This window comes from Bradyrhizobium sp. LB8.2 (assembly GCF_040548035.1).
Taxonomy (GTDB): domain Bacteria; phylum Pseudomonadota; class Alphaproteobacteria; order Rhizobiales; family Xanthobacteraceae; genus Bradyrhizobium.
The window spans coordinates 170906-283487 of the sequence record NZ_JBEPQV010000004.1 but is presented as its reverse complement, the minus strand read 5'-3'; the positions used below and the strand labels follow the sequence as shown (position 1 = coordinate 283487).

The 112582-nt window shown below is 63.5% G+C and carries 102 protein-coding genes and 5 pseudogenes (1 of these 107 only partly in view); 54 read left to right on the top strand and 53 right to left on the bottom strand.

Features of this window, described 5'->3' with window-relative positions:
- The 3 genes in view from ABIB06_RS07670 to ABIB06_RS07660 are tightly spaced (at most 29 nt apart) and all read left to right on the top strand, a layout consistent with a single transcriptional unit that may run on beyond the window.
- A protein-coding gene (locus ABIB06_RS07670; RefSeq protein WP_354045220.1) for an Hsp20/alpha crystallin family protein crosses the window boundary here: on the top strand, positions 1 to 130 show its final stretch. Its footprint begins 254 nt before the window's first position; 130 of the gene's 384 nt are visible here — the last part of the coding sequence; the start codon falls outside the window, past its left edge; it ends in the stop codon at positions 128 to 130.
- An 8-nt stretch (positions 131 to 138) separates the two neighbouring features.
- Positions 139 to 2532 carry an endopeptidase La gene (lon, locus tag ABIB06_RS07665; RefSeq protein WP_354045222.1) on the top strand — a complete coding sequence of 798 codons (2394 nt, stop codon included), beginning with the start codon at positions 139 to 141 and terminating at the stop codon, positions 2530 to 2532.
- Between the two features lie 29 nt (positions 2533 to 2561).
- Positions 2562 to 2693: a hypothetical protein gene (locus ABIB06_RS07660; RefSeq protein ID WP_354045224.1), complete on the top strand. Its 132-nt coding sequence runs from the start codon at positions 2562 to 2564 to the stop codon at positions 2691 to 2693.
- Between the two features lie 70 nt (positions 2694 to 2763).
- Here ABIB06_RS07660 and ABIB06_RS07655 read toward each other — a convergent pair whose 3' ends face one another.
- From ABIB06_RS07655 to ABIB06_RS07630, 6 genes are all read right to left on the bottom strand, one after another.
- A complete protein-coding gene (locus ABIB06_RS07655; RefSeq protein ID WP_247349545.1) occupies positions 2764 to 3066 on the bottom strand; it encodes an HU family DNA-binding protein in 303 nt (100 codons plus the stop codon).
- Positions 3067 to 3348: 282 nt separating this feature from the next.
- Entirely contained in the window at positions 3349 to 4581 is a 1233-nt protein-coding gene (locus tag ABIB06_RS07650) for an acetyl-CoA C-acetyltransferase (RefSeq protein WP_354045226.1), read from the bottom strand.
- Between the two features lie 147 nt (positions 4582 to 4728).
- A complete protein-coding gene (locus tag ABIB06_RS07645) occupies positions 4729 to 6192 on the bottom strand; it encodes a GH1 family beta-glucosidase (protein WP_354045227.1) in 1464 nt (487 codons plus the stop codon).
- A gap of 144 nt (positions 6193 to 6336) precedes the next feature.
- Positions 6337 to 6666 carry a transglutaminase N-terminal domain-containing protein gene (locus ABIB06_RS07640; RefSeq protein ID WP_354045228.1) on the bottom strand — a complete coding sequence of 110 codons (330 nt, stop codon included), beginning with the start codon at positions 6664 to 6666 and terminating at the stop codon, positions 6337 to 6339.
- A 777-nt stretch (positions 6667 to 7443) separates the two neighbouring features.
- Positions 7444 to 9531, bottom strand: a complete 2088-nt coding sequence (locus tag ABIB06_RS07635; RefSeq protein ID WP_354045230.1) for an adenylate/guanylate cyclase domain-containing protein — start codon at positions 9529 to 9531, stop codon at positions 7444 to 7446.
- 165 nt (positions 9532 to 9696) lie between these two features.
- Positions 9697 to 9981 (bottom strand): hypothetical protein, encoded by a 285-nt coding sequence (locus ABIB06_RS07630; RefSeq protein WP_354045232.1) that lies wholly within the window; start codon positions 9979 to 9981, stop codon positions 9697 to 9699.
- On the opposite strand from ABIB06_RS07630, the gene ABIB06_RS07625 reads away from it, so the two are divergent.
- Positions 9952 to 10938 carry an AraC family transcriptional regulator gene (locus tag ABIB06_RS07625; protein WP_354045233.1) on the top strand — a complete coding sequence of 329 codons (987 nt, stop codon included), beginning with the start codon at positions 9952 to 9954 and terminating at the stop codon, positions 10936 to 10938. The genes ABIB06_RS07630 and ABIB06_RS07625 overlap by 30 nt on opposite strands.
- Before the next feature lie 19 nt (positions 10939 to 10957).
- On the opposite strand, the gene ABIB06_RS07620 is transcribed toward ABIB06_RS07625, so the two are convergent.
- The 6 genes from ABIB06_RS07620 to ABIB06_RS07595 all read right to left on the bottom strand — a co-directional run bounded on the left by ABIB06_RS07620 (position 10958) and on the right by ABIB06_RS07595 (position 16408).
- The gene (locus ABIB06_RS07620) at positions 10958 to 11365 is read right to left on the bottom strand and encodes a hypothetical protein (RefSeq protein WP_354045235.1); all 408 of its coding nucleotides are present in this window, start codon (positions 11363 to 11365) and stop codon (positions 10958 to 10960) included.
- Between the two features lie 61 nt (positions 11366 to 11426).
- Positions 11427 to 11594, bottom strand: coding sequence for a hypothetical protein (locus tag ABIB06_RS07615; RefSeq protein ID WP_354045237.1), 168 nt, complete (start codon positions 11592 to 11594; stop codon positions 11427 to 11429).
- Between the two features lie 147 nt (positions 11595 to 11741).
- On the bottom strand, positions 11742 to 11972 hold the full coding sequence (locus tag ABIB06_RS07610) for a hypothetical protein (RefSeq protein ID WP_247349555.1): 231 nt from the start codon (positions 11970 to 11972) through the stop codon (positions 11742 to 11744).
- Positions 11969 to 12268 (bottom strand): hypothetical protein, encoded by a 300-nt coding sequence (locus tag ABIB06_RS07605; RefSeq protein ID WP_247349556.1) that lies wholly within the window; start codon positions 12266 to 12268, stop codon positions 11969 to 11971. Before ABIB06_RS07605 ends, ABIB06_RS07610 begins: the two co-directional genes overlap by 4 nt.
- A 155-nt stretch (positions 12269 to 12423) precedes the next feature.
- Positions 12424 to 14886, bottom strand: coding sequence for a TonB-dependent receptor (locus ABIB06_RS07600; RefSeq protein WP_354045240.1), 2463 nt, complete (start codon positions 14884 to 14886; stop codon positions 12424 to 12426).
- A gap of 163 nt (positions 14887 to 15049) precedes the next feature.
- The gene (locus ABIB06_RS07595) at positions 15050 to 16408 is read right to left on the bottom strand and encodes a histidine kinase (protein ID WP_354045242.1); all 1359 of its coding nucleotides are present in this window, start codon (positions 16406 to 16408) and stop codon (positions 15050 to 15052) included.
- 145 nt (positions 16409 to 16553) lie between these two features.
- On the opposite strand from ABIB06_RS07595, the gene ABIB06_RS07590 reads away from it, so the two are divergent.
- The gene (locus ABIB06_RS07590; RefSeq protein WP_354045244.1) at positions 16554 to 17174 is read left to right on the top strand and encodes a response regulator; all 621 of its coding nucleotides are present in this window, start codon (positions 16554 to 16556) and stop codon (positions 17172 to 17174) included.
- A gap of 69 nt (positions 17175 to 17243) precedes the next feature.
- On the top strand, positions 17244 to 18089 hold the full coding sequence (gene fghA / locus ABIB06_RS07585; RefSeq protein ID WP_247349560.1) for an S-formylglutathione hydrolase: 846 nt from the start codon (positions 17244 to 17246) through the stop codon (positions 18087 to 18089).
- A gap of 111 nt (positions 18090 to 18200) precedes the next feature.
- On the opposite strand, the gene ABIB06_RS07580 is transcribed toward fghA, so the two are convergent.
- Positions 18201 to 18701, bottom strand: a complete 501-nt coding sequence (locus tag ABIB06_RS07580; RefSeq protein WP_354045247.1) for a DUF3280 domain-containing protein — start codon at positions 18699 to 18701, stop codon at positions 18201 to 18203.
- 127 nt (positions 18702 to 18828) lie between these two features.
- On the opposite strand from ABIB06_RS07580, the gene ABIB06_RS07575 reads away from it, so the two are divergent.
- The 6 genes from ABIB06_RS07575 to ABIB06_RS07550 all read left to right on the top strand — a co-directional run bounded on the left by ABIB06_RS07575 (position 18829) and on the right by ABIB06_RS07550 (position 23863).
- A complete protein-coding gene (locus ABIB06_RS07575) occupies positions 18829 to 20010 on the top strand; it encodes a lanthanide ABC transporter ABC transporter substrate-binding protein PedA1 (protein ID WP_354045249.1) in 1182 nt (393 codons plus the stop codon).
- A gap of 145 nt (positions 20011 to 20155) precedes the next feature.
- On the top strand, positions 20156 to 21172 hold the full coding sequence (locus ABIB06_RS07570; protein WP_502916526.1) for a YVTN family beta-propeller repeat protein: 1017 nt from the start codon (positions 20156 to 20158) through the stop codon (positions 21170 to 21172).
- Complete coding sequence (locus ABIB06_RS07565) at positions 21169 to 21975, top strand: lanthanide ABC transporter ATP-binding protein PedB/LutE (RefSeq protein ID WP_354045250.1); 807 nt, start codon at positions 21169 to 21171, stop codon at positions 21973 to 21975. Before ABIB06_RS07570 ends, ABIB06_RS07565 begins: the two co-directional genes overlap by 4 nt.
- On the top strand, positions 21972 to 22820 hold the full coding sequence (locus ABIB06_RS07560; RefSeq protein WP_247349564.1) for a lanthanide ABC transporter permease protein PedC: 849 nt from the start codon (positions 21972 to 21974) through the stop codon (positions 22818 to 22820). Before ABIB06_RS07565 ends, ABIB06_RS07560 begins: the two co-directional genes overlap by 4 nt.
- Positions 22817 to 23431 (top strand): hypothetical protein, encoded by a 615-nt coding sequence (locus ABIB06_RS07555; protein WP_354045251.1) that lies wholly within the window; start codon positions 22817 to 22819, stop codon positions 23429 to 23431. Before ABIB06_RS07560 ends, ABIB06_RS07555 begins: the two co-directional genes overlap by 4 nt.
- A gap of 132 nt (positions 23432 to 23563) precedes the next feature.
- Positions 23564 to 23863 carry a copper-binding protein gene (locus tag ABIB06_RS07550; RefSeq protein ID WP_354045253.1) on the top strand — a complete coding sequence of 100 codons (300 nt, stop codon included), beginning with the start codon at positions 23564 to 23566 and terminating at the stop codon, positions 23861 to 23863.
- 164 nt (positions 23864 to 24027) lie between these two features.
- On the opposite strand, the gene ABIB06_RS07545 is transcribed toward ABIB06_RS07550, so the two are convergent.
- Entirely contained in the window at positions 24028 to 24585 is a 558-nt protein-coding gene (locus tag ABIB06_RS07545; protein ID WP_247349568.1) for a PQQ-dependent catabolism-associated CXXCW motif protein, read from the bottom strand.
- Complete coding sequence (locus ABIB06_RS07540; RefSeq protein ID WP_247349570.1) at positions 24582 to 25460, bottom strand: substrate-binding domain-containing protein; 879 nt, start codon at positions 25458 to 25460, stop codon at positions 24582 to 24584. The genes ABIB06_RS07545 and ABIB06_RS07540 overlap by 4 nt, the downstream gene beginning before the upstream one ends.
- A gap of 127 nt (positions 25461 to 25587) precedes the next feature.
- Between ABIB06_RS07540 and ABIB06_RS07535 the strand changes: the two genes are divergently transcribed.
- Entirely contained in the window at positions 25588 to 26514 is a 927-nt protein-coding gene (locus ABIB06_RS07535) for a quinoprotein relay system zinc metallohydrolase 2 (RefSeq protein WP_354045255.1), read from the top strand.
- A gap of 59 nt (positions 26515 to 26573) precedes the next feature.
- Positions 26574 to 27392, top strand: coding sequence for a quinoprotein dehydrogenase-associated SoxYZ-like carrier (locus tag ABIB06_RS07530; protein ID WP_354045257.1), 819 nt, complete (start codon positions 26574 to 26576; stop codon positions 27390 to 27392).
- 36 nt (positions 27393 to 27428) lie between these two features.
- Here the strand turns inward: ABIB06_RS07530 and ABIB06_RS07525 are convergent, their stop codons facing one another.
- The gene (locus ABIB06_RS07525; RefSeq protein ID WP_247443906.1) at positions 27429 to 27788 is read right to left on the bottom strand and encodes a hypothetical protein; all 360 of its coding nucleotides are present in this window, start codon (positions 27786 to 27788) and stop codon (positions 27429 to 27431) included.
- Positions 27789 to 27875: 87 nt separating this feature from the next.
- On the opposite strand from ABIB06_RS07525, the gene ABIB06_RS07520 reads away from it, so the two are divergent.
- From ABIB06_RS07520 to ABIB06_RS07505, 4 genes are read left to right on the top strand one after another with little or no spacing between them, the layout of a single operon-like run.
- Positions 27876 to 28874 carry an ABC transporter substrate-binding protein gene (locus ABIB06_RS07520; protein WP_354045259.1) on the top strand — a complete coding sequence of 333 codons (999 nt, stop codon included), beginning with the start codon at positions 27876 to 27878 and terminating at the stop codon, positions 28872 to 28874.
- 1 nt (position 28875) lies between these two features.
- On the top strand, positions 28876 to 29613 hold the full coding sequence (locus ABIB06_RS07515) for an ABC transporter permease (protein WP_018460294.1): 738 nt from the start codon (positions 28876 to 28878) through the stop codon (positions 29611 to 29613).
- On the top strand, positions 29603 to 30313 hold the full coding sequence (locus ABIB06_RS07510) for an ABC transporter ATP-binding protein (protein ID WP_247443907.1): 711 nt from the start codon (positions 29603 to 29605) through the stop codon (positions 30311 to 30313). The genes ABIB06_RS07515 and ABIB06_RS07510 overlap by 11 nt, the downstream gene beginning before the upstream one ends.
- Before the next feature lie 47 nt (positions 30314 to 30360).
- Positions 30361 to 30714, top strand: a complete 354-nt coding sequence (locus ABIB06_RS07505) for a hypothetical protein (RefSeq protein ID WP_354045262.1) — start codon at positions 30361 to 30363, stop codon at positions 30712 to 30714.
- Positions 30715 to 30887: 173 nt separating this feature from the next.
- Here ABIB06_RS07505 and ABIB06_RS07500 read toward each other — a convergent pair whose 3' ends face one another.
- From ABIB06_RS07500 to lanM, 4 genes are all read right to left on the bottom strand, one after another.
- Positions 30888 to 31097: a hypothetical protein gene (locus ABIB06_RS07500; RefSeq protein ID WP_247349578.1), complete on the bottom strand. Its 210-nt coding sequence runs from the start codon at positions 31095 to 31097 to the stop codon at positions 30888 to 30890.
- 105 nt (positions 31098 to 31202) lie between these two features.
- Complete coding sequence (locus tag ABIB06_RS07495; protein ID WP_354045265.1) at positions 31203 to 32108, bottom strand: DUF6662 family protein; 906 nt, start codon at positions 32106 to 32108, stop codon at positions 31203 to 31205.
- Positions 32109 to 32132: 24 nt separating this feature from the next.
- Entirely contained in the window at positions 32133 to 32213 is an 81-nt protein-coding gene (pqqA, locus tag ABIB06_RS07490) for a pyrroloquinoline quinone precursor peptide PqqA (RefSeq protein WP_018460299.1), read from the bottom strand.
- 171 nt (positions 32214 to 32384) lie between these two features.
- Entirely contained in the window at positions 32385 to 32777 is a 393-nt protein-coding gene (gene lanM / locus ABIB06_RS07485) for a lanmodulin LanM (protein ID WP_354045266.1), read from the bottom strand.
- 343 nt (positions 32778 to 33120) lie between these two features.
- Here lanM and ABIB06_RS07480 point away from each other — a divergent pair, with 343 nt between their 5' ends.
- The 4 genes and pseudogenes from ABIB06_RS07480 to ABIB06_RS07465 all read left to right on the top strand — a co-directional run bounded on the left by ABIB06_RS07480 (position 33121) and on the right by ABIB06_RS07465 (position 36700).
- Positions 33121 to 34785, top strand: coding sequence for a methanol/ethanol family PQQ-dependent dehydrogenase (locus ABIB06_RS07480; protein ID WP_354045268.1), 1665 nt, complete (start codon positions 33121 to 33123; stop codon positions 34783 to 34785).
- Positions 34786 to 34795: 10 nt separating this feature from the next.
- Positions 34796 to 35152 (top strand): c-type cytochrome, encoded by a 357-nt coding sequence (locus ABIB06_RS07475; protein WP_354045270.1) that lies wholly within the window; start codon positions 34796 to 34798, stop codon positions 35150 to 35152.
- Entirely contained in the window at positions 35149 to 36078 is a 930-nt protein-coding gene (locus ABIB06_RS07470; RefSeq protein ID WP_354045272.1) for a substrate-binding periplasmic protein, read from the top strand. Before ABIB06_RS07475 ends, ABIB06_RS07470 begins: the two co-directional genes overlap by 4 nt.
- 182 nt (positions 36079 to 36260) lie before the next feature.
- Positions 36261 to 36700 (top strand): annotated as a pseudogene (locus tag ABIB06_RS07465) (hypothetical protein).
- Positions 36701 to 36760: 60 nt separating this feature from the next.
- Here the strand turns inward: ABIB06_RS07465 and ABIB06_RS07460 are convergent.
- Positions 36761 to 37729 carry a helix-turn-helix domain-containing protein gene (locus ABIB06_RS07460; protein WP_247349589.1) on the bottom strand — a complete coding sequence of 323 codons (969 nt, stop codon included), beginning with the start codon at positions 37727 to 37729 and terminating at the stop codon, positions 36761 to 36763.
- Between the two features lie 512 nt (positions 37730 to 38241).
- On the opposite strand from ABIB06_RS07460, the gene xoxF5 reads away from it, so the two are divergent.
- The 7 genes from xoxF5 (at position 38242) to ABIB06_RS07425 (ending at position 46221) form a co-directional block, all read left to right on the top strand.
- A complete protein-coding gene (gene xoxF5, locus ABIB06_RS07455; protein ID WP_247349590.1) occupies positions 38242 to 40047 on the top strand; it encodes a lanthanide-dependent methanol dehydrogenase XoxF5 in 1806 nt (601 codons plus the stop codon).
- 110 nt (positions 40048 to 40157) lie between these two features.
- The gene (locus ABIB06_RS07450; RefSeq protein WP_247444031.1) at positions 40158 to 40649 is read left to right on the top strand and encodes a c-type cytochrome, methanol metabolism-related; all 492 of its coding nucleotides are present in this window, start codon (positions 40158 to 40160) and stop codon (positions 40647 to 40649) included.
- 61 nt (positions 40650 to 40710) lie between these two features.
- Positions 40711 to 41820 carry an S-(hydroxymethyl)glutathione dehydrogenase/class III alcohol dehydrogenase gene (locus ABIB06_RS07445; RefSeq protein ID WP_106946409.1) on the top strand — a complete coding sequence of 370 codons (1110 nt, stop codon included), beginning with the start codon at positions 40711 to 40713 and terminating at the stop codon, positions 41818 to 41820.
- 34 nt (positions 41821 to 41854) lie between these two features.
- Entirely contained in the window at positions 41855 to 42418 is a 564-nt protein-coding gene (gfa, locus tag ABIB06_RS07440) for an S-(hydroxymethyl)glutathione synthase (protein WP_247443913.1), read from the top strand.
- Between the two features lie 640 nt (positions 42419 to 43058).
- Positions 43059 to 43511 (top strand): (2Fe-2S)-binding protein, encoded by a 453-nt coding sequence (locus ABIB06_RS07435; protein ID WP_354045276.1) that lies wholly within the window; start codon positions 43059 to 43061, stop codon positions 43509 to 43511.
- Between the two features lies 1 nt (position 43512).
- The gene (locus tag ABIB06_RS07430; protein WP_354045278.1) at positions 43513 to 45825 is read left to right on the top strand and encodes a xanthine dehydrogenase family protein molybdopterin-binding subunit; all 2313 of its coding nucleotides are present in this window, start codon (positions 43513 to 43515) and stop codon (positions 45823 to 45825) included.
- Positions 45826 to 45963: 138 nt separating this feature from the next.
- Positions 45964 to 46221, top strand: coding sequence for a hypothetical protein (locus ABIB06_RS07425; protein ID WP_354045280.1), 258 nt, complete (start codon positions 45964 to 45966; stop codon positions 46219 to 46221).
- A 177-nt stretch (positions 46222 to 46398) separates the two neighbouring features.
- On the opposite strand, the gene ABIB06_RS07420 is transcribed toward ABIB06_RS07425, so the two are convergent.
- The 5 genes from ABIB06_RS07420 to ABIB06_RS07400 all read right to left on the bottom strand — a co-directional run bounded on the left by ABIB06_RS07420 (position 46399) and on the right by ABIB06_RS07400 (position 52351).
- Positions 46399 to 48126, bottom strand: a complete 1728-nt coding sequence (locus tag ABIB06_RS07420) for a methanol/ethanol family PQQ-dependent dehydrogenase (RefSeq protein WP_354068669.1) — start codon at positions 48124 to 48126, stop codon at positions 46399 to 46401.
- Between the two features lie 118 nt (positions 48127 to 48244).
- The gene (locus ABIB06_RS07415) at positions 48245 to 48898 is read right to left on the bottom strand and encodes a QcrA and Rieske domain-containing protein (protein ID WP_247349597.1); all 654 of its coding nucleotides are present in this window, start codon (positions 48896 to 48898) and stop codon (positions 48245 to 48247) included.
- 259 nt (positions 48899 to 49157) lie between these two features.
- Positions 49158 to 49622: a group III truncated hemoglobin gene (locus ABIB06_RS07410; protein WP_247349598.1), complete on the bottom strand. Its 465-nt coding sequence runs from the start codon at positions 49620 to 49622 to the stop codon at positions 49158 to 49160.
- 137 nt (positions 49623 to 49759) lie between these two features.
- Entirely contained in the window at positions 49760 to 50611 is an 852-nt protein-coding gene (locus ABIB06_RS07405; RefSeq protein WP_354045283.1) for a 3-hydroxybutyryl-CoA dehydrogenase, read from the bottom strand.
- Between the two features lie 261 nt (positions 50612 to 50872).
- Positions 50873 to 52351 carry an FAD-binding oxidoreductase gene (locus ABIB06_RS07400; protein ID WP_354045285.1) on the bottom strand — a complete coding sequence of 493 codons (1479 nt, stop codon included), beginning with the start codon at positions 52349 to 52351 and terminating at the stop codon, positions 50873 to 50875.
- Positions 52352 to 52575: 224 nt separating this feature from the next.
- Between ABIB06_RS07400 and hisC the strand changes: the two genes are divergently transcribed.
- Positions 52576 to 53628 (top strand): histidinol-phosphate transaminase, encoded by a 1053-nt coding sequence (gene hisC, locus ABIB06_RS07395; RefSeq protein WP_354045287.1) that lies wholly within the window; start codon positions 52576 to 52578, stop codon positions 53626 to 53628.
- A gap of 224 nt (positions 53629 to 53852) precedes the next feature.
- A complete protein-coding gene (locus tag ABIB06_RS07390) occupies positions 53853 to 54551 on the top strand; it encodes an ABC transporter permease (protein WP_247349664.1) in 699 nt (232 codons plus the stop codon).
- Here the strand turns inward: ABIB06_RS07390 and ABIB06_RS07385 are convergent.
- Entirely contained in the window at positions 54525 to 55334 is an 810-nt protein-coding gene (locus ABIB06_RS07385; RefSeq protein ID WP_354045289.1) for an ABC transporter substrate-binding protein, read from the bottom strand. The two genes, ABIB06_RS07390 and ABIB06_RS07385, sit on opposite strands and share 27 nt — an antisense overlap.
- A gap of 171 nt (positions 55335 to 55505) precedes the next feature.
- Here ABIB06_RS07385 and ABIB06_RS07380 point away from each other — a divergent pair, with 171 nt between their 5' ends.
- From ABIB06_RS07380 to ABIB06_RS07370, 3 genes are all read left to right on the top strand, one after another.
- A complete protein-coding gene (locus ABIB06_RS07380) occupies positions 55506 to 55778 on the top strand; it encodes a hypothetical protein (RefSeq protein WP_354045291.1) in 273 nt (90 codons plus the stop codon).
- A 299-nt stretch (positions 55779 to 56077) separates the two neighbouring features.
- The gene (locus ABIB06_RS07375; RefSeq protein WP_502916525.1) at positions 56078 to 57079 is read left to right on the top strand and encodes a hypothetical protein; all 1002 of its coding nucleotides are present in this window, start codon (positions 56078 to 56080) and stop codon (positions 57077 to 57079) included.
- A 63-nt stretch (positions 57080 to 57142) separates the two neighbouring features.
- Complete coding sequence (locus tag ABIB06_RS07370) at positions 57143 to 57427, top strand: TonB-dependent receptor plug domain-containing protein (protein WP_354045295.1); 285 nt, start codon at positions 57143 to 57145, stop codon at positions 57425 to 57427.
- Positions 57428 to 57439: 12 nt separating this feature from the next.
- Here the strand turns inward: ABIB06_RS07370 and ABIB06_RS07365 are convergent, their stop codons facing one another.
- The gene (locus ABIB06_RS07365; RefSeq protein ID WP_354045296.1) at positions 57440 to 58756 is read right to left on the bottom strand and encodes an alpha/beta hydrolase; all 1317 of its coding nucleotides are present in this window, start codon (positions 58754 to 58756) and stop codon (positions 57440 to 57442) included.
- 307 nt (positions 58757 to 59063) lie between these two features.
- On the opposite strand from ABIB06_RS07365, the gene blaBJP reads away from it, so the two are divergent.
- Together blaBJP and ABIB06_RS07355 are read left to right on the top strand one after the other, a co-directional pair.
- On the top strand, positions 59064 to 59948 hold the full coding sequence (gene blaBJP / locus ABIB06_RS07360; protein WP_354045298.1) for a BJP family subclass B3 metallo-beta-lactamase: 885 nt from the start codon (positions 59064 to 59066) through the stop codon (positions 59946 to 59948).
- A 94-nt stretch (positions 59949 to 60042) separates the two neighbouring features.
- Positions 60043 to 60208, top strand: a pseudogene (locus ABIB06_RS07355) (hypothetical protein); the annotation flags it as partial.
- 7 nt (positions 60209 to 60215) lie between these two features.
- Here the strand turns inward: ABIB06_RS07355 and hutU are convergent.
- The 3 genes from hutU to hutI are packed head-to-tail and all read right to left on the bottom strand — an operon-like array spanning position 60216 to position 64670.
- Positions 60216 to 61886 carry a urocanate hydratase gene (hutU, locus tag ABIB06_RS07350; RefSeq protein ID WP_354045300.1) on the bottom strand — a complete coding sequence of 557 codons (1671 nt, stop codon included), beginning with the start codon at positions 61884 to 61886 and terminating at the stop codon, positions 60216 to 60218.
- 13 nt (positions 61887 to 61899) lie between these two features.
- Positions 61900 to 63459 carry a histidine ammonia-lyase gene (gene hutH / locus ABIB06_RS07345; protein ID WP_354045302.1) on the bottom strand — a complete coding sequence of 520 codons (1560 nt, stop codon included), beginning with the start codon at positions 63457 to 63459 and terminating at the stop codon, positions 61900 to 61902.
- Positions 63456 to 64670: an imidazolonepropionase gene (gene hutI, locus ABIB06_RS07340; protein WP_354045304.1), complete on the bottom strand. Its 1215-nt coding sequence runs from the start codon at positions 64668 to 64670 to the stop codon at positions 63456 to 63458. The genes hutH and hutI overlap by 4 nt, the downstream gene beginning before the upstream one ends.
- Positions 64671 to 64769: 99 nt before the next feature.
- On the opposite strand from hutI, the gene ABIB06_RS07335 reads away from it, so the two are divergent.
- From ABIB06_RS07335 to ABIB06_RS07305, 7 genes are all read left to right on the top strand, one after another.
- Positions 64770 to 66128: a formimidoylglutamate deiminase gene (locus tag ABIB06_RS07335; RefSeq protein WP_354045306.1), complete on the top strand. Its 1359-nt coding sequence runs from the start codon at positions 64770 to 64772 to the stop codon at positions 66126 to 66128.
- Positions 66125 to 66853, top strand: coding sequence for a histidine utilization transcriptional repressor HutC (gene hutC / locus ABIB06_RS07330; protein WP_354045308.1), 729 nt, complete (start codon positions 66125 to 66127; stop codon positions 66851 to 66853). Before ABIB06_RS07335 ends, hutC begins: the two co-directional genes overlap by 4 nt.
- Positions 66854 to 66959: 106 nt before the next feature.
- Positions 66960 to 67904 (top strand): ABC transporter substrate-binding protein, encoded by a 945-nt coding sequence (locus tag ABIB06_RS07325; RefSeq protein WP_247349620.1) that lies wholly within the window; start codon positions 66960 to 66962, stop codon positions 67902 to 67904.
- A 72-nt stretch (positions 67905 to 67976) separates the two neighbouring features.
- Positions 67977 to 68750 (top strand): ABC transporter permease, encoded by a 774-nt coding sequence (locus ABIB06_RS07320; RefSeq protein ID WP_354045599.1) that lies wholly within the window; start codon positions 67977 to 67979, stop codon positions 68748 to 68750.
- Entirely contained in the window at positions 68747 to 69532 is a 786-nt protein-coding gene (locus ABIB06_RS07315; RefSeq protein ID WP_354045311.1) for an ABC transporter ATP-binding protein, read from the top strand. Before ABIB06_RS07320 ends, ABIB06_RS07315 begins: the two co-directional genes overlap by 4 nt.
- The gene (locus ABIB06_RS07310) at positions 69525 to 70757 is read left to right on the top strand and encodes a Zn-dependent hydrolase (protein WP_354045313.1); all 1233 of its coding nucleotides are present in this window, start codon (positions 69525 to 69527) and stop codon (positions 70755 to 70757) included. The genes ABIB06_RS07315 and ABIB06_RS07310 overlap by 8 nt, the downstream gene beginning before the upstream one ends.
- A gap of 977 nt (positions 70758 to 71734) precedes the next feature.
- The gene (locus ABIB06_RS07305; RefSeq protein WP_354045314.1) at positions 71735 to 72874 is read left to right on the top strand and encodes an MFS transporter; all 1140 of its coding nucleotides are present in this window, start codon (positions 71735 to 71737) and stop codon (positions 72872 to 72874) included.
- A gap of 6 nt (positions 72875 to 72880) precedes the next feature.
- Here ABIB06_RS07305 and ABIB06_RS07300 read toward each other — a convergent pair whose 3' ends face one another.
- Positions 72881 to 73870: a Bug family tripartite tricarboxylate transporter substrate binding protein gene (locus ABIB06_RS07300; RefSeq protein WP_354045316.1), complete on the bottom strand. Its 990-nt coding sequence runs from the start codon at positions 73868 to 73870 to the stop codon at positions 72881 to 72883.
- 294 nt (positions 73871 to 74164) lie between these two features.
- Between ABIB06_RS07300 and ABIB06_RS07295 the strand changes: the two genes are divergently transcribed.
- Positions 74165 to 77005, top strand: coding sequence for an ATP-binding protein (locus tag ABIB06_RS07295; RefSeq protein ID WP_354068667.1), 2841 nt, complete (start codon positions 74165 to 74167; stop codon positions 77003 to 77005).
- A 29-nt stretch (positions 77006 to 77034) separates the two neighbouring features.
- On the opposite strand, the gene msrA is transcribed toward ABIB06_RS07295, so the two are convergent.
- The 6 genes from msrA to ABIB06_RS07265 form a co-directional block, all read right to left on the bottom strand.
- Entirely contained in the window at positions 77035 to 77550 is a 516-nt protein-coding gene (gene msrA / locus ABIB06_RS07290; RefSeq protein ID WP_354045320.1) for a peptide-methionine (S)-S-oxide reductase MsrA, read from the bottom strand.
- 170 nt (positions 77551 to 77720) lie between these two features.
- Positions 77721 to 78143, bottom strand: coding sequence for an OsmC family protein (locus ABIB06_RS07285; protein ID WP_354045322.1), 423 nt, complete (start codon positions 78141 to 78143; stop codon positions 77721 to 77723).
- Positions 78144 to 78349: 206 nt separating this feature from the next.
- The gene (locus ABIB06_RS07280; RefSeq protein WP_354045323.1) at positions 78350 to 79198 is read right to left on the bottom strand and encodes an enoyl-CoA hydratase/isomerase family protein; all 849 of its coding nucleotides are present in this window, start codon (positions 79196 to 79198) and stop codon (positions 78350 to 78352) included.
- A gap of 59 nt (positions 79199 to 79257) precedes the next feature.
- On the bottom strand, positions 79258 to 80571 hold the full coding sequence (locus ABIB06_RS07275) for an epoxide hydrolase family protein (protein WP_354045325.1): 1314 nt from the start codon (positions 80569 to 80571) through the stop codon (positions 79258 to 79260).
- Positions 80572 to 80824: 253 nt separating this feature from the next.
- Positions 80825 to 81514 (bottom strand): VOC family protein, encoded by a 690-nt coding sequence (locus tag ABIB06_RS07270; RefSeq protein ID WP_354045327.1) that lies wholly within the window; start codon positions 81512 to 81514, stop codon positions 80825 to 80827.
- A 34-nt stretch (positions 81515 to 81548) separates the two neighbouring features.
- On the bottom strand, positions 81549 to 82217 hold the full coding sequence (locus tag ABIB06_RS07265) for a sensor histidine kinase (protein ID WP_354045328.1): 669 nt from the start codon (positions 82215 to 82217) through the stop codon (positions 81549 to 81551).
- Positions 82218 to 82545: 328 nt separating this feature from the next.
- Here ABIB06_RS07265 and ABIB06_RS07260 point away from each other — a divergent pair, with 328 nt between their 5' ends.
- From ABIB06_RS07260 to ABIB06_RS07245, 4 genes and pseudogenes are all read left to right on the top strand, one after another.
- A complete protein-coding gene (locus ABIB06_RS07260; RefSeq protein ID WP_354045330.1) occupies positions 82546 to 85389 on the top strand; it encodes an ATP-binding protein in 2844 nt (947 codons plus the stop codon).
- Positions 85390 to 85507: 118 nt separating this feature from the next.
- The gene (locus ABIB06_RS07255; RefSeq protein WP_247353524.1) at positions 85508 to 86215 is read left to right on the top strand and encodes a hypothetical protein; all 708 of its coding nucleotides are present in this window, start codon (positions 85508 to 85510) and stop codon (positions 86213 to 86215) included.
- A gap of 13 nt (positions 86216 to 86228) precedes the next feature.
- Positions 86229 to 86555 (top strand): annotated as a pseudogene (locus tag ABIB06_RS07250) (type 1 glutamine amidotransferase family protein); the annotation flags it as partial.
- A gap of 464 nt (positions 86556 to 87019) precedes the next feature.
- Positions 87020 to 88003 carry a helix-turn-helix domain-containing protein gene (locus tag ABIB06_RS07245; protein ID WP_354045332.1) on the top strand — a complete coding sequence of 328 codons (984 nt, stop codon included), beginning with the start codon at positions 87020 to 87022 and terminating at the stop codon, positions 88001 to 88003.
- 92 nt (positions 88004 to 88095) lie between these two features.
- Here the strand turns inward: ABIB06_RS07245 and ABIB06_RS07240 are convergent, their stop codons facing one another.
- A complete protein-coding gene (locus ABIB06_RS07240) occupies positions 88096 to 90417 on the bottom strand; it encodes a molybdopterin guanine dinucleotide-containing S/N-oxide reductase (protein WP_354045333.1) in 2322 nt (773 codons plus the stop codon).
- 103 nt (positions 90418 to 90520) lie between these two features.
- Here ABIB06_RS07240 and ABIB06_RS07235 point away from each other — a divergent pair, with 103 nt between their 5' ends.
- Positions 90521 to 91084 (top strand): RidA family protein, encoded by a 564-nt coding sequence (locus tag ABIB06_RS07235; protein ID WP_354045335.1) that lies wholly within the window; start codon positions 90521 to 90523, stop codon positions 91082 to 91084.
- Between the two features lie 74 nt (positions 91085 to 91158).
- Here ABIB06_RS07235 and ABIB06_RS07230 read toward each other — a convergent pair whose 3' ends face one another.
- The 5 genes from ABIB06_RS07230 to ABIB06_RS07210 are packed head-to-tail and all read right to left on the bottom strand — an operon-like array spanning position 91159 to position 96109.
- Entirely contained in the window at positions 91159 to 91998 is an 840-nt protein-coding gene (locus ABIB06_RS07230; protein WP_354045336.1) for an endonuclease/exonuclease/phosphatase family protein, read from the bottom strand.
- Positions 91998 to 92807, bottom strand: coding sequence for a carbohydrate ABC transporter permease (locus ABIB06_RS07225; RefSeq protein ID WP_247353546.1), 810 nt, complete (start codon positions 92805 to 92807; stop codon positions 91998 to 92000). The genes ABIB06_RS07230 and ABIB06_RS07225 overlap by 1 nt, the downstream gene beginning before the upstream one ends.
- Positions 92804 to 93724, bottom strand: a complete 921-nt coding sequence (locus tag ABIB06_RS07220) for a carbohydrate ABC transporter permease (protein WP_247353548.1) — start codon at positions 93722 to 93724, stop codon at positions 92804 to 92806. Before ABIB06_RS07220 ends, ABIB06_RS07225 begins: the two co-directional genes overlap by 4 nt.
- A 49-nt stretch (positions 93725 to 93773) precedes the next feature.
- Positions 93774 to 95033 (bottom strand): ABC transporter substrate-binding protein, encoded by a 1260-nt coding sequence (locus ABIB06_RS07215; protein ID WP_354045601.1) that lies wholly within the window; start codon positions 95031 to 95033, stop codon positions 93774 to 93776.
- A gap of 56 nt (positions 95034 to 95089) precedes the next feature.
- On the bottom strand, positions 95090 to 96109 hold the full coding sequence (locus ABIB06_RS07210) for an ABC transporter ATP-binding protein (RefSeq protein WP_354045338.1): 1020 nt from the start codon (positions 96107 to 96109) through the stop codon (positions 95090 to 95092).
- A 252-nt stretch (positions 96110 to 96361) separates the two neighbouring features.
- Between ABIB06_RS07210 and ABIB06_RS07205 the strand changes: the two genes are divergently transcribed.
- A complete protein-coding gene (locus ABIB06_RS07205) occupies positions 96362 to 97165 on the top strand; it encodes a DeoR/GlpR family DNA-binding transcription regulator (RefSeq protein WP_354045340.1) in 804 nt (267 codons plus the stop codon).
- A gap of 496 nt (positions 97166 to 97661) precedes the next feature.
- On the opposite strand, the pseudogene ABIB06_RS07200 reads toward ABIB06_RS07205, so the two are convergent.
- The 6 genes and pseudogenes from ABIB06_RS07200 to ABIB06_RS07175 form a co-directional block, all read right to left on the bottom strand.
- A pseudogene (locus ABIB06_RS07200) lies at positions 97662 to 100785 on the bottom strand (efflux RND transporter permease subunit); the annotation flags it as partial.
- Complete coding sequence (locus ABIB06_RS07195; protein ID WP_354068665.1) at positions 100782 to 102176, bottom strand: efflux RND transporter periplasmic adaptor subunit; 1395 nt, start codon at positions 102174 to 102176, stop codon at positions 100782 to 100784. The gene ABIB06_RS07195 and the pseudogene ABIB06_RS07200, both read right to left, overlap by 4 nt.
- Positions 102173 to 102580, bottom strand: coding sequence for a FixH family protein (locus ABIB06_RS07190; protein ID WP_247353557.1), 408 nt, complete (start codon positions 102578 to 102580; stop codon positions 102173 to 102175). Before ABIB06_RS07190 ends, ABIB06_RS07195 begins: the two co-directional genes overlap by 4 nt.
- A 92-nt stretch (positions 102581 to 102672) precedes the next feature.
- Positions 102673 to 103026, bottom strand: coding sequence for a hypothetical protein (locus tag ABIB06_RS07185; protein ID WP_354045344.1), 354 nt, complete (start codon positions 103024 to 103026; stop codon positions 102673 to 102675).
- Between the two features lie 216 nt (positions 103027 to 103242).
- Complete coding sequence (locus tag ABIB06_RS07180) at positions 103243 to 103656, bottom strand: DoxX family protein (protein ID WP_354045346.1); 414 nt, start codon at positions 103654 to 103656, stop codon at positions 103243 to 103245.
- Between the two features lie 138 nt (positions 103657 to 103794).
- On the bottom strand, positions 103795 to 104667 hold the full coding sequence (locus tag ABIB06_RS07175) for an NmrA family NAD(P)-binding protein (protein WP_354045348.1): 873 nt from the start codon (positions 104665 to 104667) through the stop codon (positions 103795 to 103797).
- Between the two features lie 116 nt (positions 104668 to 104783).
- Between ABIB06_RS07175 and ABIB06_RS07170 the strand changes: the two genes are divergently transcribed.
- The 3 genes and pseudogenes from ABIB06_RS07170 to ABIB06_RS38880 all read left to right on the top strand — a co-directional run.
- Positions 104784 to 105206: a winged helix-turn-helix transcriptional regulator gene (locus ABIB06_RS07170; RefSeq protein ID WP_354045350.1), complete on the top strand. Its 423-nt coding sequence runs from the start codon at positions 104784 to 104786 to the stop codon at positions 105204 to 105206.
- A 210-nt stretch (positions 105207 to 105416) separates the two neighbouring features.
- Positions 105417 to 106742, top strand: coding sequence for an adenylate/guanylate cyclase domain-containing protein (locus tag ABIB06_RS07165; RefSeq protein WP_354068663.1), 1326 nt, complete (start codon positions 105417 to 105419; stop codon positions 106740 to 106742).
- Between the two features lie 761 nt (positions 106743 to 107503).
- A pseudogene (locus ABIB06_RS38880) lies at positions 107504 to 107863 on the top strand (hypothetical protein); the annotation flags it as partial.
- A 308-nt stretch (positions 107864 to 108171) separates the two neighbouring features.
- Here the strand turns inward: ABIB06_RS38880 and ABIB06_RS07160 are convergent.
- The gene (locus ABIB06_RS07160) at positions 108172 to 108873 is read right to left on the bottom strand and encodes a response regulator transcription factor (RefSeq protein ID WP_354045354.1); all 702 of its coding nucleotides are present in this window, start codon (positions 108871 to 108873) and stop codon (positions 108172 to 108174) included.
- 1047 nt (positions 108874 to 109920) lie between these two features.
- Here ABIB06_RS07160 and ABIB06_RS07155 point away from each other — a divergent pair.
- Complete coding sequence (locus tag ABIB06_RS07155) at positions 109921 to 110262, top strand: H-NS histone family protein (RefSeq protein ID WP_354045356.1); 342 nt, start codon at positions 109921 to 109923, stop codon at positions 110260 to 110262.
- A gap of 71 nt (positions 110263 to 110333) precedes the next feature.
- On the opposite strand, the gene ABIB06_RS07150 is transcribed toward ABIB06_RS07155, so the two are convergent.
- Positions 110334 to 110570 (bottom strand): hypothetical protein, encoded by a 237-nt coding sequence (locus tag ABIB06_RS07150; protein ID WP_354045358.1) that lies wholly within the window; start codon positions 110568 to 110570, stop codon positions 110334 to 110336.
- Positions 110571 to 110750: 180 nt separating this feature from the next.
- Positions 110751 to 111290: an acyltransferase gene (locus ABIB06_RS07145; RefSeq protein ID WP_354045360.1), complete on the bottom strand. Its 540-nt coding sequence runs from the start codon at positions 111288 to 111290 to the stop codon at positions 110751 to 110753.
- Between the last annotated feature and the right edge of the window lie 1292 nt (positions 111291 to 112582).

Sequence of the window (112582 nt, the reverse complement as noted above, 5' to 3'; positions counted from 1 at the left end):
CGCCCGCATCCATCGGCTCGAGCTGCCGCAGGGCCGCTTCGAGCGGCGCATCGCGCTTCCCGTTGGCCGCTACGCCATCAGCCGCTTCGTGATGGACGGCTGCGTCGCATTGCGCCTCGCCAAATCCTGAGGTCGATCATGGCCACCGAGCAAATGAATACTGCACAGACCAATCCGCAAAACACTTCCGACGTGAAGATTCCCGAAGACGCGCTGATCATCATCGCCGTGCGCGACATGGTGCTGTTTCCCGGCGCCATCGGGCCGATCGCGATCGCGCGGCCGAAGTCGATCGCCGCCGCACAGCAGGCGCTGCGCGAGCAGCGGCCGATCGGCATCGTCCTGCAGCGCAGCCCCGAGACCGACGAGCCCGGGCCGGACGACCTCTACCGGGTCGCGACCATCGCCAACATCGTGCGCTACATCACCGCGCCCGACGGCACCCATCACATCGTCTGCCAGGGCGTGCAGCGCGCGCGCATCCTCGACTTCCTGCCGGGGACGCCGTTCCCGGCCGCGCGGATCCAGCAGATTCCGGAGCCGACTGCGAACTCGCCCGAGATCGAGGCGCGCGCGCTGAACCTGCAGCGCCTGGCCATCGAGGCCATCGAACTGCTGCCGCAGGCGCCGCCGGAGCTGGTCGCGATGTTCCAGAGCACCACCGCGCCCGGCGCGCTGGCCGACCTGGCGACCTCGTTCATGGACATCAAGGCGCAGGACAAGCAGGAGGTTTTGGAGACCATCGACCTCGCTTTGCGTGTCGAGAAGGTGTCGAAGCATCTGGCCGAACGGCTGGAGGTGCTACGCATCAGCAATGAAATCGGCCAAAAGACCCGCGCCAGCTTCGACGAACGGCAGCGCGAGGCGATCCTGCGCGAGCAGATGGCGACCATCCAGCGCCAGCTCGGCGAAGGCGACGGCAAGGCGGCCGAGGTCGCCGAGCTGACCGCTGCCATCGCCAAGGCCAACATGCCGCCCGAGGCGGATGCTCATGCGAAGAAGGAGCTGCGGCGCTACGAGCGCATGCCGGAGGCCGCCGGCGAAGCCGGCATGGTCCGTACCTATTTGGACTGGCTGATCGAGCTGCCCTGGGCGCTGCCCGCGGAGAAGCCGATCGACATCAAGGAAGCGCGCCGCATCCTCGACGCTGATCACTTTGGCCTGGAGAAGATCAAGACCCGGATCATCGAATATCTGGCGGTGCGCAAGCTCGCGCCGCAAGGCAAGGCGCCGATCCTGTGCTTCGTCGGGCCGCCCGGCGTGGGCAAGACCTCGCTCGGCCAATCCATCGCACGCGCGATGGATCGCCCCTTCGTGCGCGTCAGCCTCGGCGGCGTGCATGACGAGGCCGAGATCCGCGGCCACCGGCGCACCTATATCGGCGCGCTGCCCGGCAACATCATCCAGGGCATCAAGAAGGCCGGCACGCGGAACTGCGTCATGATGCTGGACGAGATCGACAAGATGGGCCGCGGCGTGCAGGGCGATCCTTCGGCTGCGATGCTGGAGGTGCTCGACCCCGAGCAGAACGGGACGTTCCGGGACAATTACCTGGGCGTGCCCTTCGACCTGTCGCGCGTGGTCTTCATCGCGACCGCCAACATGCTGGACCAGATCCCGAGTCCGCTGCTGGACCGCATGGAGCTGATCAGCCTCGCCGGCTACACCCAGGAAGAGAAGCTGGAGATCGCGCGGCGCTATCTGGTGCGGCGGCAGCTCGAGGCGAACGGCCTGACCGCCGAGCAGGCCGAGATCGAGCCGGAGGCGCTGAAGCTGGTGGTCAAGGGCTACACCCGCGAGGCCGGCGTGCGTAATCTCGAGCGCGAGATCGGCAAACTGTTTCGGCACGCCGCGGTGCAGGTCGCCGAGGGCACGGCTGTAAAGGTCGTCGTGACGCCGAAGGATATCGGCACCGTGCTCGGCCAGCCGCGCTTCGAGGGCGAGATCGCGCAGCGCACCAGCATTCCAGGTGTGGCCACCGGCCTTGCCTGGACGCCAGTCGGCGGCGACATCCTGTTCATCGAGGCCTCGCGCGTATCGGGCCGGGGCGGGATGATCCTGACCGGCCAGCTCGGCGAGGTCATGCGCGAAAGCGTGCAGGCTGCGATGACGTTGGTGAAGAGCAAAGCCTCGCAGCTCGGCATCGATCCGCAGCTGTTCGAGAAGAGCGACGTCCACGTTCACGTGCCCGCAGGCGCGACCCCGAAGGACGGGCCGAGCGCGGGCGTCGCGATGTTCACGGCGCTGACGTCACTGCTCACCAACCGCACGGTGCGCAGCGACACCGCCATGACCGGCGAGATCTCGCTGCGCGGCCTGGTGCTGCCGGTCGGCGGCATCAAGGAGAAGGTCGTGGCGGCCGCGGCTGCGGGCCTGAAGCGGGTGATGCTGCCGGCGCGCAATAAGCGGGACTACGACGACATCCCGCAGAGCGCGCGGGACAACCTCGAATTCATCTGGCTGGAGCGCGTCGACGAGGCCATCGCCGCGGCGCTCGAACCGGCGGACGCCAAGGTCGAAGCGGCGGAGTGAATGCGATGAAGAAACTGCTGGAAAGAGCAATGCGATCGCGGAAGACGCAGCGGCTGCGCCAGTTGCTCGATCGCGCCATCGACGGGGTTCGCGATGCGCTGGCGGCACCAGGACCGCGGCTTCAGCCGGTCCCGGTCCGGGTGAAGCGCCGCAAGGGTTGAGCCCTCCGTCTCAAGTCCTCGCGGCAGCCCCAAACAAAAGGCCCCCTCGCTCGAGGGGGCCTTTGCGCTATTAGCCCACGGCGTCCTTGGCCGCCTTGACCGGGCGGGCGCGGACGATCTTCCGGGCCGGCTTGGCCTTGAACATCATCTCTTCACCCGTGAACGGGTTGGTGCCCTTACGCGCCTTGGTGGCGGGCTTCTTGATGACCACGAATTTGGCGAAGCCCGGCACGAGGAACAGGCCGTTCTTCTTGAGCTCCTTGTGGCCGACTTCCGTCAGCGTCTCCATGACGCTCTTGACGTCGCGCTTGGAAAGCTCGGTGGTGGTCGCAATCTTTTCGATCAGCTGCGATTTGGACATTTGGGTTGGCATCGTGTCTCCTCTGATTCGTTGGCGGCTGCATATTAGACCAACCGGCGAAGGCCTATAGCCTTCTGCACAGTTTTGTCGCGGTTTTTACGGGCTTTTTTGGCCCTCTGTGGCAAAAAACCCTGCATTTTAGCCACTTCCAGTGCGGAAGGAGCCTCGGGCAGCGGATTCTACCTTGTTTCAAAGGCCCGCACGCAGCCTTGCTAAAGCTGATTCGATGCTTTCGACAAGCGACGACCGGCCTCTTTGTGGAAGGCCGGTCGCGATTCACCCTAGAAAATAAGGCTAGACGCGCTCGATGATGACGGCCGGGGCCATGCCGCCCGCCGCGCACATGGTGACGAGACCGCGCTTGAGGTCGCGCCGTTCGAGCTCGTCCAGCACGGTGCCGATCAGGATCGAGCCCGTGGCGCCGATCGGATGGCCGAGTGCGATCGAGCCGCCATTGACGTTCACTTTGGCGCGGTCGAGCTTGAGGTCGCGGATGTATTTTTCCGCAACCACGGCAAAGGCCTCGTTGATCTCGAACAGGTCGATGTCGTCGATGGTCAGTCCCGCCTTTGCCAGCACCTTGCGCGTCGCCGGCACCGGCGCGTTCAGCATCAGGGTCGGCGAGTCCCCCATGTTGGCCATCGCAACCACGCGGGCGCGCGGCTTGAGCCCATGTGCCTTCGCGTAAGCAGGCGACGCCAGAAGGATCGCGGCCGCGCCATCGACGACGCCGGACGAGTTGCCGGCATGGTGCATGAAGTCGATCTCGAGGTCGGGGTACTTCTGCAGGATGAGACCGCGATACGTCGTGCCCTCGTCGTCGATCGCATAGTCAGCGATGGCGGGGAATGCCGGCTTGAGCGCGCTCAACCCTTCCATCGTGGTCTGCGGCCGCGGATATTCTTCATGGTCGAGCGCGAGGCTGCCGTCCTCACGATGCACCGGAACGAGGCTCTTCCTGAAGTGGCCGTTCGCCATCGCATGTGCTGCGCGCTTCTGGCTTTCGAGCCCGAGTGCGTCGACGTCCCTCCGCGTGATGCCTTCCATGGTCGCGATCGCGTCGGCGCAGACGCCCTGATGCGACTGCGGATGCCGCGCACGCAGGCGCAGATTGCCGCTATCCATCATCATCGGACCGCCGCCGCGACGTCCTTCCATCGACATCATCTCGCAGCCGCCGGCAATGACGAGGTCTTCCGCACCCGCCATGATCGAGCTTGCAGCCATGTTGACGCTGGTGATGCCGGAGCCGCAGAAGCGGTCGAGCGTCACGGCGCTCGCGCGCACGTCGTAGCCGGCATCCAGCGCCGACATGCGGCCGAGATCGCCGCCTTGCGTTGCGACCTGCGCGCTGCAGCCCCAGATGATGTCGTCGACGTCGGCGGTGTCGATCCCGGTGCGCTCGGCGAGCGCGCGCAGCACGGTTGCACCCAGCTGCTGCGGATGGATGCCCGAGAGCGCCCCCTTGCCGGCCTTGCCGACGCCGCGCGGGGTCCGGCAGGCATCGATGATGAGTGCGTCGGTCATTGGCGTTATCCTCTTTTTGAATGGTTAGAGGCGTTTTGAATCAGGGGGCGAAGCGAGTCAATGCGCGCTGGCGGAACCCCTCACCCGCCCCCGTCAGCGCCAGCCAGGCTCGTCGCGCCCCCGCAAGAACCGGGCGAGGGAGAGCAATCACGCCCCCGCCGCGTTCTTCGCGATCACGTTGCGATAGAAACTGGCGCTGAGTTTCGGCGTACGGACCTGCGTGTCGAAATTGACGTGGTAGAGCCCAAAGCGCTTGTTGAGCCCGAACACCCATTCAAAGTTGTCCATCAGGCTCCAGAGGAAGTAGCCGCGCACCGGTGCGCCTTCTGCGGTGGCGCGCTGAAGCTGGGCGAGATAGTTGCGCAAATACATGATGCGGTCGGTGTCGTAGATCTTGCCGTCGGGCGTCACGACGTCTTCGCCGGAGGTGCCGTTCTCGCTGATATAGATCGCATCGGTCTTCCAGATTTTTGCAGCGAGCTTCGGCACCCAGTAGAGCGTCTCCGGGCCGACGCGCAGCCAATCCGAATTCATGTGCGGGAACGATTTCGGGATCGGCAGCGGCATGAAGCCCGCGCCCTGGTCGGAGGCCACCACATAGTTCTGCGGCGCGTAGATGTTGAGGCCGAGGAAATCGACCGGCGAAGAGATGATCTTCAGCTCGGCATCGGTGTATTTCGGCGCGTCGCGCCCGGCGAACTTCAGGAAGGCGTCGGTGTACTGGCCCGTCATGATGACGTTGAGATAGCCGGCGTTCATCTCGCGCAGCGCGATCTCGGCGGCGCGGACGTTCTCGGGCGTGTCGATCGCAGGCGCGCAGGCATCGATGTTCTCGGCCGGCCCGACCCGCGTGCCGCGGCGGCCATGGGCACGCACCGCCTGCACCGCGAGCCCATGCGCGAGCGCACTGTTGTGCCTGATCTGGTTGACCTCGGCTTGCGGCAGCGTCAGGCCCGGCGCATCGATGCCGATGCCGTATCCGAAATAGACGAAGCGGCCGCTCTCGTTCAGCGTGAACACGTTCTTGACGCGATCGGTGAGATGCTCGGCGACATAGGCCGCGTAGTCACCGAAGATCTTGCAGGTCTCCGTCGAGCGCCAGCCGCCGAAACGATCCTGAAGCGATTGCGGCAGGTCCCAATGATAGAGCGTCAGCCACGGCTCGATGCCGTTTTTGAGAAGCTCGTCGACCAGACGATTGTAGAAGTCGAGCCCCTTCGGATTCGGCTGGCCGTCGCCGTCCGGAAACACCCGCGGCCAGGCCACCGAGAAGCGATAGGCCTTGCAGCCAAGCTCCTTCATGAGCGCGATGTCCTCCTTGTACCGGTGATAATGCTCGTTGGCGCGGTCGCCGGTAGAGCCGTCCTCGATCTTGCCGGGGATGCGGACGAACTTGTCCCAGATCGAGGGACCCCGCCCGTCCTCGTTGACCGCACCCTCGACCTGATAGGACGAGGTCGCCGTGCCCCAGAGGAAGCCCGCGGGAAAGCCGTCCATGCCTCGCGGCGCCGGTGCCCGCTTGATCTCGGCGGCCTCCAGAGGATTTGCCAGCCCGGCCGCGGACAATCCCGCGATTTTCGCGAACTGGCGACGCGAGACCTTGTCCGACATTGATGTTGCTCCGGGGTGATGCTCTTGCCGCGGCACCATGGCGAATCGCGGGTCGTTCGAGAAGCGGGCGGGCCGAGGGCTGAGGATGCAGAATTGCCGGATGCGACAACGCGGTCTGAAAGACCACCGCGATCGTCGGCCGACCTACTGAGGCCTGACGAGCGCCCCCAAGTCCATCCACTCCTCGTCCGTGTACCGGAACGGGTAGGAGATGGCTGACGCCGAAACAGGGAAAACGGGCCAGGCGGTCGAGGTCAATTCGACCTCGGACAAACTTTCGACGACCAGGCTGTCTGTACTGCCCGTGAAGTTGGCCGTGGCGACAGAACTGCCGAAAACATCCTGTGCCCATGTTAATTCGCCAAGCGGCGTGAGGTGAATGACATTGGAAAGAAGCCTGAGATCGCGACTTTCGCGAGGGCGCAGCAAAAATCGATGGTGGTTCAGGCTGACTTGGCCTCCAAACCGGTACACGGTCTTGTGTGCCTTATGCCCAGAACCATCAAACCGCTCCCGCGCCGTCCATGTACGAACCCAGATGCCTGGACCTGGCCCAGCCCAATCCGGAAAGGAAGGGGTCAGTTCCCTGCGAGACGCAGGCCGTATGCTTGCAGAATGCCATAGTCCCCTCAGAATTTACGACCAAAGTTGCCAAATGTGATGTATGGTGGGGCCATCGCCGCTCCGCTCCAGGCAATTGGCGGCGACTGAGAGTGCTTGCACTCCCGGCTTTTTGGGGAGGGCTGCTGTGGACCAGCTAGTGGGTGAGTCAGTTCGCAGCTTGAGGCCGCAGCGTCGGAGCAAACCAATCTAGAGAGCCTGATCAACTGCCTGCACGAGTCAAAGAGGAGAACGACCGGCTCACGGCGCGGATAAACGCTGGAGACTGTGGTAACCCCTTCCGCTTGACTAAGCGCCTGTCCTGACAGGACACAACGACTGCCCCCACGTGAGAGCAACTGTGAATTCCGAGGTAGATATATGTCGTATGCCTACAAGCTAAATGAAGACGTTCGCCATCAGCCCCAAGGTCCACAAGGACGTGCCGCAACTGATGAGCCGATGATTTACACCATCGTCCAGCATATGCCCATCGAGGCCGATGGACGTCTCCGATACCGCATCAAGTGCAAGTCGGAGAAAATTGAGCGAGTCGTTACGGAAGATCAGCTTTCATATTCGCAGTGATCTGCCGATGACAGAAGTGCGTCGGACAAAATCGCGGGACTGCCCCTGAGTATCGGGAGCGCGTCAGACAGCCTGCTGAGTGACCTGCTCTTGCAGTCGCCGAGCATGGTGGAGGGCGATCATGTCTTCCGGAAAGTCGATCAAGAAAGCGGAGAGTTGAAACGAGGCGCTTTCGATAGCTTTCTGCTCTATTGATCGAAAAACGTCTTCCCAGCGCCGGCACATCGCGACCTCCTCCGGAAGAGCGTCCGGAAGTTCCGCGCGAAGTTCGCTGATGTCTACGGCGTCCGCGAAGCCTTTCGGGCAAATACGGTCGACGCTGCGAAACAGGAAGCGATCGGCGACACGCGCGCGGACGGCGGAGCTCACCAGGATGTGCGTGCCATAGTTCTTGTTGAGACCTTCCAGCCGCGAGCCAAGATTCACGGTCGCGCCGAGCGCGGTATAGTTCATTCGATCGTTGGAGCCGATATTTCCTACCACGGCGTCACCGACGTGAAGGCCAAAGCGGGTATGGTAGGGTGGCCACCCCTCTGCTGCGAACGCCCTGTTCAGCTCCTGATTGGCCTGGATGCAGGCCAACACGGCGCGGCAGGCGCCTGCCGTATGATCCGGATCCTCTGCCGGTGCGTTCCAGAAGCCCATCAGGCCGTCACCGATGAACTTGTCGATGGTGCCGCGGTGACGCATGATCTCCTCGGAAAGGGCGGCGAAATAGCGCGACGTGTAAATCATCACTTGAGACGGGTCGGCCATCTCGGTTTTGGCCGTGAAGTCGGCCACGTCAGTGAACAGAACCGTAATTTCGCGCCGCGATCCGCCTAGTTCGAGCGAGGCCTCGGTCTCGACCAATTGTCGCACGATCTGCTTCGGGACGTAGCTCGAAAAGCTCCGGACGACGCTGCGCATGGTGAAAACCGAGCGGCCGAGCTCGTCGATCTCAACGATGCTGGAGCGAACGCGCGGACGATCGGCGATCTTGAATCGCTGGATCTCGTCGGTCTGGTCGGCGAGCTTGCGCAAGGGGCGCGCGATCAGAGAGCCGAGCCAGAACGCAAACGGCAAGGTCGCACCGACGAAAGCGAGCGCCAGCGCAAACAGAGAGCGTTGCTCGGAGAGAATCTGGCCGTAGAACTCGTCGAGAGGCGCGACCTCCGCCAGCCTGACGTCGGCGTCTCCCGTCGACTGCACGCGATGGAAACCGGCCAGGTAGGTTCGCCCGGCCTTGTCGACGAAGATCTGCTGTGAGGGACCTCCTCGCCGCCAGGCCTCGATTGCGGGCATCAGGCCGGGCACGTCCAGCGCTGCCAAAGTCGGAAGCTCCTGCCCCGCGCCCATCAGGCGCCTCATCTCCGGATGTCCGACGACTCGATTGGAATCATCGAACAGGAACGCAAGACCGGACTTGCCCAGCTTCTGTTGCGCCAGCATGTCCTCGAACGTGTTGAGAAGAATGTCGCCGGCGACGGCTCCGGAACGCCCTGCCCCGAGAGGCACCCGTAGCGTGTAACCGGGCTCGCCGGTCGCAAAGAACACGTAGGGGCCGGTCAGAAGCGTCTTGTCCACCTTGAACGCCTCGACATACCACGGGCGCTGTCTGGGGTCGTAGTCGGTTGGCTCAGTCCTTGTGCTCACCGCATCCAGCGTCTCGGACAAATAGATCGTCGAAAAATTGGTCCGACCGCTGCGCTGTATCACCACCAGGCGGAAGGCGGCCTCGTCCGCGACTTTCAAGCTCGCCCTGAAGGCCGGCGAGGCGCGATCGATGACGTCCATTTCGAGGAACGATCCGTCATCATAGCCGACATAGAGATTGAATAGCTGCGGATTGTTGCGCAGCATGGAGGCCAGCACGGCATAAAGGCGCGGGTTGTCGACGATGTCCGCCGAACGGATCGACGGAAGCCCGGTGAGTATCCTCAGATTGTCACGCACGTTGGTGAACTGCTCGTCGACGTGATCGGCGCCGAGCTGGGCCACCTTCTCGATGAAGCCAGTCGCGGCGTTGTAAGTGATCCTCGTCACCCGTTCGAAGCTGAGCCAGACAAGAGATAGTCCGACTGCGAGCACGACTCCGACGAATACGGCAATAATCGAGGTCCGGAAGCCGACCCGGAAGCGACGGGCGTTAGGCGTCTTTTCGCCTGCCATCGGAGCTACCTTCGCTCTCAAATATTGCGGGCCAGAGGCTTCGCCGAAGCGGAGGGTGCCTCCGGAGCGAGAAGGTCGCCCAGCTGCTCCACCCTTGCGGGCGATTCTCGGTCCCGATATCCTCGTAAGCCTTGAGATCGCGCCGTTTCCATTTTCTGCCCGCTTCTATTTCTCGTTGTATTTCAACGATAAGGTAAAATCGCCCTCCTGTGACGTCCAGTTTGTGCCAAATGTTCGAAAAGCAGCGATTGCTGGAAAACGCGGAAAATTTTTGGCGATGTTGATCCAAATCAAACTGCGGCGCGACGCATCGCCGCGCCGTTCGAAACATGCCCGAGTTGCAAAGTGTGCCTCAATAGCGACGCCGGATAATGCAATATAGTCGCCGACGGCGCGGTTTGAATCGAGCGGGATCTGACAATGGCAGGATTTGCCTTGCTGCAGACGCATGAGATCAAAGGGTTCGAGGAATTCAGAGAAGTCGTTGCTGGCGCGCCTCGCGAGGTGGTCCAGATTCAAAAAGGAATGCTCTCCGGCCGCCTCTCGCACGCATTGATCGACGGTCTGCGCATTGACACCGCCAGCTTCAATCTTGGTCTCAGAACGAAGGGTGTTTCCGGCGCGGATGGCGTCGTCATCGGCATGCTCGCGGACAGCACCGATCGTGTGACGCGCTTCTCTTACGAATCCTGCCCGGGAGACGTTTTGGTCACGCCGCCCGGTACTGAGCATGAGAACCGTTATTATGGCGGCAGCAAAGTCATCATTGCCTCGATACGATCCGAAGACATCAGTTCGTCGTTTGCCTGCGAAGGTGAGCTGAGCGATCCCGCGGCGTGGCGAAGAAGCCATTACAAGGGAAATGCCCACACGGTTCAGAGTGTTGTCCCTCGCCTGCAGTCCTTGGTGGCAAGGCTCGGCAACGCGCCACTGACGGCCGAATCCGCCGATTTCTGGAAGCGCGCGGTCATCGAAGCGATGAGTGCCAACATCGTCCAAGGCCGGTCGTCGGAACGTGACGGTCCGCGGCCGTCTGCGTTGAAGATCGTACGGCAGGTCGAGGAGTATCTCGACGAGGCCGGCCCCGGGCCGGTCCATATCTCCAAAATTTGCAGCTATATGCATCTGCCGCGGCGCACGCTGCATCGCGCCTTTCAGGAGGCACTCGGTATCGGCCCGATCGCCTTTCTCAAGCACCGGCGGCTTTGTTCGGCCCACACGGCTCTCCGCCTGCCAAGGGATAGCAGGACGATCTCGGACATTGCCCTGCACTATGGCTTCCAGAGTCTCGGCCGATTCTCCGGCCACTATCATCGAATGTTCGGCGAATATCCCTCCGAGACGAGGCGTGCGCGTCGAACCCCACATCAAAACGGCAGCCCCCGAATAGAAAGCCCGCAGCCTTAGCGGGCTGGGCTCCCTGCGATCAGCGCGAACGCTTCGGCAACTTCGGGAGCTTGTCGGGATTGAACGCCGGTGCTTGCCCGGTTCGTTCACGTGCGGGCGGCGGCTGTTCCGTAAGAATGAGCGTGCCCTGGAGGATCATTCCCGGCACCTGTGCTGCCGTCGCCGTGTAGGTCCCGACCTTGCCGGGGCAGTTTCCTTCGATGTCCAGCGTGAGCTCATCGTCGACGCCGAAGACCGTTGCACGTCCGTCGGTATGGCGCTTCGTCGACACCGTCGCGGTGAAGCGATCTCCATCGACCTTGCAGGAGCCGTGATATGTCATCAGGCTGTCGCAGCCCCAGATTTGTCCGTCTGCGACATGAACGATCCCCGTCCCCTGGTCGAGCGGCGTCTTGTACCACGCCGAATAGGTGCCGTCCTTCAGCATGGGAGCAGTCTCCCTTGGCAGTCCCTCCTGAATAATCCGCATGATTAGCGCTAATAAAGCGTTAATCGCGCGGCCCGTGCCAATCCGCGGTGTCCCTGCGCAGCTCGGCTTCCAGGTCTTCGATGATGCTGTGAAGCAGGCAGGCGGCAAGCGGATCGGTCACTTCGCGCTCCAAACGCCTGTAACGCGCGATCTGGAATTCCAGCTCTCTCAACTGGTGCTCTGTCATCGGACGGGCCCTCCGACAAATCGACTCAGAGACAGCCGAACAGTTTCGTTAAAGTTTTCCGATCATTTACCATGGTTTCCGAGCGGTTAAGGGCGAGGCCGTGCCGACTTTGGCTTGGAAAAGTGGAGTTGGCCGCCGTCTCAGACGTCACGGCACGTCGCCGCTGCGACTTCCACCGATGCTGTGCGGCTTGTTGAGGAAGAACTCCCGGTTACCGAGAGCGGCTTCCGCATACTGATCGATCGCGACCTGGATGGCCTCGATGTGCATGCGGCACCAGCCTTCGAAGCAAGACAGGCGGCGCGCCTGATCGAGAGCCTTCAGGAACTCCGGCGGCTCCTGCATGTCGGAGAAGTAGCTCGGCCTCTGTCCTTTCATGCCCGTGCCGCCTCGCGCGGCGGAACGAGACGACGCCTCTCAAGACGAAGGCGCAGCGCCATCGGCCGTCGGCGGGGAATGAAAAGGCTGGCGACGACGATCGGGTCGGTGTCACCGAGAGCGGCCCGCTCCTGGACCAGCTCGCTCATCACCGTGCGCATCTTCATGACTTCCCCGGCGACGAAGGCGCAATCTTCGTCCCTGTTGATTTGCTCGTGCATGATAGCTTCAGCCTCACGCATGCTGACACGTAATGCCCTGATTATTCTGCGGATTTCATTGATGCGGTTGTCCATGGCTCGCTCCCTTGGCTGGACGACCAGCATAAGAACAAAACATGAACATTGAGTCAATCGGCCTGAGGTAGAACAGAACCGGGGTGACACGCGCTCGGGGCGGCAAAAACCCCGGCCTCCTCGTCACCCATAAGCCCCTGGGCGTCCTGCCAGGATCAGAACGTCACCCGCATCCCCGCATAGAACGCACGCGGCCGTGCCGGGCTGAGCGAGCGCGGGTCAGTGAACTCGGCGCCGCCATTGGTGAAGTTGGGCAGCGCTTCCCTGTCGAAGAAGGTGCCGAGCGTCGAGTAGCGATTGTCGAAAATGTTGGCTACGCGACCATAGATCTGGAGGTTCTTGGTAACTTGGTAGGAGGTGTTGAGATTGAACACGGCGTAAGATGGCAGCTTCGGAAACTGGTTGGACTCGTCGCCGACGAAATACTGGCTCGAGACGAAGAGCGCGTCACCCCCGACCTTCCAGACATCGGTCACGGAATATTCGACGCTGGCCTTAAGGAGATGGCGCGGCAGGCGCGGAATCTGGTTACCCGGCAGGACCTGGATGTTGCCGTCGCCGTCGGCAAACGGGCTCTCCGAGCCAAGCTGCAGCGCATCGAGAAAGCGTGCATCGAGGAACGCATAGCTCGCCTGGAACTGAAGCACGTTCGACTTCAGGCTCACCTCGGCTTCGATACCCTGCCTGCGTGTCCGGCCGACGTTCTGGAAGAAGCCAAAGCCCGTCAACCCCGGAACTGGGGTCGCGAGGATGTCGTCGTAGTTGGTCGCGCGGTAGGCACCGATTTTCCAACCGAGCGATCCGATGTTCAATTCCTTTGTGCCGCGGAAACCCGCTTCGAACGTCTTGGATACGACTTGCTGAAGTGGGGGATCAGCGATCAGGAACTGCCCGATGATGCACGGCCTTGCCGGATCGGCGCAGCCGAGTTCGAGTGGCGTCGGCACCCGGTTGGCTTCGGAATAGCCTGCATAGGCGGTCACTTCGGACGTGATCTTGTAGGTGCCGCCGATGATCGGGTTGAACCGATCATAGTTGTGATCGCCATTGAGCGCGGTGCCAAGCTGGTCCATCAGCGAGATATGGGCCGCATTGAACCGCCCGCCTGCCGTGACCGCAAACCGATCGTCCACATTGAACGTGTCGAGCGCATAGAGTCCCTGGTATTGGTTGACGGTGCGAAGCGACACAGGGCCGACCGATGTCGGGGCGCCGGACGGACCCAGGAATATCCCGCTGCCGGTGACGACATAATTCGTGCCTGTCGTTCCCAAGTCGGCGCTACCGGTGAAGCGCGTGCTGCTGACATCATAACTTGCGCCGATCACGAGGCGGTTCTCATGACCGAACAGCTGATCGCTGTTGGTCGCCTGCCCGGATACGCCAAATGTGGTCGATCTCGTGCTGGTGCGATCGACCTCGCTGAGTACGGCGCCCGGCGCAAAGGGATTGGCGAGCTGAACGCCATTCAGGCCAAAAGCCGGAACCGTATCATCGCCAAAGCACAGGAGGGTTGGATCAGCACAAGGCTGGGCGTCGGTGGGGTTTCCGTCCACAGTGTTCTGTTTGAAGCCCCGCAAATGCGCCGTGCCCTCAAAGGTCCAGGTCGGCGTCGCCTCCACCTTGGCGGTCAGGTTGAGATAGCCGACCTTGTTGGAAATGGTCTGCGGCGTTGTATAGGTCGCGCCCCAATATTGCTGGAGCAATTCGGCCGGAACGGTGCTGGGTCCCGCCAGGGAATTGTTGGCGACGCCCGTGTTGAGGTGAAATTCGTTGCCTTCAAAGCGATAGCCGACATCGCCATAGAAGCGCCGGACGTCCGATGACGAGAAATTGCGGAAGCCGGTGTCATGGATGCCTTCGAGTGCTCCGTAGACTGCCCAGTTGTTGTCGACCTGCTTGCCCCATTGTGCAGAGCCCTGGATGCGGCCGAACGAGCCGCCCATGACGTCGATCTCGGCACCTTGATAGTTGAAGCCGTTCTTCATCTGCAGATCGATGGCGCCGCCGAGCGCATTGAGGCCGAACGCGGGGTTGTTGGTCACGACCAGCGCCGATCGGATCGCAACCGTCGGGATCAGATCCCAATTGACCGTATCGGAAAACGCCTCGTTGATGCGCACGCCGTTCTGGTAGACGGCGAGGCCCTGCGGCGTGCCGGCCAGAGGTGAAGCGACGAAGCCGCGAAACTGCACATCGGGCTGGAATGGATTACCGGTCACTTCGTTGATGCTGACACCAGGCACATACTGCTGCAGGGCGTCGGCGATATTCGGCGAGCGGGTGCGCCTGATCTGGTTTGCATCGACCGCGTTGATGCTGGCTGGAATCTTGTCGACTTCGATGCTGCCGCCGGCTCCGGGCGACGTCGGGTAGACGTAAATGCGGGTCCTGGGGCTGGCGGATGACGGCGCTCCGATGCGCGCGACCGGGCGTGGTGGCGCACTTCGCCTCACAGTCGGCGGCGGTGGCGCCGTGATCTCGACCGCGGGCAGGTTCTGGACGTTGGTCTCCTCGTCCTGCGCAGCACCCGCAGGAATCGCGAAAACCAGCCCCGACATCAGCCCCGTCGACACCGAGGCCATCCACAAACGACGCTTGCTACTCAGCTTGCCCATCCCTGCCGTCCCATCCGTGACCACCGGCTGTTTTGATTTTCGCCGTTTGGTTGAGACGAGTGTAATCGGCGGCCGTTGGCGCGCCAGCCACAAAAGGTCGGGCGATATTCGCACCCGTTTTCCCGACAAAATCGGGAATTTTTCCCGATTGTATCAGGCGCGATCACGCCGCCGCCGTCGGAACCAGTGCCTCCACGGTCAGACCGCCATCGCCGGAGACGACGTTGAGCGTGCCGCCCAGCGCCAGTATCCGCTCGCGCATCCCGACCAGGCCGAAGCCGAGCTTATGGCCCGGCTCCATGCCGCGGCCATTGTCGCTGACCCGCACCCGGGCGCAGCCACGGCCATCGGCCGCCGCCTGCTCCACCGGCTCGATGAGGACATTGACCGAGGTCGCGCCGGCGTGGCGGAACACGTTGGTGAGCGCCTCCTGCACGATGCGGTAGATCGTGAGGTCGGCGGTCTCCCCCGTGACGCCAAGCGCCGGCGAGATCACGGTCTCGATGGCGACATCGGGATGCGACTCCCGCCACAGCCGCGAGAGCGATTCCAGCGCCTGGCGCAGGCCGAGCTCGGCAAGGCCGACGGGCCGGAGCCGCTCCAGCACGCGGCGATTGAACTGCTGAAGCGCGTTGATCTGCTCCATCATCGCGCTGCCGTGTTTTCGCACGGCCTCCGCACTCGGCGCGCGCCCGTCCGCCTGCTTCGCCAGCGCGCTCGCATGTGCGCGCAGCGAGAACAGATACGGCCCGAACTCGTCATGGAGCTCGCGCGCGATCTCCTTGCGCTCGACGTCCTGGAGCGACACCGCTCGCTCGGCGAGGCGCCGCTTGTCCTCGACGGCCTCGCTGAGCGTTGCCGCAAGATGATTGAGCTTGGTGCAGATCGCGGCGAGCTCCGGTGCGCCGCCCGGCGTGACGCGCGCCTGATAGCGCCCGTCTTCGAGCTCGGCCATCACATCCGCCAGGGACTGAAGCGGCGCCAGGGCGCGGCCGACCACATTCATCATCACCAGGAACAGCGCGAGCGCGATCCCCGAGCCGACCTCGAGCTGAGTCACGATGGCGTCCCAGATCTCGGCGATCTCGTCGTCGGGATGCGAGGTGATCAGCAGCGAGCCCGGCTTGCCGTGGATCGAGACGGGCACGCTCACCGCGGTTTGCTCGGGATGAACCAGGCCGACGAACCAGGCCGGCGGCCCGCGCGTGTCGTCATCGGCGTCGGCCCGGGGCTGCGTCAGCGGCTTGCCGCCGGCGTCCCGAAGCGCGATGCTGACATGGCGCAGGCGGCTGAGGTCGCGCGCGATCTGATTCAGCCTGGTGTCCGGATCGGGCGCCTCGTTGAGATCGGCAACGATCATCCCGATGAATTCGCGCGCGAGCCGGATCACGCTCTGGTCTTCGGCCTGCACGCGCGGCCCGGCTTCCGCGACCTGCCGGCCGATATTGACGGCGAGCCCCAGCGCCAGCAACAGCGCCAGCAGCAGGTTGATGCGCCCGCGCAAGGATAGATTTTGCCACATTGGTGTCGCCCGTGCCCCCGCGGAGGATTGCTCGCGCCTGTCCGATGACGTTGACAGAGGCGAAGCGCCCGATATCTAATCGAAAGCGTACAGCAATCCCGGCCGGGCGCGAAACAGGCCAAGACGCTGTCGCGAGGAACGCCCTATGCGCATTTTGATCGTCGACGATCATCCCATCGTCGCCTCCGGCTGCCGTGCCGTGCTGGCCGACGAGGGCGAGATCGAGATTTTGGAGGCCGCCGACGCCGAAGACGGCGAGTGCGTCTTCATCGTCGAGCGCCCCGACCTCTCCATCATCGACATCAACCTGCCGACCGTGTCCGGCTTCGAGCTCGCGCGCCGCATCCTCGAGCGCGCGCCCGAGGCCCGAATCATCATGTTCAGCATGAACGACGACCCTGCCTTTGCCGCGCGGGCGATCGAGTGCGGCGCCAAGGGCTACGTCTCCAAGACCGGCGACCCCGACGATCTCGTCGAGGCGATCCGCACCGTCGGCAGCGGCGGCACCTATCTGCCGAGTGCGATCGCGCGCAGCATCGCCTTTGCGGGACCCGCGCTGGCGCAAAGCCCGCTGGCGAAGCTCAACGCGCGCGAGATGGAGATTTTGCGGCTGCTCAGCGCCGGAAAGAGCCTGTCCGAGATCGCCTGGCTGGTGCAGTCGTCCTACAAGACTGTTGCCAACACCTCGTCCATCATGCGCCAGAAGCTTGGGGTGAAGACCTCGGTCGAGCTGGTGCGGCTGGCGATCGACAGCGGCGTGGCCTGACGGCCGCCACGAATTCGGTCACACAAGCGTTGCAATCCTGATGTGGTTTGACGCCACGGAGCTAACGGCATGACGATTCAGACTGTCTCGACCAATACCTCCTATGGCGGCGTGCAAGGCGTGTACCGCCATGCGAGCCAGGCGACCGGAACCGATATGACGTTCTCGGTCTATGTTCCCCCGCATGCGGCCGGCGCCAAGCTGCCCGTGGTTTGGTATCTGTCCGGCCTCACCTGCACGCATGCCAACGTCACCGAGAAGGGTGAATTCCGCAAAGCCTGCGCCGAGCTCGGCCTGATCTTCGTCGCGCCCGACACCAGCCCGCGCGGGCCGGACGTGCCGGGCGATGCCAACAATGCCTATGATTTCGGCCTGGGCGCCGGCTTCTATGTCGACGCGACGGAAGCGCCGTTTTCACGCAACTATCGCATGTGGAGCTACGTCACCGACGAACTGCCAAAACTCGTGGCGGAGAATTTTCCGGTCGATGCCAAGCGCCAATCGGTGATGGGCCATTCAATGGGTGGCCACGGTGCGCTGACGGTCGCGCTGCGCAACCCGCACCGTTTTCGCGCGGCCAGCGCCTTCGCTCCGATCGTGGCGCCGTCGCTTGTGCCCTGGGGCATCAAGGCGCTGACCGGCTATCTCGGTCCCAACAAGGACGCCTGGCGCAGCCACGACACGGTGGCGCTGATCGAGGACGGCGCGAAGTTTTCGGGCTTTCTGGTCGACGTCGGCGAGGCCGATAACTTTTTGAAGGAGCAGCTTCGTCCCGAATTGCTGCAGGCAGCCTGTGCCAAGGCCAACATCCCGCTGACGCTGCGGCGGCAGGCGGGCTACGACCACAGCTATTATTTCATCTCGACCTTCATGGGCGATCATCTGCACTGGCATGCGGAAAGATTGAAGGGATGATGGCTTCTTTCCTTCTCCCCTTCTTGTGAGAGAAGATGGCGCGAAGCGCCGGACGAGTGGTTGTGTCCGCGCGTTCAATGAGAATTGGAATCGCGAAGAGAAGTTCCCTCCTTACGGCTTGCCGTAATTCGGTGCCAGCAACCGGTTGCGGATCAAATAGCTCATCGTGCGCGTCCAGGATTCATCCGTGTTGCCACGCATGTCGGCGCTGGCGGCCGTGATCATGGTGCCGGTCTTCACGTCGCGCAGGTAGATGTTCAGATTGATGATCAGATTCGAGACCTTCTGCACCATGCCGGTGATCTCCAGGTCAGCACCGAGCTGCCCGGCAAGCTTGAGGTCGCAGCCGCCGCAGGCCTGCAGATTGGCATGACGGGCGGCGTCCCTGATCGGCGCGATATCGAGCATCTGGAACCTGCCTGACTCCGTCAGTTCCTTGCGCAACTGCTCGCCGATGAGCAGGAGCCGCGCCTCCTCCGTCTTGGAGCCGTAGAACTCGCCGGGCAGGCTGGTGTCGATCAACTCGAAGTCGAACACCGCGAGTTTTGGCGGATCGGCAAACGCGACCGATGTCGTCAACAGCAAAGCAGCAAAACATATCAGCGCTCGCATGATCGTGATTTCAGTCCTCGTGCACGCGGGGCGAAATGCGGGGTTGCATGCCCTGACAAATCGGTCATGCTTTAGCAGAGACAATTCTCCACCGGCGGTCAAGCCAGGGAGAACATCTGGAGGAAACATGATCCGATGGTTGGTCGGCCTGATCGGCCTGGGTCTTGCTGCGACGAGCGCGCTCGCCGCCGACCCTGTCATGATCGGCGTCGGCTATCTCGGCGTCGCCGGCACCAGATCGACGCTGTCGCTGGTCGAGCAGCCCGCGGAGAATGACGGCGTCGCGGGCGCGCGCCTCGCCATCGAGGACAACAACACCACCGGCAAATTCCTCAACCAGCGATTTGTGCTGGAGGAGCGCCGGATCAAGGAGGGCGAGGATGCCGTGCAGGCCGCGACCGATCTCGCCGCACGCAACGGCTTCATCATCGCCGACCTGCCGGCGGATGCGCTGCTGAAAGTCTCGGACACCTTGCGCGACCGCGGCACGCTGCTGTTCAATGCCGGCGCGATCGACGAGCGTCTGCGCGAGGCCGATTGCCGTGCCAACGTCATCCACACCGCGCCGACACGCGCGATGCTGGCGGATGCGCTCGGCCAGTATCTGGTGTGGAAGCAGTGGAAGCGCTGGCTGCTCGTGGTCGGCTCGCATGACGAGGACAAGCTGTTCGCCGACGCGCTGAGGCGCACGGCCACGCGGTTCGGTGCCAAGATCGTGCAGGAGCGCAGTTTCGAAGACAAAGGCGGCGCGCGCCGCACGGACTCAGGCGTGACGCTGATCCAGCGCCAGATGCCGGTGTTCACGCAACAGGCACCGGCTTACGACGTGCTGGTCGCCGCCGACGAGAGCGAGGTGTTCGGCGCGTACCTGCCCTATCGCACCTGGGATCCCCGCCCGGTCGCGGGCTCGGCCGGCCTCGTGCCGCGGAGCTGGGACGCATCGCAGGACCAGTGGGGCGCGATCCAGATGCAGAACCGCTTCGTCAAGCTGAACGCGCGGAGGATGACTGCGCTCGACATGCAGGTCTGGACCGCGGTGCGCATGATCGGCGAGGCCACCTCGCGCACCAATTCCGGCGACGTCAAGAAGGTCACCGACTTCATCAAGGGCCCGGACTTTTCGGTTGCTGCCTTCAAGGGCACAAAGCTGACCCTGCGCGACTGGAACCTGCAGCTGCGCCAGCCGATCCTGCTGGTCGACGGCCGCATGGTGGTGTCGGTGTCGCCGCAGGAAGGTTTTCTGCACCAGGTCTCCGAGCTCGACACGCTCGGCTATGACCGCCCGGAGAGCAAATGCAAATTGAAGTGAGCATTGTGAGATGAGTTCGAGCTGCGACTACAACGACGCTGCGCTCCCTCCCCCGCTCGCGGGGGAGGGTTGGGGAGAGGGTGTCTCCGCGAGCGAGAACCTCCTAGAGGAGAGAACCCTCACCCGCATCGCATCTATCGATGCGATGCGACCTCCCCCGCAAGCCGGGGAGGTGAAACCAACCCGCAGCGGAATACCGCGCTTGTGGCGTGTGGGATTGCTGTCCGGGCTGGCGCTGGCGGCAGCGCCGGCGCATGCGTTCATCGCCTATGTCTCGAACGAGAAGAGCAACACGGTGTCGGTGATCGACACCGACAGCTGGACGGTCACCAAGACCATCAAGGTCGGCCAGCGCCCGCGCGGCATCGACTTCACGCGCGACGGCAAGTTCGTGATGGTCGCGGTCGGCGACGACGACACCATCCAGATGATCGACGCGAAGACGCAAGCCGTGGTGGACAGCCTGCCCTCCGGACCCGACCCTGAATTGTTCGCCCAGGATGCCGCCGGCAAGATCCTCTATGTCGCCAACGAGAACGACAACACGGTGACCGTGATCGACCTCGAGAAGCGCGCCCGTCTTGGCGACATCCAGGTTGGCGTCGAGCCCGAGGGCATGACCATCAGCCCGGACGGCAAGACGCTGATCAACACGTCCGAGACGACCAACATGGCGCACTTCATCGACACCTCGTCGCGCCAGATCGTCGCCAATGTATTGGTCGACGCGCGGCCGCGCTTTGCCGAATTCAAGCACGACGCTTCCGAATTGTGGGTGTCCTCGGAGATCGGCGGCACCGTGTCGATCATCGACCCCGGAAAGCACGAGGTGACCGGCAAGGTCAATTTCGAGATCCCGGGGTTGAGGAAGGAGGCAATCCAGCCCGTCGGCATCGGCATGACCAAGGACGACAAGACCGCCTTCATCGCGCTCGGTCCCGCCAACCGCGTCGCCGTGGTCGATACCGCCACGCGCAAGGTGACGAAATATCTGCTGGTCGGACAGCGGGTCTGGCATATGGCGTTCACGCCGGACGAGAAATATCTGCTCACCACCAACGGCGTGTCGAACGACGTCTCCGTCATCGACGTCGCCGCGCAAAAGGTGATCAAGACCATTCAGGTGGGCGAACTGCCCTGGGGCATCACGATCGCGCCATGACCAGCCCTGCTCCCATCGCCGAACAACGCGAGGTGCCGAAGCCCAATCCCGCTGCGGTGCCGGCGCTGTCGATCGACGGCGTCAGCCATGCCTATGGCCCGCGCCGGGCGCTGATGGACGTGTCGTTCAACGTGCAGCCGGCGAGCTTCACGGCGCTGCTTGGCCTCAACGGCGCTGGCAAGAGCACGCTGTTCTCGCTGATCACGCGGCTGTTCGGCATCCAGACCGGCCGCGTCGGCATTTTCGGCCATGACGTCAGCAAAAGTCCCGGCGAGGCGCTGCGGTTGCTCGGCGTCGTGTTCCAGCCGCGCACGCTCGATCTCGATCTGTCGCTGACACAGAACCTGCTCTATCACGCCGCGCTGCACGGCATCAGCCGCCGCGAGGCCGCAGTGCGCAGCGCCGAGTTGCTCGGCCGCATCGGGCTGACCGAGCGCGCCGGCAGCAAGGTGCGCGATCTCTCGGGCGGGCAGATGCGGCGGCTGGAGATCGCACGCGCGCTGCTGCACCGTCCGCGCCTGCTATTGCTGGACGAGCCGACCGTCGGCCTCGACGTCAAGGCGCGCGCAGACATCATCAGCCATGTGCGTCAGCTCGTGACCGAGCAAGGCATCGGCGTGCTCTGGGCCACGCATCTGTTCGACGAGATCATGGCCGGCGACGATCTCGTGGTGCTGCACCAGGGCAAGGTGCTGGCGCAGGGACCAATGAGTCGTGTCGTTGCGGAAGCCGGCGCGCAGGACGTCAACACCGCCTTCATGCGCCTGACCGGCGCGCAGACCCTGCCGGGCAGCGGCGCATGAGCAGCATCACGACACGCGACACGCCGCGCGGCTTCTCAGCCGCCGAGTATATGACTTGTCTCACCGGCATCGTCTGGCGCGAGGGCCTGCGCTTCCTGCATCAGCGCGAGCGTTTCGTCTCGGCGCTGGTACGGCCGCTGGTCTGGCTGTTCATCTTCGCCGCCGGATTCCGCCAGGTGCTCGGCATCTCCATCATCCCTCCGTACGAGACCTACATCCTCTATGAGGTCTTTATCGCGCCCGGGCTGATGGCGATGATCCAGCTCTTCAACGGCATGCAGTCCTCGCTCTCGATGGTCTATGACCGCGAGATGGGCAACATGCGCACGCTGCTGGTAAGTCCCTTGCCGCGCGGGTTCCTCTTGTTCTGCAAGCTGCTCGCGGGCACCGCGGTGTCGCTGCTCCAGGTCTATGCGTTCCTGCTGATCGCCTGGTTCTGGGACATCACACCTCCCCCGATCGGCTATCTCACCGTACTACCGGCGCTGATCCTGTCCGGACTGATGCTGGGCTCGCTCGGCATGCTGATCTCGTCCGGCATCAAGCAGCTTGAAAGCTTTGCCGGCGTCATGAACTTCGTGATCTTCCCGATGTTCTTCGCATCCTCCGCGCTCTACCCGCTCTGGCGCGTGCAGGAGGGCAGTCCCTATCTCTATTATCTCTGCGAGGCCAATCCGTTCACTCATGCGGTCGAGCTGATCCGGTTTGCGCTGTACGGACAGATCAACTGGGTCTCGCTGGCGGTGGTCGCGACCTGCACAATCGTCTTCATGATCGGGGCGATCTATGCCTATGATCCCTCGCGCGGGCTGGCGCGACGGGGCCCTGCGGGAGGCGAAGGATGAAGGTTCGGGTTCTGGCCATGGCCGCTCTGATGCTCGCAGTCGCGAGCACGGCGGCACGCGCGACCGATCCGCGCCATCCGGATTGGCCCTGTACGCAAGCCAAAGTGCCGGAAATCTCGCTCGCCGCCGTGTGGGCTGGTCCTTCGCTCGATGACGTGCAGAACAAGTGGAAGGAGGACGCCAGGGTCAGCGCGCTGGTCTCGAAACTGGCGGCCCGCAAGACGCCGCTGGACGACGCCGAGAAGTCGGTGAAGGAGTTCTTGGCGGGCTCCGCGGCCGACAAGACCGCGAATGCAAAACTTCTGTTCGCCGGCCTGTTCGACACGCTCAACGCCCAGCGCTCGCAGGTCATCGGCGGGCTGGAACGCGTCAGCCGCAAGCAGCGCGAGGCCGCCGACAAGATTCGCGAGGAGTCGATCCAGCTCCAGGCGCTCCAGGGCGCAACGCCGCGCGACGAGGCCAAGGTCGATGCGCTCAGCAACGAGCTGATCTGGAAGACTCGCATTTTCGAGGACCGCCACAAAGTGGTGCGGTTCGTCTGCGAGGTTCCCACCACAATCGATCAGCGCCTGTTTGCGCTGGGACGCGTCATTCAGCAGGAAATGGAATAGCGTCACCCCACTGACAGCTTTGCAAGTTCCGGCGATCTCAACGCTATCGTTAATCTTTGCCGCGCCATCTGCCGGAACTAAATCGATCCAGGATGGCTTGTCGAAGAGAGTCCAAGACGTCGGGAGGCCTTGATGGGAACCACGAAATTCATCCTCGCAGGCGCTGCGGCCGTCAGCATGCTTGCAAGCAGCGCATTCGCTGACGACATGACCGGAATGGTCACGCGGATAGATCGGCTCAACAGCACGATTTCGATTCAGCAGATGCAGAAAGGCACGGTCGGCGGCAGCGCAGGCGGCGCCGGCGCGCTCCAGGAGTACAAGGCCAAGGACGCCGCGATGCTGGATGCCGTGCACGCCGGCGACAGGGTGAGCTACTCTGCAACCGTCAATAACGGCACGGGCACGCTGACCAAGCTGCAGAAGCAGTAGGGGAAACTCTCTGTCCCATTGCCGCCATCCTTCGAGACGCCCGCCTTCGGCGGGCGCCTCACAGGATCTGATTTCGCTGCGGGATGTAGACGCTCATGGTGAGGAGACCGCGAAGCGGTCGTCTCGAACCACGAGGCCAGCGATGACCGAGCTCGCTCAATTCTTTATTGCTCCGGCCGCAGCTCCGGCTGTGCCTCGTCGGTTGGGAGTTTGGCGCGCTCCCAGCCGTCGGTGCCTTCGGGATACCAGGCGACGTTGGAGTAGCCATACGCGAGCGCACGCTTGGCGGCGTTCCAGGACATCCAGCAGTCGGCCAGGCAATAGATCACCAGCAGCGCGGCCTTGTCGCCAAGCGACGCACGCGCGAGCCCGCGCTGAAAATAATCGTCCATAGCCGGCGGCAACGCACCATAGCCAGTATCGGGCAGCCAGATGCTGCCCGGAATGTTTTTGCGCGGCGCCTCGCGCCAAACGGTACCCGCGGGAAGGTTCTTCGGCTTCGGCGCGCGCGGCAGCACGTCGATGAACACGCCGCTCTTCGCGTGCCAGATCGCCTCGGCTTCCGAAGTCGACAGCACGCGCGCGCCGCCGAGCGTCGCCGGCACAGGCGCGCGGTAATTGTCGGCGCGATAACCCTCGGGCTCGAACGGCTCCTGCTGCTGCGCGACTACCGGCGCCACCAGAGTGGCGGCGACCAGCGCAGCGGCAATCTGCCGCCTCATGGCGTCTTGGCCGTCTCCGCGCCGAGCGGCCGGTCGCTCTCGTCCAGCAGCGGCACGCCGAAATCGAGCAGGATCTTGTTGATCTCGCCCTGGTTCTCCTGGATCAGCTTGTTGAGTTGCCGCTTCCAGTTCTGGTCGGCGGCACGCACGCCCATACCGATGCGATAGGCCAGTTTTGGTCCGGTGGTTTCCTTTACCAGCGGCGTGACATGAAGCGAGCCCGCCTGCTTCGCGTAAAATCCCGCCATGGGTCCCCACAGCACGCCGGCGTCAATCTTGCCTGCCGCGAGATCATTGATCATTGCCTGCGCCGAATTGTCGTAGCGCGTGTCGATCATCAGCGGATAGGGCTTTGCATCGCCCATCAATCCCGCGATGGCCATGTTGGTCGCAGGCGGCGTTCCAGCGACGATGCCGACATGCTTGCCCTTCAGCCTGGTATCCTCGAGCGTGTCGACCTCCTCAAGCCCGCTGCCGGCTTTCGCGACCAGCGCATAGCTCGTGCGGTAGTAGGGATTGGTGCCCTGGACGAGGTCATCGCCTTGGGGGAAGCCCATGATGACGTCGCAGCGATGCGAGCCGAGCGTCATGCGCACGAAGCCGGTAGCCTGCGGAAAAAAGACATAGTCGAGCTTCTTCTGGAGCTTGTCTGCAAACAACTCGGCAAGCTTGTTCTCGAACCCCTCGCCCTTTTCATTCGAGAACGGCAGATTGCGCGGGTCGGCACAAACGCGCAGCACCTTGGGATCGACCAGCTCGAAGGAGAGGTCGCCGGCGTCGTTGGTCTGCGCGACGGCGACGTCGCCGAACGCGCAAGACGCAACCAGGATACTCAGTGAAACCAACCAGCGACGATGTCGTCCGGCCTCCGTCATCGCGCTTCCTCCTAGGATTGTTTGAATGCTAACCATGCAACGCATGACGCACCATTTCTGCCAGACTTTGTGCTGGCTTTTCTTTGTTGCAGTGCAACTGCGCAACCCTTTGAACTGAGGCGGAAAAGTGTCTCGCATCGCTTTCGTGATTGCAGCCTCGTCCCTGCTGGTGACGGCGACACTAGCATGCGCAGGAGCGGCCGAATTGCCTGTAAGCGAAGTCGCGCCGGGAATCTTCGTACACTCCGGGACCATCGCCCTGATGACCCGCGAGAACGAGGGCGACATCGCCAATGTCGGCTTCATCGTCGGCGCGGATGCGGTCGCCGTCATCGATACCGGTGGTAGCCTTCGCGAGGGCGAGGCGCTGCTGGCTGCGGTGCGGGCCCGCACCAGCAAGCCGATCCGCTACGTCATCAACACCCACGGCCATCCCGATCATGTCTTCGGCAATGCAGCCTTCGTCGCCGGGGACACGCGCTTCGTCGGCCATAGCCGGCTGCCGCAGGCGTTGGCGACGCGCGGGCCGTATTATCTCGACAATTTCAGACGCATCATGGGCGACGAATTGATCTCTCCCGTGAAGATCGTGCCGCCAACGATACCTGTCACGGACACCCTGACGCTCGATCTCGGCTCGCGCCACCTGACCTTGCGGGCCTGGCCGGCCGGACACAGCGACACTGATCTCACCGTGTTCGATGAGACGAGCAAGACACTTTTCGCGGGCGATCTCGTCTTCCTCCGCCATATTCCGGTGATGGACGGCAGCATTCGCGGTTGGCTCGGCATCCTCGGGGAACTCGAGAGCATTCCGGCGCTGCGCGTCGTTCCGGGTCACGGACCCGTGAGTGAATGGCCTGCAGCCCTGATCGATGAACGGCGTTATCTCACGGCGCTGCTGGCGGACGTCCGGGCGTCGAACAAGAAGGGCGAACCGATCCGAACCGCCGCAGACAAGGCGGCCGCCTCGGAGCGGTCGCAATGGCAGTTATTCGACGACTACAACGCTCGCAACGCAACCGCAGCATTTTCAGAAATTGAATGGGAGTAGCGGACGCGCTACGCTAGGCCCGACAACTGCTTCTGCTTCGTCCGCGCGGGACCATGACCATGATGGGATGCACACGCCGCCTGCCCCTGATCGCCCTGCTCCTCGGCATGGCATTCGCCGTGCCGGTGCAGGCTGAAGAAGCTTACGATCCCTGGCCGGGCCTCGTGCAGGACATCTTCAGCAACCGTCCGATGCACGACGGCGGCGATGTCATTGGCATCGATATGCCGTATCGCGCCGAGGATGCGGCGATCGTGCCGGTGACCCTGCGCAGCAAGCTTTCGCCGGGCGATGCCCGCCGCATCCGTTCGATCACGCTCGTGATCGACCGCAATCCGGCGCCTATGGCGGCGAAGTTCGAGCTCGGCCCCGATGCCAACGTCACCGAAATCTCGACGCGGGTACGCATCAACAACTACACCGACGTCCATGCGGTTGCCGAGCTCAGCGACGGCCAACTCTATGTCTCAAAAGTCTATGTGAAGGCCTCGGGCGGCTGCTCTGCCCCGGCGGGGAAGAATGCCGAGGAAGCCCAGAACCGGCTCGGCCAGATGCGCTACCGGCAATTCGCGCGGCAAGAGACCCCCGCGAGCCGCATGCGCGAGGCGCAGATCATGATCGGCCATCCCAACAATTCCGGCCTGCAGATGGACCAGGTCACGCAGCTCTACATTCCCGCCTTCTTCGTCAACCAGCTCAAGTTGACGCAGGACGACAGCCCCGTGCTCTCGATGGAAGGCGGCATCTCGATCTCGGAAGATCCCAATCTGCGGTTCACGTATGTGTCCAACGGCGCCAAGCGTTTTCGCGCGGAGGCCAAGGATACGGATGGACACGTGTTCCGCAACGAGTGGGATGTGGAGAAGCCGGGGACGTGAGCCCCTCACCCGTCATGGATGCACGCCGCCAAGGGATTAAAAACACCTCACCTCGGCTTCGGCCTGCGCGCGCCTCAAATCGTTCACAGCCGAGTTCGCCTGCTCCGAGGTGCGGAACTGGACGCCGAGATTGCCGCGGACCTGGGACATGCTGAGCGCGGTTTCCGCGGTCACATAGCGCTCATAGGATACGATCGAGGCCACCACGTCGATCGAGCAGGAACATTGCTCGATCGCCTGCCGGCTCTCGCCATTGGCCTTCATGCAGCCATAGACGTACTCCGCACGCGCCGCCGTCGGATAATCATTCGCCTCCTCGGCGCGCACTGCGAGCGCGGTCGCAGCCCACACCGCCAATGCGGCGACAATCGGTCGTAGCTGTCCGGCCAGATTCATGCGCGTCCTCCCGCTGGTTGCGACGAAAGCTATGCTATGCGTATTGTCCTGAAAAGCACTCTGTCAGAGGAAACGGCTCACAAGGTGATGAGAGCACTTGGTTTGATAAGAGCACTTGGTCGACCATTGGCGCTCGCGGTGACGCTGGCGCTGACACTCGCCGGACCCGGCCGCGCCGCGGATACCATCCGCCTTGCGGTGCAGAAGACCGGAACATTCTCCTGGGAGCTGGCCGCGATCCGCGCCGGTGGCCTCGACAAGGAGGCCGACCTGTCGCTCGACGTCACCGAGCTTGCGAGCCCCGAGGCCGGCAAGATCGCGCTGCGCGCCGGCAATGCCGACATCATCCTGTCCGACTGGCTGTGGGTGTCGCGCGAGCGCGCGCTCGGCGCCAAGCTCACCTTCTATCCCTATTCCAGCGCGCTCGGCGCGGTGATGGTGCCGGCTTCCTCGCCGATCAAGTCGCTCGCCGATTTGAAGGGCCGCAAGCTCGCCGTCGGCGGCGGCCCGATCGACAAGAGCTGGCTCTTGCTCCAGGCCCGGTTGAAACAGGACGGCATCGACCTGAAGTCGGAGGCGACCATCGTCTATGGTGCCCCGCCCCTGATCGCCGCCAAGACGCTCGACGGCGAGATGGATGCGAGCCTCAACTTCTGGAATTTCTCCGCCCAACTGGAGGCCAGGGGTTTTAGGCGCCTCACCGGCATCGAGGACATTTTGCCGAAGCTGGGCGCCAGGGGCGCGGTCTCCGCCGTCGGCTATGTCTTCGACGAAAGCTGGGCGGCGAGCCATCGCGAAGCTGTGGCACGCTTCATTGCGATGACGCGCAAGGCCAAGCAGTTGCTGGTGACCTCGGATGCCGCCTGGGACAAGATCGCGCCGCTCACCGGCACGAGCGATGCTATCCTGCTGAAGACCTATCGCGAGCGATATCGCGACGGCATTCCGCGCCGGAGCATCGATGACGAAGAAAAGGACGCGCGCGTGCTCTACCGCGTGCTCGCCGAGACGGGCGGCCGCGACCTAGTCGGCCCGGCCGCTGAACTCGAGCCGGGCACGTTCTATCACGCAGTTCCCGGAGACTGAGGTGCTGCGTCTTCTGTCGTTTGCCCTGTTGCTCGCGATCTGGTGGATCGCCGCGCTGTTCGTCGGCGCCGCGAAGCTGCCCTCCCCGCCCGCCGTGCTCGACGTCGTCGTCGCGGAAGCTTCGAGCGGCGCGCTGTTCCTGCATCTCGGCGCCACGCTCGCTCGCGTAAGCCTCGCCTTTGTGCTGGCGATGTCACTCGGCAGCGCCATCGGCTATCTGATGGGACGGGTGAAGCTTGCCGACCGGCTCGGCGATCCCTGGCTGATCCTGCTCCTGAACCTGCCCGCGCTGGTCGTGATCGTGCTGGCCTATATCTGGGCCGGGCTCACTGAAGCCGCAGCGATCGCGGCGATCGCCATCAACAAGTTGCCGACCGCCATTGTCACCCTGCGCGAGGGTGCGCGCGCGCTCGACCGCTCGCTCGACGAGATGGCGAGCGTGTTCGCGATGCCGCGCTGGCGCGCGTTCCGCCACGTCGTGCTGCCGCAACTGGCGCCCTATATCGCAGCCTCAGCCCGCTCCGGATTGTCGCTGGTGTGGAAGATCGTGCTGGTCGCCGAACTCCTGGGCCGGCCGAACGGCGTCGGCTTCGAGATCGGCGTCGCCTTCCAGCTGTTCGACACGCCGCGGCTGCTGGCCTATTCGCTGACCTTCGCCGCCGTCGTGCTCGTGATCGAGACCGCGCTGGTGCAACCGTTCGAAGCCCGCGCAACCCGGTGGCGACCCCGTGCGGCTTGAGGTCGATATCACAGGCAAGACGTTCAGGAGTGCCGCGGGCGGAACACAGGGGGTGCTCGCGCCGGTCAGCTTCGCGCTTCAATCCGGCGAGGTCGGCGTGCTGATCGGTCCGTCCGGCTGCGGGAAGAGCACGATGCTGCGCATCATCCTCGGGCTCGACCGCGATTTCGGGGGGCACGTCTCGCGTCCGCCCGAAGCGCGGATCGGGATGGTGTTTCAGGAGCCGCGGCTGTTGCCGTGGCGCTCTGTCGAGCAGAATGTGCGGCTTGCGGCCCCCGATGTCACCGATGCGAAGCTCGCCGAGCTGTTTAGAATCCTGGAGCTGGACGCGCATCGCAGCCACTTTCCCGGCGAGCTGTCGCTCGGCCTCGCCCGGCGCGTCGCGCTCGCCCGCGCCTTTGCCGTCGAGCCCGATCTGCTCGTGCTCGACGAGCCGCTCGCCTCGCTCGACGACGCACTCGCCGGCCGGTTGCGCGACGAGATCGCCACGCTGGTGGCGCGCCGTCCGGTGATGACGTTGCTCGTCACACACAGCCTGGATGACGCGATCCGCCTCGGCGATCGCCTGTTCTTGCTGTCGCCGCGGCCGGCGCGCATCGTGCGGGAGGTGCCGATTGCCATCCCACGTGCGCAGCGCAGCGAGGCCGAGCTCGGCAGGATCAGGGCCGAGCTCGCGGCGCTGCAGCTTGAATCGAAATGAGAACTCATGGTCAACTGGACCAATGAAATCTTCGCGGGAGGTTCACCATGCGGCGTCAGTTGATTGCGATCGGCATCCTGTTGGTTGCGATGCCGGGCGCGGCGCTCGCGCAGGCCAAGGGCAAGGGCATCCGACTCTGGAATCTGACGACGGAGACGATCTCCGGCTTCCAGCTCTCGCCGGCCGGCAAGACCGAGTGGGGACCGAACCAGTGCTTGAACGACAAGGACAAGGAGGTCGACCACGACGAGCGGCTGCGCATCACCGGTATCGAGCCCGGCCGCTACGACGCCAAGGTCAGCTATCCCAGTGCACGGCAGTGCATCGTCCGCGACATCGAGATCAAGCCGGATGCGGTGTTCTCGATCGCCGACAAGGATCTGAAGGACTGCAGCAAGTAACGTGGCTGCGTTACTGGCGTTTTCCCCTCATCGTGAGGAGCGCGAAGCGCGTCTCGAACCATGCAGGGCCGCCTGTCCGTCTGTCCCTTGTGGCCATCCTTCGAGACGCTTGCTTCGCAAGCTCTCAGGATGAGGACCTAAGCCAGTTGCGACCGGCAAGGCAGCGCAACGCTTCACGCCTTGTCGTGCGGGTGCGGATATTCGCAGCGCCATCGCACCGCCTGCCACTTCGGATGGTCGCCGATCCATTGCGCGATATAGGGCGGCGCGGCCATCGCGCACTGCGTCGGCGAGCCGGCGTAGTTGAATACCAGATGCTGCTCCTCGCAGGTCGCAGGCGAGAGCAACGCACATACAGTCACTACCAGGTCGATCGGGTTCATGCCGGGATCCTCGCAGAGGCGATCAAGATTAGCACAAAAGGTTACGTTCCGAGGAGCGGGAAGTTTCAATCCGGCCGTAAGAGAGGCCGTGGGGAACTCGCCTTCCTAGAAGTTAACCCCAAACACCAGCCTCGCCTGGTGGCGCTCGAAATTGACGAGGTCGAGATTGGCACCTGATCCGGCCGGACGGCCCCAGGCCTGCATGCTCCAGCTCACGGTCAGGCGCGAGCGCTCGGAAAGCTGGAAATAAGCGGTCGGACCGACGAACAGGGCTTGGCCGGCAAGCTCGCCGAGGCCGATGCCTTCGTACTGCCGGAAGTAGCGCATCTCGCCGCCGAGCAGCACATTGGGCCGCACACGCACCATGCCGGCGAAGGCCGCGCCGATGGTCGAGCTCTTTTCGGACAGTCCCGCCACCTCGAAGCGCGCCCATTCCGGTTGATAGATCAGATTGAGCGCGCCGATGGCGAAGTTCGGGATCAGTTCGCGATCGAAGGCGAGTGTGAAATCGGCGCCGTACATCCGCCCTTTCGCGCCGCTGGTTTCGTCGATGCGGTCGCCATGGAGCTCAGCGCCGACGGTCATGCCGAACGGCGCGTGCTCGCGGTCGAGCAGGCGATAACGCAGGTCGAGCGAGGCGCCCTGAAAATTGAACTGGCGACGATCATCGATGTCGGGGACGCCGGTGATGTCGTGCAAGCTAGCGATGCCGCCGACCTCGATGCGGAAGTTCGGCAGCGGCACGATCTCGATCTCGACTTCCTGCGAGAGGGCGCGATAGGCCCCTCCGCCTTTGCCGAATCGCCCCGTCGTTTCGGTCTGGAATTCGCGCTCACCGGGATTGCCGACATCGGTGCCGATCAAAAAGCCGAAGATGTGCTCGGTATCGAAGCCCTCTTCGGCGCTGACGCACGCCGGTACGAGCGCGACTGTGCAGGCGGCTATGGTCCAGAATGTATGGGCTCTCGCGCGCATCCCTGACACTACCACGGCTTCAATGGCGTTTGCCATCGAAGCCGCGACAGGTCGTCAGTCTTACTTGCGCAAAGCGCAGGCGTACATGTTGATTTCCATGCCGACCGGCACTTCCACAATCTTCGGAGCTTTCCAGGCCATTCGGGGGTCTCCCAAGGGATGAGCGCGACATCGCGCGGGGCAAAACCTAGGGCTGCATCAGCGACAGCGCAAGTCTGGAATCAGACGACGAACACCGCGAACTGTCGCATCGCGCTCGCGAATTTCCCTCTCGGGCAAAACGCCTTCGCTCCCAGTCAAGCGCGGCTTCTCTCAGCGCAACAATCGCAGCAATGCGCGGCCGGCGCGCGAGTTCAGCTCCTTCGCATCCAGCGTTCCATCCTTGTCGGGATTTGCCGCGTTGAAGCGCTGCTCCACCACCGAGAGATATTCGTCGAGCGTGAGGGTCCCGTCACGATCGGGATCGGCGGCGGCGAGTTCTTTCGCCGTTAACCGTCCGCGCAATTCGCGGGCGTCAAGCGTGCCGTCGTGATCGGGATCGAGCTTGGCGAACAATGCGGCCGCCGCCTTCTTCACCTCGGCAAGATCGAGCGTGCCGTCATTGTCGGTATCGAACAATTTTACGGCGCCGACGGATGCCGACCAGGCCGGACCGGACAGCAGTGCAATCGTGAGCGCAAGCGCAACAGAGCGACGCGATATCATCAAAATCTCCCTGACCGAGAGCTCCGATTGGGAGCCGGATCGTAATGACATAAGTCCACACGCGGGCTTCCGTTCAAGCCCCGAATTGCAACCTGCGCACTGCACAACCCGCAGAACCCGACGGCCCGGGCGCGGCGCCCCGCATGGGCTCCGCTTCGCGCCGCGGAATTTCTTCAGCGCCTGCGCACAAGTTGAGAATCGTTTGTAAGGTTTCCGTCAGATGACCGGCGTCTGGCATCCAACATATCGGCAGCGCGCCTTCGACTTTCGTATTGACGCGTTTTGCATTCGGGCGGAGTGTTGCTGTCGCAGCGTCAACAGGCGCGCATATTGGGAGGAACGGATGAAACGCTTTGCGATGGCCGCGAGCCTCGTCATGCTTGCATCGACTTGTGCAAATGCACAAACCAGCGAGCAGCTGGTCAAGGGCGCGACCGATACATCGAACGTTCTCAACTACGGGATGGGCTACAATCTCCAGCGCTTTTCGACGCTGAAGCAGATCAACAAGGACAGCGTCAAGAACCTTGTCCCGGTCTGGAACTACTCCTTCAACGACGATCGCAGCGAGGAATCGCAGCCGCTGGTGTATCAGGGCGTGATCTACGTGACCTCCCACAACGCGACCATGGCGGTCGACGCCAAGACCGGCAAGCAGATCTGGAAGAGCAAGATCGAGTATCCGGCCGAGACGCCGCGCATCGTCTGCTGCGGCATCATCAATCGCGGCGCCGCGCTCTACGACGGCAAGGTATTCCGCACCACGCTCGACGCCAACGTGATCGCGCTCGACGCCAAGGACGGCAAGGAATTGTGGCGGCAGAAGGCGGCCGACATCAAGGAAGGCTATTCGATGACGGTGGCGCCGCTGGTCGCCGACGGCGTCGTGATCACCGGCATCTCCGGCGCCGAGTTCGGCACCCGCGGCTTCATCGACGGCTGGGATCCGGCGACGGGCAAGCACCTGTGGCGTACCCATTCGATCCCCTCCCCCGACGAGCCCGGCGGCGACACCTGGAAGGGCGATACCTGGAAGCTCGGCGGTGGCTCGACCTGGATCACGGGCTCCTACGATCCCGAGCTGAACACGGTGTATTGGGGCATCGGCAATCCCGGACCGTTCAATTCGGCGGTACGCCCCGGCGATAACCTCTACACCTGCTCCGTGCTGGCGATGGATCCCAAGACCGGCAAGATCAAGTGGCACTACCAGTTCTCGCCGAACAATCCGTTCGACTATGACAGCGTGGCCGAGATGGTCCTCGCCGACATCAACGTCGAGGGCAAGCCGACCAAAGTGTTGATGGACGCCAACCGCAACGGCTTCTTCTACGTGCTCGACCGCACCAACGGAAAGCTGCTCGCGGCCAATCCTTACGTGAAGGTCAACTGGGCGACCGGAATCGACATGAAGACCGGCAAGCCGATGGAGACCGACGTCACGACAGGTGCTCGGGAAGGCAAGAAGGTGACAGTCTATCCGTCGATCCTCGGCGGCAAGAACTGGGAACCGATGTCGTTCAATCCGCAGACCGGATTGGCCTACGCCAACACGCTCGCCTTCGGTGGCCGGTACAAGACCGAACCCGTCACCTTCAAGCAGGGTGAATGGTATCTCGGCATGGACCTCACCGATCTCTGGGAGTGGGGTGACGGCCCGCGCGGTCATCTGAAGGCGATCGATCCGATGACTGGCAAGGCGAAGTGGGAGGCGCCGAGCGACATCCCGCGCTTCTCGGGCGTGCTGTCGACCGCGGGCGGCGTCGTGTTCTCGGGCGCGCTGACCGGCGAGTTCGAGGCCTTCGACGCCGACACCGGCAAGAAGCTCTGGCAGTTCCAGACCGGCTCCGGCATCGAGGGACAACCGGTGACATGGCAGCAGGATGGCGTGCAGTATGTCGCCGTCACCAGCGGCTATGGCGGTGTCTACTCGCTGTTCTCCGGCGACGAGCGGCTTGCCAAGGTGCCGCCCGGCGGCTCGCTGTGGGTCTTTGCGGTCAAGCAGTAACCACGGCGCGATGCTGAAAGACGGATCTCACAAGACGGCGGCAATCCTCGCCGCCGTCGCGGTGCTCACGGTCGCGCTTGCGGCGACCGTTCGTGCCGCGGATAACGCAACCGGCAATCCCGTGCAGGCACAGATCGACCACGGCAAGTCGACCTATGCCGAAAAATGCTCGCACTGCCACGGCCCCAACATGATGAACCCCGGCACCATCACGCCGGACCTGCGCGCCTTCCCAAACGACAAGACGCGCTTCGTCACCACGGTGAAGAACGGCAAGAACAACAAGATGCCGCCCTGGGCTGACATCCTCAACGACGACGAGATCGGGGATCTCTGGGCTTTCATCTCGAGCCGGAGGAAGCCATGAAGACCTGGCACGTCGCGTGGAGCGTTGCCGCGATTCTCGCGGCGGCGGCCACGGCTGCGCGCGCGGCCGACGATCCGCTCAGGATCTGTCTCGACGAGGACCGGCCGCCGCTCTCGGTGCATCACAAGGGCAAGCCGGACTCCGGCTTCGACGTGCGGCTGGCGCAGGCGCTCGCCGACCGGCTCGGACGGCCTCTGACGATCCAGTGGTTCGAGAGCAAGCTGGATGAGGATTCGAGCCCGCAGCTCGAGGCCAATGCGCTGCTGTCCGACGGGCGCTGCTCGCTGGTCGGCGGCTACGCGCTGACGACGGATTCGCTCGTCAAGCCCGGCATGAAGACGGCACGCTTACCGGATTTTGCCGGCGCCACCCGTGACGACCGGCGCCGCCGCGTCGCGCTCGGCGTGCTTGCACCGAGCCAGCCCTATGTTTACTCGCCGATGACGGTTGTGCTCGGGCCGAAGGCGCAGGGCCGCAAGATCGGCGATATCGGCGACCTTGCCGGCCTTCGCCTCGTCATCGAGAGTGGCTCGCTGGGCGATGCCGTCCTGATGACCTTCGACAAGGGGCGCCTGATCGACAACATCACCCATCTCGTCCCCGGTCGCGACGATCTCCTCGGCGCGCTCGCTCGTGGCGACTACGACGCGACGCTGATCGACCTCGGCCGTTTCGACGCCCATCGCGCCGCGCATCCCGACACGGCAATCACGGCGTCCGGCTATTACTATCCGATCGGCGCCAACCGCGGCTATGTCGGGCTCGCCGGCGATCCCGCACTGATCGACGTCGTCAACACGGCGCTGAGCGGGCTTGCTGCCGAGGGCAAGATCGCCGAATTCGGCAGGCAGGCAGGGCTGACCTATCTGCCGCCGCGAGAGCCTGCAATCCTCGGCGACGTCTGGATGAAGATCATCCAGCGGTGAGATGACATGCGACCACACTGGATCGCCCGCCTTCGCGGGCGGCCTGGAGCCGGCCTGAACCTCGAGGCGAGGTACCTTCGCCGACATCCGACCAAAGCCTAGTGTCGGAAACGCATCTTCGCGCTATGATTGTGCCACGCTGGCGGAAGATCTCCCCGGCGCGGACGAGAAAGGCCGATCCCATGACACCGGATGGCGTCACACCGGATGGCGTCGCCATAGCCGTCATGATCATTCTGCTCTTTCCGATGGGCTATTTCACGCTGGCTTCGCCCGCCTTCCTGCTGGTGAAGCTGGATATCCAACCCGTCGCCCAGCTTTTGCGCGGAATGTTCAATGCCCATTTTCTGGTGATGCGCGTTGCCGGAATCATCGGAACGGTCGCCTTCCTGTCGACGGTCGTTTGCTCGCCGCGACCGGCGTTGGCTTGGTTACAGCCCTGGCGATCTACGGACGCCGCGGCTTCATGCGGCGGATCGACGACCAGCTCAGCGCGCGAGACGCCGGCGATACCGAAGCCCCACGCCGATTACGCCGGTTACATTGGAGCGGGATGCTGGGCAACGCGGTGCTGCTCGCCGCTCTCGTGGCCGGTATTCCCTACGTCGCCCTATCGGCGTGAGAGACATCGCGGACGTGTGACGGTCATTTGCTCTCGGCGACCGCCGAGCTTGGCGTTCGCCTAATGCTCGTCCGCGGCAACGGCGCCCTGTTGCGCCTTGTGGATCGAGGACGGCACTACGCCGAAATATTTCCGGAACACGCGGCTGAAATGCGATGAGCTGGAGAAGCCCCAGGAGAACGCGACATCGGTGATGGTCTTGCCGGCATGGGTCTCGAGTTCCTGGCGGCAATTCTGAAGACGCGCCTGCCAAATGTAGTCGCTCACCGTGGTGCCGCGCTCGGAGAACAACATGTGCAGATAGCGTTTGGAGCAGCCGAGCTCGGCGGAGATCTGGTCGATGCACAGATCCGGATCGCGCAAATGCTCGCGAATGAAGAACTGCGCGCGCACATACGTCGCTTCGGGCCCGACGCGATCGAGCATCGTGTCCGCCTCGCGCAGCGGCAGCAGCAAAAGGTCGATCAGCGAATCGGCGACGCCGACCGCACTGTTCGCCGACAGCTTGGCCGCCTCGTCGAAGGTCGCATGGACGAAATCATGGGCGATCCGCCCCGTCCCCGTGCGTGACGTCAATTTGCAGGCGGGCATTCGCTGCGACGGGAATCCGCGGTCGCGCAGCAGCGCCTTCGGCACGATCACCACGTCGTGGCGCGTGAAAGCGGGGCTGATGATCGAATGCGGACAGGAGACGTCATAGGCGATGATGTCGCCCGGGTTCAGCTCGATGTGGCGGCCATCCTGCTCGAAATATGACACACCGTAAGTCTGGAAGTGGATCTTGATGTACGGGTGCTCATTGGCCTTGGCGCGCGCCAGCGTGTGCGCGATGCGATGCTGGCTGACCTCGATCTGGCAGAGCTTCAAGCGCGAGACGGAGGTGTAGTCGATGCGGCCTTCGAGCGAGGACGCCTCCAGCGGATCGACGTCGAAATGCCCACACAGGCTCGTCAGCCCATCGATCCAGCTCTGGATCTGCCGCTTCGGCGTCATTCCCGTCGTCGAGAGCGTGTGTATTGTGTCGGACATTAATCCAGCCACTGGTTTGATCCGGAGATTCGATACGAATCGCAACCAGCGCTGCCGGAGCCCTCAGCCATGATTGCGTGACGTTTACCTCGATTTGAGCGATCTTCTAGAACGAGCGCCATCGTTCCATTGTCACCCTTGAAAGTTAATCCTCCGCCTTAGTCGCAGCGCCGTCAAGGGGAACCTGAGCGTTGAAGACGGCCCCAAAGCAATGCGGAAGCTGCTGAATTCGCTACTGCAAAATCAAAATCTTCGTGTCCGTGCGCTGTGAAGCAAACCGGCTTCTCTCTTGGGCAAGTTTCCCGATTACGAAGTCGTTACGAATTGCGGCAGGAACAACAAGAACGGGCCGCTCTGCACGCGGACCCGTGACTCTCATCAGGAGGAGGTAACACCACCGCATCGTTTCTGGTCCCAATCGTGACCGCCCTGCACGAGCAGACGCCGGACCAAGAGCCCGGTGATTAAGCAATGCTTCGGAAACAATAAACGAGACCAATGGAGGAATGACTATGCGCAAGGTACTACTGGCGGCCTATCTTGGCTCCGCGGCGGCTCTCGCCGTCGGCAGCGCGTCGGCCAACGATGAAGTGCTCAAGATGTCGCAGAACCCGAAAGACTGGGTGATGCCGACGGGCGACTACGCCAATACCCGCTATTCCAAACTGAACCAGATCAACGCACAAAACGTAGGCAAGCTCCAGGTCGCCTGGACCTTCTCGACCGGCGTGCTGCGCGGCCACGAAGGCGGCCCGCTGATCATCGGCAACATGATGTACGTCCACACGCCGTTCCCGAACAAGGTCTACGCTATTGACCTTTCCAACGAGAACAAGATCGTCTGGAAGTACGAGCCGAAGCAGGACCCGAATGTCATCCCGGTGATGTGCTGCGATACGGTCAACCGCGGCTTGGCCTTTGGCGACGGCAAGATCTTCCTGCATCAGGCCGACACCACGCTCGTCGCACTCGACGCCAAGAGCGGTCAGGTGGCATGGACCGCGAAGAATGGCGACGCCAGCAAGGGCGAGACCGGCACTTCGGCTCCAATGGTCGTCAAGGACAAGGTGCTGATCGGTATCTCTGGCGGCGAGTTCGGCGTTCAGGCCCATATGTCCGCCTACGACATCAAGACCGGCAAGCTGGCATGGCGTGGATACTCGGAAGGGCCGGATGATCAGCTTCTGGTCGACCCCGAGAAGACCACCGCACTCGGCAAGCCGATCGGCAAGGACTCCAGCCTCAAGACCTGGCAAGGCGATCAGTGGAAGATTGGTGGCGGTGCGACCTGGGGCTGGATCTCCTACGATCCCGCGCTGAACCTCGTCTATTACGGCTCCGGCAATCCCTCGACCTGGAATCCGAAGCAGCGTCCCGGCGACAACAAATGGTCGATGACGATCTGGGCGCGCAACCCGGATACGGGCGTTGCCAAATGGGTCTATCAGATGACGCCCCACGACGAGTGGGACTATGACGGCGTCAACGAGATGATCCTCTCGGACCAGACGATCAACGGCGCGCCGCGCAAGCTGCTAACGCACTTCGATCGTAACGGCCTCGGCTACACGCTCGATCGTGTCAACGGTGAGCTTCTGGTCGCCGAAAAGTACGATCCGAAGGTGAACTGGACTTCCGGCGTCGACATGGACAAGAACTCGCCGACCTATGGCCGTCCGAAGGTCCTCGACACAGCTTCGACCGACAAGGCGGGCGAGGACCACAACGTGAAGGGTATCTGCCCGGCCGCGCTCGGCACCAAGGACGAGCAGCCGGCAGCCTACTCGCCGGACACGCAGCTGTTCTACGTTCCGACCAACCACGTCTGCATGGACTACGAACCGTTCAAGGTGAGCTACACCGCGGGCCAGCCCTATGTGGGTGCGACGCTCTCGATGTATCCGCCGCAGGGTGAAACCCATATGGGTAACTTCATCGCCTGGGACGGCAAGACCGGCAAGATCGTCTGGTCGAACAAGGAGCAGTTCTCGGTCTGGTCGGGTGCACTCGCAACCGCGGGCAACGTGGTGTTCTACGGAACGCTCGAAGGCTATCTGAAGGCAGTCGATGCCAAGACCGGCAAGGAGCTCTACAAGTTCAAGACTCCCTCCGGTATCATCGGCAACGTCACCACCTACGAGAACGGCGGCAAGCAGTATATCGCAGTGCTCTCCGGCGTGGGTGGCTGGGCCGGTATCGGTCTGGCGGCGGGTCTGACCGATCCGACCGCAGGTCTCGGCGCAGTCGGTGGCTACGCGGCGCTCAGCAGCTACACGGCACTCGGTGGTACGCTGACCGTGTTCTCGCTGCCCAACTAGGCCTCTCAGCATCGCTCCGGCGCGTGGATCTACTCCACGCGCCGGCTCGTCTCACCGAATGCCTTCCGAGGGAAAATCTCTTGCGTAAAATCTGCTCTGCCATCGCTGCGATGTTTTTGATTGCGTCCGGGGGAATTGCCGTCGCGGACGGCTCAGGTGATCCGACCGCCGTCAAGCAGAACGAAACCGGCGAATGGTCCGACAAGGAAGGCAACCCAACCTACAGGATCACGGAGGGCTCTGTGGACTGGTACACCTATTCCGGATACCGCCGCTATCACTCGGACTGCCATGTGTGTCACGGCCCGGATGGAATGGGCTCGACCTACGCCCCGGCGCTGAAGGATTCGCTGAAGACGATGAGCTACGCGGATTTTCTCGGCGTCGTCGCCTCCGGCCGCAAGAACATCTCGACTGCCCAGGAGAACGTGATGCCGGCCTTCGGCGATAACCCGAACGTCGCCTGCTACATGGACGATCTCTACGTCTATCTGCGCGCCCGCTCCAACGAGGCCTGGGGCCGCACCCGACCCGGCAAGCACGAGGACAAGAACGACGCCTATACCAAGAACGAGGATTCGTGCATGGGCAACAAGAAGTGAACGTGCGGAGCCCGACCAGGACCTGGTTCCTGGCGCCCTGCTAGAATTTGAGGAGCTTACGATGAAGACACGTGCCGCCGTCGCTTTCGAAGCCAAGAAGCCGCTCGAGATCGTGGAGGTCGATCTGGAAGGACCGAAGGTCGGCGAAGTCCTGGTCGAGATCAAGGCGACGGGCATCTGCCACACCGACGCCTACACGCTCGACGGCTTCGACAGCGAAGGAATCTTCCCGTCGATCCTGGGCCATGAGGGCGCCGGCATCATTCGCGAGATCGGTCCTGGCGTGACCTCGGTGAAGCCGGGCGACCACGTCATCCCGCTCTACACGCCGGAATGCCGGCAGTGCAAAAGCTGCCTCAGCCAGAAGACCAATCTCTGCACCGCAATCCGCGCGACTCAGGGCAAGGGCGTGATGCCGGACGGCACCAGCCGCTTCTCCTACAAGGGCAAGCCGATCTACCACTACATGGGCTGCTCCACCTTCTCGAACTTCACCGTGCTGCCGGAGATCGCGGTCGCCAAGATCCGCGAGGACGCGCCGTTCGACAAGAGCTGCTACATCGGCTGCGGCGTCACCACCGGCGTCGGCGCCGTCGTCAATACCGCCAAGGTCGAGCCGGGCTCCAACGTCGTGGTGTTCGGCCTCGGCGGCATCGGCCTCAACGTGATCCAGGGCGCCAAGATGGCCGGCGCCGACAAGATCATCGGCGTCGACATCAACGACTCCAAGGAAGAATGGGGCCGGCGGTTCGGCATGACCGATTTCGTCAATCCCAAGAAGATCACCGGCGACATCGTCCCGCATCTCGTGACCCTGACCGACGGCGGCGCCGACTACACCTTCGACTGCACCGGCAACACCACGGTGATGCGCCAGGCGCTGGAAGCCTGCCATCGCGGCTGGGGCACCTCGATCATCATCGGCGTTGCCGAATCCGGCAAGGAGATCGCCACCCGCCCGTTCCAACTCGTCACCGGCCGCAACTGGCGGGGCACCGCCTTCGGCGGCGCGCGCGGCCGCACCGACGTGCCGAAGATCGTCGACTGGTACATGAACGGAAAGATCCAGATCGACCCGATGATCACCCACACGCTCAAGCTCGAAGACATCAATAAAGGCTTCGAGCTGATGCATGAGGGCAAATCCATCCGTTCAGTCGTCGTGTTCTAGTTCGAAAAGCGTCACCCCCAAGGAGGATCGACCCATGACTGTTGCACTCCATCCCTCGATCGATAACGGCCTCAAACAGGGCAGCGGCAGCTTTGCCGGCGGCACGCTCGTATGCAAATGCAAGGACCATCAGGTCAAGGTCGCCGTCAAGGGCGACGTCGCGCACAACCACGCCTGTGGCTGCACCAAGTGCTGGAAGCCGCAGGGCGCGAATTTCTCCGTCGTCGCCGTGGTGCCGCGCCAGAACGTCAGCGTGATTGAGAACGGCGACAAGCTCCAGATCGTCGACCCCTCTGCGGTGATCCAGCGCCATGCCTGCAAGGCCTGCGGCACCCACATGTACGGCCGCATCGAGAACAAGGGCCACCCGTTCTACGGCCTCGACTTCATTCACCCCGAACTGTTCCAGGAACAGGGTTCGCAGGCGCCGCAATTCGCCGCCTTCGTCTCCTCGGTGATCGAATCGGGCGTGAAGCCGGAGGAAATGCCCGGTATTCGTTCGCGGCTGAAGGAAATCGGCCTCGAGCCCTATGACTGCCTGTCGCCGGCGCTGATGGACGCGATCGCGACCCACGTGGCGAAGGCCAAAGCCGCCTGAGCCAGGCCGCCTGACGTTTGCCGCGCCCGTCCGCTCGCTGGTTCTCGCCAGCGAGCGGACGGGTCCGGCCCGCGACCAATCGCGGCGATGCCCCCGCTTCTCCACTCTGCGTATACGAGGGCCATCAGGTCCCTCAGTCCTGGTCTCTGAATGACTGCGCAGGGCCGTCGGCTTCCTGCTTGAAGTCCGCAGCGCTTGCGTTTCTCCCTCCCTCGACTGAGGCATCCTGCTTCGTCCGCACAGTTCGTCTGGCGGACGAAGCTTTTTTCATTGTGCCCGTTTCGGGAGGCGCGCTGCGTGATGCAGCGCCCTGCTTTTGACAAACCTTGGTTGCAATCTTTTCCCGTCGAGAACAGCTGACTAGAGAACGGCTGACTAGAGAACACTTGGCTGTGAACGCCGGACCGAGGCGATCTCTGCTACGATTGCGTCGTCACGATGCCGCGCGAAATTCAATAATCAAGAACAAGACGGAGGTATCGAGCACATCCGGACATGACATTCGCTTTCCTGCTTCCTGCCGGGATCTGCCCGCGCGGGATGACGGCCGGAACGCGACGACACGACGCAGCGGGGCATTGCACCGACCGACGTCGGGACAATTTGAAATCGGCAAGCTTATGAAGAGCGAGGGACGATCATGATCAAGGTGAAGATCAACGGCCAGGAACAGAGCTGGGACGGCGACCCGGATCTCCCGCTACTCTGGTTCCTGCGCGACGAGGCCGGGCTGACCGGCACCAAGTTCGGCTGTGGCCAGGCCCTTTGCGGCGCCTGCACCGTCATCGTCGACAAGGAAGCCGTGCGCTCCTGCATCACATCGGTCAACGACGTCGCCGGCCGCGAGGTCACGACGATCGAGGGACTGCATCCGAACGGCGATCACGCGGTGCAGAAGGCCTGGCGCCAGGTCAACGTACCCCAATGCGGCTTCTGCCAGGCGGGCCAGATCATGCAGGCGGCGGCACTACTGATGGACAACCCAAAGCCTTCGCACGATCAGATCCGCGAAGCGATGGCCGGCAACATCTGTCGCTGCGGCTGCTACCAGCGCATTGAGAACGCGGTCCATCTCGCATCGACGGGAGTGTGACATGAATTTCATCGACAATCCGGGGAAGCTTCGTGGCTTCGAAAAGAACATCAAGGTCGAGAAAGTCTCGCGCCGCAGCATCCTGAAAGGGCTCGGCATCACCGGCGGCTTCGTGCTCGCTGCCCCCGTGATGTCGCGCCAGGCGTTCGCCTATGAGACCGGCGCCGGCAAAATGCCGCATGGCGTCGTGGTGGACCCGCGCGTGTTCGTCGCGGTCGCGCCCGACGGCACCGTCACCATCCTCGCCCACCGCGCCGAGATGGGTACCGGCGTGCGCACCAGTCTGCCGCTGATCGTAGCGGAAGAAATGGAAGCTGACTGGTCGCGAGTCAAAGTGCAGCAGGCTCACGGCGACGAGGTCAAGTTCGGCAACCAGGACACCGACGGCTCGCGCAGCACGCGGCATTATCTGATGCCGATGCGCCAGATCGGCGCCTCCGCCCGCACCATGCTGGAACAGGCCGCGGCCAAGCGCTGGGGCGTGCCGGCGACCGAGGTCAAGGCCGTCAATCACGAGGTCGTCCACAGCGCGACGAGCCGCAAGCTCGGCTTCGGCGAGCTCGCAGCCGATGCCGCCAAGGAATCGGTGCCGAGTATCGAAGGCCTCAAGCTGAAGAACCCCAAGGACTTCCGCTATCTCGGCAAGGGCCAGGTCGGCATCGTCGATCTCCACGACATCACCACCGGCAAGGCGCGTTACGGCGCCGACGTGCGGCTGCCTGGCATGAAGTATGCCGTGATCGCGCGCCCGCCGGTAACAGGCGGCAAGCTGGTCTCGTTCGATCCGGACGCGGCGCTGAAGGTCCCCGGCGTCGAGAAGGTGATGCAGGTGCGCGGTTGGCCGTGGCCGTCGAAATTCCAGCCGCTCGGCGGCGTTGCCGTGATCGCGCGCAACACCGGCGCGGCGATCAAGGGCCGCGACGCACTTAAGCTCACCTGGGATGACGGTGCCAACGGCAAATACGACTCCGTCGCCTACCGCAAGGAGCTCGAGGAAGCCTCACGCAAACCGGGCCTCGTCGTGCGCCAGGAAGGCGACGCCGATGCTGCCCTGAAGGGTGCCGACAAGATCATCGTCGGCGAATATTATCTGCCGCATCTCGCCCATGTCAGCATGGAACCGCCGGTGGCGGTCGCCGATGTCAAGGGCGACAAGGCGGAGATCTGGGCACCGGTGCAGAGCCCGGGCGGCACACGCGAGGACGTCGCCAAGACGCTCGGCATCCCCGAGGGCAATGTCACGGTCAACGTCACCCTGCTCGGCGGCGGTTTCGGCCGCAAGTCGAAGTGCGACTTTGCGCTCGAGGCCGCGCTGCTGTCGAAGGAGCTCGGCGCGCCCGTGAAGGTGCAATGGACGCGCGAGGACGACGTCCGCCACGACTTCCTGCACACGGTCTCCGTGGAACGGATCGAAGCGGGCCTCGACAAGAGCGGCAAGGTGATCGCCTGGCGCCATCGCAGCGTGGCTCCCAGCATCGCCTCGACCTTCGCCGCCGGTGCAAATCACGAGGCGCCCTTCGAGCTCGGCATGGGCCTCGTCGATATGCCGTTCGAGATCGCCAACATCTCTTGCGAGAACCCGGAAGCCGCGGCGTTCACCCGCATCGGCTGGTTCCGCTCGGTCTCGAACATCCCGCGCGCCTTCGCGGTACAGTCGATGGTCGGCGAGATCGCGCATGCGACCGGCCGCGACCAGAAGGAGACGCTGCTGGCGCTGATCGGCAGCCCGCGCATCGTCAAGCCGGCCGTGAAGGACATGTGGAACTACGGCGAGCCCTTCGACAGCTATCCGATCGACACCGCGCGCCTGCGCAAGGTGGTCGAGCTGGTCGCCGAGAAGGGAGAATGGGGCCGCGCGGTCGCCAAGGGACACGGTCTCGGCATCGCCGTACACCGCAGCTTCGTCAGCTACATCGCGACCATCGTCGAGGTCGCCGTCGACGACAAGGGCAAGCTGACGGTGCCGCGGGTCGACACCGCGATCGATTGCGGCACCTACGTCAACCCCGAACGCATCGCCTCGCAGATCGAGGGCGCGGCGATCATGGGGCTGAGCCTCGCCAAATACGGCGAGATCAGCTTCAAGGACGGCAAGGTGGAGCAAAAGAACTTTGACGACTTCCAGGTCCTCAGGATGGATGAATCCCCGCTGGTGACCAACGTCTACATCGTGCCGCCCGGACCCGATACGCCACCGAGCGGAGTCGGCGAGCCCGGCGTCCCGCCGTTCGCGCCGGCGCTGATGAACGCCATCTTCGCCGCGACCGGAAAGCGCATCCGCAACCTTCCGCTCGGCAAGCAATTGGAGGCGTGAGAGCTTGGTCCGGAAAAGTGGACACCGGTTTTCCGAACAGACCATGCTCAATCAGGAAAGGGCGCGATAGAAGTCTATCGCGCTCGGGAACACAAAGCGGCTTCGCGCCGTTTCCATCGATCTGACAGGAGCAGATCGATGACCCATATTTCAAAGGCGCTCGCAGTTTCGCTGTCGAGCGCCTTTCTTTTGACGACCACAGGCGTGTTCGCCCAGAACAACACGGCACCGCCAACCACGGCCACGCGCCCCAGCACGCCGGACCAGAACTCGCTGCCCAACGCCAATGCCTCGCCGCCCTCGACCACCCAGACCACCGGGCAGCACAATCCGGATCCCAAGGTTCAGGAAATGAACCGGAAGGAAAAGGGCAAGGTAGAGCGCGAGGGGAAGTAGCGATCTGGCGCCGCGTGCGACCGCATCGTCATGGCCGGGCTTGTCCAGGCTTGTCCTGGCCATGACGACTTCGTGGCGCGGGCAGCAATCCCATCCCGTCACGCAAAATGCGGCGGACGTTGCCGTCCGCCGCATTTGCCCCCTGACACTCCGCTTCTTTCGATCCGCCAGCGGAGCTTACTTCTTCAGCGCGAACACCCAGATGACGCCGCCCTGCGGTACGTTGGCTTCGATACCGATATTGTTGGTCACGAGTGCATCCTGGATGCGCTGCGCATCCACGCCCCATCCCGACTGGATCGCGATGTATTGCGTGCCGTCGATCTCATAGGACACCGGCATGCCCATGATGCCGGAGTTGGTCTTCTGCTCCCACAGCAGCTCGCCACTCTTGGCGTTGAAGGCGCGGAAGTTGCGGTCGTTGGTGCCGCCCACGAAGACGAGATCGCCTGCGGTCGCCGTCACCGATCCGAACAGCTGCGACTTGGGGAAGTTGTGTTGCCACATCTTCTTGCCCGTAATGGGATCCCAAGCCTGGAGCTCGCCGAAATGATCGGCGCCAGGCTTCGTCTTCAGGCCGATGTCCTCCGGTTTGGTGCCGAGCCAGAGTTCGCCGGGCTTGAGCGGAACCTTCTCGCCGGTGAACCCGCCACAGAAATTCTCGTTGGCGGGCACGTAGACGAGGCCGGTCTTCTGGCTGTAGGCCGCCGACGGCCAGTCCTTACCGCCCCACAGCGACGGACAGAACTCCACGCGCTTGCCGACCATCGGCTTGTGCGCGGGATCGAGGATCGGCCTGCCGCTCTCGGCATCGATGCCCTTCCAGACGTCGGTGGAGACGAACGGCCAGCCGGCGATGTAGTTGATCTTGGTGGGCGTGCGCTCGAGTATCCAGAAGATCGCATCGCGTCCCGGATGGACCAGGCTCTTGATGGTGCGGCCGTCGCGTTGCAGGTCGATCAACATCGGCGCTTCGACCTCGTCCCAATCCCAGGAATCGTTCTGGTGATACTGGTGATAGGTTTTGATCTTGCCGGTGTTCGGATCGAGCGCGAGCACCGAGGAGGTATAGAGATTGTCGCCGGGATGCATCTCGCCGGGCCACGGCGCGGCGTTGCCGACGCCCCAATAGATCGTCTTGGTGTCCTTGTCGTAATTGCCGGTCATCCAGGCCGAGCCGCCGCCGTTCTTCCAGTCCTCGCCCTGCCAGGTGTCGTGGCCGGGCTCGCCTTCGCCGGGAATGGTATAGGTCCGCCACAGCTCCTTGCCGTCCTTGGCATCATAGGCGGCGACGTAGCCGCGCACGCCGAACTCGCCGCCGGAGCCGCCGACGATGACCTTGCCGTCGACGACCAGCGGCATCAGGGTCATGTACTGGCCCTTCTTGTAGTCCTGCACCTTGGTGTCCCACACCACCTTGCCGGTCTTGGCGTCGAGCGCGACGACATGATCGTCGGTGGTGGCGAGATAGAGCTTGTCCTCCCAGAGGCCGACGCCGCGGCTGGTCGGATGCAACTGGAACAGATCGTCGGGGAGCTGCCGCTTGTAGCGCCAATATTCGTCGCCGGTCTTGGCGTTCAGCGCGATCACCTGCCCCATCGGGGTCGCCACGAACATCACGCCGTTGTTGACGATCGGCGGCGCCTCGTGGCCTTCGACGACGCCGGTCGCGAAGGTCCAGACCGGGGTGAGGTTCTTCACATTCGAGGTGTTGATCTGGTCGAGCGGGCTGTAGCCCTGCCCGTCATAAGTCCGCCGGTAGAGCATCCAGTTGGCGGGCTCCGGGTTTTCCAATCGCTGCGCGGTGACCGGCGCGTAGTTCTCGACCGGGCCTGATACGGCGGCGGTCGAGGCAAGACACGTGAAGGCGACGAAGCCGGACAGTAACCATTGCTTCCTGGTCATGGACGTTCCCCTTTTTCATCCGTTTGAATTCTTATTTTGAATTGTTGTTTTGAATTCTTGTCGTCCGCCCATCGGCGGATGCGGCCTCTCGTGACGCGGGTACGACCCGCACCGTCCATCATCCTGGCTGCACGCCACCTACCTTTCCCATGAAGTTTCCGGCTACGCTGAGCGAACCGTCAGCGAGCGCCAGCGGCAGCGCCGCGAGCCGTCGCGGCGCTGGCCCGAACACGACTTGCGCGCCCGCGCGAGGATCGTATTCGGAGTTGTGGCACATGCACTTGAACACCTCCTTGTCGCCGACATCGCTCTTCACCCAGGCAGTGACGGGACAGCCGGCATGCGAGCAGATTGCCGAATAGGCGATGATGCCGTCGACGGCGCGTGCTTTCGTCTGCTCGTCGAGCTCGGCGGGATCGAGCCGGATGATCAGGATCTCGTTGAGGCGCGAAGCGCTGCGCACGACCGACGTCTTTGGGTCTTTCGGCCAGGCTTGCACCGGCGGTCCGCCGACCGACAGATCGGCCGCGGTAATGAGCTTCCCTTCCCGATCGCCTTCCGAGAAGACGAGCACATCGCCCTTCTGCGGCCGCTCATCCGAGCCGGGCGGATCCTCTCCTGCTTGCACCTGCGAGGCACAGCCAAGGCAAGCAGTGGTGGCGAGAGCACCGAGCAAAAGCGTTCGCCGCGTCTGCTCGATGCCCGCGTCGACGTCAGGCTCCGCGACATTCTCGGAGGATGAGGAATGGGTGATGAACGATGCGCTGGACATGCAATTAGGAGGCGCTGGAACTCTGCCGAAAACAAGGCGAAGGATTGGCGCCGCAATGCATCAATATGGCTTTGCTCGCTTTGATTGAGCAAGAATGAAAGCAATCGAACGGGTTTCGCAATTTCAACGTCACATCGCGCGCATCGCATGATGATTTTGCAGACCAGCCCGATGATATCGGAATTGGTGCACCGCCCTACCCGTCGCGCACGCAAAGGCGAACACGGTCGCTGTACGTCTGCAGGCAGACCGATCGTCCTTAGGACCTGAGCACGTGACGCGGCGCGGCAATCCGACCCGCCAAGGTGGCCGACGCCATCTCAAAGCTGTCGGCGATGCGGCGCGCCTTGTCGATGAACAGCGCGGCCGCCGCGGGCGGACAGACTTCGTGCGCGGTCGGTTCGAACAAATCCAGCCAGCGGTCGAAATGATCGCCGGCCAGGCTCAGCGGCATATGCGCCCGCATCGGAGAGCCGTGGTAGCGGCCACTCATCAGAACGACCGATGACCAGAAGTCCCTGAGATTGGCGAGATGCTCGTCCCAATTCCGCACCCTCGCGAACACGGGGCCCAGCAGTGCATCCTCGCGCACGCGTCCGTAGAAGCGGGTGACGAGTTCCCCGATCATCTCTTCGGTGATCCCCGTGCGCTTGATCGCGTCCTGGGTCAGCAGGTTCCGCCGCTCGGCCGCAGCCTCGCGCTCGGCCTTCAATCGATCCGACATGTCCTTTGTTATCCGTTCCGTTGTTCCCGCAGGCCGCCCGTTCGACATTGTGAGCTCAATTGCGCGCGGCGTCTTTGTCGCAGCGCAAATTGCGGGGTCTGGCGGCGAGCACCAATTGCCCGCCGCCTGCGCCATTGTCAGGCGCTGTAGGTGTAAAAGCCCTGCCCGGTCTTGCGGCCGAGATGGCCGGCATCGACCATTTCCTTGAGCAAGGGGGCCGGACGGTATTTGGGGTCGTTGAAGCCTTTGTAAAAGACCTCCATCACCGACAACATGGTGTCGAGCCCGACGAGATCGGCGAGCGCCAGCGGCCCGATCGGGTGGTTGCAGCCGAGCTTCATGCCGGCATCGATCTCTTCCGCCGTCGCAATCCCTTCCTGGAGCGCGAAGATCGCTTCGTTGATCATCGGGCACAGGATGCGGTTGACGGCGAAGCCGGGGCTGTTCTTGGCGGTGATCGCCACCTTGCCGATGCGCTTGGCGAAATCGAGCGCTTTGGCGTGGGTGTCGTCGGAGGTCTGCAAGCCGCGGATGAGCTCCAGCAGCGCCATTACCGGTACCGGATTGAAGAAGTGCATGCCGATGAATCGGTCGGGGCGGTCGGTCGCCGCGGCGAGCTTCGTGATCGAGATCGAGGAGGTGTTGGTCGCGAGCAGCGTGCGCGGCGACAGCGTCGCGCAGAGGTCCTTCAGGATCTTGACCTTGAGCTCCTCGTTCTCGGTCGCGGCCTCGATGACGAGGTCGCAATCGACGAGCTTCGCGCGGTCGGTGGTGCCGGTGATGCGCTTGAGCGTCGCGTCGCGATCGCCCGCCGACATCTTCTCCTTCTTGACCAGCCGCTCGAGGCTGCCGCCGACGGTCGAAATCCCGCGGTTCACCGCCGCATCGGAAATATCGACCATCACGACCGAAAGCCCGGCCGCGGCACAAATCTGTGCGATGCCGTTTCCCATGGTCCCTGCCCCGATAATTCCAACGGTTTGGATCATTGCCTCAAATCCTTCATCCTTACGGACGTGCCATACCGGCACCGCCCCATTGTTCCTGCATCAGGGTCTAGCACCGCCACCGGGCGGGTGCGACCTGATCCTGCCCTTCCTTAAAGCATCCAACGCGGGAATAAAGCCGCCATTCGGCCGCGAAACGGTATGATTTGGCGGCCTCCTGGCCTGTTAGGCTCGAGCTATCTGCGGCATCCTCCCCAAGAGCGCCGAGGGTCCGGGAGGACCGTGCCCGAGGCGGGGAGCGCTTCAATCGAGACGAAGCACCTTGCCCGGATTCATGATGTTCTTGGCATCGAGCGCCCGCTTGATCGTGCGCATGATGTCGAGCTCGGTCCGGGAACGATAGTACTGGAGCTCGTCGAGCTTCTCGATGCCGATGCCATGTTCCGCCGAGATCGAGCCGCCCATGGAGGTGACGAGGTCGTTGACGGCCCGTGAGATCGCCGCGGAATACTGCTTGAGCGTAGCGCGGTCCATGCCCTTCGGACCCATGAAGGAGAAGTGCAAATTGCCGTCACCGATGTGGCCGAGCGGGTAGGGGCGGATCGTCGGCAGGATTGCGCGTACGGCCTCGAGACCGCTGTCGATGAACTCTGGAATCCTGGAGATGGCGACCGACACGTCGTAGCTCAAGCCCGGCCCTTCGGTGCGAGATGCCTCGGCCACGCTCTCGCGAATGCGCCACATGTTGCGCGACTGCGTTTCGGTTTGCGCGATCACCGCATCCAGCACCCGGCCCGCCTCGAGCTGGCCGGCCAAAAACTGCTCCATTCTGTCCGACATGCCCGTGCCGCAGTCCTGTCGGGGCCGGGCCGACGACCATTCGAGAAGGAGATACCACTCGGTCTCCGCCTTGAGAGGATCCTGGGTCCCGGGAACGTGGCGCAGCACCATGTCGGTGCACGCACGGCTGATGAGTTCGCAGGAGCCGACATTGTCATCGGAAGCGGCATGCGCCTCCGACAGGAGGTCGATGGCTGCCTTGGCATCGCGGATCGCAAGCCATGCCGTGCACACGTCTTTCGGCGCCGGCCAAAGCTTCAGCACCGCCTTGGTGATGATACCGAGTGTCCCTTCGGCGCCCATGAACAGGTGCTTGAGGTCATAGCCGGTGTTGTCCTTCTTGAGTGCGCGCAGGCCGTCCCAGACATCGCCGTTAGCCAGCACGACCTCGAGACCCAACACCAGATTTCGCGCATTGCCATAACGCAGCACCTGCACGCCGCCGGCATTGGTGGACAGATTGCCTCCGATCATGCACGAGCCCTGAGCACCCAGGCTGAGCGGAAAGAGGCGGTCGTGGCGCGCGGCCGTGTCCTGAAGCGTCTGGAGGATGCAGCCCGCCTCCACGGTCATGGCGTAGCCGACGGGATCGACATTCAGCACCCGGTTCATGCGACCGAGCGACAGCACGATGCCGCGGTGCATAGGCCATGGCGTGGCACCGCCCATCAAGCCGGTGTTGCCACCCTGCGGCACGATGGCAATGCCGTTGTCGTAGCAGAGCTTGACGACAGCGGAGACTTCCGCGGTGCTGGCCGGACGCACGACCGCCGCGGCCTGCCCCGCCAGTTCGCCGCGCCAGTCGGTCACGAAGGGCTGCTTGTCTTGCTCGTCCAGGATCAGGCCTTTGTCGCCCACGATTTCCCGCAAGCGGTCGAGAATAGCTGACGTCACGGGCGCGGTCGGAATCGAGGGAGCGGTGGGAAGGACTGCACCCGGCATGTGTTCCTCTCTTTGCGGCTGTTCTGCGCCTTGGGCGCACCGGCCTTCGTCCTTGTTTTCTATTCTGGGCGATTGCGCGATGACCCTAGCACAGGGGTCGCGCGGGCGGGAACGCCTCCGGCCGTGAGGCTGGTGCGGATTTGCCTGGAACGCCGAATGCAAGCGCACTTCCGCGGAGGTCCCGCATACCCTACTGTGCTGCGATCAAATTCGGATTGGAGATCATGAGCCGTTTCTGGAGTCCGGTCGTCCACACGCTTTCGCCCTACGTCCCCGGCGAGCAGCCGAAGCAGGACGGCATCGTCAAGCTCAATACCAACGAGAATCCCTACCCGCCCTCGCCACGCGTGCTGGCGGCCGTCGCATCGGCTGCGGAGCGGCTGCGCCTTTATCCCGATCCGGGTGCGACGCGCCTGCGCGAGGCGATCGCGGCGCAATGCGATGTGAGGCCCGAGGAAGTGTTCGTCGGCAACGGCTCCGACGAGGTTCTGGCCCACACCTTCCAGGCTCTTCTGAAGCACAATATGCCGCTTCTGTTTCCCGACGTCACCTACAGCTTCTATCCCGTCTATTGCGGCCTCTATGGAATAACGCACGACGAGGTGCCGCTCGATGCCGCGATGAGAATCGATATCTCCGACTACAGGCGACCATCGAGCGCCATCCTTCTCTGCAATCCGAACGCCCCGACCGGCATCGCCCTTCAGCGCGACGCAATCGCATCGCTTCTTGCCGAACAACCGGACCGGCTGGTGGTGGTGGACGAGGCCTATGTCGATTTCGGCGCCGAGAGCGCCGTGCCGCTGGTTGCACGCCACGACAATCTGCTGGTCATCCAGACCTTCTCGAAGTCGCGCTCGCTCGCTGGCCTGCGGGTTGGTTTTGCCATCGGTCAACGACCGCTGATCGAAGCGCTGGAACGGGTGAAGGACAGCTTCAACTCCTATCCCGTCGATTGCCTCGCTATCGCCGGCGCCGTCGCCGCGATCGAGGACGACGGCTGGTTCCGCAAGACCCGCGCCCGTATCATCGCGAGCCGCGAAACGCTGGCCCGTGAGCTTGGACAACTCGGCTTCGAAGTGTTGCCGTCGCTCGCAAACTTCGTTTTCGCGCGCCATCGAAGCCGGAGCGGAACAGATCTTGCGGCAGCGCTTCGCCAGCGTGGCGTTCTGGTCCGGCATTTCGGAAAGCCGCGCATCGAGGACTTCTTGCGCATCACCGTAGGAACGGAGGCCGAGTGTGCCCGGCTTGTTGAAGTGCTGCGCGGCTTGATCTGAGCCCCCGACGGTCGCGGCATCGGCCAGCGTCAAACGGTGATGCCAAACGCGGCCTCGTGCCATGCCGCCCGCGGCTTTTGATTTCCGGTCAAATTCGGGTTACCAAACCGCTCCGCCGCTGCTTTGCACGACGATACCCTCAGGGAAATATACGTGAATCACCTCCGCAGTCCCGAAATCGACGCACCCGAGACATCGTGGCGGGCGCCGACGCTCAGGCACGGATGAACGACTTCGCGCGATCCATCGGCGCCGCATTCACGCTGATCGGCGAGGCCGACGCAGAGCTTCTGGGCATCGTCGGACTGTCGGTGCGCGTCAGCCTGACCGCGAGCATCGTCGCGCTTCTGATCGGGGCGCCGTTCGGGGCCCTGCTTGCGATCACCCGGTTCCGCGGGCGGCAGGTCATCATCGTCCTGACCAATGCGCTGCTTGGTCTTCCGCCGGTCGTGGTCGGGCTCGCGCTCTATCTTCTGCTGTCGCGCTCCGGCCCGCTCGGGGCGGCCGGCCTGTTGTTCACGCCGGCGGCGATGGTGATCGCGCAGGCGCTGCTCGCAACACCGATCGTCGTCGCACTGGTGCACCGGCCGGCGAGCCTGCTGTGGGCGGAGTATGGCGACCTGGCGCGAATCGACGGGCTGTCGGTGCTGCGCAGCATCGGCTTGCTGTTCGCGCTGGGCCGGACCTCGCTGCTGACGGCCTTTCTCGCAGCCTTCGGGCGCGCGATCGCCGAGGTCGGCGCCATCATCATCGTCGGCGGCAACATCCGCGGCTTCACACGCACGATGACGACTGCGATCGCGCTGGAGACCAGCAAGGGCGACCTGTCGCTGGCGCTCGGGCTCGGGCTGATCCTGCTCGCGCTCAGCGTCGCAGTATCAACCGTCGCCTTCCTGCTAGTGGGACGCGTTGGGGAAAAATAGCTGCTCGCCACCGACCTTGTAGCCGGCGATGGCCTCCTGTCCCCCAGGAGAGATCAGCCAGTCGATGAAGGCTTGCCCGTCCTGCGCCTTCACGTTCGAATGCTTTGCCGGATTCACCAGCATGACGCCGTACTGGTTGAACAGCCGCTTGTCGCCTTCGGTCAGAACGGCAAGCTCGCCGCGGTTCTTGAATGACAACCAGGTGCCGCGGTCAGACAGGAGATAGGCATTCGACGACGACGCCATGTTCAGGGCTGGCCCCATGCCCTGGCCGATCTCGCGATACCAGCCGTCCTTGCCGGCACCGAGGTCGACGCCCGCCTCCTTCCATAGCCGCAGCTCGGCCGCGTGCGTGCCGGACTTGTCGCCGCGCGAGATGAACGGCGCCTTCGCGGCGGCGATCTTGCGCAGCGCCTCGGCCACGTCCTTGCCGCCGGCGATCTTCGCAGGATCGCTCTTCGGCCCGACGATGACGAAGTCGTTGTACATGACATCGAAGCGCTTCACGCCCTGCCCTTCGGACATGAACTTGTCTTCGGCAGGCCTGTCATGGACGAACACGACGTCTGCATCGCCGCGCCGCCCGATGTCGAGCGCCTGGCCCGTGCCGACGGCAACCACTTTCACATCGATGCCGCTGGCCTTCGAGAACAGCGGCAGCAAATAGCCGAACAGCCCCGACTGTTCCGTCGACGTCGTCGAGGCCACAGTGATGGTGCGATCCTGCGCGAATGCGATCGTGGACCAGAGCAGAACCGCTCCGAAAGTCATTACCCTCTTCATGCTTCGTCCTTACACCAGAAGCCGGATGTTCCAAACTCTACCTCGATAAGGGCCGTGCAGGGGAACACCGACATTCGTCAACGCGCGTTGGTGCGATTCTCGCGGCGCTGCCAATTGGGAACGTCCGCCCCGTGCGCAGGTTGTCCGGAGGTGAACCCAGGAGGAGACCAGATGAAGAAGTTCATTTTGGCATCTGCGTGCATCATGGCGCTGGCGACCGGCGGCGCCTTTGCACAAACACAACCCGCCCCAAGCACATCCGGCAAGGGCGACGTCGGCCCCTCGTCGCGGGGCCCCGCGACCAAGGGCATGACGACCGGCGCGTCGTCGAACATGCAGAACGAGGCCAGCGACAGCAAGGGCAAGCAGACCCCTTCGGCCGGCGGCAGCAACACCAATAACATGGGCAGCCAGGCCGGCGGCGGCGCGGGCTCCGGAAAATAGGCCGGCATCGATCGGAAATCTGGAGAGGGGCGATCATCCCCTCTCCAAAAGTCTTCGTGCAGCCAAAGCTTGTCGTCGCCGATGGTATGCGCGAAGGTCACGGTGGGAAGGAAGCGTATTGGCGGGGCTGCACTGAGATTACGGTCACGCGGGCGAAATCACCGCCTGCGCGCGATGAGTGTGGATGTTCTGCAATTGGTCCCACTTACATTGACATCAGTGTGATGGCCGGGGCATTTTTTTACATTGCTGGCGAATCAGCGATTGCCTCAAGCCGAGTACCTCTTGGACAACTCCCAGTGCTTTCGAGACTGATATCGTTGCTGCGCCGCATCCCCGCGGTGAAATGGGCGTTCACGAAGCTTCGGCCGTTGCCTCACGGCGGCAGCATCGACGTCGCGCCTGATAGCGCAGACGCTTCGCCCGCCCTTGTTGCCGAAATTGCAGAAGCCGCTCCGCCTCTTGAGACCAGCATCAGCGCGGAACCGTCGCGCTGCGACGCCGCGGTCGCGGCTCCGGCCACCGAAGACGACACTGCTATCTCTGTCATCGCGGATAGCCCGTCGGCAGCGGCAACCGATGTCGGCGGCAGCGACGATTCATCCCGGGAGACGCCGACGCAGGTCGAGCCAATCGTCGGGCAAGAGGCTTCTCTCTCGCCGGTCGAGATCGAGAGCGAGCCGGTTGATGCGGCTGACCTCACCAGCAACGATCCGCTCACGAGCAACGATCCGCTCACGGAAATCTCGACGGGCGTCGACTTCGTCAACGCGGAGGAGGCTCCGGTCTCGTCTGTCGACGCCGCGATGGAGATCGCACCGGTCCCCGCAAGCGATCCGGCTCCGGCTGCAGCGATCGCCGCGGACGAGTCTGCCGTCCCCACACCGAGCGTCGTCGCGGACGTCGCGCCGGAGCTGGCCCCCGAGGCTCCCGCTCTGGAGATCACCAGCGCGCCGAAGACTCGTGCAAAAATCGCAGAACCCGCCGACCGCGCCGCGCTGATCCGGCAGCGCTGGGCGGAGACCGGGATCAGGATGTGGAATCCGCGGCTTCACGGCGCCGGCGATGCCACGCTGAACATCCAGGGGAGCGTCGGGCTGTTGCCGCCCGCGCCCGGCGAGACGATGCCGCGCTACGACAAGCTGGAATTCAGGATGCTCGGCGGACAGATCGCCTGCGAGGGCGTGATTGTCGAAGCACCCGCGCATGCAAGCCAGCGCAGTTTTACGCGGCTCGCCGAGCCCGGGAAACCCGACCGGGTCCGCGAACCGATGCGGGAACGCCAGTCAGCTCTCGCCTGACCCTTACTTCTCTGCGACGACGCGCCCATATGCTAGGCTGACGTCCTGAATATGGGAGATCGGATGCCCGCAAAATCATTGCGACTGGTCGTGATCGCGGCCCTCTTCGTTTCGCAGGGAGCCTTTGCCGCGTCCGGTAAACGGCCGCAGCATGCGTCCTCTACAGCGCCCGCCACCGATCCGGCCGCACCCTACAAGGCCGACCGGCTCTCTTCCTCGCGCGGAGAGACGATCCTCAACACGCCCGGCCAGACCACCGTGCTGACGCGTCAGGTCCTCGACGACAAGAACGCGACGAGCCTCAAGGACGCCATGCGCTCGACCGCCGGCGTGACGGTCGGGCGTTAGGCTTCTTCGCGTTCAGGGGATCGGATAGCCCTTCCAGACCCACTCCAGCGCCGACGGCAGCGTCTGCGCGATCGTCGGACGGTCGACGTGCTTGGCGTTGCGCACGAACAGGAACTGATAATGATAGCCCTTCTCCGCCAGTACCTTGGCCGTCAGCGCGTTGGACAGGGTCCAGTCGTGCATGCCGTCGGGAATGGTCGGGTTCGGATAGAACAGGTCCTGGTCACCGCCGAAGAACCAGAAGCGGATCGGCTTGGTCGGTGCGGCGACAATCAGCGGTGCGCCAGGCGGCTCAGCCGGCGTGAGCACGCCGGCCTTCGAGATGAGGTTGGGTGTGGCCGGCCCCGTCCATGCGCTGTGATATTCCCAGGCGCCGCCGCGCAGCGACGGATCATACGGCCATTGCTGGTTGACCATGGTCGGCGAGAAGGCCAGCACGCGGTGATAGAGCTCGGGATAGAACCACGCCATGGTGAAGGCTGCCACGCCGCTCGAACTCAGCCCCATGGTCGCACGCCCATCGGGATTTTTAGTCAGCCTGACGTCGGCGTTCTTTTCGACCAGCGGCAGCACTTCACGCTCGACGAACTGCGCGTAGGCACCTGACACCGCGTCATATTCCCGGCCGCGCTGGCTGCCCTGTGCGTCCTGCCCGCCATTGCCGATCTGGATCGTGATCATCGGCGGCACGCGGCGCTGCGCGATCAGATTGTCGAGCGTGGTGCCGAGATCCTTGTAGGCGTTGGAGCCGCCGTCGCCGACCACGATGAACGGCGCCTCGGTGCCGTGCACATATTGCGCCGGCACATAGACGTCGATGGTACGCGACCAGATACCTGGGTGGCTGGTGGTGACGATCATGTGCGACTTATCACCAGGCGCCGTGACGGTCGTCATGATCGAGGAGTTGGTGCAGCCGGCGGCGTCGTCGCGGATCAGGCCGGGATTGTAGATCGTGCTCTCCTTCGACGACAGCGTGAAGGATTTTGTGGTGCCGCGCGGCACGCCCTCCTTTGCGATCGTCTCCGGCGCTGGATTGTGGGTGGGACCGATGATGAAATTGCCCTCAGCCCCCGGTGGCGGCAGCGTTCCGTCAGGCAGCTCGGTCGCGCGCGGGTAGCGGGCATTGGAGGGATCACGCGTCGGAGGCGTCGTCTTGAAGTCGAGACCTGTCGTATCAATGAAGAACGGGGCCGCCTTGTCGGTGCTGTTGGCCCCAGACGGCACAGCCATGTTCTGGGTGACGCAGGCCGGCTGCGAGACGGCAATCGAAGTGAAGGAGACGAGGGAAATCAGCGTCCCCCCAAGGACGGACAACGAATTGGTCATTTCAGCTCCCGGTGCCGACGAGTCTTTCTGGCTCGTCTTGACGCAAAGTATGGCGAGCTGCCTGCGCGCGGTCAAACCCACTTGGCCGCGTTGCAGCAATTGCCGCCATGCTCAAACCGGACAGGCACCGTTATTCCGCGCATGCCACGAAATTTTCCGGACACGTGGCCGTTGCTGCCGCATCTCGCACGACGTAGCTTGCCGGCCGGCCGCGCCGCGCGACGGCCGCGCTCGATCAAAACGACAAGAACACTCTGCAAGAACACTCTGCAAGAACACTCTGCAAGAACACTCTGGGAGACAAACGATGAAGCAGCTCACGGTCGCGCTCTGCGCGCTGGCGTTCCTCGCAACCGGCGCGCAGGCGCAGACCGTCAAGGATTTCATTGCCGCGGTCACCAAGAAATGGACCACGCCATTCGAGCCATTCCAGCTCATCGGCAATATCTACTATGTCGGCACCGATGGTATCGCCGTCTACGTCATCAAGACCTCGCAGGGCCTGATCCTGATGGATACGGCGCTGCCGCAATCGACCGGCATGATCAAGGACAATATTGCGCAGCTCGGTCTCAAGGTCTCTGACATCAAGATCATTCTCAACACACACGCGCATTTCGACCACACCGGCGGCTTCGCCGAGATCAAGAAGGAGACCGGCGCCCAGCTCATCGCCGGCGAACGCGACAAGCCGCTGCTCGAAGGCGGTTACTATCCCGGCGACGAGAAGAACGAGGACCTCGCCTTCCCCGCGGTCAAGGTCGACCGCGCCGTGAAGGAAGGCGACAAGGTCACGCTCGGCGACACCACGCTGACTGCGCATTCAACCCCTGGCCACTCGCCCGGCTGTACGAGCTGGGAGATGACCGTCAAGGACGGCAGTCAGGATCGCGAGGTGCTGTTTTTCTGCAGCGGCACGGTGGCTCTCAACAGGCTGGTCGGCCAGCCGACCCATGCCGGCATTGTCGACGACTACCGCGCGACCTTCGCCAAGGTGAAGGCGATGAAGATCGACGTGCTGCTCGGGCCGCATCCCGAGGTCTATGGCATGCAGGCCAAGCGCGCGGAGATGAAGGACGGCGCACCGAACCCGTTCGTCAAACCCGGCGAACTCGCAACCTACGCAACCAGCCTGTCGGAAGATTTCGACAAGCAGCTTGCCAAGCAGACGGCGGCGCTCGAGAAGAAATAGCGACCGTCTTGCGCTATCTTCACCTCTCCTTCTCTGGGGGAGAGGTGAAGCTGGCATGTCGGCCTCCACCGTTGTCGGTGCGACAATACGTTGCGCCTGCGTCGCCGAGGGCGTCGAGACTCGCGCTCAGCTCGACACCCTGCGCCGGCTGGGATGCGACTTCATCCAGGGCTAAGCCCATGCCTGCCGACGTAATCGACGATCATCTCACAAAGGAACGCCGGCGCCTCGGCGACGCCGGCGCCAAGGTCGTGGCCTGAGTCCCAGCTACTTCGCCAAGCTCGGCAGATCGAGACCCTTGTCGCGGGCGCATTCGATCGCGGTGTCGTAGCCCGCGTCGGCATGGCGCATGACGCCGCTGGCAGGATCGTTCCAGAGCACGCGCGCGATCCGCTTCGCCGCTTCCGGCGTGCCGTCCGCGACGATCACCATGCCGGCATGCTGGGAATAGCCGATGCCGACGCCGCCGCCATGGTGCAGCGAGACCCAGGTCGCGCCGCTGGCGCAATTGAGCAGCGCGTTGAGCAAGGGCCAGTCGGACACGGCGTCCGATCCGTCCTTCATCGCCTCGGTTTCACGGTTGGGGCTCGCCACCGAGCCGCTGTCGAGATGATCGCGGCCGATCACGATGGGTGCCTTCAATTCGCCGCGCGCCACCATCTCGTTGAAGGCGAGGCCCAGGCGATCGCGATCGCCGAGGCCGACCCAGCAGATCCGCGCCGGCAGGCCCTGGAACTTGATCCGCTCCTTGGCCATGTCGAGCCAATTGTGCAGATGCTTGTCGTCAGGCATCAGCTCCTTCACCTTGGCGTCGGTCTTGAAGATATCTTCAGGATCGCCCGACAGCGCGGCCCAGCGGAACGGCCCGACGCCGCGGCAGAACAAGGGACGGATATAGGCGGGAACGAAGCCCGGAAAATCGAAGGCATTCTTCAGGCCCATGTCCTGCGCCATCTGGCGGATGTTGTTGCCGTAGTCGAGCGTCGGAATGCCTTGCGCATAGAAATCCAGCATGGCCTGGACGTGCTCGACCATCGAGGTTTTCGAGGCGCGCTCCACGGTCTTGGGATCGGCGGCGCGCTTGGTCTCCCATTCGGCGAGCGTCCAGCCCTTCGGCAAATAGCCGTTGATCGGATCGTGCGCGCTGGTCTGGTCGGTGACGATGTCGGGCCTGACGCCGCGGCGGACCAGCTCGGGAAAAATCTCCGCGGCATTGCCGAGCAGGCCGACCGAGACCGCCTTCTTCGTCGTCGCCGCCTCCGCCATGATCGCAAGCGCCTCGTCGAGCGTCGCGGCCTGGCGATCGAGATAACCGGTGCGCAGCCGCATCTCGATGCGGCTCGGCTGGCATTCGACCGCCAGCATCGAAGCCCCTGCCATGGTTGCAGCCAGCGGCTGCGCGCCGCCCATGCCACCGAGACCGGCGGTGAGAATCCATTTGCCGGCGAGGCTGCCGCCATAATGGCGGCGTCCGACCTCAACGAAAGTTTCGTAAGTGCCCTGCACGATGCCCTGGCTGCCGATATAGATCCAGGAGCCGGCCGTCATCTGGCCGTACATCATCAGGCCCTTGCGATCGAGCTCGTTGAAATGATCGAGCGTCGCCCAGTGCGGCACGATGTTGGAGTTCGCGATCAGGACACGCGGCGCGTCGGCATGGGTGCGGAACACGCCGACCGGCTTGCCGGACTGGACCAGCAGCGTCTCGTCGGCTTCGAGCTTGCGCAACGCCGCCGTGATCCGGTCAAAGCTCTCCCAGTCGCGCGCGGCGCGGCCGATGCCGCCATAGACGACGAGCTCGCTCGGACGTTCTGCAACGTCCGGATCGAGATTGTTCATGAGCATGCGCAAGGGCGCTTCCGTCAACCAGCTCTTCGCGCTGATTTCGCTGCCGCGGGGCGCGCGGATGGTGCGGTCATTGTCCAGTCGGCGGTTCATGCGGAACACCTCGTCAAGCAAGTGTCGGAAACGGGTCAGTTGAAAGCGCGGCGAGCGCCGCCGCCGGCAGCGCGTCGGCTTCGACCAGCGCTGCAGCCTTGGCGAGATCGCCGGCCATGTAGCGATCGGCACCGAGCGCCTGCACCTGCTCGCGCAGTGCGGCGATCGCGGCAACGAGCGGCGCGCTCGTCGCATGCGGCGCGCGCAGCGCGATACCTTGGGCCGCGACCAAGAGCTCGATGCCGAGAATCGCGGCAAGATTGTCGGCCATGTCCGACAGGCGTCGTGCAGCATGCGCGGCCATCGAGACGTGGTCTTCCTGGTTGGCACTGGTCGGCGTCGAATCGATCGAGCAGGCGGCCGCGCGCTGCTTGTTCTCGGCATAAAGCGCGGCAGCTGTCACCTCGGCGATCATGAAGCCGGAATTGATACCGGGATCTGGAGTCAGGAACGGCGGTAGGCCGAAATTGAGCGCGGGATCGACCAGCGTCGCGATGCGCCGCTCGCTGATCGCGCCGATCTCCGACAGCGCCAGCGCGATGGTGTCCGCCGCAAAGGCGACCGGCTCGGCGTGAAAATTACCGCCGGAGACGATCTCGCCGGTCTCGACCAGCACGAGCGGATTGTCCGTGACGGCATTGGCCTCGACGATCAACGTGCGCGCAGCCTGCGTGATCAGGTCGAGCGCCGCGCCCGCGACCTGTGGCTGGCAGCGCAGGCAATAGGGATCCTGCACGCGCTCGTCGCCTTCGAGATGCGACAGGCGGATGTCGCTGCCGTCGAGCAGCGCCATCAAGGTTGCCGCAGCCGCGATCTGTCCGGAATGGCCGCGCAGCGCCTGGATCTCGGGGCGGAACGGCGCCGTCGAGGCCATCGCCGCATCAACCGACAGCGCGCCGGTGACGAGCGCGGCGCGAGCCAGGCGAAATGCGCGCAGCACGCCAGCGACGGCATAGGCGGTCGAGAACTGCGTACCGTTGATCAGTGCGAGCCCTTCCTTGGGACCGAGCGTCAGTGGCGTCAGGCCGGCTGCGCCGAGCGCGTCGCTGCCCGATACGGTCTTGCCGTCGACGATCGCCTGCCCTTCGCCGATCATCACAGCGGTCATGTGTGCGAGCGGCGCGAGATCGCCGGAAGCGCCGACCGAACCCTGCTGCGGCACCAGCGGATAGACGCGCCGCGCCAGCATGGACTGCAACTGCTCGATCACCTCGCGGCGCACGCCGGAGGCGCCACGCCCGAGCGAGATGATCTTCAGCGCCATCATCAGCCGGACGATCGGCTCAGGCGTCGCCAGGCCGACGCCGCAGCAATGCGAGACGATGAGGTTACGCTGAAGCAGCGCGGTCTGGTCCGGCGGAATCCGCTTCGACGCCAGCTTCCCGAAGCCGGTGTTGATGCCATAGACGGGAACGTCGGATAGTGCGGCCCTTGCAACGATCTCCGCGGCCGTGTCGACGCGCGGCCAGAACGAGGGATCGAGCACCACGGATTGCCCTGCAAGCACGCGCGCGAGATCATCGAGGCTGACCGTTCCCGGCTTGACAACGATCGGCGCGCCTTGCTCCGTCATTGCCCCCTCCATATTCGACGATGCAGCGGATTGAAGCCGATGCGATAGACGAGCTCGGCGGGGCGCTCGATGTCCCAGATCGCGAGATCGCACCATTTTCCGGCCTCTAACGTGCCGGTCTCCTCCAGCACGCCGAGCGCTCGCGCGCCTTCGCGGGTGACACCGGCCAGGCACTCGGCCACCGTCATCCGGAATAGCGTCGCGCCCATGTTCATGGCGAGCAGGAGCGAAGTCAGCGGCGAGCTGCCCGGATTGCAGTCGGTCGCCAGCGCCATGGGGACGCCGTGCTTGCGGAACGCCTCGACCGGCGGTTTTTGCGTCTCGCGAATGAAGTAGAAGGCGCCGGGCAGCAGCACGGCCACCGTTTTGGCTTTTGCCATCGCGGCGGCACCGGCTTGGTCGGTGTGCTCGAGGTGATCGGCCGACAGCGCCGAGAATTTTGCGGCGAGCGCAGCACCGCCGAGGTTCGAGAGCTGGTCGGCATGCAGCTTGACCGGCAGTGCAAGCCGCCTCGCCGTCTCGAACACACGCGCCGTCTGCTCACCGGAAAATGCGATACCCTCCATGAAGGCATCGACGGCATCAGCCAGGCCAGCCTTTGCGACTGCCGGCAACATCTCCTTGCAGACGAGATCGATGTAACGATCCCTGTCGCTCTCCGCCTCTGGCGGCAGCGCATGCGCGCCGAGGAAGGAGGTGCGGATCGCAACCGGCCGCTGACGGCCGAGGGTGCGCGCGGCGGCCAGCTGCCGCATCTCGGTCTCGATGTCCAACCCGTAGCCGGACTTGATCTCGACCGTGGTTGCGCCCTCGCCAATCAGCGCATCGAGCCGCGGCAGCGCGCCCGCGACGAGCTCGGCCTCGCTCGCCTTGCGCGTCGCGGCCACCGTCGAGACGATGCCGCCGCCGGCGCGCGCGATCTCCTCGTAGCTCGCGCCTTTCAGGCGCAGCTCGAATTCGTGGGCGCGATTGCCGCCATAGACCAGATGGGTGTGGCAATCGACGAGGCCGGGCGTGATCCATCGCCCCTCGCAGTCGATGCGTTCGGCTGCATCGGCATCCGCCGAAAAATCGGTCTGCGCACCTGCATAGACGATACGGCCGTCGCGCGCGGCGATCACACTTTGCTCGATCTCGCCGAGATCGGGACGGTCGGCCCGCATCGTGGCGAGGCGGACGTTGTGCCAGATCCGGTCGAAGCGCTCTGCCATGCAACTGTCCCTTCGCGGATGTCCCTGCGCCCTGGGATGCTTGACTTATATGTCTAGACATATAATCGTGTCGCGGTTCTGTCCAGCCGGCGTGTAATCATGACCCGACTGCATTTCGCCTCCGCGCTCCTGCCCTCGGGCTGGGCCAATGACGTGCAGGTGGTGATCACCGCCGGCGCGATCGCCGAGGTGACGCCGGGCGTGGCCCCGGCCTCCGGCGACGAACGCCACGAAATCGCGCTTCCGGGACTTGCGAGCCTGCACAGCCACGCGTTCCAGCGCGGCATGGCGGGACTTGCAGAAATGCGCGGCGACAGTACCGACACCTTCTGGACCTGGCGCGAGACGATGTACCGCTTCGCGCTGGCGATGACGCCGGATGACGTCGCCGCCGTCGCGACGCTGCTTTATGTCGAGATGCTGGAGCAGGGTTTTACCCGCGTCGGCGAATTCCATTATCTGCATCACGATCGCGACGGCTCGCGTTACGCCGACCCCGGAGAAATGGCCGCACGCATTGCGCAGGCCGCCGAAGCCTCGGGCATTGCGTTGACGCTGCTACCGAGTTTTTACGCGCATGGTGGCTTCGGCGGCGCCGCGCCGCATGCCGGTCAGCGCCGCTTCATCTGTACGGTCGATCAGTTCGCTGATTTGACGAGCGCCTCGCGCAAGGCGATCGCAACATTGCCCGGCGCGAATATCGGCATCGCTCCGCACAGTTTGCGCGCGGTGACGCCGGACGAGCTTGCAGCGATCATTCCGCTTGCTGAGGGCGGACCGGTGCACATTCACGCCGCCGAGCAGGTGAAGGAGGTCGAGGATTGCCTGGCCTGGTCCGGACAGCGTCCGGTGCAATGGCTGCTGAAACACGCGCCCGTCGATCAGCGCTGGTGCCTCATCCACGCCACCCACACGACGAATGAAGAAGTCACTGCATTCACCAAGGCCGGCGCGGTCGCCGGCCTCTGCCCCATCACCGAGGCAAGCCTCGGCGATGGCATCTTTCCGGCGCGCGAATTTCTCGATGCCGGCGGCGCCTTCGGTGTAGGCACCGATTCCAATGTGCTCGTCGGCGCCGCCGACGAGCTGCGCCAGCTCGAATACGGTCAGCGGCTCAAGCACCGCGAGCGCAACGTGCTCTCCGCTGGCGCAGGCCGCTCGACGGGACGCGCCCTGTTCGATCATGCGCTCGCCGGTGGTGCGCGGGCGCTGGCGCAGACGTCAGTCGGCCTCACGCCAGGTGCACGCGCCGACATCGTCACGCTCGACACCACGCATCCCTCGCTGGCGGGGCGCGCGCGCGACGCCGCCATCGACGGCTGGATCTTTGCCGCGGGCAGCGGTGCAATCGATTGCGTCTGGGCCGGTGGCGACAAGGTCGTCGAGGGCGGCCGGCACAGACTGCGGCAGGTCGCACGCGACCACTTCAACGCGTCTGTGCGGAGGCTCGTGGCATGAGCCTCGCCACTGATGCAGCGGAGCAGCCGTCGCTCTACAAACGGATCCGCGCCGATATCGAGAAGCGTATCCTGACCGGCGAGTGGCCACCAGGGCATCGCATTCCGTTCGAGCACGAACTGGTCGCGCGTTACGGCTGCTCGCGCATGACCGTAAACAAGGCGCTGTCGGAGCTCGCGCAAGCCGGCCTGATCGAGCGGCGGCGACGTGCCGGCTCCTTCGTCCGCCGGCCGCAACACCAATCTGCCGTGCTCAAGATCGCCGACATCCGCGCCGAGATCACTGCGCTCGGCCGCGGCTACGGCTACGAGCTGATCGGCCGCAAGCTGCGCGCTGCGACCGCTGCCGACCGCGAGCGTCTTGGCGTCAAGAAGGCCGGCAAGGTGGTTGCGATCACCTGCCGGCACAGCGCCGACAACGTGCCCTTTGCGGTCGAGGACAGGTTGATCGATCTTGCGTCGGTGCCGGATGCGGCGACCGCGGATTTCTCGCGCGAGCCGCCCGGCTCGTGGCTGCTCCACCATGTTCCATGGACAGAGGCCGAGCATACGATCAGCGCCATCGTTGCGGACGATCGCACGGCGGAAGCGCTCGACATCGCCCTCGGCGCGCCCTGCCTCGTGATCGACCGCTATACCTGGCGCAGCGCGCGTACGATCACCGCTGTGAGGCTGCTCTATCCCGGTGACTCTCACCGCCTTGTCGCCCGATTCAAGGGAGGCTGAGAGAGCGATGTCGGCACAAATCGTGCAACGCTTCGGGCAACGGTCCACAGGGGCCGACAGTGATCAACAGGACGTCAATCCATCGATCGGCAAGAGGACGACAATCATGCGTAGTTCGAAACTTTTCGCGACAATCATTGCGCTTACGGCCTCCACTCCCGTGCTCGCCGACGACATCAAGGTCGGCGTCGGCATCTCCGGATGGACCGGCTTCGCACCGCTGACGCTGGCGAAGGAAGCCGGCATCTTCAAGAAGAACGGTCTGGACGTCACCATCAAGAAGATTCCGCAGAAGGACCGCCATCTCGCGATCGCCTCCGGTGACGTCCAGTGCGCGGCGACCACCGTCGAGACCTGGATCTCCTGGAACGCCAACGGCGTCGCGACCAAGCAGATCTTCCAGCTCGACAAGAGCTTTGGTGCCGACGGCATGGCCGTGCGCAACGATCTCGCCGCGATCAAGGACCTGAAGGGCAAGACGGTTGCTGCTTCCGCGCCCGGCACCTCGCCCTATTTCGCGCTGGCCTGGATGCTCAAGAAGAACGGCTTGTCGGTGAAGGACGTCACCGTCGTGAACCTCGAGCCGGCCGCTGCCGCTCAAGCCTTCGTCTCCGGCCAGAACGACGCCGCGATGACCTACGAGCCGTATCTGTCGACGGTTCGTGCCGCGCCCGACAAGGGCAAGATCATCGCGACCACGCTCGACTACCCGATCGTCATGGACACGTTCGGCTGCACGCCGAAATTCCTCACCGAGAACCCGAAGGCGGCCAAGGCGCTCGCCGACAGCTATTTCGAGGCCCTCGACATGATCGCCAAGGATCAGGCCAAGGCCTACGAGATCATGGGCGCCGACGTGAAGCAGAGCGGCGAGGCGTTCGGCAACTCGGCAAAGTATCTGCGCTGGCAGGACAAGGCCGCGAACCAGAAATTCTTCGCCGGCGATTTCCTGACCTTCAACAAGGAGGCCGCCGACCTCCTGCTCGAGATCGGCATCATCAAGGCCGCGCCGAAGGTGGAGGACCTCTTCGACGCGAGCTACATCAAGTAAACCTCCCAAAAGCCGCCGGCCCCGTCTCTCGGCGGGGCCGGTAAACTTGTTCACCGCTCGGATAGACCATTGATGCGTCCCCTCGATCCCGTGACGTCAAAGCAGCGCGTGGCTTACGGCCTTGCGTTCTTCGTGGTGTTCGTTGCCCTCTGGTCCTGGGCGACCTTCGGCGGCCACGTGTCGAAAGTGTTCCTCGCCAACCCGCTCACCATGGTGCAGGAAGGCGTCGATCTGATCGCCAAACAGGGCTTCCTGTTCGATATCGGCATGACGATCTGGCGCGTCGTCGGCGGCTTCGCGCTGGCCGCAATCATCGCGGTGCCGTTCGGCGTGGTGATGGGCGCGTACAAGCCGGTCGAGGCGTTCCTCGAGCCATTCGTTTCCTTTGCACGCTATCTGCCGGCGTCCGCGTTCATCCCGCTCCTGATCCTGTGGGCCGGCATCGGCGAACTGCAAAAGCTGCTCGTCATCTTCATCGGCTCGGTGTTCCAGATCATCCTGATGATCGCGGTGACCGTCGGCACGACGCGGCGCGATCTGGTCGAGGCGGCCTATACGTTAGGGGCCAGCGACCGCGGCATCATCCGCCGCGTGCTGTTGCCCTCCTCCGCACCGGAGATCGCCGAGATCCTGCGGCTGGTGCTGGGCTGGGCCTGGACCTATGTCATCGTCGCCGAACTGATCGGCTCCTCCTCCGGCATCGGCCACATGATCACCGACAGCCAGGCGCTGCTCAACACCGGCCAGATCATCTTCGGCATCATCGTGATCGGACTGATCGGCCTCGTCTCGGACTTCCTGTTCAAGGCGTTCAACGGGTGGCTGTTTCCCTGGAGGCTCGCATGACGACCCTCAAGATCGAACGGGTCTCGCGAACCTTTCCCGCGCGCCACGGCAACGCACCGACCAGGGCGCTGGAGCCGACCGATCTTGTGATCGGCAACAACGACTTCGTCACCATCCTCGGCCCCTCCGGCTGCGGCAAGTCCACGCTGCTTCGCATCGTCGCCGGCCTCGATCGCCCGACCGGCGGACGCGTGGTGCTCGACGGACGCGAGGTGACCGGCCCGGGTGCCGACCGCGGCATGGTGTTCCAGTCCTACACGCTGTTTCCCTGGCTGACCGTACGCGAGAACATCGCCTTCGGCCTGCGCGAGCGTGGCGTGTCCGAGGCGGAGCGCCACAAGATCGCCGATACCTTCATCCGCCAGGTCGGGCTGTCCGGTTTCGAGAACCATTGGCCGAAACAGCTCTCCGGCGGCATGCAGCAGCGCACCGCGATCGCCCGTGCGCTCGCCAACGATCCGAAGATCCTGCTGCTCGACGAGCCCTTCGGCGCGCTCGACAACCAGACCCGCGCCTTGATGCAGGAAATGCTGCTCGGGATCTGGGAGCGCGACCAGAAGACCGTGCTGTTCGTGACCCACGACATCGAGGAAGCGATCTTCCTCGGCAGCCGCGTCATCGTCATGAGCGCACGCCCCGGCCGCATCAAGGCCGAGATCAATGTGGACCTGCCGCATCCGCGCTCCTACAAGATCAAGACCACGCCCGAATTCGTCCAGCTGAAGGAACGGCTGGTCGAGGAGATCCGTACCGAGGCGCTGAAGGTTGCCGAACATGCCTGACACTTTCTCGCGCGCAAACGGCGAACGCGTTCTCGCCGACCTCAATGCGCTCCGCGCCATCGGAGCCTACAAGACCGGGGTGCACAAGCCGACCTTCTCCGAGCCGCACAGGCTTTCGCTGGACTGGCTGGTGCAGAAGCTGCCCGACGCGGGCCTCACCGCCGCCATTGACGGCATCGGCAATGTCTTCGGCAGCAGCGCAAAGCGCGGACCGAAGCTGCTGGCGGGATCGCACCTGGAAAGCCAGAACTACGCCGGCTGGCTCGATGGCCCGCTCGGTGTCGTCTACGCGCTCGAAGCGGCCCGCGTGCTCAATGCCGATCCCTCGGCCAGCGGCGTGGTCGAAGTTGCCGCCTGGTGCGACGAGGAAGGACACTTCGGGCACTTCCTCGGTTCGCGCTCCTATGTCGGGCAAGTGACCGAGGCCGATATTGACGCGGCTCGCGACCGCACCAGCGGCCGCACCATGCGCGATGCGCTCGCCGACGTGGGGCTCGCAGGACGATCGCGCATCACCGCCGAGCCGGGCCGGCACGTCGGATATCTGGAAGCGCATATCGAACAGGGCGATACGCTCGAGAGCGGCCGGCTTGCGGTCGGCGTCGTCACCTCCATCGTCGGCATCTGGCAATACCAGATCAATTTTGTCGGTGAGCAGAACCACGCCGGCACCACCCGCATGGCGGCGCGGAAGGATGCGGGCCTCGCGCTCGCAAAATTCTGCGTGGCGATCGACGAGCGTTTTCCTGCCGCGTGCGGTCTTCGCACGGTCTGGACCACCGGCCGCATCACGCTCGATCCCGGCGCGCCCAGCATCATCCCCGGAGGCGCGGAGATGCTGTTCCAGATCCGTGACGACGATCCTTCCGTCATCGCACGGCTGGAAGAACTGCTGCGGAGCATGGCGGATGAATTCAGCGCGAACGGCCCCTGCACCGTCACCGTGGAAAAGCTGCGCACCGGTGCACCCGCCATGATGAACCCCGGCATTCAGGACGCGATCGAGGCCGCGAGCAAGGCGCTGGCCGACGGACGGTCCGTCCGCATGCCCAGCGGCGCCGGCCACGACGCGCAGATGCTGGCGACCGTCATGCCCGCGGGCATGTTGTTCGTACCGTCGATCGGCGGCATCAGCCATCACTGGACCGAAAACACCGCCGACGCTGACATCGTCACGGGCGCGCAGGTGTTTGTCGACGCTTGCCGGAGGATACTCGGCGGCTAGAACGACGTGCCGCCGCCCACTCTCATGTCCCGGACGCGCCGCAGCTCTTGCGCTGCTGCGCAGAGCCGCGACCCAGGGCGACACGGACTGCTCGGAGACATGGGCCCCGGCTCTGCAGCGCACCGTCGAAGGGACGCTGCGCTGCGTCCGGAGCACAGGAGCGGTTCTTCTTCGCATTCATCTTTGCCTTCCCAGTCACACCTTCGCAGCCTCGCGGCGCAATTCGCCCGAGCTTTGCTTCGTCGCTCCACCCTCTTGTCCAGGAGGGCGCAGGGAAGGCCGGGTGCCGGCTGGCACCCGCGGTCCGCTGCGCGAAAGGTAGCGCAAGGAAACCGCACAGCAGCATACAGGTGTAGCCAAATCACTCGGCCTTCCCTGCGCAGTGGCTTTACGGCTTATGCCGTGCTCTCCCGGGAGCCGAGTTCGTTTTGGCCTCCCTCGTCTTCACGAAAGTCGCGGACACCGCGCCGGTTGACGCAAGTGCCGCATCCGCAAAGGCTTGACCGTAGCAACGACGGCCAGGACCACACGGTTTTGCCGTACGCACGGTTCGCTGCTCGCCGCATTATCTCCCGGCGTTGTCGACATTGCCGGAAGAATACTGGCGAGACGAACCTGACAGCGCCGCTCGTCGACACGAAGCCTCAGGCTCACGGAGAGCAATCCGCCCTACCCGCACTTTCGCACCCGACGCTGTCGCGTCCACCGCAAGCCCGGCTCTACGACCATCACGACACATGGTCGCCCCCAAGGGTGAGCCGGGATGGGCGACACATACGCCAATTCCGAATTTCGGTAAAGTGGAATATTTTCGCGCTGGCGGATTGACAGGGGAGCGACACAGGGCACAAAGCCTTGCGCGTCCACTTGCAGCTGGCGACGGCTGCCTGCGACAATTCGGGCACGCTGCGGACATAAAGGCGCGGCAATCGCAGGGCTTGTCGATTCACCCCAGCCCCGCTTCCCCCGGAGTTCCCATGCCTTCTGCCGACACGCCGGCGACACGCCTTGCGACCAGGCTTGCCTTCCTCGTCGCGGGCTTCGGCATCGCGTGCTGGGCACCGCTGGTACCGTTCGCGAAGGCGCGGCTCGCCGTCGATGACGGCATCCTCGGACTGCTCCTGCTCAGCCTCGGCATCGGCTCGGTCGTCGCGATGCTCCTGACCGGCATCATGAGCGCACGCCATGGCAGCAAGCCGATCATCATTGCGGGCGGGCTCGGTCTCGCTTTCGTCCTGCCCCTGCTGGCAATCGCGAGCGCGCCCGCGACGCTGGCGCTGGCACTGTTCGCATTCGGCGCCGCGCTCGGCTCCATCGACGTCGCCATGAACATCCACGCGGTGGAGGTGGAACGCGCCGCGGGACGTCCGCTGATGTCCGGCTTCCACGCGCTGTTCAGCATCGGCGGCTTTGCCGGGGCCGCGCTGATGACCGCGCTGCTCTCGCTGCGACTCGGTGCGCTCGCTTGCACGCTGATCTGCTCCGTCCTGATGCTGATCGCAATGCTGGCGACCTGGCCGCGCCTGCTTCGCTCCGTGCAGGTGCAGGAGGGGCCTCTGTTCGTGCTGCCGCATGGCTCCGTGCTCCTGCTCGCGCTGCTTTGCGCCATCACCTTCCTCGTCGAAGGCGCGATGCTCGATTGGGGCGCGCTACTCGTCATCGGCGCGGGCCTCGTCTCCGAAGCGCAAGGCGGGATCGGCTACATCGTGTTCTCGATCGCAATGACGATGGGGCGGCTCGGCGGCGACGCCGTCGTCGCGCGCATCGGAGACCGCACGACATTGGTCTGGGGCAGCCTCATTGCGATCGCGGGCTTCGCGGTCCTGCTCACGGCTCCCGTAGCAGTGGTCGGCGTCGGCGGCTTCCTGCTGATCGGCCTCGGCGCATCAAACCTCGTGCCGGTGCTGTTCCGCCGGGCGGCGAGGCAGAAGGTGATGCCCACGGGGCTCGCCGTCGCGGCGATCACGACCGCCGGCTACGCCGGCGTCCTCGTCGGTCCCGCCGGTGTCGGGTTCGTCGCACGTCTTGGCGGATTGCCGATGGCGTTCTGGCTCCTGGCTGCGCTGATGGGCCTCGTCACGCTGTCGGCGCGCATTGTTACGCGCACAGACGGCTGAGCGGCCTCACAAATTGCTCAGCCCGATTGATTTGATCACGGGCGCCAGGCTTGCGGATGTGGCCTCGACGATGCGCTGGAATTTGTCGGGGCTTGAATCGTTGTCCGGCTCCATGCCCTGGGCGCGATAGCTCGCCAGAAGCGCCGGATCGGACATGGCCAGCCGCGTGGCCTGCGCGATCCGGTCGATGATGGCATCGTCGGTGTGCTTGGGTGCAAAGATGCCGAACCATCCCTCATAGCGAAGATCCGGCATGCCGGATTCGACGGCAGTCGGAATCTCCGGTGCACCGCTCAGCCGCCTTTCGGTGGTGACCGCCAGCAGCCTGACCTTCCCGGCCTCGCTCAGCTCCTTCAATTGGACGGACATCACGCCAATGATGAGCGAGATCTGGCCGCTGACGAGGTCGTTGGCCGCCTGCGACATCCCCCGATAGGGCACGTGGACGATATCCAATGCGCCCGCCTGCTGCTTGAAGGATTCGCCGACCAGATGGTTTCCGGTGGCGATGCCGGGCGTCCCGTAGGACAGCTTTCCCGGATTGGCCTTTGCGTAGGCGATCAACTCGCGCAGATTTGCGGCAGGCAACGACGGATGGACGGCGAAGACCAGCGCAGTGCTGATCAGACGGTAGATGGCGCGGAAATCGTCAACGGAATAGCCGGGATTTGCCGAGGTCAGGGGAATGATGACCTGCGTGCTGCCGTTGCCGAGCAGCAGCGAGTAGCCGTCGGGCTCCTCGCGCGCAACCGCGGCAGTCCCGATCGCGCCGCCGGCACCGCCGATATAGTCGACGAAGGTCGGCCCGAGCAGCGATGACATCTTGTCGACCCAGGGACGCCCGATCTGGTCCCCCGCTCCGCCGGCCCCGTACGGATGCACGAGACGAATGGGACGAGACGGGTAGTCGGCGGCTTGTCCGCTGCGGGGAAGCGCAGCTAGCGCTGCTGCGCCCGGTAACGCATGCACGAATTGTCGCCGCGTGAAGGAAGGCATGTTCAAATTCCGGAAGTCGGCAGTCAATGTGTGGCGGGACCGGCTCCCGGCCCTGCCATCGCAGCAATCCGCGCCCACAGTCAATGCGACATCCGGATCAGCCCCGGCATCATGGCATAGTCACGTGGGCCTAACTCTTTGCTTTGCAAGCATTATTTTGGCACTACAGCCCACCTAAACCGTCCGCGCAGGGCTTTCAGCCCTGCCCACTGCTTTCCGCCGGTTTACTGTACGCCTCGTTCTGATAGATCAGAAAGAAATACCTTTTGACTCCCTTCGAGGGGGCGATGGCGCGTGCCAGATCGTAACGAAGACTCGGCCATTTCCTTTGGGCCATTTCGACTGTTTCCGAAGTCCCGGCTCTTGGAGAAGGAGGGCTCGCCGCTTCATGTCGGCGGCCGCGCGCTCGACATTCTGATCTTCCTTGCCGGACGCCCCGGTGAAGTCGTCGACAAGAGAGAGCTGGTCAAGCGCATTTGGGCTGACGTCAATGTCGACGAGGGCAGCCTGCGCTTCCATATCGCGGCGCTGCGCAAGGCGCTCGGCGACACCGGCAAGTCGGCCCGTTATGTCGTCAACGTGCCCGGCCGTGGCTATTGCTTTGTCGCCTCGTTCGCTCAACCGGCCCCGCCGGCCGCCCCTCCCCCGGCCGAAATCGCTGCTCCCCACTCTCTGCCCGCTCAGCTTACCAAGATGGTCGGCCGGGAAGACGTCATCGAGAAAATCTCGAACGGACTTTCGCTCTATCGCTTCATGACCGTGGTCGGACCGGGCGGCATCGGCAAGACCGCGGTCGCCGTCACCGTCGGGCATCGCCGCTCCCAGGATTTCGGCGGACGTGTCTTCTTTGTCGATTTCGGCCCGCTGAGGGATGCCAGCCACATCGCTACCACCATTGCTTCGGCGCTCGGACTGACCATCAGTGCGGAGGATCCGACGCCGGCCCTGCTGACATTTCTGAAGACCGGCCCGGCCCTGCTGATCTTCGACAGTTGCGAACATGTGCTGGATAATCTGGCGCCGCTGGTCGAGCGCATCGTTCGCGAGGCGCCGCAGCTTCGTGTTCTCGCAACCAGCCGCGAATCGTTCCGGAGCGAAGGCGAGCGGATTTTCCGGCTATTCCCGCTGGATTGTCCGCCCGAGCGCGAAGGGCTTGCTGTCGCCGAGGTGCTTGCCTACCCCGCCGCTCAACTCTTCGTGGAGCGTATCGCGCAGAGTTCGGGTCCGTTCCAGCTCAGCGCGGAAGAGGCGCCCCTCGTCGCAAACATCTGCCGGCGTCTCGACGGCATCGCGCTGGCGATCGAGCTCGCGGCGGGCCGCGTCAATGCTTACGGCATCGCCGGCACGGCATCCCTGCTCGACAGCCGCTTTTCGCTGCAATGGCGCGGGCGGCGCACCGCCGTGCCGCGGCACCAGACCCTCGCCGCGGCTCTCGACTGGAGCTACGATCTTCTGCCCGCTGCGGAGAGCGCTACGCTACGACGCCTGTCGGTCTTCGCCGGACCTTTCGCGCCGGAGGCGGCTGCCGCCGTCGCGTCCGGTGACGGCGTCACCGCATCGGAGACTCTCGAAGCGATCGACAGCCTAGTGACCAAGTCGCTGATCTCGCCGTCCGGCTCGCGGACGCTGCGTTATCGCCTGCTCGACACCACGCGCACCTATGCGCACGGAAAACTCAACGAGCTCGGCGAAACCAGGCAGTTCGCGCGCCGCCACGCCGAACATTTTCGCGATTTCTTCGGGCGCGCGGCGGCCGACAATTCGACGCCGCTGCCCGAATGGCTGAGCATCTATGGCGCGGAGCTGGATAATGTGCGCGCGGCGTTGGACTGGGCCTTCGGCCCCGACGGCGAGGCGACACTCGGTATCGCGCTGACGGCGGCCGCGGTCACGCTGTGGGTGCGTCTTTCGTTGTTCGCCGAATGCCGTGAGCGCAGCAGAACGGCGCTCGCAGCGCTCGGAGACACCGCCGAGGAAAACCGCATCCGCATGCAGCTCCTGTCGGCGCTCGGCTGGTCGCTGATGTATGGCGAGGGCCGCGCGCGCGAGGCGCGGCCGATCCTCGAGACGACCCTCGAGCTGGCCGACAGGCTCGACGACAAGGATTTCCGGCTGCGCGCGCTCTGGGGCTTGTGCATCGACCAGTTCAACAACGGACAGTTCGGCAAGGCCCGTACGCTCGCCGATCGCTTTGCGAACGCCGCGGCGAACTCGCCCGACAGGACCGATGTCATGCTGGGCGATCGGCTGACGGCCGTCGCGCTGCACTATCTCGGGGACCAGAACGAGGCACGGCTGCGCATCGACCGGGTCAATGCATCGCTGCATGTGCTGGCGGAGAAGCCGAAAATCTTCCCGCTCGACCTCAGGATATCCACGCAATATTTTCGGGCCCGCATTCTGTGGCTTCAGGGCCTGGCCGATCAGGCCCAGGCTCTCACCGCCAGAAACATCGAGGAAGGCCGCGCCAACGGCCACGCGCTGACCTTCTGTAGCGTGTTGGGACAGGCCGCCTGCCCGATCACGTACTGGGCCGGCGATTTCGACGCCGCGGAGCGTCACGGCACTGAGCTGCTCGAACATACCGATCGCCACGCGATCCGGCTGTGGGGGCTGTGGGCACGTGCCTTCAACGCCGCGGTTATCGTCAAGCGAGGCGACGTCGCGACGGGACTGCCGCTGTTGAGTGAAGAGCTCAATCGCGCCGGCGATGCGCGCTTCCTGCCACGGTTTCTTCCCCTGCTCGGCGAGCTCGCCGCATGCTTTTTGGAGGCCGACCAGGTCGATCGCGGCCTCGACGTGATCGAGGATGTCCTGACCCGCTGCAACAACCGGCAGGAACTCTGGTATCTGCCGGAGCTGACCCGTATCAAGGGTGAATTGATGCTCAGGAGCGCGCGGTACGCAGGGGACGCCGAGGCCCATTTTCGCGAGGCCATGGGCATTGCCGTCCAGCAAGGCGCGCGCTTCTGGGAGCTGCGATGCGCGATCAGCCTCGCGCGAACCATGGTCGGGGCCGGCCAGAGCGCGAACGCTCTGGCCGTTCTCGACAATGTCCGCGGGGCCTTTGCCGAGGGCTCAGACTTCGCCGATATGCGCATCGCGCGCGACCTGATCGCGCAATTGCGAACCTGACCGTACGCGCTGACTGCGCTACGACGGGCTCAGCCTCCCGCAGCCGTCGCGCGCCGCGGCAGCTTCCAGTCGGGCCGGATGAAATGGCAGGTGTAGCCGTCAGGGTAACGTTCGAGATAATCCTGATGCTCCGGCTCGGCTTCCCAGAAATCTCCGGCCGGCGCGACCTCCGTCACCACCTTGCCGGGCCACAAGCCGGACGCCTCGACGTCAGCAATCGCGTCTTCAGCGGTCCGCTTCTGTTCGTCGCTCGTATAAAAGATCGCCGAGCGGTAGCTCGTGCCCAAATCGTTGCCCTGACGGTTGAACGTGGTCGGATCGTGGATCTGGAAGAAGAACTCCAGCATGGTCCGGAAGCTGGTCTTGGCGGGATCGAAGACGATCTCGATCGCTTCGGCATGTCCTTCATGATTGCGGTAGGTGGCGTTCTTCACCGCGCCGCCGGTGTAGCCGACGCGAGTCGAGATCACGCCGGGCTGCCTGCGGATCAGATCCTGCATGCCCCAGAAGCAACCTCCGGCCAAAACTGCGCGTTCCGTTGTCATATCTCCACTCCCAATTGATCGGTCTGTCCGTTCTGCATCCGTCGCATACTATGCTTTTGGCGGCCCAGCCGAAAGCGGGGCATTTGTCCATCCGGTTCCTCTCGTGGAGGCCAAGCTTCGACGAGCTCAGCTTCCCAACCAGAACCAGATGGACATAAATTGAGCGCGCCCTACGTCAGTTTGGCGTCGAGCGTGATCTCGGCGTTGAGCACCTTCGATACCGGACAGTTCTTCTCGGCCTCTCCGGCGATGCGGGCAAAGTCCGCCTCGTTGAGGTTCGGCACTTTCGCGCGCAGCGTCAGGGCCGACTTGCCAATCTTGAAGCCTTTGCCTTCGGGCTCGAGCGTGACCGCGGCTTCTGTCGAGAGTTCGTCCGGCGTGAAGCCGGCGAGCTGCAGGCCGAAGGCCAGAGCCATGGTGAAACAGCCGGCATGGGCCGCCGCGATCAATTCCTCGGGATTGGTGCCCTTCTCGCTCTCGAAGCGGGTCTTGAACGAATAGGGCGTCTCGGCGAGCACGCCGGATTCGCTCGATAGCTGACCAGTGCCATCGCGGCCGGTGCCCTTCCAAACTGCTTTTGCCTTGCGGATCATGTCATCTCTCCTTGCTTGGTTTGGCTCCGGCGCTCCGCACCGGAGGAAGGCGACATTGGCATTACCGCCTGTCGCCTCTCCAACCGGTCGAGCGCCGCAGCGGTTCCGTCACAGCCCCGTTCCGATGGAATCGGAACGGCGCTCTGGATTATTGTTTTGGCGCGTTTTCTTGACGCGAACCGGTATCCACTTCGCTCGAAAACGCTTTAGCTGCCGATCTGTCCGACGTGGAAGCCCAGCCGGTTCTCGACGTCGCCGGCGCGGTGGAAGCCGCGCGACATCAGCGCCTTGATGCGGGTCTGGCTTGCGGGGCGGCCGAGCGAGGCCAGGAACGCGTCCCATTCCGGCTTGATCTCGACATCCGGCGGCAGGCTCGCGACGTCGACGAGACGCTTGGTCTCGGCAATGGCTTCCTTGTCAAAGGACGCCATGCGCATGGCCAGCGCTTCGATGAAGCCGTCGAGCTCGGCATCCGGCAACGACCGGTTCACATAGCCGTAACGTTCGGCGAGATCGCCGTGGATGTCGTCGGCGCCCAGCAGGACTTCGAGCGCGCGGCCACGGCCCATCAGGCGCGGCAGCCGCGCCATCGGGCCGCCGCCAGGCACGAGGCCCGCGCCAACTTCCCATTGCGACAAGATCGCCTTCTGGCGGCTGGCAAAGCGCATGTCGCTCGCGAGCGCCAGCTCGCTGCCGACGCCGGTCGCGCGGCCCCTGATCGAGGCGATCGAGACCACCGGCGCGCGGCTGAGACGCACCAGCATATCAGGCAATGCCTCGAGGCCGGTCGGTCCGGGCGGGATTTTCAAGGAATCCTCCAGCGGCGCGAGGAAGTCGTAGTGCGTGATGAAGAAGCCTTCGACGGCGCTGTCGAACACCACGACCTTCACCTCGGGATCGGTCTCGATCTCAGTGATGATGTCGCCCAGCCGCGGGAGCTGCTTCGGGCCGAAAATATTCACAGGCGGCATGTCGAAGGTGACGCGCCAGTACGACGGCAAGCGGCGCTCCAGGCGAATCTCGTCGGTCGTGAAATTTCGTTCGGGACGATTCATGATTGTGATTCCTGATGTTGGGGCAAGCAGGGACGCGCGGAATGCGCGTCCCTGCTCGTTCAGATCGACTGACGTAGCGGGCGGAACGCGGTGCGCATTTCTGCAGAGAACAGCACGGGCTGCTCCCAGGCCGCGAAGTGGCCGCCCTTGTCGAGGCGGTTGTAGTGCATCAGCTTCGGATAGGCCTTTTCCGTCCAGCTGCGCGGCGCGGCGTAGATCTCGTCCGGGAAGACGCTGACGGCGACCGGGATCTTCACGTGCTTCGGCTCGAAGAACACCAGCTTGTTCTCCCAGTACAGTCGCGCCGACGAAACCGCGGTGTTGGTGAGCCAGTAGAGCGTGATGTTGTCGATCACGTCGTCTCGCGACAGCCCTTCCGTCTTGCCGTCGAACACTCGCGCGATCATCGCAGTGCTGCGCGCATCGTGATCGAGCATCCAGGATGCGAGACCTGCCGGCGAATCCACGAGGCCATAGAGCGTCTGGGGCCGGTTCGCCATCTCGATCGCATAGCCGAGACCGTGCTTGTAGAAATCGTCGAGCTGATCGTAGGCGTAGCGCTCGTCAGCCGAGAGGTTGGACGGCTGCGATCCGCCGGGCTGAAGCGCTTTGGCGATCTCGTCAGGAACCGTCGCGGGCATATTCGTGTGAATACCAAGCAACTCCGGCGGCGCGATCACCGCCATCTGCTCTGTGATCGCGTTGCCCCAATCGCCGCCCTGGGCCACGTAGCGGGTGTAGCCAAGGCGCTTCATCAGCACGATCCAGGCGCGCGCGACGCGCTGCGGGTCCCAGCCCAGTTCCGTCGGCTTGCCGGAGAAACCGTGCCCGGGCAGCGAAGGGATCACGAGATCGAAGGCGTCCGCCGCCTTCGCGCCATGTGCGGTGGGATCGGTGAGCGGGCCGACGATCTTCATCTGCTCGATGATCGAGCCCGGCCAGCCATGCGTGACGATCATCGGCAGCGCGTTTTCGTGGCGGGAGCGGACGTGAATGAAGTGGATGTCGACGCCGTCGATCTCGGTGACGAATTGCGGCAAGGCGTTCAGCCGCGCCTCCATCTTGCGCCAGTCGTAACCGTCCTGCCAGTAGCGCACGAGCTGCTGCACCGTCGTCAGCTGCACGCCCTGCGACTGGTCGGCGACGATCTCGCGGTCGGGCCAGCGCGTTGCGGCGAGACGACGACGGAGGTCCAGCAGATCCTCCTCGGGCACGTTGACCTGGAACGGCCGGATGGCGCCGCTTGCAGCGGCCTTCGCCGGATGCAGCGGCAGCAAGCTCGATACGCTTGCGGCAACAGCGGTCATCGCGGCCTGGGTCAGCAGTTGACGGCGGTCGGGATTGAGAATGTCGGTGCGTGCTTGGTTGGTCATATTGGATCTCCCTTGCTGTGGTCGGTGACGCTGACCGAATTCAAAATGGACGCGTCGGTTCGTTGTCCACACACTGACCCAGGCACCGGCCATTTGCTCGTTATGGATTGTTAGAGAGCGTTAGCCGTTGCGAGTCCGCGCGATGCAAGGCGGGCGAAGACGACGATACGCGCAAGACCAATGCGACACGGCGCGCGACGACCAGGCCATCGCGCGCCGTGTCGGCCAAGCCAGGAGCTACGTTCGCTGCAACTCAGGACGGGAGCGGCTCGCCGGCCTGTTCGCGGACGACATAGTCGGCGTACCAATCGGCCCAGTTCGCGTCGTGCCCGCCGGTCCGCTTTTCGTGCTCGCCATGGGCCGCCGCCGCGCGGCGCAGTGCCGCGGCCAGCGCAGCCTGCGAAGCGAATGTCGTGCCGTCGCCCGCGATGCGTCCGGGCAGGCGCGTGGTGATCTCCTGAAACAGCCAGCCATTGCCGTCGGGATCGCTGAACGCGGCAAACGAGCTGTAGCTGCCGCGCTTCGGGTCAGCACCATTGACCCGAACGCTGCCGAACAAATATGGCTCGTCGTGGCCGGCGTGAAGATCGCCGGCACCGTGGAACGGAGCACTGACCTCGATGCCGCGGTCGAGCAGATCCTGTTGGGCCGCCTCCAGATCGGAGACGATCAGGTACAGGCCCCGCACCGAGCCGGGCGCCGCCGCCGTCACGTTCCTGCCGAAGATCACCGAGCAGGCCGAGCCCGGCGGCGTGAACTGGATCACGCGCCAGTCATCGCTGGAGGCAAAATCGGCGTCCAGTCGCCAGCCGAGACGCGTGTAGAACGCCTTGGCGCGGTCGACATCCGACACGGGGATCACGACCACCTCGAGCCTCATATCAACGCCGCGAGATTCAGAACCCTTGGCCGCGGCGTCGCGTTCGATTTCCCTAGTAGCCATGTTCGAACTCCCTGAGTTGAATTTAAAACGAGCTTCAAGCGGCGATCGGCATCACGATGGTCACGCGTGTGCCGCCCTCTCCCGCCTCGCCGTGCAGCCGAGCGCGAATGCTGCGTGCGAGTCCTTCGAGAATCCGGCTGCCGGTGCCCTGAAGCGGCCCGGTCGCGCCGATTCCATTATCGGCCACCGTGCAGAACCAGGCGCCGTCGCGAACGGCCATGTCCATGCGGATCAGTGCATCCTTCTTGTTGGTGAAGGCATGCTTTGCCGCATTCGTCACCAGCTCCGTCAGCATCAGCGCGAGCCTATGACATTGCGATGCGGGCAGCGTCCCGCTTGCGATGGCAGCCTCGCAGCGGATGCCCGCCGGCTCCAGCACGGCCTCGAAAATCGCTGCGCACAGGTTTTCGAAGAAGGCCTCGACCGGGATCGCCGTATGCCCGCCATTGTCGGACAAGAGTTGATAGAGCCTGCCGAAGGCGACGATGCGCCGCTCGAGCCGGTCCGCGGCAAGCGACACGTCCCGGGTGCCTGCCCGCGTGAAATCGCGGCGAACTGACGCACCCAGCAGTGTCAGCGTGTTCTTCATCCGATGGTGGGATTCCCGCAGCACCAGTTCCCAGTCACGCGACTGATCCTCAAGACTGGCGACAAATTGAGATTGAACGACATGGTCGTTCGGCCGAGCACCGATACCGGACATCATAGCCTCCCCGTTGCAAATAGCGCGTAACTCGGAGGCCATACTGGATGCAGTTCGCGCGCTTTGCTCGTTAGACGTTGCAAGTTTTTGTTATGATCGGCGGTACGACGGTCGGACTCCGAACTGTCAGTTCGGCGGCCAAGCACGCTGCCGAATTGTCCCGATCACTTCGCAAATGCTGCGTTTGAGCAAAATTTGCTACGGATTGTCGCGCAACCGGCCAATTGCAGCCGCCACGCGATTTCGCCACTTTCGACCAGTTTACTCGGGGTTTCCTTCTGGTAGATCAAAGTGCGGATGTCAGCCCTTTCACTGGAATCATTGGCCCGTGCCGGACACTAACGATCAGGATTCGGCCATTGCTTTCGGTCCATTCCGGCTGTTCGCAAAGTCGCGGCTGCTCGAGAAGGACGGCGCCCCGGTTCACCTCGGCGGCCGTGCGCTCGACATCCTGGTTTTTCTCGCCGAGCGCGCCGGCGAGGTGGTGGACAAGCGGGAGTTGATCAAGCGCATCTGGGCCGACGTGAACGTCGATGAAGGCAGCCTGCGCTTCCACATCACGACGCTGCGCAAGGCGTTGGGCGATGCCGGCGAAGGCGCCCGCTACGTCGTCAACGTCCCCGGACGCGGTTATTGTTTCGCGGCCCCGCTGCTCCGGGCTGCCCCGTTGGAGAGCCGGATCAGCCTGCCCGCGGCTTCACCTCGCTCGCTGCCCTCGCCGCGCGCGAAGATGATCGGGCGGGACGATGCGGTCGAGAGAATTTCCGCCGAGCTGGCGCAGCATCGTTTCGTCACGATCGTCGGCCCAGGCGGGATCGGCAAGACCTCGGTCGCACTGGCCGTCGCGCATGGCGAGCTCCAGGCATTCGACGGCCAGGTGTGTTTCGTCGATTTCGGCGCACTGACGGAGGCCCGGCTCGTTCCCGGAACGATTGCGGCCGCACTGGGCCTGACCGTCAATTCCGACGACCCGAGGCCCGGGCTGCTGACGTTCCTGCGCAGCCGGCGGATGCTGCTGGTCTTCGACAGCTGCGAGCACATCCTCGACGACCTCGCCCCCCTGGCCGAGCGGATCGTGCGGGAAGCGCCCGAGCTGCATATTCTCGCCACCAGCCGCGAATCCTTCCGCACTGAAGGTGAGCGGGTCCATCGGCTGTTTCCGCTGGATTGCCCGCCACAGCGCGACGGACTCGGTATCGCCGACATCCTTGCCTATCCCGCAAGCCAGCTCTTCGTGGAGCGCATTGCCGAGAGCATGGGCGATTTCGAGCTCAGCGAGGAAGATGCGCCGCTCGTTGCCGATATCTGCCGGCGGCTGGACGGCATTGCGCTCGCGATCGAGCTCGCGGCCGGGCGTGTGAACGCCTATGGCATTGCCGGAACAGCCTCGCTGCTGGACAGCCGCTTCTCGCTGCTGTGGCGCGGGCGGCGCACCGCTGTCCCGCGGCACCAGACCCTGAGCGCAGCGCTCGCCTGGAGCTACGATTTGCTGCCGGCAGCCGAAAGCGCAACGCTGCGTGGATTGTCGGTGTTCGTCGGGCCGTTCACCCTGGAAGCCGCGCTTTCGGTCGCCTCCTGTCAGGGCATCGGCGAGCCGGAAGCCGTCGAAGCGGTCTCGAATCTGCTCTCCAAATCGCTGATCGCGACCTCGCCTGCGGAGCGGCGGCTGCGCTATCGCCTGCTGGACACGACGCGCGCCTTCGTCGCGGACAAGCTTGTCGAGAACGGGGAAGCTGGCGGCGCCGCGCGCGGCCACGCCGAATATTACCGCGACTTCCTGCGCGACATTGCGCTCAAATCCACGGGCATGCAGACGGCGGGCGGCTTCCTTCCCTATGCCGACCACCTGCCCAATGTCCGGGCGGCACTGACCTGGAGTTTTTCCGAGGGCGGAGACCGAACGATCGGCGTGGATCTGGCAGCGTCGGCGGCCCAGTTCTTCCTCGAACTGACATTGCTGACGGAGTGCTATCGCTGGACGCAGCAGGCACTTGTCCCTCTCGATACGAATTCGATCGACAGCCGCCATGAAATGACGTTGCAGGCAGCGCTCGGCGTCTCCGCGATGTTCACGCAGGGCAACACCGAAACGGTCCGGTCGGCATTCACGCGCAGTCTCCAGCTTGCCCGGGAGCTCGAGGATTTGCATTGGCAGCTCTGGCTGCTGCGGGGATTGCACATCTACCTGACCAGGGTCGGAGATTTTCACGGCGCGCTCGGGACCGGCGAACAGAGCGAAAGCGTCGCGCGGAAGCTGAACGATTCCGCCAGCACGCTGAACGTCGAATGGATGCTGGGCGTCGCACATCATTTGATCGGCAACCAGGACAAGGCGGTGCAGTTCTGCGAGAGCGCGATGGTGCACAATCCCGGCTCGCAGCGGCTGAATATCGGGCATCTCGGCTATGACGACCGCATTGTCGCACTGGTGGCGCTGGCGCGCGGGCTTTGGCTCACAGGCCGGCCCGATCGTGCGATCGAGGCGGCCAGATACACCGTTCGCGAGGCCGAGTTGCTCGAACAGCCGCTCACTCTCGGTATTTCCCTGATCTGGACGATCTACGTGTTCCTCTGGGTCGGCGACTGGGCCAATGCCGAAATCCTGATCGAGCGGCTGATCGAGCATTCCGCGCGGCACTTCCTCGGCCCCTATCACGCGGTCGGCATCGGCCAGAAGGGTGAGCTGCTGCTTCGCCGCGGCGACGTCGCGGGCGGCATCGAGCACCTTCGCCGCAGCCAGGCCACGCTGTACGCGACGCGACACCGGATCATGACGACGGTGTTTGCGACGGCGCTCGCCGAGGGCCTCGCCTCCCAGAACCAGGCCGGCGAAGCGTTGCAGACGATCAACGAGGCCATCGCCCAGATCCCCGATCACGGCGAATCCTTCGATATGCCGGAGATGCTCAGGATCAAGGGCGACATCCTTGCGCGGTCGGGTAACGCTGCGGAGGCCGAGAGCTATCTGGACAAATCGCTCGATCTGGCGCGGCGGCAAGGCGCGATCGGCTGGGAGCTCCGCGCAGCGATCAGCCTCGGCCGCCTCTGGGAGGGGGCCGGCAAGGCCGTCGACGCACGCGCCCTGCTCACCCCTCTCGTCGCGCGGTACCGGGAGGGCCTCCAGAGCCGCGATCTGGTCGCCGCGAGGGAGCTCCTGGGCGGCCTGAATTGAGAGTATCTTCAACGGGATACCGCAAGAATATCCGCTCGCAACTCCTAACAACTTCTAACACGCCAAGCCGCGTCCGCCCCGCCATGGTGGTGGCACTTCATGGTGGATATGGCGGGACATGGCGCTTCTTGACGATGTAATTGATGCCAGCGGCGGTTTGGCCCGCTGGAACAGCTTGAACCGGTTCACGCTCCACCTTTCCGTCAGCGGAACGCTGTTCTCCAACGCAGGACATGCCAGGGAATTCAAAGACGTGACGGCGGAAGGTTCGACCCGGACGCAATCGGTCCGCTTTACCGGCATCACCGGCGGCGAACACTCCGGATCCTTTCAACCCGATGCGATCACGATCGAGAGCCTGGAGGGTGAGGTGCTGCGGACCTGGCGTAACCCGAGCCTTGCGTTCACCGAGGTCGGCTCGCCTGCGCTTGCGGACGAACTGCACCTCGTCTTCTTCTGCGGCGTCGCGATCTGGAATTATCTGACCAATCCATTCCTGCTCGCCCATCCCGATGTGGTGGTGGAGGAACTGCCACCGTGGCAGGAGAACACGGAGTCATGGCGGCGGCTGCGGGCGCAGTTCCCGCCGAGCCTGATCACGCTCGCGCCCGAGCAGATCTTCTATTTCGACGAGAACGCGTTGCAACGGCGAAACGATCACGATCTGTTCGGGATGAAAGTCGCGCATTATTCCTGGGCTCATGACAGCTTCGGCGGCATCGTGGTGCCGACGCTTCGACGTGCGCAGACGCTGCGGCCCGACGGAACCGTGGTCGCCAAGCCCGTGCTGATGGACGTCGAGATCTTCGACGCCGTTTTCGAGTAGCGGCCCGCGCGACATCGAGTCGTTCTTTGCCGCCAGCAAGCATGTGGCGATCGTCTGTCATTCGCCAGCGGCGCTGCGCCACGTCAAGACGCCGGACGGCAAGCCGCTGGTCGAGGGCAACGAGGTGACCGGCTTCACCAACGGCGAAGAAGAGGCGGTCGGCCTCACCAAGGTGGTGCCGTTCCTGGTCGAAGACGAGATGCTGCGCCTCGGCGCCACCTTCTCGAAGAGGGCCAACTGGACGCCGCGCGTCGTCAGCGACCGCCTCCTGATCACGGGCCAGAACCCGCACTCGTCTGGTCCGACCGCGAACGCGCCGCTCGCCGCCTTGAAGGGCAAGCCGATCCCGCGTGCTTCAGGCAGTAGGCTCGTTCAGTATGCGCTGTGCCGCCCTGAGATCGGCGGTCTCGAACCCTTCCGAGAACCGGGCATAGGTTTTGGCGAGCTGTTCGAGGGAATTCTGCACACCCTGCCGAATCCGAAGCCGCGCCAGCGACATCTCGGCTCGCAGCCTCCAGGACAATGCGCCCTGTTGTTCGGCGAGCTCAACCGACGTGACAAGATCCGCATCGGCCGCTTCGAGATTGCCGCTAACGGCCTCGAGCTCTCGCCGCAGACGGAGCAGCTCGGGCGGCTTCCTGCGACGAGCTGCCGCACACCTGATGCGCCCCCACAAAAACTAACAGATCCTAATCACCCCTAACGGGCTTCCTGGCCAGCTCACGCCTATCGTTTCAGCATGGAAACGTGGGTTTGGCGCGCTTGCCGGTCGCAAGCAGCGGCAAACCCGGGAGAGGACGAGCGATGTTGACCAATTTGCAGGCGGCGCATTCCTGGATCGATCTTCCGGCCAGCCCGGAGGATCGCGAGATCCCCCGAGCAACCCAGGCGATCACTCGGGAGAGCCATTGGCGTCAGATCGATCGCGGCCCCGAGGCTGCCGTCGAGGACGTCGCGATCTCGCGATGGGAAGACGCGCGGAGCACGTCGTCGCACGACGCGACGACACCTCAGGATTGTTACTTCGTCGGCATCGCCCTGAAGACGACGCGCGCCAAATTGACCCGGGAGCGCCAGATCATTTTCGACGGCACCATGCCTGCGGGCACGCTGTATCTCACCGCGCCGTCGAAGCGCCTTGGCGCGCAATTCCAGTCGCCATGCGCCTTCCTGCACTTTCACATCTCCACGGATCATTTTCCGGCGCAATTTTCCGGGACCGACGGACTGAATGACCTCGTCCTGTTGCGCGACCCGCTCGCTGCGGAGCTTGCCAAGACACTAATCGAACACGGCGACGCCGCGGACCACCAGTTTACGCGCTGCATCGGCCAGACCCTTGCGATGCATCTCACCCGATTGGAATCGCCGCGCGCCAGGGTCAATGCCTTGCCGAAATGGCGGCTGCGGCGCGTCGAGCAATATGTCGCCGATCATTTCCACCGCCGCATCAGCCTGTCCGAGCTCGCTGATGTCGCCGGCCTGTCAAGAATGCACTTCGCGGCGCAATTCCGCGCTGCGACCGGTTACCGTCCCCGCGAGTATCTGCTCAATCACCGGGTCGAGCATGCCAAGACGCTGCTCGCGACCACAGAGCGGCCGCTGGCCGAGATCGCGCTTGCCGTCGGCTTCAGCACGCAGGCGCATTTTTCGACCGTCTTCAAGCGCATCAGCGATCAGTCTCCGGCACGCTGGCGCCTCGCCAGCAAGGGACAACGGCACGAGATGCAAGCGCTGCCGCCGCGCCGTCGTTCTCTGGAGAGCGACTGGATCAGCGCAGCCGCGTAGCGCACAGGCTCGCGCCCTCCTCCTCCCGGGCCCGCGAGTCACTCGGGGCCGCCCCTGCACCCACACAGGGCGGCCTCTTTTTCTTCATGGACCTACACCGGATCGAACGCCCGGATCGGGGGCAGATTGCCGGTGAACTTCTCGACCTCGACCGTCGTGAGCTGGCCGGTGCAGCCCTGCGCGAAGGACGAGGTGCCGATGTCGCGGGTAAGAACGTTCGGGTTGCCGTGCACGCAGAGCGGCGCGTCCTCTTCGGGGTCCATCGGGTCGTACCAGGCGCCGGTCGGGAGCTGCACGATTCCCGGCGCGATTTCGTCGGTGACGTGGACCGCGGCGAGACAGGCGCCGCGTTCGTTGAACAGACGGATGATGTCGCGGTCCTTGATAGCGCGCGCCTCGGCGTCGCGCGGATTCATGCGCGCGACCTCGCGGCCGCGATGTTTTGCGGCAAGCGAATGTCCGCCGAAATCGAGCTGGCTGTGCAGGCGCGTCACCGGCTGGTTGGCGACCAGGAAGCACGGTGCGCCGGGCGTCGGCATATCGGTCTTGTCGAGCCAGACCGGATGACCGGGACAATCCGCATCGCCATGGCCCGCGATCTTTTGCGAGAATATCTCGATGCGGCCGCTCGGCGTCGGCAGAGCGTGATTGACGGGATCGTCGCGGAAGCGGCGCAGCCGGCCGCCGTCGTCGGGCTGCTGCGGCACGACCAGGCTGCCGCGCTGCCAGAATTCTTCGAAGCTCGGGGCCTGCAAACCACGCGCTTCGAGCGAAGCACGGGTCGGCTCATAAAGATATTCGAGCCACTGACGTGACGTACGCCCCTCGGTGAAGGGTTCGCGCGCGCCGAGCCGGTCGGCGAGATCGGCAAAGATCTCGTAGTCGTCACGCGCAAGGCCGAACGGCTCGGCGATCCGGTGCATCGCGACCATCAGGGGATCGTTGCTGGAATATCCGATGTCTTCGCGCTCGAGCGTCATCGTCGAGGGCAGCACGATATCGGCATGCCGGGCCGTGGCAGTCCAGGCGAGCTCGTGCACGACCAGCGTGTCGACTTTCGCAAACGCCTTGCGCAGGCGGTTGATATCCTGGTGGTGATGGAAGGGATTGCCGCCAGCCCAGTAGACGAGGCGGATGTCCGGATAGGTGCGCGTCTCGCCATTGTAGCGATAGGTGCTTCCAGGGTTGAGCAGCATGTCGGCGATGCGCGCCACCGGAATGAAATCGCGGACAGCGTTGCGGCCCTGCCCCAGCGTCGGCCCCGGCACGTCGTTGACGCGGCGGCCGTAATAACCGATCGCACCCAACGAATAGGCGTAGCCGCCGCCGGGAAGGCCGATCTGGCCGAGCGCCGCCGCCAGCACCATGCCCATCCACACCGGCTGCTCGCCATGCTCGGCGCGCTGGAGCGAATGGGAGACGGTGATGAGTGCGCGCTTGCCGGCGAGCCGGCGCGCGAGCTGCCGAATCCTGTCCGCATCGACGCCGCAGATCGCTGCGGCCCATTCGGCGTCCTTGGCTTGGCCGTCGCTATCGCCAGTGAGATAGCGCAGGAAGACGGGCCAGCCCTCGGTGTAGCGATCGAGGAAAGCCTGGTCGTGGAGGTTTTCCGCGACCAGGGTATGAACAATGCCGAGCATCAGCGCGGTGTCGGTGCCGGGCACGCATGTCATCCATTCGGCGCCGGCCTCGACAGGCAGGTCTTCACGCAACGGACTGACCAGGATGAACTCGCAGCCGCGCCGGTGCGCAGCCTCCATCGCGCCGCGCTCGACATGCTTGCTGATCGAACCGCCGGCGACCATCGAGTTCTTCAGCGCCATGCCGCCGAACGCCAGCACGATCTCGGTGTCGGCAGCGATCTGTTCCCAGGTGACATTGCGCTTGGTGATGTCCTCGTAGCCGCAAAGGATCTGCGGCAGCAGCACCGAGGACGCGCCGGAGGAATAGGAATTCACCGAACGCACATAGCCGCCCAAGGCGATGTTGAGGAAGCGATGCACCTGGCTCTGGGCGTGGTGGAAGCGGCCCGCGCTCGACCAGCCATAGGAGCCGCCGAACACCGCGCCGGGGCCGCGCGTGTCACGGATGCGTGCCAGCTCGTCGCCGAGCAGATCGAGCGCCTTCTCCCAGCTGACGGAGACGAATTCGTCGCGGCCGCGCCGATCGTCGGGACCGGGACCGCGTTCGAGCCAGCCGCGGCGGATCGCGGGTTGGGTGATGCGGGCCTGGTGACGCAGCGCGCCGGGGAAATTGTCGATGATGCCGTTCGGATCGGGATCACCCGCATAGGCCCTGACCTCGAGCCCGGCTTCGCTTTGGCGCGCCGAGAACACGCCCCAATGCGAAGTGTGCGGCTTGAAGCCGTCGGACAGGTCGAGGCCGGGGTCGGGGAAGCCAATCGTATCGTCCATCGTCTGATCCTTGTTCCGGTCGCGGCCGAACCGGTGAATTCGGTTGGTAGTATAGCGATCCGCTCTTCGATGTCGTCGGGTTCAGGGCCGGCGAAAATGCCGGGTGCTCGTGCAAGGACAGCTTGGCGAACGTTTCGGGGGAACCAACGACGGCGATTCTTCGACCCATTTACGCTTTTATTTTCAATGCCTTACTCTGCTGCAGTCAAAGTCGCGCGGTCCGTCTTTTGGTCAGCCTTGTGCGAAATCTCTTGCAACGACAGTGACATTGAAATGTGCGATATGCCGCCCGTCCCACAGCAAGATCGGTCTCATCATGATCAAGCGCGTCTTGCCCTACGAAGGTCTGCTCCACGAAGCGGTCGAGCATAATGGCGTGCTTTACATCGGTGGGATCGTCCCCGAGGACACGAGCCTCGATATGTCGGGCCAGGCGAACGACGTGCTCGGGCAGCTGGCGCAGCTGCTGAAGACCCTCGGATCCGATCTGACCAACGTCTTGCAGGTGACCATCTACATGACCAACCTCAAGGAGAAGGCAGAGTTCAATGCGGCCTGGAAGGCGCATTTTGCAGAAGCTCATCTGCCGGCGCGCGCCGCAATCGGCGTGGCCGATCTCGGTCCGGGCGTCAGACTCGAGATCACGGCCATCGCCGCTCGACAATAGTCGCGCGCCGAGGCCCGAATTCAGATGACCTTCAGCTGCGCGAGGCGCGCAACAGCCCCTCGAATCCGCCCATCTTAATCCGCCAATTCGACGAAAAGCGGCTGATGATCGGAAGCATCTGTCTTGCCATTAACATCGACGCCAAGGACACGGCTCGCCAAATCCTCCGTCACGAAAATAAAATCTCGGCAATCAGGTCCTGCTGTCCATTGCGCGTGATCGTATAGCCCGCAGGTCGGCGACCGCTGCCGGTCTGGACGACGAGCCGTCCAGGCATCGCGATAGTTGAGGCCCGGCCGATTCGATCGATCGATCATGGCGTGCTGGGGATCGGCAACGTCACAATTGAAATCGCCGCACATCAGGCTGGACGCGGCGACCGTCTGACTTTCATAGGGCTCGACGGGCCGTCCGGTCGGTGCCTTGGGACTGATCGATGCATCCTCTTGCAGGTCCAGCAAACGCTTGATCTGCGCCTCCCGCTGGGCGACCGAATAATATTCGAGATGGGTATTGACGATACGGATCGCACCAAACGCAGCCTGGACCGTTACTTCCAGGGCATGGCGCCGCATGCTGCGCACCGTGCCTGCGCCAGGCCACGGCAGGATGTGGTTATTGATCTGCACGACCGGCAGGCGCGATAGCGTCATGTTGCCGAATCGATGCAGTTGGCCCGTCTGATCGACGGTCTCGATCGCAGGCCGAAATATCGCCATGTAGCCCGGCAGCAGCGCGGCGAGCTCTGCACTCTGATCCACTCCCCCGTCGTGCCTGGAGAAGTTTGAACTCACCTCCTGGAAGCAGAAGACGTCGGCATCCACCGTGTCCCTTGCGACCTCGACGATCCTCGCCAGATCAGTAACGCCGTCGCAACCCTTGCCGCACTGAATATTCCAGGTAAGAAGCCGCATCAACGAATTCCCGCGCGCATGAAGGATTGGACGAACTGCCGCTGGAAAAGCAGGAACGCGATCAGCAGCGGTGCCATGGTCATCACCGTTGCCGCCGTGATGACCGACCAGTCCACGCCGGTCTCCGGCGCGCCGAACACCGCAAGGCCCACGGTGAGCGGGCGCGCTTCGACAGAGTTCGTCACGATCAGCGGCCACAGGAAATTGTTCCAGTGGTAGCTGACCGACACGAGGCCGAATGCAACGTAGGTCGGACGCGCCAGCGGGACATAGACCCGCCAGAGAATCCCTAATGGTCCGGACCCTTCGACCCGGGCCGCATCGACGAGTTCCTGAGGGACGCTTTTAAAGGTCTGCCGAAGCAGGAAGATGCCGAAGGCGCTGGCGAGATAAGGCAACGCAATCGCAGGGATTGTGTCCAGCAGGCCGAGCTTGGCAATCGCGCGATAATTCTCGACGATCAGCACGTCGGGCATGATCATCAATTGTAACAAGACAAGCGCGAAGGCGATGCCGCTGCCCTTGAACTTGAAGCGTGCAAACGCATAGGCCGCCAGCGTCGACAGGATGAGTTGCCCGACCAGAACCAGCGTCACCAGCACTATCGTATTGAGGTAGTAGCGGGCGAACGGCGCCTGCTTCCAGGCGCGGGCAAAGTTCTCCAGCGTCCAGGGTGCGGACAAGCTGAACGACGTTGCATAGGCGGCCGGATGCAGTGCGCTCCAGAAGGCATAGGCCAGCGGCGCGAGCCAGATCAGCGCCAGAAGCCACGCGGCGACAGCCTCGATGGGATGTGTCCGGCCTCTCATTGATAGTGGATCCTGCGATCGAGATAGCCGAACTTGATCAGCGCGACGGCGCTCAGCAGCACCAGAAGCACCACCGTCAACGTCGCCGCGTAGGATGAATCCTGGAACGTGAAGGCGACTTCGTAGATGTAGTACAGCAACAGCGTGCTGGCGTTGTTAGGACCGCCCTTGGTCATGATGACGAGGTGATCGACCAGCTTGAACGAGTTGATGACCGCGTTGATCGCGACGAACAGAGTGGTCGGCATCAGCAGCGGGAACGTGATCCGGCGGAATGTGTACCATCGGCTCGCCCCCTCGATGGACGCAGCCTCTTCGAGATCCGGCGAGAGCTGCTGGAGGGCCGCGAGATAGAAGATCATGAAGAAGCCGGCTTCCTTCCAGATCACCATGACGATCAGGCAGCCCATGACCGTCGAGGGATCGCCGAGCCAATTCCAGCCGGCGAGGCCAAAGTTTCCGCGCAACTGATCGAGCAGCCCATAGTCCGGGGTGTAGAAGAACAGCCAGATGTTCGCGACCGCGATCATCGGCAGTACGGTCGGAGTAAAATAGGCCAAACGCAGAAAGCCCCGGCCGCGCATGTTGCGATTGACCCAGATCGCCATGACCAGCGCCAGCGCGATCGACGTCGGAACTGTGCCGAGCGCGAACCAGAAATTATTGACCAGCGCCTTCCAGAAGATCGGGTCGGCCGCCATAGCCTGATAACTGTCGAGGCCGACAAAGACCTCGGTGCCATTGCGGCGTGTGATGAACAGCGAATGCCGGACCGTCGCGAGGATCGGGTAATGGGTGAACGCGATCAACAGCACCGCCGCCGGCAACAGCAGCAGCCAGGCGTTCACGGCATTCCACCACGCCTGCGAGCCGGCGCGGCGCGGCGAAACCTGTGATGAGACGACGGTATCGGACATCCCTGTATCAGCGGGATGGCGGCGGCGAGCCGCCACCCCGCTGATTTCCTTACTTGTAGGCGCGCAAGACGCGATCGGCCTGCTGCTGGGCTGCGGCGAGCGCCTCCTGCGGCTTCTGCGTGCCGGTGATCGCGGCTTGCACGGCATCGCCGACGAACTTGTAGATGCGGCCGTTCTCGTGGACGGAGAGTTCCGGCACCGCGTGCTCCAGCTGATCGCGCGCGACGGTCGCTTGCGGGAAGCCCTTGGCATATTCCGTCATCGCGCTGGTCTTGTAGGCGGCCGGGGACACAGCCACGTAGCCCGTCTTCATGCTCCATTCCGCTGCGCGGTCTGGCGCCGTCATCCACTGGATGAACTTGACGGCTGCCTTCTGCTGCTCCGCGGACGCGCTTTTGAAGATATAGAAATTGCCTCCGCCGGTCGGCGATCCGCGCTGCTCCTTGGCCGGGAGCATGGCCACACCGAACTGGAATTTCGCGGCATCCTTGACCGCCGTCAGGTTGCCGGTGGTGTGCCACATCATCGCCGCCTTGCCTTCGAGAAAGTCGGTGCGCAGTGTGGCCCAGTCGATGCTGCCCGCCGGCGCCACGTTGTGCTTGCGCGACAGATCGACCCAGTAGTCCAGCGCGGCGACCGTCTTCGGTGCGGTCAGATACACCTCATTGCCGGGCTCGTTCATCATCTTCTGGCCGTTCTCGATGGCCAGCGCCTGCAGCATCCAGTAAGCGTAACCGGTCGAGGGAATTTCGACACCCCAGCGCGTGGTGTTTCCGGCACCGTCCTTCTTGACGAGTTTCTTCGACATCTCGACCAGTTCGTCCCAGGACGCCGGTGCCTTCTCCGGATCGAGGCCGGCTTCCTTGAAGGCCTCCTTATTCCAGTACAGCACGATCGTCGAACGCTGGAACGGGATGCTCCAGGTCTTGCCGTCGATCTGTCCGTTCGCCATGAACGCCGGATAAAAATCCTTGAACCACGCCTTGTCGCTGACGAGGCCGTCGATCGGCACGATCGCGTTCTCGTCCATGAGCGTAAACACGTCGGTGGACAGCAGCACCGACAATTGCGGCGGTTGGCCGCCCTTCATCGCTGTCATCGCCTTGGTCATCGTATCCGTGTAGTTGCCGGCATAGACCGCCGTCACCTTGACGTCCGGATTGTCCTTCTCGAAGCGCGAGACCATGTCATCGATGATCTTGGTGACGGGACCGCCGACCGCGACCGGATAGTACATCGTGAGGTCCACCGCTGCCGCCGGACGGGCGGCGCCCATGGACAGCGCAGCGAAAGCAGCTGCCATCAACATTGTTCGGCGCGCAAACATCCTAGTCTCCTTCGTTATCCGCCCTGACACCGCCGCCCTCATCGGTCGGATGCTGCCAGACGGCCCTCTTTGACAATGCTCTCCAACCGAACTTCCGTGGTCGAATCGAACCGGTGTTCGTAATCCGCATCCCAGGCAATCCGGATATCCTCGCCCGGTCGAACCTTGCTGAAGCCGTCAAGCCGCACCGAGATGGGCTGCCCACCCATCTCGCACAGCACGATGCTGTCCGCGCCGAGATGCTCGACGGCCTTGACGCGCACAACATGATCGCCGCCGGAGACGATGCGGATATGCTCCGGCCTGACGCCAATAAGCTTGTCGCCCTGACGCACGAGATTCATCGGCGGCGTGCCAATGAACCGTGCCGTGAACGCCGTTGCCGGACGATTGTAGAGTTCTTCCGGCGAGCCGTTCTGCTCGACGCGGCCGTCGCGCATCAGCACGACGCGGTCCGCCATCGTCATCGCCTCAGTCTGATCGTGGGTCACGTAGACCATGGTGATGCCAAGGCGCTGCTGCAGCGCACGGATTTCCGTCCGCATCTCGTGCCGCAACTTGGCGTCCAGATTTGAAAGCGGCTCGTCCATGAGGCAGACGCGCGCCTCCGCGATAATAGCCCGGCCGAGCGCTACCCGCTGGCGTTGCCCGCCGGACAATTGCGACGGCTTGCGCTCCAGCAGACCACTGAGTCCGACGATGTCGGCGACGCGCCGGAGCCGCTCGTCCCGCTCGGCGCGAGACACGCGGCGCACGCGCAGTCCGAAGACGATGTTCTCAGCCACGCTTAGATGCGGAAACAGGGCGTAGGACTGGAAGACCATTGAGATCTTCCGTTGCGCCGGAGTGAGATGCGTAACATCGATGCCGCCAATAGTGATCGTGCCGACGGCGGCCTCCTCGAGGCCCGCGATCAATCGAAGCGTCGTCGACTTGCCGCATCCGGAGGGCCCGAGCAGCACCAGCAGCGAGCCTTCGTCGGCTGTCAGGCTGACGTCATCGACAGCGCGCATCGATCCCCAAAATTTGGAGACGTGGCTCAGCGTAATCGCTGACATGGTCTGTTCGCTCTCAAATGCCGGGTTCGGTGCCGGGCACCGGCGTGGCCATTCATACCGGCTTTGTCCTGCCCTCGCGGAGCAGCCAAAGGCTCCTCACCCCAAGCAGACCGATCCATGCCGTTCCTCCAGACCGCGCAACTTCATTGGCGCAGCAATTATTATGTTCATATGAACATAATGTGACCCCATATGAAACAGAAAATTGCGTCTAAAGCGTTCAAATGATACTTTGGTTGGAACGGATCAATTATGCTCAAGACCTCCACCTCACGTCGAGCCCCCATACTAGAGATCGTGCGCGAGCAAGGCTTCGCCTCGATCGAGCAACTTGCGACGCGTTTTGAGGTGACGCAGCAGACCATTCGCCGTGTCGTGAATGCGCTTTGCGACCAAGGATTGCTCCGGCGAATCCACGGCGGTGTCAGCCTTCCCGTCCAGAACCAGAATTTGGCATATGGAAGCCGGCAAGGTTTGAACGCCGTCGCCAAGCAGCGCATTGCGCATGCGACCGCCAGGTTCATTCCCGATGGAGCATCGCTGATGATCGGACTTGGCACGACGCCAGAATACGTTGCGCAGGCACTATCCCGTCGTCAGGATCTGCGCGTCATCACCAACAATCTGAACGTGGCTGCTGCATTCGCACAAAACCCTGAAGTCGAGATTACGATCGCCGGCGGCACCCTCCGCCCACTTGATCGGGATATTGTTGGCGAGGCCGCCGCGCGCTTCTTCGCGGGTTTTCGAGCCGACTACGGGATCTTCGGTGTCGGCGGCATCGATCAAGACGGCGCGCTGCTGGATTTTCACTTGGACGAGGTTCAAGCACGTCAATCAATCGTCGCCAATTCGCGCACGGCGGTGCTCGTCGCTGACACGACCAAGTTCGGTCGCAACGCGACGGTGCGAGGCGGCCATCTCGACGATTGTCACCATCTCTTCACCGACGGCCCGTTGCCGCCCGCCTTTGGGCCGATCTCCACCAGATACGCCGATCGTATTCACGCAAGAGACTACACTCGCGAGGAATCCGAGCGGCTTAGCTACGACTGAACGGCACCGGCTGACGAACGCGTCCGTTTGCGTTACTTGAGCGAAGCCGCTCGCGCATACTCGTTCTGCCGCTCGCCCTCCGAACTTCGTACGCCATCAAAACTCCCTTCCGGAAAGCTCCCTGGAAAGAGCTCCACGCGAAACTCCTGGAGTGGCAAGGGGTGAAGTCGCCCTTCCCCGCGAGCCGGCATCCCATTCGCGACCGCGCACGTTACCTACCTAAAGCTGCAGTGCTCGGCATACTGCTCGATCGATCGTTCATCTGGTCGCTGGGGTCCATTGTACCGCGAAAGTTCGGATCAAGTCCGTCGATACGCAAGTTGGGCCCGCACCGTTGTCCTGACGGTGCATCGGCCACGCTCGATCGCCGTTCGATCGTCTAAGTCGTGCCATGCCCGGCTCGAGGACTTCGCGCATGGCGCCTTGTCGATCTTATTTAGCAGGCTGCAGCACTCGCTCCTTGACGGGCCCTTTACCTGATCTGCCGACTGGGCCCTGCCCTGATCACCGGGCGGAAGTCCGAAGCCCTTCACCAATCCGAAGATCGCCGGGATCACGATCAGCGTCAGCAGCGTGGAGGAGATCATCCCGCCGATCATCGGCACCGCGATCCGCTGCATGATTTCGGAGCCGGTCCCGGTGCTCCACATGATCGGCAGCAGGCCCGCCATGATCGCGACCACAGTCATCATCTTGGGCCGGACGCGCTCCACTGCGCCCTCCATGACGGCGTCGTAGAGATCGCCGCGGGTCAGGGCCCGCCCCTCGGCGGCACGCCTCGCCGCAGTCTCCGCCAGCGCCTGGTTGAGGTAGATTAGCATGACAACGCCGGTCTCGGCCGCGACGCCGGCGAGCGCGATGAAGCCGACGGCGACGGCAACGGAGAGGTTGAAGCCCAGCCACCACATCAGCCAAAACCCGCCGACCAGCGCGAAAGGCAGCGAGAGCATGACGATCATCGTCTCGGTGATCGAGCGGAAGTTCAGGTAGAGTAGCAGGAAGATGATCATCATCGTCAGGGGAACGACAATCTTCAGCCGCGCGGTGGCCCGCTCCAGGTATTCGTACTGGCCGCTCCACATCACGTAGTAGCCGGCCGGAAACCGGATGCTGGCCTGCACGGCGGCTTTCGCGTCCGCGACGTAGCCCCCGAGGTCGCGGTCACGGATGTCGACGTAGACGTAGGTCGCGAGTTGCCCGTTCTCGGTCCGGATCGAGGTCGGCCCGCGCGCCGGCGCGACCTTCGCCACCTCGCCGAGCGGCACAGCGCCGCCGGCGGGCATCGGCACCAGCACGTCGTTGGCGATAGCCTGCGGATTGTCGCGCAGATCGCGCGGGTAGCGCATGTTGACGGTGAAGCGCTGCCGGCCTTCCACGGTGGTGGTCACCGTCTGCCCGCCCAGCGCGATGGCGATCGTGTCCTGCACGTCTTGGACCATGATGCCGTAACGCGCCAGCGCGGCCCGGTCCGGCGTGACCTCTAGATAGTAGCCGCCGATCCCGCGCTCGGCGTAGGCCGAGGAGGTGCCCGGAACGGTTTTGAGGACCTGCTCGATCTGCTTGGCAAGCTTGTCGATCTCGACGAGATCCGTCCCGATTACCTTGACGCCGATCGGAGTCCGGATGCCCGTCGACAGCATGTCGATGCGCGCCTTGATCGGCATGGTCCAGGCGTTCGACACCCCGGGAAACTGCAGCGCCTTGTCCATCTCGGCGATGAGCCCGTCGATGGTCATGCCGGGGCGCCACTCTTCCTTCGGCTTGAGGTTGACGAGGGTTTCGAACATCTCGGACGGTGCCGGATCGGTGGCGGTCGCGGCGCGCCCTGCCTTGCCGTAGACCGAGGCGACTTCCGGAAAGGATCGAATGATTCGGTCCTGGGTCTGCATCAGTTCGCCGGCCTTGGTGACGGAGATGCCCGGCAGCGTGGTCGGCATGTAGAGCAGCGTGCCTTCATTGAGGTTCGGCATGAACTCGGTGCCGAGCTGGCGCGCCGGCCAGATGCTCACGGCCAGCACGGCGAGCGCGAGCACGACCACCAGCGTCTTCGCCCGCATGACGCCTTTGATTACCGGGCGGTAGATCCAGATCAGGAACCGGTTGATCGGATTCCGGTGCTCCGGAACGATCCGGCCGCGCACGAAGATCACCATCAGCGCCGGCACCAACGTCACCGAGAGAAGCGCGGCGGCCGCCATCGAGAACGTCTTGGTGAACGCAAGCGGGCTGAACAGCCGCCCCTCCTGCGATTCGAGCGTGAAGATCGGCATGAACGACACGGTGATGATCAGCAGGCTGAAGAACAGCGCCGGTCCGACCTCGGCCGCGGCGGCGATCAGGACATCGATCCTGGACCTTCCCGGCTCGGCGCGTTCGAGGTGCTTGTGCGCGTTCTCGATCATGACGATGGCCGCATCGACCATGGCGCCGATCGCGATTGCGATGCCGCCGAGGCTCATGATGTTGGAGCCGAGGCCCAGCAGCTTCATGGCACCAAACGCCATCAAGATGCCGACCGGCAGCATCAGGATCGCGACAAGCGCGCTGCGCACGTGCAGCAGGAACACGATGCAGACCAGCGCGACAACGACACTTTCTTCGAACAGCGTGTGCTTGAGGGTATCGATTGCCGCGTAGATCAGGTTGGAGCGATCGTAGACCGGGACAATCTCGACGGACTTCGGCAGACTCGAGGCGATCTCCCGGAAGCGCTTCTTGACGTTCTGGATCACCTCCAGAGCATTGAGGCCGAAGCGCTGCAGCACGATGCCGCTGGCGACCTCGCCCTCGCCGTTCAGCTCCGCGATGCCGCGCCGCTCGTCGGGGCCGAGTTCGACCCTTGCCACGTCGCGCAGCAGCACGGGCGTGCCGCCGGACGTCTTCAGCACGATGTCGCCGAGGTCGTTGATCGACTTGATGTAGCCCTTGCCGCGGATGACGTACTCGAATTCGGAGAGTTCGACCGTTCGCCCGCCGACGTCGGCGTTGCTGGCGCGGATGGCGTCACGCATCTTTTGCATGGTGATCCCTCGGTCGCGCATGCGCTGCGGATCGAGGATCACGTTGTACTGCTTGACGAACCCGCCGACGCTCGCGACTTCCGCGACGCCCTCGGCCTTGGCCAGCGCGAACTTCAGATTCCAGTCCTGGATGGTCCTCGTGTCGGCGAGGTTCAGTTCCTTCGACATCACCGCGTACTGGTAGACCCAGCCGACACCGGTCGCGTCGGGACCGATCGTGGGTATGACACCGGCCGGCAGGCGCGCGCTGGCGCCATTGAGGAATTCCAGCACGCGCGAGCGCGCCCAATAGATGTCCGTGCCGTCCTCGAAGATCACGTACACGAAAGAGACGCCGAAGAACGAGAAGCCGCGGACCACCTTCGATTTCGGGACCGTCAGCATCGCCGTCGTCAGCGGATAGGTGACCTGGTCCTCGATCACCTGCGGCGCCTGGCCGGGGTACTCGGTGTAGACGATCACCTGGGTATCCGAGAGATCCGGGATGGCATCGAGCGGCAGATGCAGAAGCGCGTACAGTCCCGCCGCGGCGGCGAAGCCGGTCCCGAACAGGACCAGCAGCAGGTTGCGGGCGGACCAGGCGATGAGGCGTGCGATCATTGCTGCGCCCCTTCGGCAAAGCCCTTCAGGGCGGCCTTCAGGTTGCTTTCGGCATCGATCAGGAAATTCGCCGAGACCACCACGGCGTCGCCCTCCGCGAGGCCCTGCCGGATCTCCACGAAGCCGCCGCCCCGGTGGCCGAGCTTGACCTCGCGCGGCTCCAGCCGACCCTGCCCCTTGTCGATGAAAACGGCCTGCCGGCTCCCGGTGTCCATCACGGCGCTCTCCGGCACCGCGAGGACGGCCTCGCGGCTACCGGTGTCGATGTCGGCGTCGACGTACATGTCGTGCAGCAGGATCAGGTCCGGATTCTGCAGTTCAACGCGGACGCGCGCGGTCCGGGTCTCCTTGTTGATCTGGGGATAGATCACCTGGACCTGCCCGGTGAACTCCCGGCCCGGAAAGCTCCGCGCCTTCACCGCGACGGGCTGGCCCTTGGCGATCATGCCCAGATCGCGTTCGGCGACGTCGATCAGCGCCCAAACAACGGAGTGGTCGGCGATCCGGAACAGGACGCCGCCGGGCTGCACGCGCATGCCTTCGATGGCATTGCGCTCCAGCACGATGCCGTCGCGCGGCGAAGTCCACTCGATCGAGGTCGGCACGGTCCGGCTCTTCTCGATGGCGGAGATCGCAGCATCGGGCACGTCCAGATTGATCAGGCGCTGCCGCGATCCACGGCCATACTGAACGTCGCCGCTGGTCGTCTTCGAGGTGATGGTGGTCAGGTACTCGGCCGCCGCGGAGGACACCGCGGGGCTGTAGACCTCCATCAGGGGCTGGCCCTTGGCAACATGCGATCCGGTGGTGACGTCGGCGACCTTAAGGATGAAGCTTTCCGCCCGCATTGCGATCACGGAAATCCGCCGCTCGTCGAGGGCGATCGTGCCCGGCGCCCTGACGACGGTCCGGATCACCCGCCTCGCTGCGGGCTCCGACTTGACGCCGGTACGCTGGATCTTCCCCGGGGACAGCTTGACGGAGCCGTCGTCGCTGTCCTCGCCCTCGTAGACCGGGATGTAGTCCATCCCCATGGAATCCTTCTTCGGCGCCGGGGAGGTGTCCGGCAGGCCCATGGGATTGCGGTAGTATTTGATCCGTCGCGCTCCGGAATCGCCGGCCGTTGTCGCCGGCTGGTCGTCGTCGAAGCCGACGTCGGCGCCAGCGGGCACGGCGCGGTAATCCCGGCCGTCCGGCGTCTTTCTCGGCACAAGCGAGTAAGACGGCTTGCCGTCCGGATCCTGGTAGTAGATCGGGGCGCCGCTCTCCTCGGCCGCAGCGAGGCCGATCACGGCTCGAGCCGCCGGCCGCTGCGGGCCGGCGATGACGAATGCGATCCCGGCCGCCGCGATCAACGCGGCGACCAGGCTTGTGGCGATCGGGCGGGTCATTTGTGCGCCGTGATGACGAGCTTGTTCTCGACGCTACCCGTCTCGCCCTGGACCTTGGCGCCCAGCGAAAGCTGCCACCGTCCCGCCATGCCAAAGCTTGCCTTGAAGCGGTAGGTGCCGGGCTCGGTCCCGGGCATGGCCGTGACCTTGGTCGCCATCTCCTGCATCCCGTCCGGAGCCATGTCCAAACGGCTGGCGAAGATCACCGCCTCCGGCACCGGTTTGCCGGTTTTGGTGTTCACGAGCCTGACGGTGATGATCTTGTCGGGCCCGGCCTGGACCGACTGGTCGACGAGCTCGAACGTGTAGTCCTTGATGTCGGCCAATGCGGCCGTGCTTGTGCCGCCGATGGTCGCAGCGATCAACGCGGCCTGGACGGCCCGCGCGAAGGTAGACGTCTTCATGTTGTGTGTCCTCGATGTCCTGAATTCGCCGCCGAGGCGGCGTGCGTCATCCGGGCGCAAAGCGCACGGACGCAATCGGCGTCAAGCGCCGTTCAGGCCAGGATTCGAGGGGGTTGGTCGGGAGGTGGACGGATCAAACCGTCGCCGACCACGTCGTCCGCCACCGAGTGGGTGGTCCGGATTGCGTGCCGCAGCGGAAGGGCGGCGGCCTCAGAGGGTCCCGCCTGGGCCGTCTTCAACACGCACATTGCAACCAGCGGACAGTCTTGACAGTCCTTGCTCTTCTGCTCCTCCGGACAACAGGGCATGTCGGCCGACATGGACATGTTGGCCATCGCGGCCGATCGCGCGTGCGCAGCGGCGGCCGGCGTGATCAGAGGCGCCAGCATCAGGCCGAGGCTCACAAAGAGCGCGAGAGCGAGTTTGAGCAGTCGCCGCAAATGCATGGCACGACCATCCCACGGAAAGTGAAACTATGGAAGCCAGCCCGGTTCACATGTTCGCCAGCCAAACCTGCCGGATCTCAGCCGCAGCAGGACTGTCGGTCCTCATCGCCGGACTGGATCGGCGGACACGGGATCGACCCGTAGCTGCAGAACACGCAGCAGCCGATCAAACGCGGGGACAGCTAGGGCCAAACATTGGTAGGTGGACATCCAGTTTCAGCCGCGAACGTTCGCACGCAGACAATCCCTCGGCTCTCCAGTAGCGTCGGTCATGCCGGGCCGGGGAGCCGCTTTCCGCGAGGCGATCCAGCCGACGACTATCGATAGTGTCGCGACGACAAGCGGCTCCACCGCGTGCCCGTATTCGCCGTGCAATGTGACGGTCGCGAGCGCCGCCAACATCACTGTGCAGCCGAGCGCCGAGCCCCACAGCCGCGTTCGTGCCCGCACCAGCAGAACGGCGGTCGTGAGTTCTAGCGATCCGGTCACGAAATGGAACCAGGGTGGGTATCCCCACCGAAGATATTCCTCGTAGATGGACCCCGGGGCGAAGATGTTGCTGAGCGATCCAACGACGAAGAAAACAGCAAGCGCCAAGGCCGAGACTTGGCTCCAGGAACTCTTTGACATTTGTCTATCCTTTTCTGATGAGGGCGCCGGAGGACTTGTGTGGCCGCCAAGAGAGGGGCGGCCGCGACGCATTCATTCCGAAGGAGATGCGACTTTCCGGAGCAGGTTCGAAAGTCGCATCTCATCGCTGATCCGGACCTACGCCGTGGCGGTCTTCTGGGCCGCCGCGAAGACATCGCGGGGCAGCGTTGTGCCGGCGACGTGCTCCGTGCCCGCTACGCCGAGGTCCATCCAGCCCGCGTTGACGGCCTCAAACATCGCTTCAGCCGGTCCGGTTTGGCCCTTCGGGATGCCGAACTGCTCGAACGCTGCCGACCACTCGGCCCGCGGCACTGCGAACGCCCTGACTTCGCGCTGCATGACATCGCCCAGTTGCGCTGCGATTTCATCCGCGCTGACCATCGAACCAAGTTCGATGACGCGATGCCCCGACCACGCCGGCCCGGTCAGCAGCGTCGCCGCCTCGGCACCGATGTCGTTCGTCGCGGCCATGGTCGATTTGCGGTTGGTCGGATTGTAGTAGACGGGGAGCGTGCCGCCCTGGGCGGCGTGCAGGCCGTAAAGGAAATTTTCGAAAAACCCGCCGGCGCGCACGAAGGCGGTCGGCGATGTCAGTTTGCGAAGGCTCTGCTCCAGCAACGACAGCGCGGTGATCATCCCCAACCCGCTGGTTCTGTTCGCACCCATCGACGAGAGCCCGACGACCCGCGCGGGCGCGGCCTTGGTCAACGCCTCGACATAGTTCGCGATGACGCCCTTGGCTTCCCTAAAGTCCGGCGAGGGAGCCCAGACGGCCGGCAACATGACAAACGCGCCGTCGACGCCGTTGAGCGCCCGCTCGATGGCGGCCGCATTGTTCCAGTCGCCGTCGACCAGTTCCACGCCCTGGTCTGACCAGCTTGCCGCCTTCGCGCGGTCGCGAACCAGCGCGCGTACTTTCTTACCTTGGGCCAGCAGATGCCTGGCCGTTGCGCCGCCGACTTTTCCCGTGATTCCCGTGACTAGAAACATGCGTATTCTCCCGGTGTTAAATGGTCTACGTTCTAGGGTAGGTCTCACATAGAGACCTGAGGTCTGCACCGTAAGGAGGCAGTTTTTTGTAACCAGGAGAGGAAAAGGAGACCGGCATGAGCGACGCATTGAGCGCGATCGAGCGATTCAGCCGATATCAATCGGACGACGCCCGGTCAGCAGAATCCGTACACTGCCCGGTGCGCGACGTACTCGACTGCATCGGCGATAAGTGGAGCATACTCATGATCATGACCCTCGCGACGCGACCGCAGCGCTTCAGCGAGCTTCATCGAGCCATCCGCGACATCTCGAAGCGCATGCTCACCCAGACGCTGCGCGACCTGGAGCGCGACGGACTTGTCACCCGCAATGTCTTTCCGACCAAACCACCGAGCGTTGAGTATTGCCTTTCCCCGCTAGGCCAATCCCTGCTGGAGCCGATGGCGAGCCTCGTCGATTGGGCCGATCGTCGTTATTCCGACATCCATGCCGCGCGCGTCCGCTTTGACGGAGCCCCCTGTGATGTCCCGCGCTAGTGATCTGGTGCAGAAGTTCGCATGGGGCGGGCGAACCGGACCACGGTCTCGCTCGGCCTCTACAGCTGCCTTTGCGACATTTCGAGGCCATTGCTCTAGCCCTGTTGAGCCGCCCGTACGATAAGATACCAGCTGCGCGCCGACCAGGTGACGAACGATGCCTCCTGTTTGCTTCGGCGGTGGGGACCTTAGCCGTCAAGGAAGTGACTGATGATCGATTTTGCCATGCCGGAGACGCGCTATGCGCTCAGCGGCGACGTCAATATCGCCTATCAAACGCTGGGTAGCGGACCCGTTGATATCATCATGGTCCCGGGCATCATTTCGCATGTCGAATTCTTGCATGAACTGCGCGGCTATACCGCGTTCATGCGCCGTCTTTCGACCTTCGCCCGCGTGGTTTCCTTCGACAAGAGAGGCCAGGGGCTCTCCGACAGGGTAGCCGGAGCCCCTTCACTCGAACAGCGGATGGATGATGTTCGCGCCGTCATGGATAGCATCGGGTCAACCCAGGCCGCGCTGCTTGGCGTTTCCGAGGGATGCGCGATGAGCGTCACGTTTGCTGCCACCTATCCCGAGCGCGTATCCAAACTCATCCTCTTTGGCGGCTATCGACGGCGACGCGACTTGCCCGGAGGCGGCGAGCAACGGGCCATGCAGCTCATGAAGTCGTGGGGCACGGGCGCGATGATCAACAGAGTTGCTCCCAGCCTCGCGACCGATCCTGCCGCCGTAGCGCAATTCGCCAAGTATGAAAGGCTTGCAGCCAGTCCCGGAGCCATAAAGCAGTTTGCCCTGCTGAATGCGTCGATCGATGTGAGTCAGCTGCTTGAGAACGTACGCGCTCCGACGCTCGTGCTGCATCGTCACGGCGACGTGCAGGTACCGGTCGAGCATGGCCGCGATTTAGCCGCGGGGATTCCCGGCGCGCGATTCATCGAATATGCGGGAGATGACCACAGTCCATATTTCGGCTTCAGCGATCGCGACGAGCTGCTTGGCGATATCGAAGAGTTCATGACGGGGCATCGCGACGGCTCGCCGGAGGATATCGATCGCGTTCTCGCCACGGTCCTGTTCACGGATATTGTCGATTCAACGCGCCGCGCCGCCGAAACCGGCGATCGGGCATGGCGCAAATTGCTCGACAGTCACGATGAACTGGCGTCGCAAATCGTCGAGAAGCATCGCGGCACTTTGATCAAGTCCACCGGCGATGGCATTCTCGCCACCTTCGACGGACCAGCCCGCGCCGTTCGTTGCGCTCTCGCGCTTGGAACAGCTGCAAAACAGATTGGCTTGGCGCTCCGAGCGGGTCTTCACACCGGCGAAATCGAGATCAGGGGCCGCGATATAGGCGGCGTCGCCGTGCATGCAGCTTCGCGCGTTATGACCCAGTCGCAGCCTGACGAAGTCTTGGTGTCACGGGTCGTCACCGATCTCGTCGCAGGCGCGGGTTTGAGGTTCGCCGAGCGCGGATCGCATGAACTTAAGGGACTTCCGGGCCGGTGGGATCTGTTCGCAGCGATCATCTAAGTGAAGGGCCGCTCTTGATGCTATTGGCGAACCACATTTGCTCAGGTTGAGTTCTTCGCATTTTGATCCAGTGCGGACAATCGCCCTGACGGACGCTAGGAGATCAACTATTGCGCGGGTCGCCCTGAAGCGGAGATCCCGCTCGCCCACTCTTTCGCTTGGCTATTAATTTCGCCGCGCGGAGGACGGTCGCTGGACCGCGAAAGCGCAAGCCCGGCACGTAAGGCAAAGAGTACAACAACCGATGAGGACGGCCGAATAGCTTCCGGTCCAATCGATGCTGACTGCGAAAGGCAGCGGTCCGAATGCCGCGACCGCGATGCCGAAGACGAACGACGCTCCCCTGATTGCACCAAGATGGTCGCGGCCGATACTCGGCGGCGTTGATGGCCTGCAGTGAGCCGGACGCCCCGCCCAGACTCAGCGCATACAGCACGCTGATGGCGATGCCACTGCCGAACGCCGGAAGACCTGATGCCGGCGCAAGCATCAACATCGCCAGCGGAACTAGGTGCCGGGAAGCGACCGTCCCACCCGCAAACATCCGCATGGATACGACAAGAATGCGCCGCAACGTCATTGAGCGCATGGTTCTTGAGTCCAGACCCCAGGAGGTTCAAAGGCAAGTCTGGATGCTGCCGTTGACCGGCCCAGAAGATTCGCGTCCAGCAATTCCCGCCATTCAAAAGAAAACTCCTTGTTTAAAATATAATATATAATACCATGCTTTTATATTTCATTTAAATCGAGGAGAGCGCAGCGTGACCCGGGACGGCAACGAAGACGACGACCGGCGGGCGTTTTTGAAGACATGCGGAAGATTCGCGGCCGTGACGCCCCCGGTCATGACATTGCTTCTGTCCACCTCCCTGACCTCGAAAGCCATTGCACGTTCGGGCGGTCTGAACGGAGCGACGCAAGACGACAGGAGCCAGTCTGTCTTCGACAACGATCGGTCCTCCGAGGTAAGGTCGGGGACCTCCAGTAGCGGATCATCCGGAGGGGGTGGAGCACCCGGCGGTGGCCGTGCCGGGTCACCTCATGCTGCTGCAGGGAAACCCGTTGGCGGCGGATCCGCTGGTGCCGGAGGCAATGGTAAAGGGCCTTTCGCGACCGGCGGCAGCTCCGGAAGCCCGACCGCATATGGCGGCGTCGATTGCGCAGATGAAGAGGAAGAGAGGTTCAAGGCCGATTGCGACCGCGCTATCACTCGGGTTTCGAGCGCGACCAAAGCCGAAAATTAGCATCGTTTCAGCGCATACAGAGCGCATTGACTTGCCCAGCCAGCACGTCGGCTCATTTGCTGCGGCATGCTGAAAAGCGTGGCTCGGACTGCGGGGGCCGCGGGCCTGGACATCCGAGAACCCTCCTTGAGAGGCAGACCCGATTCCCGTGAGTCGAAAAGGCGTTGTTGCGCTTGACGTCCTCGTCATTTCGCGCTGGCGGGATCTCGCTGTGTAAGACCGGTAGCACTCGACTCACGAGGCGCTGAATGCAGCTCATTCCGTGAAATTGCCAATGCCGCGAGAACTGTCCGATTACTGATGTCCAGTTTTTGAAAGATGTGATGAAGGTGGACTTTGATCGTACCGTCGGCAATGTTCAGGCAACGCCCAATTTCCTTGTTCGACAGCCCCTCCGATACGAGCCGCATGATCTGCCGCTCCCGGTCCGTAAGCTGGGTCAGGGACTTCTCCTCACCTGCTGCGAGAGGGTCTTCAGCAACCTGTCCACTGCTGTGCGACCGTGACGCCAATCCTCGGATCTGAACAACCTTCCGCAGGGTGGCGACTAGCGTCTCCGGCTTCGCATGCTTCGTGAGGACGAGACAGACCCCGTCGGCAACCAGCTTTTGCAACGCGTCATCGCCAGCCGCATCGGCGAAGAAAACTACCTGAGTACCCGGGCCCGCGGCGTTTGCCAGAGCCTGGAGGTCAGACCGGCTCATTTCAGGCGCGCCGAGATCCACCAGCGCAATGTCCGGCACAAGAAGTCGAATTGCCTCGATGCAGCTTGCAGCATCTCCGCATGAGGCCACGATCGCAAAATCGTGCTGCGTCGCCAAGACGCTGCTGATTCCCTCCAAAACGATCGGGTGCCGATCCGCGATGACAATTCTGATGCGACGCATGCTTCCTCTGCCCAATTCGTAAACCCACAATGCGGCAGTTTATTCCAGCAACGTCTTCGGTAACGTTCGCTAACCATAAAGCCAATTTGCAATGTCAAAGTGTCGCACTTGCTGGGGCACATCTCGCAACGCTTGACCACGGTGTGAGCGTAACTCACTCTGAAATTGCGTGCACCACCGTACGAATCCGGGCTCTGCTCGAAACGCGAAAACGCGAAATCTTCGGCGGAAGCCGGCCTTCCGGACAATTTTTGATAGTAACGCAAGTAAACTTCGCTCGGCAGGTGTATCTTGAGCGCGGGGTGAGTCGCTGACTATCATAATCGACATCCATCTAATCGGTCCACCGCTGCTATATTACGAAGGATATATAGGGATATCCGCGATTCAAATCTAACATTCAACGAAGTTTCGCCTAAAACGAGGCGATCCAACCCGGGGAGGCCGCAGAGTAATATTATCGTCGAGGAGCGTTCATCCGACGCAAAGAACGGCTGCGATCCTTTGATTTTGTGTATCGGCGGGGGCCCAAATGAGGAATGAAAATTTTTCAAACTGCCTGATTTCAACGAAAGCACCCTGCCAATGCTCGTTTCGAGCGAAATCCAGGGAAAGGCCTTCAATCTAACTATAGCACCGATGAACAACTGGTCAGCAGAGTTGAACCGGCATCTTCGTCAGCCCGGCAATTTCACTGAGCGGTTACGAGGTGATCTTTGTAACGAGTGTAGGTGGTCACATGCATTCTTCGGCTGTTCTGCGTCAAACTCATCAGGATCTGATCGTTCAATTCACCGAATTGCAGAATTTGCGTAGTCGCGTATTGCGGGCCGAGCAGCGGATGTTTGGCCCCCGACGAGCCAACCGGCGAAGGGCCTCTGGGAGGCGCCTGCTCGGTCGGACAACCGGCACGAGGCGGTAGCGGCGACAGGCGTCGGACTTCGCGCTGGCCGCCTGCCCTGCCAACTGATCGTGCTTGCCGGACCGGGCTTCGACCTGATATCCCCTCCACCTTCTGTTTGACGGAAGTAGCTGGGGACGGCTTCCATGGGTAAGGACGACTGGACATCCGTCCGTACGGGGGACCTTTGGCAACTTTACGACGAGGTGACCACGGTTCTCAGTCGCAGAATGACCGCGGAAAAAGCCAAGCTCGAACAGCGGCTTCGCAGGATAGAGGGAACCGCCGGCACTCCCACCGAGGAGCGTGGACGGCGCCCCTACCCTCCAGTGCTGCCGAAGTACCGGAATCCTAAGAAACCATCCCAAACCTGGTCTGGTCGCGGTAAGCAGCCCCGATGGTTGAAAGAGCAGCTTCGCGCCGGCAAAAAGCTGACCGACCTGTTGATCAACCGCTCATCCGGCCAGAAGCGCCGCCAGACCGGCTGAGCACGAGCAATCGTTGTAGCGGCACCCGCGCGAACGCCGGCATGGCTGTCGCCGGCCGTCGGCGCCACCCTTCAGCGGTCGTTATCCTCTTTGCCGTTAGGACTGCCGTCCCCGCTGCCGTTGCCGCGCCCATTGTTGCCGTGCCCATTGTTGCCGTGCACAATTCGGCCAGCCGAACCCGCGATGGCGGCCGAGGTAAGAGAGGTGGAGAGCAACAAGGTCATAGCTGGAGGGGTCACGGCGGCAAACCTTCCGCAACTCTTCAAGAACTCACGACGGTCTTCGCTGTCGGCGTCCAGGTGGGTCATCGGGGTCATCCTGCAACATTTCAGCCCTCGATTAAATCGTACATCAAACTAGCGGAAGCGCAAATTAAATTTCTTAACTGAGTAATTTATTCCTCCGGCTTGGGCATTGGTCTTGCCATTAAATCGGTGGCGACCGAAGTTGCGGCGAAAATGGAAACTTGGGCCGGCCGCGGATTGCATTTATTTCGACGTTGAGGGCCGCTGGAGGCGCGCAGGACAGCCAAACGCCTTGGCACCTGTAGGAATATCCCTGTTGACCAGTGAATTTGCACCTATGATCGCGCGGTCGCCGATCGTTACACCCATTTGGATAACCGAATTCGGGCCTATATATACTCCATTGCCGATCCAGGTGGGTGCGTAATCGATCGGGTCCCGGCCAAGCGAAATTGAACGATTTACGGTATGATGTGTGTAGATCTGGACGCCAGCAGAGATGGAGCACCAGTCCCCTATCTGCAAATCTCCACCCGAGCCATCCAGGATACATCCTGGTCCAATCCAGGTATTTCGTCCGACCTTGACAGACCCCAGAACGAGCACGTTGTCGTACATCGTGGTTCCCTCGCCGAAGCCATATGCCGCGGCGTTTTCGTCGCGTTCGGTCAGAAGGTCTCCGATCGAGACTCTTCGATCAAACTGTTCCTTTTTGCGAACTACAAGAACTCGCAGAAACTCTCGCATGAGCGCGACCCATTGATCGACTCGGCGATCGAGCATTCTGGGATCTAAGGGCATCGGAAGCACCACGTGATTTGACTGCTAAACGCCTAGATTCGGTGCACGAAGTTCATCGTCAGGCCGAAACTAGGAACACAATTTGTCGAATTCAACTCAATGATCGAATAGCTTGCTCACCCGCAACACAGTCGCACAAACGACCGGGCAGCGACATGAGACGGAGTCCATTGTCATATTTAGCCATCGATTAGCTCACGTCCGCATCATGTCACGCAAGGCGCCGTAGTAGCGCACCAATGCTCGCCGCTCGTATCGATCAATCATGACCAGCTCTGGAAGCGCGCGTCGGAACGCTTCCGCTGTGCACGCTGGTTCAGCGCGAGGTAACGGCTTTGGCGTTCTGAGTTGACGCAACCTAGGCATTTTGCCGTTCGCGAACGCCTTGTCAATTTGCCGCATTTCCCGGGGGGTGAAGATGACGGGCTCAATCTGGGCTCACCGCAAAGGAACGGTGCAAGCGGCCAACCGAGATGATGCGCTCGATGAACGATAGTTTGGCGTGCCGGACACGCTCGAGCATGGCTCGCGTGCGCGAGGCTTCGGGCGCATTGCAACGCCCTCAGATCGGCGCGATCGCCAGCAAGCTGTCGTGCCAGCAACTCGATTGCTTCTTGACGGGCGACGCGCAAATCGACGGATAGATCATGGCGGAAAGCATTCTGGCTTGACCGCCGCTTTCCCGCCCCGGAGCGCGGCCCCGTGCTTCGGACGGCATTGCGCCGATTTGCCTGAAGCTGACGATCGCTGGTCATGGTGCTATTCGCTCGCGCTCAACGGCGCGAGCGGCGAGGCCTCTCCTTCGCTAGGTCCGTTTTGGCCAGCTTCGATAAGACCCCGCTGGTGAGACCGCGGCTGATGCTCTTGCAGCGTTGGCAACTGCTTAGCCCAGCTTTTTTGCGTGGACGCCAGTAGCCGGTTCAGCGCTTGCATCGCATCGAGACGGAGTCGAAAGGCTTCGGCTTCGGACATCTGGCTCGGTCAACCCGAGTTGGGCCAATCGCTTGCGAATTTCGCGCCGAGCCTGACCACTGCTGAAGTATTGCTGCACGAGCCCATAGGTATCGAAACCCGTACCCGTAACCGAGGTTGGCGCGATGAGGTTTTGTAGTGCCGGCAACGTCGCGTTGGTGAGGAGGGCCGCTCCCAGCGTGAAGACGCTCATTCTCCCACATGGTCCGAATGAGCTGACGAGTTGCAAAGCGTTAAACTGGCGTTTGGGGAGCGATTTCGTTGTAAATCTGGTCATGGAAAATCTTGAAGCTGCTTGGCGA

What these genes read in the sequence shown, in the direction of transcription:
- lon (WP_354045222.1), top strand. Translation starts at nt 139, where the DNA reads ATGGCCACCGAGCAAATGAATACTGCACAGACCAATCCGCAAAACACT.
- ABIB06_RS07660 (WP_354045224.1), top strand. Translation starts at nt 2,562, where the DNA reads ATGCGATCGCGGAAGACGCAGCGGCTGCGCCAGTTGCTCGATCGCGCC.
- ABIB06_RS07655 (WP_247349545.1), bottom strand. Translation starts at nt 3,066, where the DNA reads ATGCCAACCCAAATGTCCAAATCGCAGCTGATCGAAAAGATTGCGACC.
- ABIB06_RS07650 (WP_354045226.1), bottom strand. Translation starts at nt 4,581, where the DNA reads ATGACCGACGCACTCATCATCGATGCCTGCCGGACCCCGCGCGGCGTC.
- ABIB06_RS07645 (WP_354045227.1), bottom strand. Translation starts at nt 6,192, where the DNA reads ATGTCGGACAAGGTCTCGCGTCGCCAGTTCGCGAAAATCGCGGGATTG.
- ABIB06_RS07635 (WP_354045230.1), bottom strand. Translation starts at nt 9,531, where the DNA reads ATGGCAGGCGAAAAGACGCCTAACGCCCGTCGCTTCCGGGTCGGCTTC.
- ABIB06_RS07625 (WP_354045233.1), top strand. Translation starts at nt 9,952, where the DNA reads ATGGCAGGATTTGCCTTGCTGCAGACGCATGAGATCAAAGGGTTCGAG.
- ABIB06_RS07630 (WP_354045232.1), bottom strand. Translation starts at nt 9,981, where the DNA reads ATGCGTCTGCAGCAAGGCAAATCCTGCCATTGTCAGATCCCGCTCGAT.
- ABIB06_RS07620 (WP_354045235.1), bottom strand. Translation starts at nt 11,365, where the DNA reads ATGCTGAAGGACGGCACCTATTCGGCGTGGTACAAGACGCCGCTCGAC.
- ABIB06_RS07615 (WP_354045237.1), bottom strand. Translation starts at nt 11,594, where the DNA reads ATGACAGAGCACCAGTTGAGAGAGCTGGAATTCCAGATCGCGCGTTAC.
- ABIB06_RS07610 (WP_247349555.1), bottom strand. Translation starts at nt 11,972, where the DNA reads ATGAAAGGACAGAGGCCGAGCTACTTCTCCGACATGCAGGAGCCGCCG.
- ABIB06_RS07605 (WP_247349556.1), bottom strand. Translation starts at nt 12,268, where the DNA reads ATGGACAACCGCATCAATGAAATCCGCAGAATAATCAGGGCATTACGT.
- ABIB06_RS07600 (WP_354045240.1), bottom strand. Translation starts at nt 14,886, where the DNA reads ATGGGCAAGCTGAGTAGCAAGCGTCGTTTGTGGATGGCCTCGGTGTCG.
- ABIB06_RS07595 (WP_354045242.1), bottom strand. Translation starts at nt 16,408, where the DNA reads ATGTGGCAAAATCTATCCTTGCGCGGGCGCATCAACCTGCTGCTGGCG.
- ABIB06_RS07590 (WP_354045244.1), top strand. Translation starts at nt 16,554, where the DNA reads ATGCGCATTTTGATCGTCGACGATCATCCCATCGTCGCCTCCGGCTGC.
- fghA (WP_247349560.1), top strand. Translation starts at nt 17,244, where the DNA reads ATGACGATTCAGACTGTCTCGACCAATACCTCCTATGGCGGCGTGCAA.
- ABIB06_RS07580 (WP_354045247.1), bottom strand. Translation starts at nt 18,701, where the DNA reads ATGCGAGCGCTGATATGTTTTGCTGCTTTGCTGTTGACGACATCGGTC.
- ABIB06_RS07575 (WP_354045249.1), top strand. Translation starts at nt 18,829, where the DNA reads ATGATCCGATGGTTGGTCGGCCTGATCGGCCTGGGTCTTGCTGCGACG.
- ABIB06_RS07570 (WP_502916526.1), top strand. Translation starts at nt 20,156, where the DNA reads ATGCGACCTCCCCCGCAAGCCGGGGAGGTGAAACCAACCCGCAGCGGA.
- ABIB06_RS07565 (WP_354045250.1), top strand. Translation starts at nt 21,169, where the DNA reads ATGACCAGCCCTGCTCCCATCGCCGAACAACGCGAGGTGCCGAAGCCC.
- ABIB06_RS07560 (WP_247349564.1), top strand. Translation starts at nt 21,972, where the DNA reads ATGAGCAGCATCACGACACGCGACACGCCGCGCGGCTTCTCAGCCGCC.
- ABIB06_RS07555 (WP_354045251.1), top strand. Translation starts at nt 22,817, where the DNA reads ATGAAGGTTCGGGTTCTGGCCATGGCCGCTCTGATGCTCGCAGTCGCG.
- ABIB06_RS07550 (WP_354045253.1), top strand. Translation starts at nt 23,564, where the DNA reads ATGGGAACCACGAAATTCATCCTCGCAGGCGCTGCGGCCGTCAGCATG.
- ABIB06_RS07545 (WP_247349568.1), bottom strand. Translation starts at nt 24,585, where the DNA reads ATGAGGCGGCAGATTGCCGCTGCGCTGGTCGCCGCCACTCTGGTGGCG.
- ABIB06_RS07540 (WP_247349570.1), bottom strand. Translation starts at nt 25,460, where the DNA reads ATGACGGAGGCCGGACGACATCGTCGCTGGTTGGTTTCACTGAGTATC.
- ABIB06_RS07530 (WP_354045257.1), top strand. Translation starts at nt 26,574, where the DNA reads ATGATGGGATGCACACGCCGCCTGCCCCTGATCGCCCTGCTCCTCGGC.
- ABIB06_RS07525 (WP_247443906.1), bottom strand. Translation starts at nt 27,788, where the DNA reads ATGAATCTGGCCGGACAGCTACGACCGATTGTCGCCGCATTGGCGGTG.
- ABIB06_RS07520 (WP_354045259.1), top strand. Translation starts at nt 27,876, where the DNA reads ATGAGAGCACTTGGTTTGATAAGAGCACTTGGTCGACCATTGGCGCTC.
- ABIB06_RS07505 (WP_354045262.1), top strand. Translation starts at nt 30,361, where the DNA reads ATGCGGCGTCAGTTGATTGCGATCGGCATCCTGTTGGTTGCGATGCCG.
- ABIB06_RS07500 (WP_247349578.1), bottom strand. Translation starts at nt 31,097, where the DNA reads ATGAACCCGATCGACCTGGTAGTGACTGTATGTGCGTTGCTCTCGCCT.
- ABIB06_RS07495 (WP_354045265.1), bottom strand. Translation starts at nt 32,108, where the DNA reads ATGGCAAACGCCATTGAAGCCGTGGTAGTGTCAGGGATGCGCGCGAGA.
- pqqA (WP_018460299.1), bottom strand. Translation starts at nt 32,213, where the DNA reads ATGGCCTGGAAAGCTCCGAAGATTGTGGAAGTGCCGGTCGGCATGGAA.
- lanM (WP_354045266.1), bottom strand. Translation starts at nt 32,777, where the DNA reads ATGATATCGCGTCGCTCTGTTGCGCTTGCGCTCACGATTGCACTGCTG.
- ABIB06_RS07480 (WP_354045268.1), top strand. Translation starts at nt 33,121, where the DNA reads ATGAAACGCTTTGCGATGGCCGCGAGCCTCGTCATGCTTGCATCGACT.
- ABIB06_RS07475 (WP_354045270.1), top strand. Translation starts at nt 34,796, where the DNA reads ATGCTGAAAGACGGATCTCACAAGACGGCGGCAATCCTCGCCGCCGTC.
- ABIB06_RS07470 (WP_354045272.1), top strand. Translation starts at nt 35,149, where the DNA reads ATGAAGACCTGGCACGTCGCGTGGAGCGTTGCCGCGATTCTCGCGGCG.
- ABIB06_RS07460 (WP_247349589.1), bottom strand. Translation starts at nt 37,729, where the DNA reads ATGTCCGACACAATACACACGCTCTCGACGACGGGAATGACGCCGAAG.
- xoxF5 (WP_247349590.1), top strand. Translation starts at nt 38,242, where the DNA reads ATGCGCAAGGTACTACTGGCGGCCTATCTTGGCTCCGCGGCGGCTCTC.
- ABIB06_RS07450 (WP_247444031.1), top strand. Translation starts at nt 40,158, where the DNA reads ATGTTTTTGATTGCGTCCGGGGGAATTGCCGTCGCGGACGGCTCAGGT.
- ABIB06_RS07445 (WP_106946409.1), top strand. Translation starts at nt 40,711, where the DNA reads ATGAAGACACGTGCCGCCGTCGCTTTCGAAGCCAAGAAGCCGCTCGAG.
- gfa (WP_247443913.1), top strand. Translation starts at nt 41,855, where the DNA reads ATGACTGTTGCACTCCATCCCTCGATCGATAACGGCCTCAAACAGGGC.
- ABIB06_RS07435 (WP_354045276.1), top strand. Translation starts at nt 43,059, where the DNA reads ATGATCAAGGTGAAGATCAACGGCCAGGAACAGAGCTGGGACGGCGAC.
- ABIB06_RS07430 (WP_354045278.1), top strand. Translation starts at nt 43,513, where the DNA reads ATGAATTTCATCGACAATCCGGGGAAGCTTCGTGGCTTCGAAAAGAAC.
- ABIB06_RS07425 (WP_354045280.1), top strand. Translation starts at nt 45,964, where the DNA reads ATGACCCATATTTCAAAGGCGCTCGCAGTTTCGCTGTCGAGCGCCTTT.
- ABIB06_RS07420 (WP_354068669.1), bottom strand. Translation starts at nt 48,126, where the DNA reads ATGACCAGGAAGCAATGGTTACTGTCCGGCTTCGTCGCCTTCACGTGT.
- ABIB06_RS07415 (WP_247349597.1), bottom strand. Translation starts at nt 48,898, where the DNA reads ATGTCCAGCGCATCGTTCATCACCCATTCCTCATCCTCCGAGAATGTC.
- ABIB06_RS07410 (WP_247349598.1), bottom strand. Translation starts at nt 49,622, where the DNA reads ATGTCGGATCGATTGAAGGCCGAGCGCGAGGCTGCGGCCGAGCGGCGG.
- ABIB06_RS07405 (WP_354045283.1), bottom strand. Translation starts at nt 50,611, where the DNA reads ATGATCCAAACCGTTGGAATTATCGGGGCAGGGACCATGGGAAACGGC.
- ABIB06_RS07400 (WP_354045285.1), bottom strand. Translation starts at nt 52,351, where the DNA reads ATGCCGGGTGCAGTCCTTCCCACCGCTCCCTCGATTCCGACCGCGCCC.
- hisC (WP_354045287.1), top strand. Translation starts at nt 52,576, where the DNA reads ATGAGCCGTTTCTGGAGTCCGGTCGTCCACACGCTTTCGCCCTACGTC.
- ABIB06_RS07390 (WP_247349664.1), top strand. Translation starts at nt 53,853, where the DNA reads ATGAACGACTTCGCGCGATCCATCGGCGCCGCATTCACGCTGATCGGC.
- ABIB06_RS07385 (WP_354045289.1), bottom strand. Translation starts at nt 55,334, where the DNA reads ATGAAGAGGGTAATGACTTTCGGAGCGGTTCTGCTCTGGTCCACGATC.
- ABIB06_RS07380 (WP_354045291.1), top strand. Translation starts at nt 55,506, where the DNA reads ATGAAGAAGTTCATTTTGGCATCTGCGTGCATCATGGCGCTGGCGACC.
- ABIB06_RS07370 (WP_354045295.1), top strand. Translation starts at nt 57,143, where the DNA reads ATGCCCGCAAAATCATTGCGACTGGTCGTGATCGCGGCCCTCTTCGTT.
- ABIB06_RS07365 (WP_354045296.1), bottom strand. Translation starts at nt 58,756, where the DNA reads ATGACCAATTCGTTGTCCGTCCTTGGGGGGACGCTGATTTCCCTCGTC.
- blaBJP (WP_354045298.1), top strand. Translation starts at nt 59,064, where the DNA reads ATGAAGCAGCTCACGGTCGCGCTCTGCGCGCTGGCGTTCCTCGCAACC.
- hutU (WP_354045300.1), bottom strand. Translation starts at nt 61,886, where the DNA reads ATGAACCGCCGACTGGACAATGACCGCACCATCCGCGCGCCCCGCGGC.
- hutH (WP_354045302.1), bottom strand. Translation starts at nt 63,459, where the DNA reads ATGACGGAGCAAGGCGCGCCGATCGTTGTCAAGCCGGGAACGGTCAGC.
- hutI (WP_354045304.1), bottom strand. Translation starts at nt 64,670, where the DNA reads ATGGCAGAGCGCTTCGACCGGATCTGGCACAACGTCCGCCTCGCCACG.
- ABIB06_RS07335 (WP_354045306.1), top strand. Translation starts at nt 64,770, where the DNA reads ATGACCCGACTGCATTTCGCCTCCGCGCTCCTGCCCTCGGGCTGGGCC.
- hutC (WP_354045308.1), top strand. Translation starts at nt 66,125, where the DNA reads ATGAGCCTCGCCACTGATGCAGCGGAGCAGCCGTCGCTCTACAAACGG.
- ABIB06_RS07325 (WP_247349620.1), top strand. Translation starts at nt 66,960, where the DNA reads ATGCGTAGTTCGAAACTTTTCGCGACAATCATTGCGCTTACGGCCTCC.
- ABIB06_RS07320 (WP_354045599.1), top strand. Translation starts at nt 67,977, where the DNA reads ATGCGTCCCCTCGATCCCGTGACGTCAAAGCAGCGCGTGGCTTACGGC.
- ABIB06_RS07315 (WP_354045311.1), top strand. Translation starts at nt 68,747, where the DNA reads ATGACGACCCTCAAGATCGAACGGGTCTCGCGAACCTTTCCCGCGCGC.
- ABIB06_RS07310 (WP_354045313.1), top strand. Translation starts at nt 69,525, where the DNA reads ATGCCTGACACTTTCTCGCGCGCAAACGGCGAACGCGTTCTCGCCGAC.
- ABIB06_RS07305 (WP_354045314.1), top strand. Translation starts at nt 71,735, where the DNA reads ATGCCTTCTGCCGACACGCCGGCGACACGCCTTGCGACCAGGCTTGCC.
- ABIB06_RS07300 (WP_354045316.1), bottom strand. Translation starts at nt 73,870, where the DNA reads ATGCCTTCCTTCACGCGGCGACAATTCGTGCATGCGTTACCGGGCGCA.
- msrA (WP_354045320.1), bottom strand. Translation starts at nt 77,550, where the DNA reads ATGACAACGGAACGCGCAGTTTTGGCCGGAGGTTGCTTCTGGGGCATG.
- ABIB06_RS07285 (WP_354045322.1), bottom strand. Translation starts at nt 78,143, where the DNA reads ATGATCCGCAAGGCAAAAGCAGTTTGGAAGGGCACCGGCCGCGATGGC.
- ABIB06_RS07280 (WP_354045323.1), bottom strand. Translation starts at nt 79,198, where the DNA reads ATGAATCGTCCCGAACGAAATTTCACGACCGACGAGATTCGCCTGGAG.
- ABIB06_RS07275 (WP_354045325.1), bottom strand. Translation starts at nt 80,571, where the DNA reads ATGACCAACCAAGCACGCACCGACATTCTCAATCCCGACCGCCGTCAA.
- ABIB06_RS07270 (WP_354045327.1), bottom strand. Translation starts at nt 81,514, where the DNA reads ATGGCTACTAGGGAAATCGAACGCGACGCCGCGGCCAAGGGTTCTGAA.
- ABIB06_RS07265 (WP_354045328.1), bottom strand. Translation starts at nt 82,217, where the DNA reads ATGTCCGGTATCGGTGCTCGGCCGAACGACCATGTCGTTCAATCTCAA.
- ABIB06_RS07255 (WP_247353524.1), top strand. Translation starts at nt 85,508, where the DNA reads ATGGCGCTTCTTGACGATGTAATTGATGCCAGCGGCGGTTTGGCCCGC.
- ABIB06_RS07245 (WP_354045332.1), top strand. Translation starts at nt 87,020, where the DNA reads ATGTTGACCAATTTGCAGGCGGCGCATTCCTGGATCGATCTTCCGGCC.
- ABIB06_RS07240 (WP_354045333.1), bottom strand. Translation starts at nt 90,417, where the DNA reads ATGGACGATACGATTGGCTTCCCCGACCCCGGCCTCGACCTGTCCGAC.
- ABIB06_RS07230 (WP_354045336.1), bottom strand. Translation starts at nt 91,998, where the DNA reads ATGCGGCTTCTTACCTGGAATATTCAGTGCGGCAAGGGTTGCGACGGC.
- ABIB06_RS07225 (WP_247353546.1), bottom strand. Translation starts at nt 92,807, where the DNA reads ATGAGAGGCCGGACACATCCCATCGAGGCTGTCGCCGCGTGGCTTCTG.
- ABIB06_RS07220 (WP_247353548.1), bottom strand. Translation starts at nt 93,724, where the DNA reads ATGTCCGATACCGTCGTCTCATCACAGGTTTCGCCGCGCCGCGCCGGC.
- ABIB06_RS07215 (WP_354045601.1), bottom strand. Translation starts at nt 95,033, where the DNA reads ATGTTGATGGCAGCTGCTTTCGCTGCGCTGTCCATGGGCGCCGCCCGT.
- ABIB06_RS07210 (WP_354045338.1), bottom strand. Translation starts at nt 96,109, where the DNA reads ATGTCAGCGATTACGCTGAGCCACGTCTCCAAATTTTGGGGATCGATG.
- ABIB06_RS07205 (WP_354045340.1), top strand. Translation starts at nt 96,362, where the DNA reads ATGCTCAAGACCTCCACCTCACGTCGAGCCCCCATACTAGAGATCGTG.
- ABIB06_RS07195 (WP_354068665.1), bottom strand. Translation starts at nt 102,176, where the DNA reads ATGACCCGCCCGATCGCCACAAGCCTGGTCGCCGCGTTGATCGCGGCG.
- ABIB06_RS07190 (WP_247353557.1), bottom strand. Translation starts at nt 102,580, where the DNA reads ATGAAGACGTCTACCTTCGCGCGGGCCGTCCAGGCCGCGTTGATCGCT.
- ABIB06_RS07185 (WP_354045344.1), bottom strand. Translation starts at nt 103,026, where the DNA reads ATGCATTTGCGGCGACTGCTCAAACTCGCTCTCGCGCTCTTTGTGAGC.
- ABIB06_RS07180 (WP_354045346.1), bottom strand. Translation starts at nt 103,656, where the DNA reads ATGTCAAAGAGTTCCTGGAGCCAAGTCTCGGCCTTGGCGCTTGCTGTT.
- ABIB06_RS07175 (WP_354045348.1), bottom strand. Translation starts at nt 104,667, where the DNA reads ATGTTTCTAGTCACGGGAATCACGGGAAAAGTCGGCGGCGCAACGGCC.
- ABIB06_RS07170 (WP_354045350.1), top strand. Translation starts at nt 104,784, where the DNA reads ATGAGCGACGCATTGAGCGCGATCGAGCGATTCAGCCGATATCAATCG.
- ABIB06_RS07165 (WP_354068663.1), top strand. Translation starts at nt 105,417, where the DNA reads ATGATCGATTTTGCCATGCCGGAGACGCGCTATGCGCTCAGCGGCGAC.
- ABIB06_RS07160 (WP_354045354.1), bottom strand. Translation starts at nt 108,873, where the DNA reads ATGCGTCGCATCAGAATTGTCATCGCGGATCGGCACCCGATCGTTTTG.
- ABIB06_RS07155 (WP_354045356.1), top strand. Translation starts at nt 109,921, where the DNA reads ATGGGTAAGGACGACTGGACATCCGTCCGTACGGGGGACCTTTGGCAA.
- ABIB06_RS07150 (WP_354045358.1), bottom strand. Translation starts at nt 110,570, where the DNA reads ATGACCCACCTGGACGCCGACAGCGAAGACCGTCGTGAGTTCTTGAAG.
- ABIB06_RS07145 (WP_354045360.1), bottom strand. Translation starts at nt 111,290, where the DNA reads ATGCTCGATCGCCGAGTCGATCAATGGGTCGCGCTCATGCGAGAGTTT.